Annotated in this window: 106 protein-coding genes (2 of these 106 cut by a window edge); 51 read left to right on the forward strand and 55 right to left on the reverse strand. The window is 33.9% G+C overall.

The genetic code is table 11. The annotated features are described in order from the left end of the window. The 20 genes from O6P34_RS12250 to O6P34_RS12345 all read right to left on the reverse strand — a co-directional run. Window positions 1-2,184: the 5' portion of a DNA methyltransferase gene (locus O6P34_RS12250; protein WP_269684796.1), read on the reverse strand. 558 nt of this gene lie to the left of the window's left edge; only the first 2,184 of its 2,742 coding nucleotides appear in the window; it begins with the start codon at window positions 2,182-2,184; the stop codon falls past the left edge of the window. 149 nt (window positions 2,185-2,333) lie between these two features. Further along, window positions 2,334-3,257 carry a HipA domain-containing protein gene (locus tag O6P34_RS12255; RefSeq protein WP_269684797.1) on the reverse strand — a complete coding sequence of 308 codons (924 nt, stop codon included), beginning with the start codon at window positions 3,255-3,257 and terminating at the stop codon, window positions 2,334-2,336. Continuing rightward, window positions 3,250-3,564, reverse strand: coding sequence for a HipA N-terminal domain-containing protein (locus O6P34_RS12260; RefSeq protein ID WP_269684798.1), 315 nt, complete (start codon window positions 3,562-3,564; stop codon window positions 3,250-3,252). Before O6P34_RS12260 ends, O6P34_RS12255 begins: the two co-directional genes overlap by 8 nt. 2 nt (window positions 3,565-3,566) lie before the next feature. Then, window positions 3,567-3,776 (reverse strand): helix-turn-helix domain-containing protein, encoded by a 210-nt coding sequence (locus O6P34_RS12265; RefSeq protein ID WP_269684799.1) that lies wholly within the window; start codon window positions 3,774-3,776, stop codon window positions 3,567-3,569. A 175-nt stretch (window positions 3,777-3,951) separates the two neighbouring features. After that, window positions 3,952-4,713 carry a P-loop NTPase family protein gene (locus O6P34_RS12270; RefSeq protein WP_269684800.1) on the reverse strand — a complete coding sequence of 254 codons (762 nt, stop codon included), beginning with the start codon at window positions 4,711-4,713 and terminating at the stop codon, window positions 3,952-3,954. Then, on the reverse strand, window positions 4,713-5,369 hold the full coding sequence (locus O6P34_RS12275) for a hypothetical protein (RefSeq protein WP_269684801.1): 657 nt from the start codon (window positions 5,367-5,369) through the stop codon (window positions 4,713-4,715). Before O6P34_RS12275 ends, O6P34_RS12270 begins: the two co-directional genes overlap by 1 nt. Window positions 5,370-5,375: 6 nt before the next feature. Beyond that, window positions 5,376-5,780: a SprT family zinc-dependent metalloprotease gene (locus O6P34_RS12280; protein WP_269684802.1), complete on the reverse strand. Its 405-nt coding sequence runs from the start codon at window positions 5,778-5,780 to the stop codon at window positions 5,376-5,378. A gap of 52 nt (window positions 5,781-5,832) precedes the next feature. Then, window positions 5,833-6,120, reverse strand: a complete 288-nt coding sequence (locus tag O6P34_RS12285) for a helix-turn-helix domain-containing protein (RefSeq protein WP_269684803.1) — start codon at window positions 6,118-6,120, stop codon at window positions 5,833-5,835. Window positions 6,121-6,330: 210 nt separating this feature from the next. After that, a complete protein-coding gene (locus tag O6P34_RS12290; RefSeq protein WP_269684804.1) occupies window positions 6,331-7,434 on the reverse strand; it encodes a hypothetical protein in 1,104 nt (367 codons plus the stop codon). Window positions 7,435-7,491: 57 nt separating this feature from the next. Further along, a complete protein-coding gene (locus O6P34_RS12295; protein WP_269684805.1) occupies window positions 7,492-8,526 on the reverse strand; it encodes a tyrosine-type recombinase/integrase in 1,035 nt (344 codons plus the stop codon). Continuing rightward, a complete protein-coding gene (locus O6P34_RS12300; protein WP_269684806.1) occupies window positions 8,477-8,755 on the reverse strand; it encodes a hypothetical protein in 279 nt (92 codons plus the stop codon). Before O6P34_RS12300 ends, O6P34_RS12295 begins: the two co-directional genes overlap by 50 nt. Window positions 8,756-9,046: 291 nt before the next feature. Further along, window positions 9,047-9,508 carry a cupin domain-containing protein gene (locus O6P34_RS12305; protein ID WP_269684807.1) on the reverse strand — a complete coding sequence of 154 codons (462 nt, stop codon included), beginning with the start codon at window positions 9,506-9,508 and terminating at the stop codon, window positions 9,047-9,049. 11 nt (window positions 9,509-9,519) lie between these two features. After that, a complete protein-coding gene (locus O6P34_RS12310) occupies window positions 9,520-10,581 on the reverse strand; it encodes an alpha/beta hydrolase (RefSeq protein ID WP_269684808.1) in 1,062 nt (353 codons plus the stop codon). Window positions 10,582-10,606: 25 nt separating this feature from the next. Beyond that, entirely contained in the window at window positions 10,607-11,341 is a 735-nt protein-coding gene (locus tag O6P34_RS12315) for a carboxymuconolactone decarboxylase family protein (protein WP_269684809.1), read from the reverse strand. Between the two features lie 13 nt (window positions 11,342-11,354). Continuing rightward, the gene (locus O6P34_RS12320) at window positions 11,355-12,437 is read right to left on the reverse strand and encodes an alpha/beta hydrolase (protein ID WP_269684810.1); all 1,083 of its coding nucleotides are present in this window, start codon (window positions 12,435-12,437) and stop codon (window positions 11,355-11,357) included. A 40-nt stretch (window positions 12,438-12,477) separates the two neighbouring features. Then, window positions 12,478-14,085: a carboxylesterase/lipase family protein gene (locus O6P34_RS12325; protein ID WP_269684811.1), complete on the reverse strand. Its 1,608-nt coding sequence runs from the start codon at window positions 14,083-14,085 to the stop codon at window positions 12,478-12,480. Between the two features lie 12 nt (window positions 14,086-14,097). Continuing rightward, a complete protein-coding gene (locus O6P34_RS12330; RefSeq protein ID WP_269684812.1) occupies window positions 14,098-14,538 on the reverse strand; it encodes a nuclear transport factor 2 family protein in 441 nt (146 codons plus the stop codon). A 33-nt stretch (window positions 14,539-14,571) separates the two neighbouring features. Further along, window positions 14,572-15,051 carry a nuclear transport factor 2 family protein gene (locus tag O6P34_RS12335; protein WP_269684813.1) on the reverse strand — a complete coding sequence of 160 codons (480 nt, stop codon included), beginning with the start codon at window positions 15,049-15,051 and terminating at the stop codon, window positions 14,572-14,574. Window positions 15,052-15,099: 48 nt separating this feature from the next. Continuing rightward, the gene (locus O6P34_RS12340) at window positions 15,100-16,248 is read right to left on the reverse strand and encodes an aldo/keto reductase (RefSeq protein ID WP_269684814.1); all 1,149 of its coding nucleotides are present in this window, start codon (window positions 16,246-16,248) and stop codon (window positions 15,100-15,102) included. A 52-nt stretch (window positions 16,249-16,300) separates the two neighbouring features. Then, the gene (locus tag O6P34_RS12345; protein WP_269684815.1) at window positions 16,301-17,152 is read right to left on the reverse strand and encodes an aldo/keto reductase; all 852 of its coding nucleotides are present in this window, start codon (window positions 17,150-17,152) and stop codon (window positions 16,301-16,303) included. Window positions 17,153-17,303: 151 nt separating this feature from the next. Here O6P34_RS12345 and O6P34_RS12350 point away from each other — a divergent pair, with 151 nt between their 5' ends. Both O6P34_RS12350 and O6P34_RS12355 read left to right on the forward strand, forming a co-directional pair. Next, window positions 17,304-18,215 carry a helix-turn-helix domain-containing protein gene (locus O6P34_RS12350; RefSeq protein ID WP_269684816.1) on the forward strand — a complete coding sequence of 304 codons (912 nt, stop codon included), beginning with the start codon at window positions 17,304-17,306 and terminating at the stop codon, window positions 18,213-18,215. A gap of 378 nt (window positions 18,216-18,593) precedes the next feature. Further along, a complete protein-coding gene (locus tag O6P34_RS12355) occupies window positions 18,594-19,175 on the forward strand; it encodes a helix-turn-helix domain-containing protein (RefSeq protein ID WP_269684817.1) in 582 nt (193 codons plus the stop codon). 69 nt (window positions 19,176-19,244) lie between these two features. Here the strand turns inward: O6P34_RS12355 and O6P34_RS12360 are convergent, their stop codons facing one another. The 7 genes from O6P34_RS12360 to O6P34_RS12390 all read right to left on the reverse strand — a co-directional run bounded on the left by O6P34_RS12360 (window position 19,245) and on the right by O6P34_RS12390 (window position 31,242). Next, a complete protein-coding gene (locus O6P34_RS12360; protein WP_269684818.1) occupies window positions 19,245-19,928 on the reverse strand; it encodes a phosphonatase-like hydrolase in 684 nt (227 codons plus the stop codon). Beyond that, complete coding sequence (locus tag O6P34_RS12365) at window positions 19,925-21,088, reverse strand: TIGR03364 family FAD-dependent oxidoreductase (RefSeq protein ID WP_269684819.1); 1,164 nt, start codon at window positions 21,086-21,088, stop codon at window positions 19,925-19,927. Before O6P34_RS12365 ends, O6P34_RS12360 begins: the two co-directional genes overlap by 4 nt. Further along, window positions 21,072-22,376, reverse strand: coding sequence for a DUF5690 family protein (locus O6P34_RS12370; protein ID WP_269684820.1), 1,305 nt, complete (start codon window positions 22,374-22,376; stop codon window positions 21,072-21,074). Before O6P34_RS12370 ends, O6P34_RS12365 begins: the two co-directional genes overlap by 17 nt. Then, a complete protein-coding gene (locus O6P34_RS12375; RefSeq protein ID WP_269684821.1) occupies window positions 22,376-23,476 on the reverse strand; it encodes an alkaline phosphatase family protein in 1,101 nt (366 codons plus the stop codon). The genes O6P34_RS12370 and O6P34_RS12375 overlap by 1 nt, the downstream gene beginning before the upstream one ends. Before the next feature lie 89 nt (window positions 23,477-23,565). Continuing rightward, entirely contained in the window at window positions 23,566-25,071 is a 1,506-nt protein-coding gene (locus O6P34_RS12380) for a SusD/RagB family nutrient-binding outer membrane lipoprotein (protein ID WP_269684822.1), read from the reverse strand. An 11-nt stretch (window positions 25,072-25,082) separates the two neighbouring features. After that, window positions 25,083-28,145, reverse strand: a complete 3,063-nt coding sequence (locus tag O6P34_RS12385; RefSeq protein ID WP_281324524.1) for a SusC/RagA family TonB-linked outer membrane protein — start codon at window positions 28,143-28,145, stop codon at window positions 25,083-25,085. A gap of 286 nt (window positions 28,146-28,431) precedes the next feature. Beyond that, on the reverse strand, window positions 28,432-31,242 hold the full coding sequence (locus O6P34_RS12390; RefSeq protein ID WP_269684824.1) for a bifunctional YncE family protein/alkaline phosphatase family protein: 2,811 nt from the start codon (window positions 31,240-31,242) through the stop codon (window positions 28,432-28,434). A gap of 457 nt (window positions 31,243-31,699) precedes the next feature. On the opposite strand from O6P34_RS12390, the gene O6P34_RS12395 reads away from it, so the two are divergent. The 3 genes from O6P34_RS12395 (at window position 31,700) to istB (ending at window position 34,886) form a co-directional block, all read left to right on the forward strand. Further along, a complete protein-coding gene (locus tag O6P34_RS12395; protein WP_269684825.1) occupies window positions 31,700-32,515 on the forward strand; it encodes a chromate resistance protein ChrB domain-containing protein in 816 nt (271 codons plus the stop codon). A 69-nt stretch (window positions 32,516-32,584) separates the two neighbouring features. After that, window positions 32,585-34,132, forward strand: a complete 1,548-nt coding sequence (istA, locus tag O6P34_RS12400) for an IS21 family transposase (protein WP_269684826.1) — start codon at window positions 32,585-32,587, stop codon at window positions 34,130-34,132. Between the two features lie 16 nt (window positions 34,133-34,148). Further along, window positions 34,149-34,886, forward strand: a complete 738-nt coding sequence (istB, locus tag O6P34_RS12405) for an IS21-like element helper ATPase IstB (RefSeq protein ID WP_219319283.1) — start codon at window positions 34,149-34,151, stop codon at window positions 34,884-34,886. Window positions 34,887-35,146: 260 nt separating this feature from the next. Here the strand turns inward: istB and O6P34_RS12410 are convergent, their stop codons facing one another. Beyond that, window positions 35,147-35,542: a DUF5675 family protein gene (locus O6P34_RS12410; RefSeq protein WP_269684827.1), complete on the reverse strand. Its 396-nt coding sequence runs from the start codon at window positions 35,540-35,542 to the stop codon at window positions 35,147-35,149. A 1-nt stretch (window position 35,543) separates the two neighbouring features. Next, window positions 35,544-36,299: a hypothetical protein gene (locus O6P34_RS12415; RefSeq protein ID WP_269684828.1), complete on the reverse strand. Its 756-nt coding sequence runs from the start codon at window positions 36,297-36,299 to the stop codon at window positions 35,544-35,546. Window positions 36,300-36,574: 275 nt separating this feature from the next. Here O6P34_RS12415 and O6P34_RS14945 point away from each other — a divergent pair, with 275 nt between their 5' ends. Further along, window positions 36,575-36,778 (forward strand): hypothetical protein, encoded by a 204-nt coding sequence (locus tag O6P34_RS14945; RefSeq protein ID WP_269684829.1) that lies wholly within the window; start codon window positions 36,575-36,577, stop codon window positions 36,776-36,778. 265 nt (window positions 36,779-37,043) lie between these two features. On the opposite strand, the gene O6P34_RS12425 is transcribed toward O6P34_RS14945, so the two are convergent. Next, complete coding sequence (locus tag O6P34_RS12425; RefSeq protein ID WP_269684830.1) at window positions 37,044-37,241, reverse strand: discoidin/SUN/FTP domain-containing protein; 198 nt, start codon at window positions 37,239-37,241, stop codon at window positions 37,044-37,046. Window positions 37,242-37,343: 102 nt separating this feature from the next. Between O6P34_RS12425 and O6P34_RS12430 the strand changes: the two genes are divergently transcribed. Continuing rightward, window positions 37,344-37,643, forward strand: a complete 300-nt coding sequence (locus O6P34_RS12430; RefSeq protein ID WP_269684831.1) for an ArsR/SmtB family transcription factor — start codon at window positions 37,344-37,346, stop codon at window positions 37,641-37,643. A gap of 5 nt (window positions 37,644-37,648) precedes the next feature. Continuing rightward, complete coding sequence (locus O6P34_RS12435; protein ID WP_269684832.1) at window positions 37,649-38,755, forward strand: NADH:flavin oxidoreductase; 1,107 nt, start codon at window positions 37,649-37,651, stop codon at window positions 38,753-38,755. A gap of 160 nt (window positions 38,756-38,915) precedes the next feature. Here O6P34_RS12435 and O6P34_RS12440 read toward each other — a convergent pair whose 3' ends face one another. The 12 genes from O6P34_RS12440 to O6P34_RS12495 form a co-directional block, all read right to left on the reverse strand. Continuing rightward, on the reverse strand, window positions 38,916-40,352 hold the full coding sequence (locus O6P34_RS12440; protein ID WP_269684833.1) for a TolC family protein: 1,437 nt from the start codon (window positions 40,350-40,352) through the stop codon (window positions 38,916-38,918). After that, a complete protein-coding gene (locus tag O6P34_RS12445) occupies window positions 40,345-43,512 on the reverse strand; it encodes an efflux RND transporter permease subunit (RefSeq protein WP_269684834.1) in 3,168 nt (1,055 codons plus the stop codon). Before O6P34_RS12445 ends, O6P34_RS12440 begins: the two co-directional genes overlap by 8 nt. Window positions 43,513-43,536: 24 nt before the next feature. Continuing rightward, window positions 43,537-44,619, reverse strand: a complete 1,083-nt coding sequence (locus O6P34_RS12450) for an efflux RND transporter periplasmic adaptor subunit (protein ID WP_269684835.1) — start codon at window positions 44,617-44,619, stop codon at window positions 43,537-43,539. A 181-nt stretch (window positions 44,620-44,800) separates the two neighbouring features. Further along, entirely contained in the window at window positions 44,801-45,193 is a 393-nt protein-coding gene (locus tag O6P34_RS12455) for a hypothetical protein (protein ID WP_269684836.1), read from the reverse strand. Window positions 45,194-45,835: 642 nt separating this feature from the next. Then, window positions 45,836-46,894 carry an o-succinylbenzoate synthase gene (locus O6P34_RS12460; protein WP_269684837.1) on the reverse strand — a complete coding sequence of 353 codons (1,059 nt, stop codon included), beginning with the start codon at window positions 46,892-46,894 and terminating at the stop codon, window positions 45,836-45,838. Window positions 46,895-46,958: 64 nt separating this feature from the next. Further along, a complete protein-coding gene (locus tag O6P34_RS12465; RefSeq protein ID WP_269684838.1) occupies window positions 46,959-48,167 on the reverse strand; it encodes a tetratricopeptide repeat protein in 1,209 nt (402 codons plus the stop codon). Window positions 48,168-48,318: 151 nt separating this feature from the next. Further along, window positions 48,319-48,996, reverse strand: coding sequence for a metal-dependent hydrolase (locus O6P34_RS12470; protein ID WP_269684839.1), 678 nt, complete (start codon window positions 48,994-48,996; stop codon window positions 48,319-48,321). Window positions 48,997-49,063: 67 nt separating this feature from the next. After that, the gene (menA, locus tag O6P34_RS12475) at window positions 49,064-50,014 is read right to left on the reverse strand and encodes a 1,4-dihydroxy-2-naphthoate octaprenyltransferase (RefSeq protein WP_269684840.1); all 951 of its coding nucleotides are present in this window, start codon (window positions 50,012-50,014) and stop codon (window positions 49,064-49,066) included. A 39-nt stretch (window positions 50,015-50,053) separates the two neighbouring features. Beyond that, entirely contained in the window at window positions 50,054-51,565 is a 1,512-nt protein-coding gene (locus O6P34_RS12480; protein ID WP_269684841.1) for a PH domain-containing protein, read from the reverse strand. Then, the gene (locus tag O6P34_RS12485) at window positions 51,565-52,086 is read right to left on the reverse strand and encodes a PH domain-containing protein (RefSeq protein ID WP_269684842.1); all 522 of its coding nucleotides are present in this window, start codon (window positions 52,084-52,086) and stop codon (window positions 51,565-51,567) included. The genes O6P34_RS12480 and O6P34_RS12485 overlap by 1 nt, the downstream gene beginning before the upstream one ends. An 88-nt stretch (window positions 52,087-52,174) precedes the next feature. Next, window positions 52,175-53,005 (reverse strand): 1,4-dihydroxy-2-naphthoyl-CoA synthase, encoded by an 831-nt coding sequence (locus tag O6P34_RS12490; RefSeq protein WP_269684843.1) that lies wholly within the window; start codon window positions 53,003-53,005, stop codon window positions 52,175-52,177. A gap of 730 nt (window positions 53,006-53,735) precedes the next feature. Then, the gene (locus O6P34_RS12495) at window positions 53,736-54,590 is read right to left on the reverse strand and encodes a CvfB family protein (RefSeq protein WP_269684844.1); all 855 of its coding nucleotides are present in this window, start codon (window positions 54,588-54,590) and stop codon (window positions 53,736-53,738) included. A 388-nt stretch (window positions 54,591-54,978) separates the two neighbouring features. Between O6P34_RS12495 and O6P34_RS12500 the strand changes: the two genes are divergently transcribed. The 29 genes from O6P34_RS12500 (at window position 54,979) to O6P34_RS12640 (ending at window position 84,597) form a co-directional block, all read left to right on the forward strand. Then, a complete protein-coding gene (locus O6P34_RS12500) occupies window positions 54,979-59,370 on the forward strand; it encodes a PKD domain-containing protein (RefSeq protein ID WP_269684845.1) in 4,392 nt (1,463 codons plus the stop codon). A gap of 17 nt (window positions 59,371-59,387) precedes the next feature. Then, complete coding sequence (locus O6P34_RS12505; RefSeq protein ID WP_269684846.1) at window positions 59,388-60,389, forward strand: PorP/SprF family type IX secretion system membrane protein; 1,002 nt, start codon at window positions 59,388-59,390, stop codon at window positions 60,387-60,389. Window positions 60,390-60,522: 133 nt separating this feature from the next. Beyond that, window positions 60,523-61,191, forward strand: a complete 669-nt coding sequence (locus tag O6P34_RS12510) for a peptidoglycan DD-metalloendopeptidase family protein (protein WP_269684847.1) — start codon at window positions 60,523-60,525, stop codon at window positions 61,189-61,191. Window positions 61,192-61,197: 6 nt separating this feature from the next. Next, the gene (locus O6P34_RS12515) at window positions 61,198-61,683 is read left to right on the forward strand and encodes a hypothetical protein (protein WP_269684848.1); all 486 of its coding nucleotides are present in this window, start codon (window positions 61,198-61,200) and stop codon (window positions 61,681-61,683) included. Between the two features lie 20 nt (window positions 61,684-61,703). Beyond that, window positions 61,704-62,225, forward strand: coding sequence for a hypothetical protein (locus tag O6P34_RS12520; RefSeq protein ID WP_269684849.1), 522 nt, complete (start codon window positions 61,704-61,706; stop codon window positions 62,223-62,225). Between the two features lie 199 nt (window positions 62,226-62,424). Continuing rightward, entirely contained in the window at window positions 62,425-66,738 is a 4,314-nt protein-coding gene (locus tag O6P34_RS12525; RefSeq protein ID WP_269684850.1) for a CheR family methyltransferase, read from the forward strand. 351 nt (window positions 66,739-67,089) lie between these two features. After that, window positions 67,090-67,635: a helix-turn-helix domain-containing protein gene (locus O6P34_RS12530; protein WP_269686755.1), complete on the forward strand. Its 546-nt coding sequence runs from the start codon at window positions 67,090-67,092 to the stop codon at window positions 67,633-67,635. 70 nt (window positions 67,636-67,705) lie between these two features. Next, window positions 67,706-71,131: a CHASE3 domain-containing protein gene (locus O6P34_RS12535; protein WP_269684851.1), complete on the forward strand. Its 3,426-nt coding sequence runs from the start codon at window positions 67,706-67,708 to the stop codon at window positions 71,129-71,131. Continuing rightward, the gene (locus O6P34_RS12540; RefSeq protein WP_269684852.1) at window positions 71,128-71,562 is read left to right on the forward strand and encodes a response regulator; all 435 of its coding nucleotides are present in this window, start codon (window positions 71,128-71,130) and stop codon (window positions 71,560-71,562) included. The genes O6P34_RS12535 and O6P34_RS12540 overlap by 4 nt, the downstream gene beginning before the upstream one ends. Before the next feature lie 349 nt (window positions 71,563-71,911). Beyond that, a complete protein-coding gene (locus tag O6P34_RS12545) occupies window positions 71,912-72,262 on the forward strand; it encodes a hypothetical protein (protein ID WP_269684853.1) in 351 nt (116 codons plus the stop codon). A 96-nt stretch (window positions 72,263-72,358) separates the two neighbouring features. Continuing rightward, window positions 72,359-72,553 (forward strand): hypothetical protein, encoded by a 195-nt coding sequence (locus O6P34_RS12550; RefSeq protein ID WP_269684854.1) that lies wholly within the window; start codon window positions 72,359-72,361, stop codon window positions 72,551-72,553. Between the two features lie 110 nt (window positions 72,554-72,663). Beyond that, window positions 72,664-72,837, forward strand: a complete 174-nt coding sequence (locus O6P34_RS12555; protein ID WP_269684855.1) for a hypothetical protein — start codon at window positions 72,664-72,666, stop codon at window positions 72,835-72,837. A 295-nt stretch (window positions 72,838-73,132) separates the two neighbouring features. After that, entirely contained in the window at window positions 73,133-74,587 is a 1,455-nt protein-coding gene (locus O6P34_RS12560; RefSeq protein ID WP_269684856.1) for an OmpA family protein, read from the forward strand. Between the two features lie 264 nt (window positions 74,588-74,851). Beyond that, entirely contained in the window at window positions 74,852-75,751 is a 900-nt protein-coding gene (locus O6P34_RS12565; RefSeq protein ID WP_269684857.1) for a YihY/virulence factor BrkB family protein, read from the forward strand. Window positions 75,752-75,849: 98 nt separating this feature from the next. Continuing rightward, entirely contained in the window at window positions 75,850-76,674 is an 825-nt protein-coding gene (locus O6P34_RS12570) for an NAD(P)H-hydrate dehydratase (protein WP_269684858.1), read from the forward strand. 217 nt (window positions 76,675-76,891) lie between these two features. After that, window positions 76,892-77,329 (forward strand): hypothetical protein, encoded by a 438-nt coding sequence (locus tag O6P34_RS12575; RefSeq protein ID WP_269684859.1) that lies wholly within the window; start codon window positions 76,892-76,894, stop codon window positions 77,327-77,329. Window positions 77,330-77,579: 250 nt separating this feature from the next. Further along, window positions 77,580-78,047, forward strand: a complete 468-nt coding sequence (locus O6P34_RS12580) for a PA2169 family four-helix-bundle protein (RefSeq protein ID WP_269684860.1) — start codon at window positions 77,580-77,582, stop codon at window positions 78,045-78,047. Between the two features lie 28 nt (window positions 78,048-78,075). Beyond that, entirely contained in the window at window positions 78,076-78,864 is a 789-nt protein-coding gene (locus O6P34_RS12585) for an MlaE family ABC transporter permease (protein ID WP_269684861.1), read from the forward strand. Window positions 78,865-78,866: 2 nt separating this feature from the next. Continuing rightward, window positions 78,867-79,643 (forward strand): ABC transporter ATP-binding protein, encoded by a 777-nt coding sequence (locus tag O6P34_RS12590; protein ID WP_269684862.1) that lies wholly within the window; start codon window positions 78,867-78,869, stop codon window positions 79,641-79,643. 23 nt (window positions 79,644-79,666) lie between these two features. Further along, window positions 79,667-80,575 carry an MlaD family protein gene (locus O6P34_RS12595; protein WP_269684863.1) on the forward strand — a complete coding sequence of 303 codons (909 nt, stop codon included), beginning with the start codon at window positions 79,667-79,669 and terminating at the stop codon, window positions 80,573-80,575. Window positions 80,576-80,633: 58 nt separating this feature from the next. Then, window positions 80,634-80,846 (forward strand): hypothetical protein, encoded by a 213-nt coding sequence (locus O6P34_RS12600; protein ID WP_269684864.1) that lies wholly within the window; start codon window positions 80,634-80,636, stop codon window positions 80,844-80,846. Between the two features lie 125 nt (window positions 80,847-80,971). Then, the gene (locus tag O6P34_RS12605; protein WP_269684865.1) at window positions 80,972-81,157 is read left to right on the forward strand and encodes a CsbD family protein; all 186 of its coding nucleotides are present in this window, start codon (window positions 80,972-80,974) and stop codon (window positions 81,155-81,157) included. Window positions 81,158-81,207: 50 nt separating this feature from the next. Continuing rightward, entirely contained in the window at window positions 81,208-81,672 is a 465-nt protein-coding gene (locus O6P34_RS12610) for a sll1863 family stress response protein (protein WP_269684866.1), read from the forward strand. 185 nt (window positions 81,673-81,857) lie between these two features. Further along, window positions 81,858-82,496 (forward strand): porin family protein, encoded by a 639-nt coding sequence (locus tag O6P34_RS12615; protein ID WP_269684867.1) that lies wholly within the window; start codon window positions 81,858-81,860, stop codon window positions 82,494-82,496. 67 nt (window positions 82,497-82,563) lie between these two features. Then, entirely contained in the window at window positions 82,564-82,716 is a 153-nt protein-coding gene (locus O6P34_RS12620) for a lmo0937 family membrane protein (RefSeq protein ID WP_269684868.1), read from the forward strand. 22 nt (window positions 82,717-82,738) lie between these two features. Beyond that, on the forward strand, window positions 82,739-83,017 hold the full coding sequence (locus O6P34_RS12625; RefSeq protein ID WP_269684869.1) for a YtxH domain-containing protein: 279 nt from the start codon (window positions 82,739-82,741) through the stop codon (window positions 83,015-83,017). A gap of 10 nt (window positions 83,018-83,027) precedes the next feature. Further along, window positions 83,028-83,375: a hypothetical protein gene (locus O6P34_RS12630; protein WP_269684870.1), complete on the forward strand. Its 348-nt coding sequence runs from the start codon at window positions 83,028-83,030 to the stop codon at window positions 83,373-83,375. 1 nt (window position 83,376) lies between these two features. Continuing rightward, window positions 83,377-83,730: a hypothetical protein gene (locus O6P34_RS12635; RefSeq protein ID WP_269684871.1), complete on the forward strand. Its 354-nt coding sequence runs from the start codon at window positions 83,377-83,379 to the stop codon at window positions 83,728-83,730. A 162-nt stretch (window positions 83,731-83,892) separates the two neighbouring features. Further along, the gene (locus O6P34_RS12640; protein WP_269684872.1) at window positions 83,893-84,597 is read left to right on the forward strand and encodes a diguanylate cyclase; all 705 of its coding nucleotides are present in this window, start codon (window positions 83,893-83,895) and stop codon (window positions 84,595-84,597) included. Between the two features lie 51 nt (window positions 84,598-84,648). On the opposite strand, the gene arsB is transcribed toward O6P34_RS12640, so the two are convergent. The 8 genes from arsB to O6P34_RS12680 form a co-directional block, all read right to left on the reverse strand. Continuing rightward, a complete protein-coding gene (gene arsB / locus O6P34_RS12645) occupies window positions 84,649-85,719 on the reverse strand; it encodes an ACR3 family arsenite efflux transporter (RefSeq protein ID WP_269684873.1) in 1,071 nt (356 codons plus the stop codon). Window positions 85,720-85,721: 2 nt separating this feature from the next. After that, the gene (locus O6P34_RS12650; protein WP_269684874.1) at window positions 85,722-86,354 is read right to left on the reverse strand and encodes an arsenate-mycothiol transferase ArsC; all 633 of its coding nucleotides are present in this window, start codon (window positions 86,352-86,354) and stop codon (window positions 85,722-85,724) included. A 27-nt stretch (window positions 86,355-86,381) separates the two neighbouring features. After that, entirely contained in the window at window positions 86,382-86,852 is a 471-nt protein-coding gene (locus O6P34_RS12655; RefSeq protein ID WP_269684875.1) for a DUF6428 family protein, read from the reverse strand. Between the two features lie 20 nt (window positions 86,853-86,872). Next, entirely contained in the window at window positions 86,873-87,205 is a 333-nt protein-coding gene (locus O6P34_RS12660; protein WP_269684876.1) for an ArsR/SmtB family transcription factor, read from the reverse strand. Between the two features lie 65 nt (window positions 87,206-87,270). After that, on the reverse strand, window positions 87,271-88,245 hold the full coding sequence (locus O6P34_RS12665) for a permease (RefSeq protein WP_269684877.1): 975 nt from the start codon (window positions 88,243-88,245) through the stop codon (window positions 87,271-87,273). 17 nt (window positions 88,246-88,262) lie between these two features. Then, complete coding sequence (locus O6P34_RS12670) at window positions 88,263-88,652, reverse strand: rhodanese-like domain-containing protein (RefSeq protein ID WP_269684878.1); 390 nt, start codon at window positions 88,650-88,652, stop codon at window positions 88,263-88,265. Window positions 88,653-88,656: 4 nt separating this feature from the next. After that, complete coding sequence (locus O6P34_RS12675) at window positions 88,657-88,893, reverse strand: thioredoxin family protein (RefSeq protein ID WP_269684879.1); 237 nt, start codon at window positions 88,891-88,893, stop codon at window positions 88,657-88,659. A gap of 80 nt (window positions 88,894-88,973) precedes the next feature. Then, window positions 88,974-89,279: an ArsR/SmtB family transcription factor gene (locus tag O6P34_RS12680; RefSeq protein ID WP_269684880.1), complete on the reverse strand. Its 306-nt coding sequence runs from the start codon at window positions 89,277-89,279 to the stop codon at window positions 88,974-88,976. Window positions 89,280-89,612: 333 nt separating this feature from the next. Here O6P34_RS12680 and O6P34_RS12685 point away from each other — a divergent pair, with 333 nt between their 5' ends. From O6P34_RS12685 to O6P34_RS12710, 6 genes are all read left to right on the forward strand, one after another. Further along, window positions 89,613-91,304 (forward strand): Ig-like domain-containing protein, encoded by a 1,692-nt coding sequence (locus tag O6P34_RS12685; RefSeq protein ID WP_269684881.1) that lies wholly within the window; start codon window positions 89,613-89,615, stop codon window positions 91,302-91,304. A gap of 3 nt (window positions 91,305-91,307) precedes the next feature. After that, window positions 91,308-93,335, forward strand: a complete 2,028-nt coding sequence (locus O6P34_RS12690) for an OmpA family protein (RefSeq protein ID WP_269684882.1) — start codon at window positions 91,308-91,310, stop codon at window positions 93,333-93,335. Between the two features lie 232 nt (window positions 93,336-93,567). Next, window positions 93,568-94,041, forward strand: a complete 474-nt coding sequence (locus O6P34_RS12695; RefSeq protein ID WP_269684883.1) for a nuclear transport factor 2 family protein — start codon at window positions 93,568-93,570, stop codon at window positions 94,039-94,041. Window positions 94,042-94,525: 484 nt separating this feature from the next. Next, window positions 94,526-96,760, forward strand: a complete 2,235-nt coding sequence (pflB, locus tag O6P34_RS12700; RefSeq protein WP_349293436.1) for a formate C-acetyltransferase — start codon at window positions 94,526-94,528, stop codon at window positions 96,758-96,760. Window positions 96,761-96,903: 143 nt separating this feature from the next. Beyond that, entirely contained in the window at window positions 96,904-97,692 is a 789-nt protein-coding gene (gene pflA, locus O6P34_RS12705; protein ID WP_269684884.1) for a pyruvate formate-lyase-activating protein, read from the forward strand. A gap of 65 nt (window positions 97,693-97,757) precedes the next feature. Then, window positions 97,758-98,927 carry an L-lactate MFS transporter gene (locus O6P34_RS12710; protein WP_269684885.1) on the forward strand — a complete coding sequence of 390 codons (1,170 nt, stop codon included), beginning with the start codon at window positions 97,758-97,760 and terminating at the stop codon, window positions 98,925-98,927. A gap of 139 nt (window positions 98,928-99,066) precedes the next feature. Here O6P34_RS12710 and O6P34_RS12715 read toward each other — a convergent pair whose 3' ends face one another. The 5 genes from O6P34_RS12715 to O6P34_RS12735 form a co-directional block, all read right to left on the reverse strand. After that, window positions 99,067-99,474: a c-type cytochrome gene (locus O6P34_RS12715; RefSeq protein WP_269684886.1), complete on the reverse strand. Its 408-nt coding sequence runs from the start codon at window positions 99,472-99,474 to the stop codon at window positions 99,067-99,069. 214 nt (window positions 99,475-99,688) lie between these two features. After that, a complete protein-coding gene (locus O6P34_RS12720; protein ID WP_269684887.1) occupies window positions 99,689-100,684 on the reverse strand; it encodes a PorP/SprF family type IX secretion system membrane protein in 996 nt (331 codons plus the stop codon). Between the two features lie 11 nt (window positions 100,685-100,695). Beyond that, a complete protein-coding gene (locus O6P34_RS12725; protein ID WP_269684888.1) occupies window positions 100,696-107,643 on the reverse strand; it encodes a PKD domain-containing protein in 6,948 nt (2,315 codons plus the stop codon). Window positions 107,644-107,896: 253 nt separating this feature from the next. Next, complete coding sequence (locus O6P34_RS12730) at window positions 107,897-109,477, reverse strand: NADP-dependent glyceraldehyde-3-phosphate dehydrogenase (protein ID WP_269684889.1); 1,581 nt, start codon at window positions 109,475-109,477, stop codon at window positions 107,897-107,899. A 51-nt stretch (window positions 109,478-109,528) separates the two neighbouring features. Beyond that, window positions 109,529-109,846, reverse strand: coding sequence for a rhodanese-like domain-containing protein (locus O6P34_RS12735; RefSeq protein WP_269684890.1), 318 nt, complete (start codon window positions 109,844-109,846; stop codon window positions 109,529-109,531). A gap of 294 nt (window positions 109,847-110,140) precedes the next feature. Here O6P34_RS12735 and O6P34_RS12740 point away from each other — a divergent pair, with 294 nt between their 5' ends. The 8 genes from O6P34_RS12740 to O6P34_RS12775 form a co-directional block, all read left to right on the forward strand. Beyond that, complete coding sequence (locus O6P34_RS12740; protein WP_269684891.1) at window positions 110,141-110,767, forward strand: Crp/Fnr family transcriptional regulator; 627 nt, start codon at window positions 110,141-110,143, stop codon at window positions 110,765-110,767. A gap of 119 nt (window positions 110,768-110,886) precedes the next feature. After that, window positions 110,887-111,675 carry a sulfite exporter TauE/SafE family protein gene (locus tag O6P34_RS12745; RefSeq protein ID WP_269684892.1) on the forward strand — a complete coding sequence of 263 codons (789 nt, stop codon included), beginning with the start codon at window positions 110,887-110,889 and terminating at the stop codon, window positions 111,673-111,675. An 84-nt stretch (window positions 111,676-111,759) separates the two neighbouring features. Continuing rightward, the gene (locus O6P34_RS12750) at window positions 111,760-113,175 is read left to right on the forward strand and encodes an MBL fold metallo-hydrolase (RefSeq protein WP_269684893.1); all 1,416 of its coding nucleotides are present in this window, start codon (window positions 111,760-111,762) and stop codon (window positions 113,173-113,175) included. A 39-nt stretch (window positions 113,176-113,214) separates the two neighbouring features. Beyond that, on the forward strand, window positions 113,215-113,430 hold the full coding sequence (locus O6P34_RS12755; protein ID WP_269684894.1) for a YgaP family membrane protein: 216 nt from the start codon (window positions 113,215-113,217) through the stop codon (window positions 113,428-113,430). A 35-nt stretch (window positions 113,431-113,465) separates the two neighbouring features. Beyond that, window positions 113,466-114,308 carry a methyltransferase domain-containing protein gene (locus O6P34_RS12760; protein WP_269684895.1) on the forward strand — a complete coding sequence of 281 codons (843 nt, stop codon included), beginning with the start codon at window positions 113,466-113,468 and terminating at the stop codon, window positions 114,306-114,308. A gap of 11 nt (window positions 114,309-114,319) precedes the next feature. Further along, a complete protein-coding gene (locus O6P34_RS12765) occupies window positions 114,320-114,526 on the forward strand; it encodes a hypothetical protein (RefSeq protein ID WP_269684896.1) in 207 nt (68 codons plus the stop codon). Then, a complete protein-coding gene (gene trxA, locus O6P34_RS12770; RefSeq protein ID WP_269684897.1) occupies window positions 114,519-114,818 on the forward strand; it encodes a thioredoxin in 300 nt (99 codons plus the stop codon). The genes O6P34_RS12765 and trxA overlap by 8 nt, the downstream gene beginning before the upstream one ends. 316 nt (window positions 114,819-115,134) lie before the next feature. Next, a protein-coding gene (locus O6P34_RS12775) for a hypothetical protein (RefSeq protein WP_269684898.1) crosses the window boundary here: on the forward strand, window positions 115,135-115,343 show its 5' end (the start). 364 nt of this gene lie beyond the right edge of the window; the window shows 209 of its 573 coding nt (coding positions 1-209); it begins with the start codon at window positions 115,135-115,137; its stop codon lies beyond the right edge, outside the window.

The raw sequence follows: 115,343 nt of genomic DNA on the forward strand, positions 1-115,343 counted from the left end.
AGGAAAATTTGCAAGTTTTCGAGTTGCTTCTCTGCTACTATTTTTTCTTAATTTTTCTACTTCTTTTACTTTAGCGTAAGCAATTGGCATTAATTTCCAATCACTTGGATTAACATCTACAAACCAATAACAAAATTTGTTCTGACCATTTAAAAATTCTTGAGCTCCCAAAAATGGTTTTATGTATTCAAGAGACTTTGGTTCCAAAGTCTTTAAATTTTCATATTCGTCTTCGTTAATAAAAAAATTACCCCCATCATTTGGCATATTACCAAATGTAATTTGTGGAATATTGCATATTGTAGTTCTTCTTTTTTCAATAAAAGTATCTTTTGCATCAATCAAATACGGATTAATGTTTTTGGCTTTTATTTCGTGAGCTATTCCTTTGATATCCTCATATTCAAAAATTCGTTTATTATTAGAATCAAGGTTGGCAAAACCAATAATCACGCAATAGACAGCCGCATTGCCTTTAGCTTCATTACTCCATCTAAAAGTACGGTGAGCAAAATGAATTTTTATGCCATATTTATTCAGCATTTGACCCCAAAGTATGCTGGTTTGTTCTCCTTGAACAATCGAATTAGTAGAAACGAAAGCCACTTTTATTTTAGTATCCTGAATGTATTTGGCGGCTTTTAAATACCAACCTGTCACATAGTCCAAAACACCACATCCGGGAATATTATTAAATTCTTTTACAATTTGATTCCTTTGGAATTGGCTCATTATTTTTGATCCAATAAAAGGAGGATTTCCAATAATAAAAGATAGTTTGTCTTTTGAAACAACTTCTTCCCAATCCGTTTCCAAAGCATCGCCATGCACAATTTTGGCTGATTTTTTCAACGGCAAGCGGGCAAAATATTGTCCAAACTCATTGCTAATCATCATGTTCATTTGGTGATCCATCAACCACATGGCCACTTCGGCAATACGAGCAGGAAATTCTTCGTATTCAATTCCGCACATCATATCTACATCAAGCCACATAATCTCCCTAATATCTAAAACTCCTTGTCCAGATTTGTAAGTCGCCCGTAATACTTCCAGTTCCAATAAACGCAATTCACGGTAAGTAATAACAAGGAAGTTACCACAACCACAAGCGGGATCTAAAAACTTTAATTGGCTGATTTTTTTATGAAATTCCGGTAATTTATTTTTATTTCCTTTGATACTTTCAAATTCTGTCCAAAGTTCATCTAAAAACAAGGGCTTTATTAGTTTCAAGATGTTGCTTTCACTAGTGTAATGCGCTCCTAAGTTTCTGCGTTCTTTAGGATTCATTACACTTTGAAACATCGAACCAAAAATAGCGGGCGAAATTTTACTCCAATCGATATAACAGCAATCCAATAATGCCAATCGCATTTTGGTGTCAAAACTTGCAGAAGGCAATACTTCTTCAAACAACTTCCCATTCACATACGGAAAGTCATTTAATTGTTCATCCAAATTTTTAAAGCGTTTTTCTTTGGGTGTATTCAAGACTTGAAACAGTTCTTGAAGTTTTCCGGCTAAATCGCTTCCATCCTCAGCAGTCCTATTTTCAATGAAATCTTGAAGCTGTTGTTTTTCAAAAATGGTAGTATCCTCTGCAAACAAGCAGAATAATATTCGAACCAAATAAACCTCAAGCGGATGTCCTTCATAACCAATTTCTTCTAATCGGTCATGCAGTTTCCCCATCAATTCTGCCGCTTTAATATTGGCAGGGTCTTGTTCTTTATACGTTTTCTTTTGATAACCCAATAAATAGCCAAAACTTTGGATGTTTTGGACTAAGTTATTTAGCGTAAATTCTAATGTCGTTTGTTCTTCTGTATCATACAATCTAAAATAATAGAAGTCACATACTAAAACGTATTTTGGTAATTCGTTTTGTTTTAATCCATGAGTATAATCAATGGCTTGCTGAAAAGCTTTATTCAGGTTTTTGCCCCGGCTTTTCATTTCTACAAGTATCGTTCCTTTCCAGAGTAAGTCAATGTAACCATCCGCATCAGAAAGTTTTTTTACTCTATGTTCAAAGGTTCCAATTTTTTTTCGGCTAATACCGAAGACATCAAAAAAGGCATCTAAGAAGGGTTTGGCATCTGCTTCTTCATTGGTAGTATTTTCCCATTCTTTAGAAAATCGTAGTGCTCGGTCTTTTATTTCGTTCCAACTTAAAGCCATAGAAAGTATTGCAATTTGTTATTTACCAAACCTACCAAATATAAATGATTTTAACAAGATTATTTATACATAGATATACCTGATTATTAACAAATTTAGATACTTAATCATTTATAACTTTACGGAAAACCGTAAAAACAAAAAATTATTTAAAATCTCTTCATCCTATTATCCAATACCTTGAGATACTTCTCTTTCATACTATCAGACAAAAAAGACACTTCTACAAGTTCGGTCCATTTAGACAGACTTTTATTCATATCATATAAAATGGTAGTAACCGTTTTATCATTAAGCCCTAAGCGGTCTTTTGCATAATAATCTATCAGTTCCGTTGATTTGAAATTGCTCTTTTTACCTTTGAGTGATAGTGCTAATTCTTCCTGCGGATTTTTAATGGAAATAGAGGAATTTAAAAAGTCATAAACTGGGGTCAAAGTTGTTTTTCCAGCTTTTGTAATTACCGAAAAGTTCTTTAAATGCATATCCTCATTACCTGTTATAAAACAGAATAAAATTCTTTTAAAAAAATCTGCTTTCTCAATAGCAGGAAAGGTGCAGTATTCGTCAATTACTTTGACTAACTTTTCCATAGTATAATCATACTTGGTATCTCTTGAACTTTCTGTTAGTTGTGCAAAATCCTCAGTAGCGTATTTTTTTCCTTTACTGTATCTGTCAAATCGTTTTATAAAATAAGAAAGGCTGCCATCTTTTGAATAAACCAATCCATGAAGAGGTACATCAAGCCCGTACACTTTTGCCATTTTCATGGTTACATCTTCATTTTCTGGTAGTTCAGGAAAAATATCACTTTGAGGTTTTATAATATAGTTGCCAAACTGATCTACAATTTCAAATTGTTGATTTGCCACTGAAATAACTGCACTTAACTTAGGTTGTACACCTTGAATAGATAATTTCTTGGCACGATTTGCAGCCTCTTGTCTTTGTTCGGCTGCGGTAAATGGTAAATCATGTAATGTAGTAAGTTTAGGAGCAATCATCCGAAGTCCTTTTTCACTGTATTTTTCAGTTCCACATAATTCGTAAGTTATTGGACATCTATTCATCTTTCCATTCTTTTACCGTTACTGCCCCTACTAAATCATTTCCAGTTGCAATTAGTTGTGCGAAATAATCATTTTTATCAATTTTACCGATTTTTAAAAGCCCTTCCAGCATAATCCCTTCTGGCAATAATCCTTCAAAAAAAGAAGGGAATTTGGCAAATGAATATATTTTAGTGCTCAATGGCATTGTCAATGATACCGGTTCTCCCGCATAATTGTCATCATAGGCAAATTCATAGCCTCCAATAGTATTCTCACTCAATATTCCTGCTCGTTTATTATGAACAAATATGATTGCTTTTTTCATAATTATTTATTGATTGGACTTTTAAACTGGATTTCAATGTTTAATACTTTTAAAACAGCTAAAAGATTATTCCAACTAACCGCTTCTTTATTTTTTTCAATATTAAAAAGGGTAGTTTTCCCTACTCCTGCAAGATTAGCCAACTGTAATTGTGTTAATCCTGCTTGCTTGCGATGCTCTTTTATGAAGAGACCTAAATCAAAATCATTCATTTTTTACCGTTTTAGCAGTAAAAGTAAACAAATATACCGTACAATATGAACTAATTTAAATAAAACTGCATTTTTTTACTGTTATGACGGTAATTTTAATACAAATAACAGTAAATAGACCTAAACAAGAAACATAAAAAGCAATTTTACTGCTATGGCGGTAATTTTAAGAAATCTATTTTCTATTACTTGTTCCTTTGAATTCTATAAAATTAAATGCTTCGAATAATCTATCATAATTTCTGTCTCCATATCGCCCAAAACCTTCTATAGCTTGATACATATCTCCATTAAATTCAGATTCATAATTGCATAAAATAACAGTCCTAAAGTTTTTGCATTCACTTCTTTTATATAAAATATCTTTGAACAAATCGACTTTCCCATAATTGGAAGCCTCTCTTTCATTTTTAACATCATCAAAAACTCTGAAACTTTTGCTATATTTAATAATTACATCATTCCTAGACATGTTATTACAACTTTCAAATTCTTCTACAATATCCAAGGTATTATGCATTCTTACAGGTTGTTGATCAAAATTTAAGCTACACTTACAAATTAAAGAAACTATCGTTTTCATTATCGAAGTTTTCCCAACACCGACACCACCTACAATTAGTAATCCTTTTTTCAATGAAATTTCACAATTGGGAACAGGATAAAATAAAGGTGAATTGTAAAATTTGGAAGATTGTAAAAAATAATACATGACTGTATAAACAAACGCTTTTGATTCATAAGAAATTATAAATTTCCTTTTATTTACTATTTCATATTCAATTATAAAAAAATTCCAAAGAACAAGTGGAGTCAATGACGGCAGAAATTTAGGAAAACGCCCATTAACCGTTACACCGGCATTTAATTCTTTATATTGAACATCCTTGAATTTTATGATATAATCAGAAACAGAATAAATATTACGATGATCCATTATGGTCTATTTTTACTTAAAGGAAGTTTCTCTGTAAACTTGGGAAACAGAACCCAACTCTTGAGTTTGAACTCTAAATTCCAATTTTTTTCTTCCTCAAATTTCAGCAGCCCGGTTTGCCTATTTTCAGTACTCCAATAATCATAAAATTTATTTATATGAACTTTAGAAAATGCATTTGAAAATTTTAAAATTTCATTTTTAAAAAATTCTTTTCTTTCTTCAATTTCTTTTTTTTCTTTATTCTTCTTATTTGTTGTGGTTTGTTCTAGGTTGGATTGTGATTTGTTTGTGGTTAGATATGGAATTTGTTTGTGGTTTAAGTCTGAACTATTATTGTAAACTGCTGATTTTAACAGCTTCAACCTAGTAAATTTGTTCGTGGAAGTAACTTCTATGTAGGAAGTGTTTTTCAATTTCAATAATGATTCACGAACTTTGAATTCTGTCATCAATAATTCTTTACTCAACTTACTAATTGAAGTGATATGTTCTCCTTCAAAGATCTCTATTCCTCGCCATTTTGCAGGTGCATAATTGGCTTTTATGAGTAAATGAATATAAATTCGAAAAACATCGGGATGATCATACCATTCCCAATCCAATATTGATCTAAATAATTTTACAAATCCATTATTTGTTATAAGATTTTCCATGATTACTTATTTAAAATAAACTACTGTACTTGAATTCACATCGAAATATGGTTTCAATCCATTAACATTTAAAGGCATATTTTTAACTGGATAATACCTTTTAATAATTTTAGCTTCTAAATTCTTAATATCACTTTTAGTAGCAGGTTTATTAGCTTCAGGAGTAAATAAACTTTCAGCTAATTTTACAACTGCTACTCCAGCTACAGTATTTCCTACCCCTGCCAAACTCATTGTTTCAATTTTCGTTGGCTCTTTGCTTTTTATATCCGGCACACTTAATCCAGTTTTAATATTTTTCAGCATAAAAGCTCTAGTCCTACAACTATTACTGCAATACTTTTGTACTACTCTTCTTTTAGGAATATAGTCTTTACCACAATTATGGCATGTGTATGAATATTTATCCATGATGCGTAATTTTTACGTTAGTTTTACGGTTAAATCAACTTTAATGCTGAGTTTATCGCCTGTACTGTAATGATTTTACCTCATTTAAAGCTTTTTCTAAACTTTCATTGGTAATTAAAATTCTATTACCAATTTTAAAAGCTTTCAAATATCCTTTTTCAATATAATTTCTAACGGTTAGGGTACTAACTTTTAACTCGGCGGAAGTTTCCTTAATTGTGTAGTGTTTTTTTCTTTCTTTTGCAGATTCTTTCTTTAAATAAAATTCCTGAATAGCTGTGTCTAAGGAAGATTTAATTATTTCTTCCAAGGTTTCTGGTGTAGTGATTACTAGTTTCATAATAATTTAATTATGCAAACTTCCTTAATGTATGAGGGTGAATTTGCTTGTTTATAATATTGTAAAACTACAAGCAGAAGAAACTATTTAATATATCAAAAATCTATTTTATATTACAACTAAAAAAAAATAAAATAATTGACTATCAGCATTTTAAAAAAAATAATTATATAAAAATCTATTAAAAAACTATTTAGACTTTATCTGAATTTACATTTTAATGTATATTTTCTTTTGTTTAGCAAAAAATTCATCAATTATAACTAACTCCGGCTCATCATTAAAATCAAATTTAGTTTTCATGTGATTAGTTCTAAAATTTTCCGTTATTGGAGATTCATTAATTAAAAACTTTGACTGTAAAAATTTAAAGGATTCATCCTTATAATGCAAAATCAGATAATCCTTAAAATGAAAAAATATCCTGCCAATAAAATTTTGTTTTTTTGATGATTTTAGCGGGATCATTTCGTTATTTCCAATAATCATGCAGGAATAGAAATATGACCAACCATAAGAAAATAGGTTATTCATTTTAAGAAAATTATATAGATTAAAAAGAAATGGAAGATTATCTCCTATATAAGTGTCACTTATCATTACTTGGGTGTCATAATAATATTTATTATGAAAATTGGTTCTCATCTCAATTTCTTTATTTAATTGACCAATTTCACTTTTTAGATCTTCAATTTCACTTTTTTTAAGAATCTTTAAATTTTCATTTTGTAATTTATAATTTGATTCTAAAGAAATCTTTTCTAGTGCATGGTTTCCTAGTAATCTTGTTAATCCCTTTTCAAAATTTAGCCAATCCCAAGTGTATCGATCTATTTTACACTTTTCATTTAAAAAATCGAAATATATTTTTGACTTTGAAATATAATTTAATATCAAATGATACTTTCTACTATTCTCCCTAATGTTCAATAGGTGACCCTCAACAATAAAATTTTTAGTTTTTTTGAAATCATAAATATCTAAAATATATTTTGCGAGATTATTTAATTCATCTTTTTCATTTACAGCGTCAAGAGACATATTTGAAGCGTAATCCTTGGCTTCTTGAATTATATAAGAGAAATAATTACTTGTAGAAACACTGATTTCATTTTTTATTTTGATAAACTCCGATAAAATATGAACAATTTTAATTTCATCTGATTTAATCTCATCTAAATCCATTTTAGACTCCTTAAAAATCGCTTCTACTAATACATCGCCTTCACTCTTCCCAATTAAAAATTCATTAATTATATAGTCTTCTAATCTTTCAACTCCAAGCTTTTTAGCGATACTATCTCTATCCATCATTTAAGATTAAATTAAATTGTTCTGTTTGAAATTTAAATAATCTTTTTTAATTATTAATTAATTCCCGGAAATTTTCTTCAATGGAATTTCAATATTAAAAACTTCATCCATTGCTTCTTTCTTTTCAGGTTCGCTAATTTGATAATACTGATTAAGTGTTTTCATATCATTGTGTCCGGTAATAGATGCTATCAACTTATCACTTTTACCTTGCCTTTTCATCATTGTGATAAATGTTCTACGAGCAGTATGAGTACTTATTCTATCGTAAAAAAACATATCTTCCTTTATGTTTTCCTTACCTTTAGTCGTCACTTTCTGGACCTTATGATTGTATTTTAATTCCTGAAAAACATCTTTTATATATTCATTTTGTTTCTGATTTGCAATTAAGGGAAGTTTGTAATCATATTTTAACAAAATATATCTTGAAATACTAGTTAAAGGAATTTCTCTAGCCTCTTTAGTTTCGTCTTTATCTTCTTTAAGAATAATAAAATTGTCAGTTACATTAGTTTTAGTAATTAAAGAAAGTTCTCCAAATCTCATTCCTGTAACACATGCAAATACAAAAACATCTCTTACTCTTTCAAGTTTACTACTTTCGAATTGGTGTTGCATCAATTTATTTAAATCTTCGATTGTCAATGCAATTTGATTAGTTATTACCCTATCAACTTTCTTAAATTCTATAAAAGCATCATTATAAGTATAATTTTTCTTTCTTGCCCAAAACATAAATGTTTTAAAAAGACCTAAATTTCTGGAATAAGTATTGTTGATATGCTTTAAATCGTCCATGCAATAAGAGGTAAATTCTCTATGAAAAAAATCATTAATATTACTAAACGTAAATTTATACTTTTTAGCAATTTCAAATTTTTTAAGAATATTTTTTATATTATCGTATCTTTTGATAGTAGCTTCCGACCATTCTTTTCCCTTCTTCTTCTCTGACATAAATTCATCATAAGCTTCAAAAAAAATGTTCTTTCCGGCTGCTACTTTTTTAAACTCTAAATCAAATGCTTTTTTTAAAATTTTAGAAGTAAATGGTTCGTTGATTCTTTTTGTATAAACTTTCAGTTTCAAGGAATAAATCAGAATAACGATTTAACTGTTTCTTTATACTTTCTGAAAATTTTGATTTATTTTTACCACTAGTGTAGACAAATCTATTTTCAAAATCCCAATTCTTTGGAATTATTTTTTCTCCGGCTGAATAAACAAATTTTTTGTTCTCTTCTTTGAAAAAACAGGAAAATAAAATCAGTGTTTCATTTTCGGATTTTGGTTCTTTTAAGTTAAATGTGTATTTCATTCAGTTGACAGTTTAGTTGACAATTTTGCTGTATTAGGTTATAAAAACAGCATAATAACAAATATAACAAATTCAATTAAAATAGGCTCTAACGCCTCATTATTAGTTGTTAACACATAATTCCAGTATATAAAACGCAATAGTCGGCGACTCCACAAAAAAACCTGTAAATATTTAATTTACAGGTTTTTTTATTTTTAATGCCTTTATCTGGACAATTTAAAAACCATTTTTAGATAATTTGAAACTCTTAGTCCTGTGACTTTATAACTCCTTTTTTAGCTATATTTTCTATTTTTTTGAACTGGTATATTCTTCATCAGTTACGGCTTCTAACCAAACTGGCGGCCCATTTTGGGTATTTGTTATTGCAACTTGAACAAAATAATTGTCTACACTGGCACCATGCCAATGTTGAATATTTGGCGGACATTTGATTACATCCCCTTTATAAAGTATTTTTTTAGGTTGCCCTTTTTCCTGATAATACCCAATTCCATCGGTAGCCAACAAAATTTGTCCGCCCGGATGAAGATGCCATTTTGTTCTTGCTCCAGGTTCAAAGGTTACATTTCCTACTGAGGTTGGATTTAGGCTATCAGCAGCTATAAGTATTTGTAAATAAGCTGTACCTGTAAAATTAGCATTGGTAATTTTTTCTCCTTTTGGGAAAAGGATTTCTTTTTTTTGTGCTTTACAAGAAAATGCAAATACACCCATAAACAATATTCCGGCTATGTTTTTAAGCTTCATCTTTTTATATTTTAAAGATTAATTTGGTAAAAATTAACCAATTTATTTACCGCTTGCAATACGTATTCAGGTTTCCAATAGGTTTCTATATGAGTAGACCCGTTTATAAGAAATAGTTCTTTGTTTTTTGCATTGGTAGCTTTGTTGAAAGCATCGTCAGTCATATAAAAACTGTCGGCTTTACTGCCCGCTATCATTAATAATGGTTGGTTTATTAAGTCCATATTGGTAGCGGCATCAAATGTCATTAAATCCATCAAACTACTTTTGGTGTATTTAAAGGTTGAATTTGGATGTGCATGTGTTTTGCCATAATACTCAAATCCTTCACGATATAAATCGAACGGTAGTGCTGCTATTTGTTTATCCGTAAGTTGTGTATCGCCTACGTAGATAACTTTGCCACCTGCAGCTTCTTGGGCACGGGCATCTGAAGCTTGTTTTAATCGTTCTTGAATTGTTGAAAATTGAGAGTTCATAAACCCGTTACGTCTTACTACCCCTGAATTGAACATACTTACTGTAGCTATTGCTTTAAATCGTTTATCTGATTGTGCTGCTTTTAATGAATAACCGCCACCTCCGCAAATTCCGAGTAATCCAAGTTTTGCAGTGTCAACCCCTTTATATTGAGAAATAAAGTCGGCCATGGCGTAAATGTCTTCAATTCGGTTTGCCGGTTTATCTACATTACGAGGCTCGCCACCGCTTCCACCTTGGTAAGCAGCATCTGCTGTAATGGTGATATAACCCTGTTCTGCTAATCGTTGTGCGTATAAGCCTGCTACTTGTTCTTTTACACCTCCATTAGGATGGGCAATAACAACCGCAGGATATTTCTTTGAAACATCGTAGTTAGCCGGAGTGTAAACATTAGCTACTATTGTAATCTCTTTAATTTTATAAGTAACAGGATGAATGTTTACTTTTCCTACTTCATTTTTTGTAATAGCTCCTTCATACACAAGAGTGTATGGATTTTGTTTTACTTCCTTTTGAGTAGTTTGAGCATTTGATATATTTATATCTGCTATTGACATTACTAATGCGATTATTGATACTATATTTTTCATCTCTTCTATTTTAAAATTATTGAAACTATTTGCTTTTCAACACTTCAGTTAGTACTGCTTTTGCTGCTTTAGTTTTCTTTGTTCCAATGATTGGTTCTATAACTCCTATAAATTCTTTCAGTTGTTCAGGGGATATTCCTACGTTGAGAGAAATTGACAAATGTCCTTTTAACATTGGTTCTGCATCCCCAATTGTACTGATGACAGAAATCGTAACCAATTCTCTTTGCGCGTAAGTTAAAATATCTCTTTCGAAAATATCGGCAAACAAATGTTCTTTCAAGAAAGTGTCTATTACCGGTGAAAAAGCAGAATACCCTGAAAGCGTATTCGATTGTGGTGCTTTAGTAAGCTGTCCCAAAATGGTTTTACCTCTTTGATATTTGTTAACCTCTTCATTGATTGGAGAAGCCTCTTTGCCTTGTTCATCAATAATTCCATTTGCTTTTCGGTCGTTAAGCACTTCCATAAAAGTTTGTAATCCTCTTATACTCCTTGGAAAACCACAATAGGCATAGGTGTGAACCAATATTTCTTTTATTTCATTTACGGAAAGTCCAGCTTCAAGACCTGTATTTAGTTCCGTTTTTAGTTTTTTTAAATCACCTTTGGCTGTGAGTGATGCAATGGTAATGATGCTTTTTTCCTTCATGCTTAATTTTCTATTGGATGATGCTACATCTTGTGCTTTCGTGGAATGGGAAAATAATGCAAAACATAATACGATGACTTTAATACCGAAAATTCTAAACTGCTCCATAATTATGCTTTTGTTATTTGTCTAATCCTTTTTCTTTTAGCCATTTACTCATTAGGTTGGCAATCTCAATATTATTTAAGTCTGAAAAAGGAAAATGCGTATTGCCCTTAATTCCTATTTCTGGAAGATGGACTACAGTAACATCGCCACCGTATGAATTGACTTTATCTCGCCACAAACGCGCCATTTCTAGACGTGCTCTCCACCCGTCGGCTCCTGAATTAGCGGATGGCTTTTCAGGAATATTATCCCCGTAGTAAATAACTATTGGAATTTTAGTAAGTTGCATAAAGTCTTTCATCGAAATTCCTATTGCTTCTAGAGCCCCCGCAGAACTAGCAATAGGAGTTGGAACTTCCCCTTCTGGGAATAAAAATCCGCTTCCAGGCTCATATGAAACAATAGCTTTAATATTTGGACTTTTTATCACCGTTTTCCATCCCATACCCCCAGAATGGGAATGTGTAACCAAAATTCCAGAACCTATTTTAGTAAAAAGTGCAGCAATCGCGTCTGTATTGACTTCAATATCGATGGTACCAATACTCGGTGTCATTGAACGAAAATACTGATTCAATGTAGCGCTATCTCTTGCAAGCTGTACACCCTCAAAATAATTGGGCCAAATGCCCCCACGAAAAATACCAAACATTTGTTGTTCATCAGGAATTGGGTTTATTGTAGCTGAAACTGTACTTCTTCCTGCATTGCCACGTCTTGGTTGGTCAATCAAATAAACAGGAAAGTTTCTACGAAGAAAAATATTCTGATACCCTTCTCGTCCATCAGCTGTAGTTTCCCATGTTTTCGAAAATTGACCTATACCATGCCACATTACCAATGGATATTTACGCGCCTTTACAGGAATTTGATAAAATACATAAGCGTGGTCTCCACGAAAAGTCTGTCCTTCGGGAGTTGGTTTATAGGGATCGAATGTACCTGGATTGGTAATCATAGTTCCTCCAATAGCAAAACTTCCTTGCTCTTCAATTACTAATGGTTTTTGTTTGATACTTTTTTGTGCATAAAATGAGGAATGAATCATCAATAATAAACAAAGAATACTCCACAATCTAATTATTCTCTTTTCCATTTGTTTTAATTTATGTTTTCAAGTTTGCAATCTAATTCTTTTATTTATTGTTGTCAAATGCTTTTTCCATAACATCTAATCTTGCTTTTCTTTGGTCGGAAAAACTACCTGCCGAACCATCTGATGTAAACTCAAAAACCTCATTTTTAATACTGTCATATGCTGGCCAATGCGGAAGTCCTTTTCCATTTGGATTACCAGTTTTAGCAAAGTTAGCCCAATAGGCATTCATTATTTTACCTACTTCTTTATCTTTCTCGGTAAAAGTAATGCCATTGCGTTCCTCCAGATTATCAAATACATAAGCAATCTCAGAGGCATGAGAAGCTCCATATTTCATCCAGTCTTTCATGGAAACAGGTACGTAAGAGAAGAGGTATAAATAAGCAGGTGTCGATTTAGCAGTAAATGCTCTGACAGTAAAGCGAGCAGGCTCTGCCCAAACTTTATCGGTATTTACTAAGGCTAACATCTTAGCAAAATCAATATTGCCTTCAGCATCATAGGCCGCAGTAGCTTCTTCTTTATAGTTGCCAAACAATGACAGTAATTCCTCTTTTGACTTGGCGTTAACAAAGCCTGCAGGAACTTCTGCACTATTTGACCCAATAATAATGGGAACATTAGGCTGTCTGCTGGCTTTGTAAGCACTCTCGGCAGTTTCTGTTACCAAACGACCATCAAGTATTGGTCCTGAGTAAGTTACAGGGCCTCCTTGTCCTGCAGTTTCTTCTCCGCCATCAACAATTTCAGCGGCACTTAATGCTCTTAGCTTGTTGAGTGCGTCATCATTATTCCCTTCGATATGGTATCTTTTAGCAAAGTTAAGTCCTATAGTTTCAGCTGACACAGGATAATTAATATCTGTATTTTCTGTATCAATTGGACGCCCAGTTAGTACGCCATCTCGTCCACCTCCTGATTCAATAATTGCTTTCTTAAATAAACCCTTTGCTGCGGGTATTGTCAAAAGCGAATGCACCGATACGCCACCAGCAGACTCACCAAAAATTGTTACGTTTTTAGAATCTCCTCCAAATTCAGCGATATTTTTTTTAACCCATTGTAATGCAGCAATCTGATCCATGTAGCCATAATTACCTTTGTAGTCATTTGGGTTTTCTTTGCTTAATGCTGGAAATGCAAAAAAGCCAAGTCGTCCTAAACGATAATTGAAAGAAACGAGTATAACATCTTGCTTTGCAAATGCAGCTCCTGTAAATCCGTTTCCACCACCGCTACCTGCTACAAATCCACCACCGTGAATCCAAACCATAACAGGTAATTTTGATTTTTTCGATGTTTTAGTAGGTGTCCAAATATTGATAAACAAACAATCTTCAGATGAATTCTGTGACATACCAGTACCACGAGGCCAAGTAGCCTGAGGACAATCAGCACAAAAGTTACTAACGTCTTTAACTTCCTTCCAAGGAGTCACTGGTTGTGGAGGTTTCCAACGATTTGCACCTACTGGTGGTGCCGCATAAGGAATACCTCTGAATATATCGATATCTCCTTCTGTTACACCGCGAACAATTCCTGAAGCTGTGCGAACTTCCCTTGAATGACTTTGAGAAACGGTTTGTTGTGCTTTTATATGAGTTGTACAATAAAATAATGCAATCGCAATTACTATTTTTTTCATTTTTTATTTATTTTATTGTCCAGGTACCATTAGTTTAGTGAATGATAATGAGCCAAGTTTCCAGCCATCATTTTCTTTAACATATACTTCTGTAACAATAAACGGATTAGTTACTTCATTTCCTCCTACTACGGCTAGTAGTGTAATTCTGTTTAAAAGGATCGCGGTATTACCAATAATGTTTACGGACACTTCATGAATATCTGCTTTCTTATAATGAATTCCTCCGCTTTTAATTATATTGATTTCTTGGGTTTTTCCCCAACTTCCTCCCATGTGAACAAATACAGATTTGTCATCAAATAAAGGGGAAAGTTTATCTACATTTTTATCAGCCATCCACTCCCATTTTTGTTTAGAAAGTTGAATAATTTCTTGCTCAGTAGTATTTTGTGCAAAGGACTTGTTTACAAATAGAGTCAGTACAAGTAACCCGAATATTGATTTTTTCATATTGCGATTTATTTTTTAATTAGTCTGTTTTTTTTATTTCTGAATCTGATGCGTGTCTCTCACACTACTGAATGTTAAGTCTAAAAGTCTCCAACTCTTACCTTGCTTTTGGTAAATTTCTGTTACAGTAAATTCGGTCACGGCTTCATTTCCTCGAACAATAGCCTCAAGCGTAATTCGACTCCAAATGATTGCTGTTTTTCCAAAAATTTCTACTGCTGTATCATGAACTTTAGTGTTTTTATACCAAATCCTGCCCGTTTTAATGATATCAAGTTCTTCGTCTTTTTTCCAAGTGCCACTCATGTGAACAAATTTTGATTTGTCATCAAAGAGAACCGCAAGTTTATCCACATTTTTATCAGCCATCCACTGCCATTTTTGTTTGGACAGATCTAGTAATTCTTGTTCTGTTTTTTGGTCGCTTTTAGATTTGGTGTTCAGTGAACTTGTTTGTGCATTAGACCATTGTATGCTTGTAAAAAATAATAATCCTAATAATAGCTTTTTCATTTTTAATAATTTATTGGGTTTCTAATATTTTTATTGGTATTAATACTGTTATTTTTTTTGTGGTGCTTCAACGTCTGAAAAAGCTTGTACAAAAGGAGGTAGTCTTTCACCCTTAATTTGAATAGCATCCAGTTGATTATTGAATTTATTCAATTCACCTGGGGTAAATTTTATTTCATCCGCTTTGATATTTTCTAACATATGAGCCATTTGTGTAGTGCCTGGAATAGGAACAATCCACGGTTTTTGCGACAGCAACCAGGCTAGCGAAATTTGGGTAGGAGTGGCTTGTTTTTGTATACTCCAGTTTTTCAATAAATCAACGAGCGCCATATTGGAAGCTAGATTCTCTGGTGAAAAACGTGTTTCCATTCCACGGAAATCGCCTTGAGCAAAACGTGTATTTGCGTCAATGGCTCCTGTCAAAAAACCTACACCAAGTGGGCTCCAAGGGACGAAACCAATACCGAGTTCATCACAAAGCGGAATAATTTCTTTTTCAGGTCCACGCCATAATAAAGAATATTCGTTTTGAATGGCTGCAATGGGGTGAATTTTATGTGCTCGTCTTACAGTTTGTGGTCCAGGCTCAGATAATCCGTAATGCAAAACTTTACCTTCTTTTATCAGATCCTGAATGGCACCAACTACATCTTCAATTGGAACTTGTGGATCCACACGATGCTGATATAATAAATCTATTCTGTCAGTACGAAGTCTTTTTAACATTCCTTCCACCACTATTTTGATGTGTTCAGGTCGGCTGCTTAATCCAGGTAAACGTGCGCCTGTTTCTTGGTCAATATTCCAACCAAATTTTGTTTCGATGACTATTTTATTTCGGAAAGAAGAGATGCCTTCTCCAAGAATTTTTTCTACTTCAAATGGTCCATAAGCCTCGGCGGCATCAAATAGAGTAACTCCTTTATCAAACGCTGTTCTGATAATATTAAGCATTTCTGGTCGTGAAGGAATTGTAGTTTGATAGGTGCGAGTCATATTTTGAACACCAAGTCCTATGCTTGAAACTTCAAGAGTAGTTCCGAGTTTTCGCTTGTTCGAAAGAGTAGCTGGTGTAGTATCTTTTTCTCCAAAAATAGGCAATGAGACGGTAGCTTTTGCTAAAGAATCAAAAGGTAATAATGCGCTTCCTGCCAGAGCAAGCCCTGCGGTCTTTAAAACGGATCTGCGATTCATAATTGAGAATATTAAATTAGATAAGGGTTTTTAAGTATTATTTGAATGTAATTTAAAGATTTAGCTTTCTTTCTCCCAACCATTTTACCATTGCCGGATCACGATGATCAAAAAAACTACTGGTCTTGGTGTCTAATGTTTTGATAGCTTCCATATCTTCAAAATTTAATTCGAAATTGAAAATATCGAAGTTTTCTTCCATTCTTTCCTTTCGAACTGATTTTGGAATAGCAACCACACCTCTTTGAATGAGCCAACGAAGAACAACTTGTGCAACTGATTTGTTGTATTTATTACCAATTGAATGTAGTAATTCATTTTGAAAAATATTGTTTTTACCTTCAGCAAATGGTCCCCAAGATTGAATTTGTACATTATTTTCCTGCAAGAATTGCTGTACTTCAATTTGTTGATGAAACGGATGAGTTTCAATCTGATTTACCGCGGGTATAATTTCATTATGAACGATTAAGTCCATTAGTCTGTCGGGATGAAAATTACTTACGCCAATTGCTCGAATTTTTCCTTCCTTATACAATTCCTCAATAGCTCTCCAAGAACCATGAACATCTCCAAAAGGTTGATGTATCAGATATAAGTCAAGATAATCTAATTGTAGTTGTGTCAATGAATTTTCAAAAGCCCTCTTTGTTCCTTCATAACCATTTGACTGTATCCATAGTTTTGTAGTAATAAAAAAATCTTCTCTTGGTACACCGCTTTTCTTTATTGCATTTCCAACAGCTACTTCATTCATGTAAACAGCAGCGGTATCAATCAAACGATAACCTGTAGCAATTGCATCTAATACGCTTCTTTCGCATTCTGCCAAATCTGTTACCTGAAAAACACCAAATCCTAAGACAGGCATTTCAATTCCATTATTTAAAAGTATTTTTTGCATTATATTTTTTGTTTCTACAAAATTCTTGCTATTTATTCACCTGAAGAGTATACAGATTACGGATTTGTCTACCAATTTTACTCCCTGCACTGTTGTTTTCATTAATCTTCTAATTTAATACTTAAATTTGTAATGTAAAATATAATAAGCAATGGACCAGATATATAAATTTAATTCGGTAACTGATTACAACGACTTGAACAATCACAAAACGCTACATCCGTTAGTAAGTATAATTGATTTTTCTAAAGCCAACCCCAGATCTTGGGGTGATAGTAAAACCGTTAAAATTAATTATGGACTCTATTGCATTTTCCTCAAACAAGTAAAATGTGGAGATTTAATATATGGACGAAATTATTATGACTATCAGGAAGGCACATTAGTTTTTGTTTCACCGGGACAAATAATGGAAATAGAAAACATGAAAACTGTATATCAGCCAATGGGACATGCGCTGGTTTTTCATCCTGACCTGATACATGGTACTTCGCTTGCCAAAAGCATTAACGATTATAATTTTTTTAACTATAAATCAAACGAAGCGTTGCATTTATCGGAACGTGAAAGACAGCTGGTATTAGATTGTTTTTCTAAAATTGAAGTTGAGTTGCAACAATCTATTGATAAGCACAGCAAAAAATTGATTGCTTCTAATATCGAATTATTTCTGAATTACTGTGATCGATTTTATGACCGTCAATTCATCACAAGAGAAAATGTCAACAAAGGAATTTTAGAAAAATTTGACGAATTACTAAATAATTATTTCACTTCTAAAAAACCGCATAATGTTGGTTTACCTTCCGTCGCTTATTTTGCAGACGAACTTCATTTATCTCCCAATTATTTCGGGACTTTGATTAAGAAAGAAACCGGGAAATCTGCACAGGAATACATTCAGGATAAAATCATCGATGTGGCTAAAAACAAGATATTTGATTCTAATAAAAACATCAGTGAAATTGCTTATGAATTAGGGTTTAAATATCCACAACATTTTACTCGTTTTTTCAAACAGCATGTAGGCAATACGCCAAACGAGTATAGAATCTTGAATTGAAAAATTACCGAAAATCAGCATTAGATTTGCTATTTAAAATAAACACATAACATTATTCCCTTAAATGAATTGTATTATTTATTTTCTATCCTTGTATCGTTAGAAAAATAATTTAAAATAAATAATCTCAAAATAAAACGCCTATCATTATCTACTAAAAAAAAGATAGGAAATGAATTAAATTAAAAAAAAAAACATAATAAAAACCTTCTATTTATGTCAAAAAGAGATTGATTTTCTTAAAGTTTTGTGTACCAAAACAAAAGAATTACATTCAATATTGATTCTGATTCCGATAAAAAAAATTGTATTAAAAAAACCAGTCGCCTTTTTTATATCAAGTTAAATGTAGATATTCGTAATAAATACAAAGTAACTATGAATGACTATTTAATAGGTATAGGAAAAAGAATTAAGGATATTCGAAAAACAAATAAAAAAACCATCAGTACGGTCGCTTGTGCTGCCGATGTGAGTAACGGTCTTGTTTCCCGAATTGAAAACGGAAGAACAATTCCCTCTTTACCGGTTTTATTAAATATCATCAATGCACTTGAAATTAAAGTTTCTGACTTTTTTGAAGGAATGCCAAAACCTTCAGAGCTTAGTTATATTGTGTCGCGATGCGAAGAAAACGCAACAATTGAAAAGGAAGATGAGGCACATGGATTTACCTATAAATATATTTTTGGCAAACAACTTTCTTCTATAGGATTTGAAGCCGTCTTGCTGGAAGTACAACCCAACTCGCATAGAGACAAAGTCGAAACGGACGCCTATGAATTTAAATACATGATTTCAGGCGAATGTTTTTATACTATTGGAGAAGAAGAGGTCCTTTTAAAAGAAGGAGATTCTATTTTTTTTGATGGCCGAACACCTCATGTGCCTGTTAATAAAGGAAAAATTTCGGCTAAAATGTTAGTGCTTTACTTCTTTTTAAACACAGGAAAAGAATAATTTTCAAGAAAAAACTCCCCTTTTTAGTATTTCAAAAAGGAGAGTTCAACAAAAAAACCAAACAAATTTTTAAAAGAGAATCGCTCTCAATTCATTTAAACTTTCTATGATATAAGTTGGATTTGCTTCTTGAATTTGAGCTCTGTTTTGTGCGCCGGTCAGCACTCCAACGGTAATACCACAATTGGCATTTTTACCCTCTTCAATATCTATAGCAGAATCCCCAACTTTTAATACTTTTTCAGCATCAGTTATACCGATATTTTTCATTGCCAAAAGAATCATATCGCCTTCCGGACGACCATTTTCTACATCATCAGCAGTTACTAAACCATCAATGGTTTCGCCCACAATCCAACCTAATTTATCCAATAACAAATCAGCCGTTTTACGGTCATAACCAGTATTTAAAACGACTTTAATATGATTATTCCTCAAATCTTTGAAAAGCTGTTCTGTGCCTTCAAACGTTTTAATTTCTAAGCTATCATAAGCCTCTTTCAAAGCAATTTTGAATTTTGAAAAGGCTATATTAGCTACTAAAGCGGTATTAGTTAGCGGAGTACATGCCTTTAAAACAGCGGTTATCGCCTGATGTTTTTCTTTTCCGGCAGCATGTTTCAGCACTTCCTCCAAGCTAACAGAAAACCCTTCGTCATTAATCACTTTCTGTACTGTTTTGTATACGACATTATCTTCATTCACCGTTGTTCCGGCCATATCAAAGACCACCAATTCTATTCTTTGTTTCATTCTTTTGTATTAAAAATTTTAGCTATATTTTCTTTAGAAAATCCGGCACTACCCGTCATTCCTTTACCGCCAATTCCGGTTATTATATGAATATTATCTTCTATTGTATGCTCAAAAATATCTTTGGTTTTACATTGGGAATACATACCGAACCATCTGTTTTGAATTTCATAATTGGGTAAATCAATAATTTTTTTGGCTTCTTGTATCATAAAATCATCAATATCCATGTCTAAATCAAAACCCAAATCATCTATATTTTTAGCATCAGCATACAGATGGGAATCACCCAAAATAACAGAACCATCAGCGGCTTGTTTGAACAAAATATGTACACCCCATTTTTTCTCTAAAGCATCCGGATTTTCTTTTGCTTTAATTGCTTTAAAAGAAGGACATTCATAAAACGCCTCATATCTTCTAATGGATAAACCCGTCAGGATAGAGCCGTCAAGAGTGTAATTTTGCTGTGGTTTGGTTTGCAACATTTGCAACTTAGAAACCTCTAAATCACTTTCGTTAAAAAGTATTGGAAACAAATTTTTAAAAGCATTCCCATTACAAATAATCACTTTACGGGCAAAAAATTCCTCATTTGCTGCGCTCGAAAGAATGACACCATTTGACGTAGATTCAGAAGCAATAATAGTAGTATTCAAAATTAATTTCAGCCCCATGTTCTGAATCATAAACGCATGCAACCTGTAAATCATCGTTCGGGGTTCTGCTGTAACTTCTTCAGGAAAAAACAATCCTGCTTTTACATAATCGGAACGCAAACCCGGATATTTATTCAAGCATTCTTCTTTGGTTAACAAATGGGATTGATAATTATTCGATTGGTTAATTTGAGACAACTCTTCTATCAGCTGAATTTCTTCCTGATTCGAAGCCAAATAAACGGACCCGTTTTGACGGATGGAGATATCAAATTGACCTTGAATTTCTTTATAAATCGCCAGACTTTCTCTCCCGTACGCCTGCCATTTTGAGTCCATTCCGGAAGGAACTACTTGTCCAAAATTTTGAACAGTTGCTCCTATTGGCATTTTATCTTTTTCTATGACAGCTACACGAAGCCCTTTTTTCAAAGCATGATAGGCATGAAAAGTACCTAAAACTCCGCCACCTACAACTATAAGATCATACATTGGTTTCATCTAATACTAGTTTAAAATTGACATTCTGATTTTTATTTTTTTTATATTTTTCATTTAAATAAAGCGTTGAACTGATGGTGACCAAAAGTCCGATTCCTGCAACCAAATATGCGCTGTACATAAAAAAATCAATCCAAGACAAACCGGATTGTCCAAAATTTTTATACAACAAAACAGCTACGCTTCCTAAATAACCAAAGGCATCGGCAAGATAAATCAAGAAACCCGCATTGCCTTTTATTCTGAAAGCTCCTATAAAACGATCAAAAAACAAACAGTTAAAAGGCACATAACAAATGTATAATCCGAAGCCCGAAACCACCATCCAAGAAAATGGATTTAAATTTCCGGTGTGAAACAAATAGGTTGAAAAACCTAATGCAATGCATCCTGTCAAAAGCAAAAATTGGTAAAAAAATAAGGCTTTCTTGTTATCTCGAAAATAAAACGTGAAACCTAAAACCAATAATACAATGCAGGCAACCAATGTTTCGGAACTGGAATACACCGATACATCGCCTTTATACCCAATTGTATCCCATAATTCACGGGAAAAATTATCTCTGAAATCTCTAAAAGCAGTCAGGAACGTGTAAAACAAAACCCATATCGTTATTGGAAATAAAAATTTCAACAGCATATGCTTCCTGTCTTTTCCAGTCATCGGAATACGTTCGGAGCGCAGTTCGATATCCTCTTGGGTCGGCTTTGGAATTTTTTCTAATAGCCAAGTAAAGAACAATAAAGGCAAGACAAATAATGCTCCTGTAATAGCAGGCATCCAAAACTCTGAAAAGCCCCAAGAATCCATCACAAAAAAACCTACTGATTTCACCACACCACTTGAAACTATAAAGCTGGTACTCAAGGCAACTCCTAAAATCTCAGTGAATTTTCGACCTTCGAGATACGAAAAAACAATTCCCCAAATCATTCCCAGAGGAACTCCGTTCAGGAACATAAAAACTACATTATACGGTTGCGGCACCAAAGCAAATAAAACCAAAGCCAACTCCGAAATAAGAATTAATCCCAGCAAATAATACGCCCGTTGGTTTGCTTTTAATTCGGAAACTACTTTAATTCCTATAAATTTAGAAAGCGCATACCCCAATACTTGTGCAATGATTACAATAATTTTATAATCAATATGAAATACCTCCATACCCTCAAATGTGGCTACACTAAAGGGTTTCCGGAAAGCATACATACAAAAGTATGCCCCAAACGAAGACAATGAAGCGTTCAAAACAAAAGGAATATTCGATTTTTCGGCTGACTTTTGCATTAGTCTTTCAATACTTTTATTGCTTTTCCCTTCATTTCAGAATCCTTCAATTTATTATCTAAAACCTGTAAAACCGTTGGAGCGATTTGAGTACTGTACAACTGTTCCGGTTGGGTAACTTCGCCTAAGGCCGCAACATTATTTCCAAAAACCACAAACCAAGCCTGATCGGCTCCGGCTATTTTTGAACCATGATGCTTCCAAGTTTCTATTGGTTGTGTTCCTCTACCATGATCTGTAGAAAGAATAAAAACGGTATTGTCTTTATAAAAAGAATCACTTTGTGTAAAATTCCACAATTGTTGAATCAAAGCATCTGTGTTATTTGCCGATGTTAGATAAGCATTATAATTGCCTTCGTGTGCAAAATCATCTGTTTCTCCGTAGGATATAAATACCAATTCAGGATGCTCTTTTTTCATATATTCCAAAGCGTAATGTGAAGTAAAGGCATCTAATCTAACACTCCCGAACGGAGATGGAATTTGGGTTTGCAATTCATTCAAAAAGATTTCATTTGGACTAAGAGTATTTCCTGTTGCAGACTCAAAACCAGCATTTACAGGAATTCCGGAACGTTCTTCGTTGATGATGTACGGAAAAACATCCCAGCTACCAAAAGCGGCAACTTTCCCTTTGTATTTGGGCATATTATTTATTTTTTCTAAAACTGTCGTATTCGGATTATTGAATTTATCATTACTCGCAATTCTTTTATCGTCAGCAGCACCCGTTAAAATTTCGTTATATCCCGGATAAGAAAACCACATTGAATTGGTAAGATTCACGTTACTTCCCTCGTTTCTGTTTCCGTGTAATTGCCCCATTTGAATCACTTTATTCCATAAAAAAGGCATCAAAACAGCTCTTCTTTCTGCTGGTGTGTTTCTCCAAAATTTCGTTTTTAGCTCGGCTGCATCATGCACAAAATCTTTGTTTTCGATAAGAGCAGGATCGGCACCTGTAAAAAGTTCTTGCCAACGCAAGCCGTCCAAAGTGATCAACACCACTTTTGTTTTTGGGGATTCCGTTTTTTGTTGTGCTTGAGTTCCAAGACAGAATACTGCAAGTAAACTTGTCAATACAATTGATTTTTTCATTTTATTTTATTTTTTGATGGTGTAACATAAAGCCACAGGGAAGAAATCCCTATGGCCATAATTAAATTTTAATGTAGTGCATGTTTTGATTATTTTATCAACCACATTTTGGCATTGATATCATCTGACCCACTGTACTGACTTGTCAATGCTGCATCGACATTGGTTTTATTAGTTTCAAATTCAGATTGTGGGTATTTCCAACGCATCGGTATTTTTCCTCCGTTGTTGTTAGCAGGTCCTACATTAAAGGCAGGAATACCAGTTCTTCTGTAATTAAAGTAGGCTTCTCTTTCTGAATTTTGGAAAAAAGCAACATACTTTTGACTAAGGATTTGCTCTAAACCTGTTGTGTTATTTCCTTTGTAAGTAATGTTTGAACTAGCCAAAAAGGTAGCAACATCAGCATCTGCTACAGCGTAAAACGCCATAGATGCACTAATTCCTTTATTATAATAGGCACCAGCATCTCCTGTAATCCAACCTCTGTTGATAGCTTCAGCAATAACAAACTGTTGTTCCGCATACCCAATTAAGATATAATCTTCTCCGCTGTAAGTACTGTAATATCTTTTTTCACTCGGATAAGAATATTTCCCTTGGTCAGAGGCAACTTGCATTGCGCCTTGGTCATCTCCGGTATTTGCAGCAACATAGGCGTTTAAGTTTAATGGATCAGCGGCATTGTAATAAAATTTTGCAGGATCGGCAACCACATAGATTCTAGGATCATTATTTTGTTTTAAGATATCTAAATAAGTACCTCCCATAATATTTCTGTTTCTGTTGAAACCATAATTACTAGGGTTTAGTTCGTATTGATTTCCATTTTCATCCGCAAACTTACGCACCATATTGTCGCTTATTCCAGTCATCAATGGATATTTTGAAGGGTTTGAAACCACTTGATTGAATTGGCTGATAACGTCTAATTCAGCTGTTTTTTTGCTCAATCCAATTAGCACTCTTAAACGAAAAGCATTAATGGTTTTTTGCCATTTGCTTAAATCACCTTCGTATAAAAAATCACCTTCTACATTTCCTGTTCCAACTTCGGTCTGCGCTAAAGTAATTTGTGTATTTGCGGCCTCAAGAAGCGCTAATATTTCAACATATACTTCTTTTTGAGAGTCGTATTTAGGTTGTGTAATTTTTTCGGCGGTATTTGCTTTTAAGGCTTCCGACATTGGAATATCCCCCATTCTTTTGGTCATATAATCTAAGAAGTAAGCTTTGAAAAACTTAGATAAAGCACCATATTTGTTTTTGGTATCTAAATTAGCTGCTTCTTTTTCCATAGCAATAACATTAGACAAAGTGCTATAACGAAGTGGAGCTGAACCCCAATTGTAATCTTGATCGCCATAATAATCAAAAGATATTGCCCAAAATTGGTTGTCTCTTTGCGCTTCTGACCAAGGCCCTTCATCTCCCACATTATTCATAACTCTTAATACCTCGGATAATAGCATAGATGGAGGAACACTGGTGGCTCTGTTTGGATCGTCGGTTATTTCATCAAAATTGGTACATGAACTAACTAAGAAAATCAGTGCAAGAATCAGTACGCTTTTATATGTATTTAATGTTTTCATTTTTGTTCTTTTTAGAATTTTAAGTTTAAGTTAAGACCATAACTTTTTACTGTAGGCGTTTGTAATGGAGAAGAACCTTCATTAATAAATTGATCTAAATCAATATTTTTGTTTTTAGAAAAATACAATAAATCCCTTCCTATCAACGAAATAGAAGCATCATTGATAAATGATTTTTTCAAAACTGATTTAGGTAAATTATAAGAAATACTTACTTCTCTTAGTTTAAAGAACGTTTTGTCAATGATATTAGCTGCTGTATTTCCATTATAGGATTTAGAGAAATCTTGATAATACATTTTGGTGGTATTGGGTGCAAAAGTTCGGGTATCTGTAATGGTATTCCCTTGACCATCAGTAACTAAACTCCCTCCTGTTACCACTACTCCTTCTGTTACATAAGACTTAACACCTATAACATCATTCGCTCTTTCTGGCGTATCGCTAAACTCATGAGTACCACTTTGCCACATTTTTTTGTTTACATAATTTTCTATCTTCCCTCCGTATCTTCCGTCAAAACTGAAGTTTAATGCAAAGTTTTTATAGCTGACATTATTTGTAACACCTAATGCCCAATCTGGAGCTTTATATCCCACTTTCGTTTGATATGAATTCGTTAAAGGTTTTCCGTTGCTTCCTACGATTAAAGTTCCGTCATTGGTTCTCATGAAATCATAGATGTAAAATCCGTCAACACGATCCCCTATTTTAATTAAACCATTGTTTTGAATACCAGCATAAACTTCTTTTAAATACTCTTTGTAAGTAGACCAGTTTACGTTAAAATCCCAATTGAAATTTTCAGTTTTTACAGGCTTAACAAAGAAGGAAACCTCTGCTCCTTTAGTTTTGGTAGTAATCCCGTTTTGTTTGCTACCCAGATATCCGGATGTTTCAGAATATTTTAAGTCAAAAATTTGTGGCCCGTTTGTATTTTCGTAATACGTAAAATCAAATCCGAATCTGTTTTTAAACATTTTTGTCTCTAAACCAATTTCTATAGACGAGTTAAAAGCAGGTTCCAAATTACTATTAGATAAAATCTCCCCAACATAAGCAGCGCTATATGTAGCACCATTAATGGTAAAAGGATTTCTTAATCGATACGTATCTTGATTACTGTAAATGTCTAATGAACCACCTACTTTAGCATAAGAACTTCTCACTTTCAAGTAATCAACATGAGGAATATTTACTACTTCACTTAATACAGCACTTACACTAACTGATGGATAAAAGAAAGTATTATTTTGTTTTGGCAATCTTGAATCTGTATCATATCGTCCAGTTGCTCCTAAAAACAAGAATGATTTATAAGACATATCTATAGATCCATACATACTGTTTGTTTCAAAATGACTGTTATAATTTGTAGGTTGTACCGGAGATTGAGTGTTACTCAAGTTATACAATCCGGGAATAATCAAATAATTTGTAGTAGCAAATGAGTTTCTATATTTCTCGGTATTGTTATTCAAACCAACAGTGGCTTTAACATCAAAGTTGTTGAAGCTTTTATTATAATTCAACATCAAATCCGAATAGTTCTTGAATTTATAATCGTATTGCTCTTTATAATCCCCTTGTGCTTTTTCTCTACCATAAGTAGTCATAGAGTATGGGAATTTTTCGTTTCTAAACAAGTTGCTTAATGCCATATTAGTTCTCAATACTACATCAAAATTGCTATTGAACTTATGATTCAAACTGATTTGTCCTGAATAGTCATTTTTATAATACCCTCTTAACCATTCGTATGCCATAAAATAAGGATTGTTATAACGCGTGTATTCAAAATTAATTTGTTGCAATCCTTCTTTTCCTTCTTGCCAGTAGTTTCTCAAATCTCTGACATCATAATCTGGACCACCCCAAATAATAATATTATACAAATAACTGTTAGGACCGTACTCTACATTAGGATTATTAGGTGAGGTTTGAAAGTTAAAATTAGAACTGGCATCTACCCAAGTTTTGTCGCTAAGGTTATATTTACCCGATAAATTATAGTTGTAAATATTCAGTTTTGTATTTGGATTAATCCCTTTTTGATAGGTGTTAGAAACTGAAAATCGAATGTTTCCTTTATCGAATGTAGAAGCCAAAGCCAAGTTATTGGTAACTAGAAAACCATCTTCCATAAAGTTTTTGAAATTGTTTTTTCCTCTTGCCAACCAAGGTGTAGCAATAAGATTTCCTTCTGAATCTAATGGACTGTCATATTGTGTAATCAATTGCCCGTCAAATCGCGGTCCCCATTGATCATAATCAGCATCATTGATTCCGCCTCCTTTACCATCTTTAAAAGCATATTGCCCATAAGATCCAGGACCATAAGACGATTGTGTGTTAGGAATTGCATTAAAACCAGATTGAAATAAGGAATTATGATTGTATTCTACTACAAAACCTTTCCCGTTTTTTGTCCCTCTTTTTGTAGTAATTTGTATAGCTCCGTTTCCTCCCACAGAACCGTATAATGCAGCCGCATTTGCTCCTTTTAGTACGTTAATACTTTCTATATCATCCGGACTGATGTTATAGGTGTCAGTACCTAACGGAACACCATCAACAACCACAAGTGGATTTTTTCCGCGTAAATATAATTTTGGACTACTAAAAAATTCTGATGAAGCCGCTACAGTCAAACCAGATACTTTACCCGAAAGTGAATTCATAACATTCGCATCTCTTCCTTTGGCTAAATTCCCTTCCACTTCTTGAACGGAATATCCTAATTTCTTTTTTTCTTTCTTGATTCCCAAGGCAGTTACCACTACTTCATCTAAATTTTGAGAATCTGAAATCAAAACAATCACTGCTGTTTTTTTATTAGCCGGATTAAAATCAACCGACAAATACCCCATGTAAGAAACCGTAAGAATCTCGTCTCCCTTTGGTAAATCAATTTCAAAGTTACCATTCATGTCCGTGCCTACTCCAGTAGTTTTTCCTTTAATAAGGACTGTTGCGCCTGGCAGTGATACATTTTGTTCATCAACCACCTTACCCTTAAACGGGGTTGTTTGTGCAAAAATTAATGATGTCGTCAACATCAATAATAAATTCATTACAGTTTTCAAGTTTTTCATCAGATAATTAAATAGTTACTATTAGTAAATTTTACATCGCAAATTTGATGATTTATTTTACTATTAGTCAACTTTTCAATTTTAAGAAATCTTTAACATGAGTTCATTATTTCATCAATTAAATGTTATCTAATGTCAAAAAAAGGTTTACAAAATTGAAAATAGCATACGATAAAATGGAAATAAACCAGCCAAACAAAATCATTCCTGATCGAAATAATCTTGTTTGGCTGGCGGTAAAGCAGGAATAATGATCAGACAGGTACTACTGTTTTTTCTCCCTGTTTTCTAAACGGTTCGCATCTTGTTCTTTACTGTCCCGAAACATATCTTCAACATTATCAATTTTTGGAGACTCTTTGAGCGCTTTCCAATTGAATTTTTCATCAAATGGATCGAGTGCTTTTTGAGGATTAAAAATTCTGGAATCAACATCCAATGCATTGTATGGCGCATAATTGGGTTTAGTGGTAAAAAGAGCACTCAAATCAGTTGCTCCGGCATCATATTGATTTAAATACGGCATTCCCAGAATATTCCAAAACGTTTTAAACAAACTGCCAAAACTGTAGTGTTGATGCCCTACATAATCTCTTTTTACCCAAGGAGAAATAACCATCAATATACTGCGATGCGCATCAACATGATCGACTCCGTTTTGCGCATCATCTTCGGTGATGACAATCAACATATTTTTCCAATACGGCGTATGAGATAAATATTCTACAATTCGGCCTACAGCCAAATCATTATCGGCCATATAGCTTTCTCTAAAAGGATATCCGGCTTCAGGACGATCATCAGCGCCATGATCATTCGGAATAATAACCGTAGAAAATGGCGGCATAACTCCTTTGCCGTTCATCCATTTAGTATTAAATTCTTTGATGAACTGATCTATCCTAAATTGATCAGGTATAGCGGTATTATAAGTCGGATACATTTTTGAAGTCCTTTCGAATAAAGGTTCAGGCATTGGAAAATTAACATATTGTTGGATACCCGTGTATTTAAATTCAGCTTTGTATAAAGCCGGTTCAAACATAATGCTGAAACCAAAATTATAGAAGTCTACGGTATGACGGGCCAAATGATCCCACATCGACCCTGCTTCATTATAATCCTCCGGATAAATAGCTCCCGCTGCTCCATTCATCCCAAAAACTCCGGGTGCTTTTGAGTCTTCTTTAAACTCACGGTTACCGCCATAACTGGCTGCTGTGGCAGTTTCGCACCATTCGTTAGGATAGGTATTGGTTAACCAACGGTGACCATCGGCTGAAACATCAGCATCTACATAAAAATTATCCGAAATACTAAATTGTCTGGCCAAAGCCAAATGGTTCGGCATAACTGTAGTATTCGCAATAGAATCCGTCTTTTTTCGGTTCGAAAAGGAAGCATTTTCACCATAACGTGCTAAGGTTGAATCTCCGTTACCTTTCTTTAATTGTCCAAAAACTTCATCATAAGTTCTGTTCTCTTTGGAGATAAACACAATATGCTTTATCGGACTTTCTTGCGCTCCGGGATACAACGGAATGGGATTATTTGCTCTGCTTTTAAAAACAGAATCCGTTACATTTGTGAATTGAAAGTTATTGGCAACCACCTGTTGGGTCATCTCCTGCAATTGTTCGTCTTTTGGGATTGTAACAATTTGAACCGTTCCTTTCATCAAAGAGCCAATGTAACTTCCTTCTGAACCCAACTGAAAAGCTGCTCCGCCATTAGGACCACTTCCAAATCCTTTGGCATTGGCAATAATCAGTTTTTCGCCGTCCTTACTGACTTCGATTTTAGAAGGAAACCAAGCCGTTGGGATATGTCCCAAAACTTTTTGATCCGCTACAGTAATAACACCCACGGCATTTATTCCGGATTCCGCAACATACAAGCGCTTTTGATCAGGGCTCAAAGCCAAACCAAAAGGGATTACACCTCGAAATTGCTTTACTCTGCTATCGGGTTTCAACGCAATGGTATTAACCACGGCATCTTTGGAGATAGAAATAACCGAAATATTATCATTGGTTCCATTACTGACAAAAACATAATCGTATGTCGCTACAATTGAGTTGGGACTGGAACCACCTACGGCAGGAATCCCTTCTACCAATGCACCTACTAAATGTCCAGTTTTAATTTTGGCAGTAACTTTTGGCTGTAAAGCATCTTCAAGATTGATGGCAAATACCGAAAAAGCTTCTGCCGCATTCAGTTCACCTAAACCTTTAATGGCTATAGAATCATTTTGGATTCCCGTTTGCATTTCTTTCGAACCATAGGCAAAAGCCGGATAACCAACTGATTTTATCTTAGCCTCTTTTTCGTTACTTTCTTTTATATAAGAATATTCAAACATGCCCACATTAGCAACATATACCTTTTTTTCGTCTGGTGACAAACAAATTCCAAACGGATAGCGCCCTACAGGAACAGAATGCATCAGCTTTTTGGTTTCGGTATTCAGAATTACCATCCTGAAACCTATTTGATCCACCGCATACAAGGTTTTCCCATCTTTAGACAACTTCATATCACCAATATAACCATGACGATAATCAATAGATTCAGTACTGAAAGCACAATCTATAGAGTCTCTTTTTATTCCGGTTTGGGCATCAAATAAATATACTTTATTCTCTTGTCCGCCGGCAACATATATCGTTTTATTATCCGGAGCAATTGCTAAACCCATAAATACTGATGCCAATACGCCTTTATCTGTTGCTGGTCCGGGAGGAACTTGTTGCACATCGGGATGCTCCGATAAAAGATCCCGAATAATGGTAATCGATAAAGGATTCGTTCCTGAATTAGCCGTAACTGCAATTGTACCGTTCGGACTTAAAGTCAATCCGTAAGGATGCGGAGCGGTACTAATGTTTTTACCGGCTGGCGTAATAAAACGACCGTTGGGAATGACCGTTTTTCCGGTTTTATCAATTTTTGTTAATTGCTCTCCACTTGGTGAGGAAATGACCCACAATGGTTTTGTACTTAGAGTAGTGTTCTTAACACTACACGCTGCAAAAAGAAGGAGCAGTAACAGGAATCGAAGACTTGTTTTCATGATTTTAAACTCGTTTATTTTATACACTATTTAATCACTGTAATTTATAAAAAAACTACAACAGCATCCATAAATAAAAATTCAAAGTTCTGATAAACAAATACCTAAAGATACTTATTTTGACTTATTGAATTTCTATTGCAATGACTAACAAATGTAAACGATTTGAAACATTTTATGATGCTTTAAACATCAATCTAATGTTATCATACCGTTAGACAACTGTTTTATGACAAGTAACTATTTAAAGAATCCCGAAAGATTTTCATCTGATGAGGCTTTTTTTAAACAATAAATTATTTTTTATTCTTCTTATTTTTGTTTGCTTTAGCCATAGCTTTCTGTTTAGCGATTTCTTCACACAACTTAATTCTTTACTTTCTCAAATAGAAAAAAGGGAAATTAGTGCTAATTTTAAACTCTGGATTTTAGTATCAAATTAAAGACACCGTATTTTATGAAATGGATTACTAGAGAAAGACCTAAAATTGACCGATTGGCCTGTCCTTGGCTGATAAAAAATTTTGTAGACAAAGAAGCCGAATTCATATACGTCCCATTCGATGAGGTTTGTGAAAAAGCAAAAGAATTAGATGCCATTCCTTTTGATATCCCTAATGTTGAGTTTACGCATTATAACGAACAAAGTACGTTTGACTATATCATAAAAAAGTACAAAATAGAGGATTCCGCCATTTTGATTATGGCTGATATCATTCGTGGTGCAGATACTGACAGGCATGATATGGCAAAAGAATCGGCTGGACTTTGGGCGATTTCAGCTGGATTGTCCCATAACATTACAGACGACTATAAACTATTAGAAACAGGAATGGTTATCTACGAGGCACTATACAGTTGGGCCAAATATTTATACCAACAAAATCATTTACAAAATAGTCCGTTTGAAAACTTGTTACATGAGGTATACAACAAATTTTTAAAGGATAAAAAGACCACCACTAAGAAAACGCCTGCTTGGGTCAAAGATTTAAAAGAGATTATTCAAGACCAAATAGACACTCAATTTACTTTCGACCTAAAAAAGATTTCAACTGATTTAGAGCTTAATCCTTCCTATTTATCAAGAGAGTTTTCCAAATATTTTGAGGACCTCAATTTTGGTGACTATGTTAGAAAATTACGAATCGAAAAAGCAATTACCCTTATTCAAAATTCAACCTATACTCTTACCGAAATAGCCTATATTGGAAAAACCGGTCAAATTGACCACCACTTTCCAGTTCAAATTGACCACCTGATTTTGGTGTAAATTGACCATTAAAAACTACTGACTTTTTCATGTTGTTAGAACCATACATTCGTTAAAAAAATACGGATTATGGCAAACAAAATAACAGACATGAGTAAAATTAGAAAAGTAATTAAATTCTATTGCAATGGAAAAAGCAAGTTATTTATAAGTAGCTACTTATCCCTTTCCAGAAACACGGTAAAGAAGTATATTTCTTTATTTGAAGTCCTAGAATTAAGCATTGAAATAATTAATGAAAAAACAGATGCCGAACTAGAACTTTTGTTTTCACACACTACCGTGGAATCAATTAATCCCAAATTACAGACACTCCACAATTTTTTTCCTAAAATGGAGCGGGAACTAAAAAAAGTTGGAGTTACCATACAACACATGTGGGAGCAATATATTGCCGTAAACCCTGATGGCTACAGAAGTTCACAATTTAGCCATCATTACAAAATATGGGGTAAACGGGTCAATCCAGTAATGCATATGAATCACAAAGCCGGTGATAAAATGTATGTGGATTATGCTGGAAAAACACTCTCCTTTATTGATAAAGATACGGGTGAAATCAAGGAAGTGCAGTTTTTTGTAGCCATATTGGGAGCTAGTCAATACACCTATGCCGAAGCTTCCATGAGCCAACAAAAAGAAGATTTTGTTGCTTCGGTAGAAAATGCCATGCGTTTTTTTGAAGGCACTCCTGCGGCAATTGTTCCAGATAATTTAAAATCTGCAGTAATAAAAAGCAGTCGTTTTGAACCGACAATCAATGAAACCTTGGCTGATTTAGCGGAACATTACGAAACTACAATCTTGCCCGCCAGAGCCTATAAACCAAGAGACAAGTCATTGGTTGAAGGAGCTGTCAAGATATTGTACCGAAGGATTTATGTAAATCTAAATGAAAACAAATTCTTTAGCCTTGAAGAATTAAACCAGCAGATATGGGATTTATTAGACACTCATAATAACCGAAAACTCACAGGGCGCCCTTACTCTCGTTTGGAATTGTTTTTAGAAGACGAGAAACAAAAACTGCGCCCATTACCACAAGAACGCTTTGAAATCAAATACCAATCCTTTGCAACGGTGATGCAAAATGGACATGTTCAATTAAGTCAGGACAAAAATTACTATAGCGTTCCGTATCAATACGTAAAGAAAAAAGCGAAACTGCTGTATACCAAATCAACGGTAGAGATTTATTATAAATACAATCGGATAGCTGTCCACACACGAAATTACAAACCTTATATCTATACCACAATCCCGGAACATCTGGCCAGTACGCATCAATTTGTAGCCCAGTGGAGCGCTGCCCGCTTCATTGATTGGGCAAGCAGTATTGACGAGTCGGTAGGAGAATATATTATGCAGATAATCGAAAGCAGAAACCATCCTGAACAGGCTTATAAAAGTTGTTTGGGAATACTGAACTTCGAGAAAAAGGTAGGCAAGCAACGATTAATAAATGCCTGCAAGCGGGCACTTGATTTTAAAATTTACAATTTTAAGACGATACAGAACATTTTGGAAAATAACCTAGACCATATTGATTTTGAACAGGAACAGGAGCAGGAACTCCCGAGCCACGGTAACATAAGAGGAAAACATTATTACAACTAAATTAAATCTTGAAAACATGAATGAATCCACAGTAACAAAAATGAAACAGATGAAGCTTTATGGCATGTTCAATGCTTTTAAAACAGCCATTGAGAGCGGAAAAACAGACCATTACACACTCGATCAGTTTGTATCGATGATTATTGATGCAGAATGGGACGAAAGGCACAATCGTCGTATTGAACGCAGTATCAAGAATGCCCGATTCCATTACAAATCAAATATTGAAAGTGTCAATTTTGATGTATCGCGTAATCTTGACAGAAACATGGTACTGCGTCTGGCAGAATGCGAATTTGTAGAAAAAAACGAAAACATTTTAATCACTGGAAGTACAGGTGTAGGCAAAAGTTATTTAGGCACTGCGTTAGGTTATCAAGCCTGTATACAGGGTTTTAAAGTAAGTTATTTTAACACTTCGAAGTTGTTTGCTAAATTAAAAATGGCCAAAGCAGATGGTTCTTACCTCAGGGAACTTGCCAAAATAGAAAGGCAAGACGTCATTATATTGGATGATTTTGGACTCCAGGCATTGGATAGTCATAACCGAATTACCCTTTTGGAAATCATTGAAGACAGGCATAATAATGGTTCCATAATCGTGACATCACAAATCCCGGTGCAAGGATGGTATGACATCATTGGAGAAAAAACCATAGCTGACGCGATTCTGGACAGACTTATACATCAATCCCACCGACTCGAATTACATGGCGAATCTATGAGAAAGAAAAGAGGCATAAACAAAGGGTAATATTTTAAGTATATTTGAATACTAATTAACAGATGAAAAAAAGTAGTTTTTAATGAAAAATGGAGGTGGTCATTTTGCTCCGGAATTAGGTGGTCATTTTGAATTGGAATCAGGTGGTCACTTTAAATTGGAATTGGGTGGTCAATATCACTGGAATTTGCATCCAACTGCTGCTAAAGCCAATCCGATATTTCGAAGCACTTTAAAAAACTTCGGACTGGGAGCTTTCACTCTTTTGATTATATTCATAATTAAATTTATTAAGATTGAACAATTAATAAGACACTTTCGTTACGCTCCAAAGCTTTGTAAACTAAACTTTTTAAAGAAACAAAAGCGTGTCGAGATTGAAGACCCAAGCCGGGTCCGGAAAGTTTCGTCACCGGAGCAATACAACCTTTCAATTCCTTTTGGGCATTATTGGCCGGATGAAACAAAATAAAACGTCTGTCTATTACGTCAACTAGTTCAATATGCCATTGAAATTTGCGGCTATACCGCTTTCTCAATAAATACTTCCCCTCCGGGATACAGGAAACCTTTTTCTCATTATTGATCCAAGGCAATTCAATTGTACTACAAATGAATTTACCTTCACAATCGAGTTTTCCGTTAGTTCCATCAGGGAAATAAGTTCTGGATAGCACTAAAACCATATTACAATCCGCTTACTTGAACTAGTGACAACGGATTATAAGCTCCATTTTTCAAAGGATACATACGACCATTTACTCCTTGATAAAATTCCAGTCCTAAAGCTAGAAACAAAGGTTTTGTGCTGTCTGGTGTAACCATATTCACATGAGTAATAGGAACCGTTGGAGTCATATCCCAAGGTAGGATGTCCGTTTCAGAATTCGATGTAACAAATGTTTCTGCCTCAAAATCTATTTCAGCCCCTCCTGATATGATTTTAAAATGAGTTGTTCCACTTGGAACTGAAACCATATTACCAGGAATAAAAGAATCTAGGTCAACCGAAATTTCACCGGTAACACGATCAATAGTACCTGTATAAGGAGCAAATAAAGTGGTTCCTAATTTACCGGTAATGTTAAAATCAAAACCGGTAAGCAATTCAGCCTCGCCATCAATGACGTTTCTAAGACCTCGCTCATTAACCATATCGGCCTGAATAACTTTAACCATCAACTGGGTAAGTCGGCTAACCATTTTACTGTCAGAAGAATTCAACAGTAAAGTACGTAACGCCAATCGCAACGTTTTACCGGCTTTACCCGCTCTTCCAAATTCAGATCCATTCTCACGTGTTCTTTGAAATGCAGGATCGTTAGCAATTCTATTGGCATCAATGCCTCCTTTTTCGCGGGCAATATACCCATCCTTTGTTTTATAAAAAGTAATATCTCCGATAGTACCTTTCAATTTAATTATGCCTTTCTGTTTTGCCATAATAGTTTAAAATTTAAGTTTAAAAATGATTTAACTTCTCGTTCATCCTGATAATTCGTTGCAACTAAATTGGGAATGATTGGAACAAAGATTCCATCATTAAAAGCACATTTCAAAAAGTGATGGTCAAAAACGGTAGTAAAAAGCCTATAATTACCTCTTTTAGTCACTAAGTGACAAAGTAATTTTATTAACTTTGCAGTATGATAATACTCCACTAAGGAAGTTACTCAAAGGCATACCAACGGTATGGATAATGTATTAAAAACAGAAGTGTGATAGCAGGAAACATCAGGGCATGTATTTATCCAAAAGATGTACAACGTATTACCGGTAAAACATACAGACAGGCAAGATTGTATTTAAATAAAATTAAAGACAATTTGAATAAAGAACCACATCAGTTTATCTCTATAGAGGAATTTTGTGATTATTCAGGTCTCCAAATGGAACATGTTTTACGTTGTATAATCGGGTAAGGATTTAAGACAATTAAAAGCAGTCAAAATACTTCTATACACAAACAACAGTAGTTCAATCAGTAGTTCAAATAATAAACATAACATACCGCACAACTAATAATAAATATTATTTTATAAAGTAAAATTTAATCGTATTGAACTGGTTCAAAGAGGCTAACTTACAAAGTTAATTCGTCACGAACTATTCAAAAGAATTAGAAATATTAATTCATTCAACTCACAAAAAACCCCTGATAACCATAGATTATTAGGGGTTTTGTTTTTATACAACATCTTTACTGGTATAAAATTCGTAGTTAGCTATTAAATTAAGAGCATTACCCATTTGTTGCAGAACATAAATAAACCCACTAATTGTAATTAGCCCTCCCATATCAATAACTATTTCCTGAGGAAGTTTAACAATATCACTTCCAAAACTCCAAATATGAGGTAGTAATAAGAAAATGTTTTTTATCATGGTTATAATAACATTCAAAAACATCTGCCTTATAAATCATAAAATAATCCTAAATGATTTTTATTAAATAGATATATCGAGAAAAGTCGATATATTTGCACTATGGATCATATAGAACTCTTTAAAGCATTATCAAACAAGTCCAGACTACAAATACTGGAATGGTTAAAAGAACCTGAAATAAATTTCCCAGAACAAATGGCTGATTGTTATGAACACGGTGTTTGTGTAGGACAAATTCAGGCCAAATCAGGTCTAACCCAATCAACGGTTTCAGAATATTTATCAATATTACAACGTGCCGGATTCATAGAATCCAAACGTGTTGGGCAATGGACCTATTACAAGCGCAACGAAAAAGCGTTTACCGAACTCAGTAAAATAATCGAATCTAATATATAACAAGTATGAAAACAAATAGTTTGTTTACGCCCTTCAGCTTGAAGACGCTAAACCTTAAAAATAGAATTGTAATGGCGCCCATGACGCGCTCTTTTTCTCCAAATGGAGTTGCTACAGATGAAGTAGCGGCTTATTATCAAAAAAGAGCAGAAGGCGAAGTAGGTTTGATACTCTCCGAAGGAACCGTTATCAATAGACCTTCCTCATCAAATGATCCTAATATACCGCACTTTTACGGGGAGCAATCTCTGGCAGGATGGAAAAAAGTCATTGATAGCGTGCATACTGCAGAGGGACAAATGGGACCACAAATATGGCATATGGGAATTATGGACAACCACCATTCGGGTTGGGTTCCTCCTACACCTTTTGAAGGACCATCGGGTTTAAACAGACCAGGGTTTAACAATGGCAGTACCATGACTATAAATGATATCGAAAATACCATTATCGCTTTTGGTCAGGCTGCAGCCAATGCCAAAAGATTGGGTTTTGACTGTATTGAAATACACGGGGCACACGGTTATCTCATTGATCAATTTTTCTGGGAGGCGACAAATCTTCGTACAGATATTTATGGCGGAAAAACCCTTCCGGAACGTACTCGCTTTGCTGTAGATGTAATTAAAGAAATTAGAAAACAAGTAGGCGAAGATTTTGCTATAATCATGAGAGTTTCTCAGTTTAAACCATCGGATTACAATTTCAAACAAGCAAAAACACCTCAAGAAATGGAAGCCTGGCTTAGTCCGTTGATTGATGCCGGTGTCGATATTTTACATTGTTCTCAACGCCGTTTTTGGGAACCGGAATTTGAAGATAACGATCTTAACTTTGCAGGATGGGCTAAGAAATTAACTGGAAAACCAACTATTACCGTAGGTTCAATTGGACTTTCAAGTGATTTCTTTGGTGCGTTTGCAGGCGAAAGTTCTGAACCAACATCATTAGACGAATTAACTAGACGCTTAGACAGAGGAGATTTTGACCTCGTAGCAGTTGGAAGACCTCTCTTGTCGGACCCGAATTGGGTTGCCAAAATCAAAGCAGGAAAAAATGACCAACTAAAAGGCTTTAGCAAAGAAGCCTTGAGTGAATTGGTATTGGAATAAAACTAATAACAAAGTTAAAAGAGCTAAATATTCTAATGATTTCTTTTTTTTAACTTTTAAAACTATTTAATAAGTTTAAATTTAAGATGCTTTATTCGTTTCCTTACCAATAAAAAAGAGCCAATCAAAATTGACTGGCTCTTTAGTTTGAACTATTACTTTATTTCCAACCTCCTCCTAAATCCTTATAAACATTGACAGTAGCGTTGAACTGTTCTTTTTTTGTTTCTATCAATTCAAGTTTAGACTCTAAAGCGTCACGCTGCGTCATCAAAACTTCAAAATAATCTACTCTGGCAGACTTGAACAAATCATTAGAAACATCAATCGACCGGTTTAAGGCATTCACTTGTTGCCATTTCAAATCATAACTTTTTTCTAAATTATTAATTTTAGAGAGCTGATTAGAAACTTCCAAATATGCGTTTAAAATAGTACGTTCATAGTTATACATAGCCTGGATTTGACGTGAATTGGCGTTATTAAACTCTGCTTTGATTGCGTTTCTATTTATCAGTGGTGCAGCGATATCTCCCGCAAGAGAATAAAGTATAGACTCCGGAAACGTTAACAAATATGATGTTTTAAAAGCTTGTAATCCGATTCCAGCTGAAATAGCTAATGAAGGATAAAATTCGGCTCTAGCTATTTTTACGTCTAACTTTGCGGCAGCCAGTTCAAGTTCAGCTTGTTTAATATCGGGACGATTCGCCAATAATTGTGAAGGAATTCCCGAATCAATTGCTGAAGGCTGTAAATTCAAAAAATTGTTTTTATCCCTTATGATTTCTTGAGGATAACGGCCCAGTAAAAAGTTAATTCTATTTTCTGTTTCTTTTATCTTTTGGAGAATTTCAAACTCCATACTTTTCGAAGTTAATACTTCAGCCTGAAATTTTTGAACGGCAAGTTCTGTTGCTCTGGCAGTTTCTTTCTGAATTTTTACAATTTCCAGGGCATTTTTTTGTAATTCAATGTTCTGTTTTACAATGTTCAACTGACTATCCAGAGCAAGTAATTCATAATATGAATTAGCTACTTCTGCAATAAGATTTGTAAGTACAAAATTTTTACCTTCAATAGTAGATAAATACCTGCTAACAGCTGCTTTCTTAGAATTACGCAATTTTTTCCAGATATCAACTTCCCAATTTGCATAAGCAGCTAGAGTATAGTCCATAAGCGGATCAGGCATTTCTTTACCGGGAGTTATCTCAGTAGAAGCATCGCCGGCTCCTTGACTGGTATATCTTCCTACTTTTTCGACACCGGCTCCTGCCCTCACACCAACCTTTGGCAAAATCTCCCCTTTCTTGATGCGAATATCATTCTTGGTAATTTCTATTTCCTGTAAAGTAATCTGTAATTCCTGATTATTTGTGAGTGCAATATCAATCAAATTAACCAAGTTTTTATCCTTAAAGAAATTTTTCCAAGGAATAGTCGACGTGTTAGACGTATCCTTATTATTACTATACAATTCTGGCAAAGCATTATTTGTAGTTGTTCTTGTTGTAATAGCAGGAGCTTTACAACTTATCACCGATAGGAAAACACCTAACGGGATAAGGCATCGATATAACTTAATTTTATACATTGTGATCAATTTCTTCGGTTAATGGATTTTCTTCTTCATTTTTAACAAACTTTACTTTTTCTGAAATTCTGCCGAATATATAATACAATCCAGGTATAAGCAGCACACCAAAAATAGTTCCTATCAGCATCCCTCCTGCAGCTGCAGAACCGATGGTTCGGTTACCCACTTTTCCGGGTCCGGAAGCAAAAACTAATGGAATTAATCCGGCAATAAATGCAAATGAAGTCATGAGAATTGGACGGAACCGCAGCGCAGATCCTTCAATTGCAGCTTGAAGTACAGAATCTCCAGCACGGTGTCTTTGAACAGCAAACTCTACGATAAGTACTGCATTTTTCCCCAGCAAACCAATTAGCATTACCATGGCAACTTGAGCATAAATATTATTCTCTAAACCACATATTTTAAGTAACAAGAATGCTCCAAAAATACCCGCAACAAGCGATAGTATGACAACAAAAGGTAAAATAAAACTTTCATATTGTGCAGCAAGAATTAGATAAACAAAGCCTAAACAAATTAAGAAAATGTAAATCGCTTCATTACCACGGCCCACTTCATCTTTTGAAATTCCTGCCCAATCAATTCCATATCCTCTAGGCAGTGTTTTTTCGGCAACTTCTTGAATAGCTTTAATGGCTTCGCCACTACTATATCCCGTAGCAGATTGGCCACTTATTTCCGATGCATTATACATGTTTTGTCTTGTAATCTCAGACAATCCGTATACTTTTTCCATTTTCATAAAAGCGGAGAAAGGTACCATTTCATCTCGATTATTTTTTACATACAGTTTCATGATATCTTCGGGTAAAGCTCTATATTCAGGAGATGCTTGTACCATTACTTTATATTGACGCCCGTATTTAATAAAACTTATTTCATAATTACTTCCTACAAGTGTTGATAGCGTGTTCGTGGCATTTTCGATAGTCACCCCTTTTTGTTGTGCGATATCATTATCAATTCGAAGCATATACTGTGGAAAACTGGCACTATAAAATGTAAAAACCGAAGCCAGTTCAGGTCGTTTGTTGAGTTCTTTTACGAAATCATTACTCACAGTTTCCATCTTTTTATAATCTCCAGAACCTGCTTTATCTAATAAACGCAATTCAAAACCTCCTGCTGCTCCATAACCGGGAACGGCTGGCGGTTGAAAAAATTCAAGAGTGGCACCCGGAATATCTTTGGATTTTTCTTCAAGTTCATCTATAATTTCTTGTGAAGATTTTTTACGTTCGTCCCAACTTTTTAGGTTGATAAGACAGGTTCCTGAATTAGCTCCAGTTCCCTCGGTTAAAATTTCATAACCAGCTAAAGACGAAACCGATTTAACACCTTCGATACTTTCGGCAATTTTTTGTAATCGTTCTGAAATTTGATTAGTTCGTTCTAATGTTGAACCGGGAGGAGTCTGGATAACTGCATAAAACATCCCTTGATCTTCATTTGGAATAAATCCTGATGGAAGACTTGCATTCAAAAAATAAGTTCCAACACAGAAAAAAATAAGCATCCCAAAAGTGAAAACTCTTCTGTTTACAATCAAACCTAACAGATTTCTATATTTTCCAGATACACCGTTAAACCAATTATTAAAACTGTCCAATATTTTATTCAGTGGAGTTTTCTTTCTGGGTTTTCCATGATTATTTTTCAACATCATTGCACAAAGTGCTGGCGTTAGTGTCAATGCAACAACCCCTGAAAGTACAATAGAAGTAGCCATTGTAATAGAAAACTGTCTATAAAATATACCTACTGGACCTGACATAAAAGCAACTGGAATAAATACGGCTGCCATAACAAATGTAATGGCAATAATAGCACCGCTTACTTCGTGCATTGCTTCTTTTGTAGCCTTCTTTGGTGAGAGATGCTTGGTTTCCATCTTGGCATGAACAGCTTCAATCACCACTATGGCATTATCGACAACGATACCAATGGCCAGTACCAATGCAAATAAAGTTATCAAATTGAGCGTGATACCAAAGTATTGCATGAACATAAAGGTTCCAATAAGTGATACAGGGACTGCGATTGCAGGAATTAATGTAGAACGCCAATCACCTAAAAATAAGAAGACTACTAATCCTACTAATATAAAAGCTTCAATTAAAGTATGAATAACTTTTTCGATGGAAGCATCCAAAAATTTAGAAACATCATAACTGATTTCATAATCCATTCCTTTTGGAAAAGAGGTTTTCTTAATCTCTTCAAGTTTCGCTTTTACATCTTTAATAACTTGAGTAGCATTACTACCATAAGATTGTTTCAATACAATTGCTGCTGAAGGTTTTCCGTTCAAATTAGAATAAATATCGTACATTGAACTACCAAATTCTACTTTTGCAACATCTTTTAAGCGAAGTATTTGACCGTCTGGATTAGCTCTCAAAACTATATTTCCATATTGTTCTTGAGTAGTAAATCGCCCAGGATATTTCAATACATATTCAAATGATTGTGATCTTTTACCCGAACTTTCTCCTGTTTTACCTGGGGATGCTTCCAAACTTTGTTGAGCCAATGCTTCCATCACCTCATCGGCCGAAATTTTATAAGCTAACATTCTATCTGGTTTCAACCAAATACGCATAGCATATTCTCTGTTTCCCAAAATATCGGCAACACCTACTCCATCCACTCTTTTGAGTTCTGAAAGGATATTAATATCAGCATAATTAAAAAGAAATTTTTGATCTGCTTTTGGATCTGTACTGTAAAGATTGACATACAAAAGCATGTTCGATTCTTCTCGAGTAATCTTTACACCTTCCCGAACCACAATTGGAGGTAGCTTATTAACCACTGAAGCCACACGGTTTTGTACATTTAATGAGGCTTGATTTGGGTCGGTTCCAAGATTAAATATCACTTGAATAGTTCCTTCTCCATCGTTACCTGCATCTGATGCTATATATTTCATTCCAGGAACCCCGTTAAGAGCTCTTTCTAGCGGAATAATTACTGATTTTATCAATAATTCGTTATTTGCTCCAGGATATGATGCTGTAACATTTACTTTAGGCGGCGATATAGAAGGAAATAATGTTATTGGTAACTGGACAAGAGCCAATAAACCAAGTAATACGATCATAAGTGATATCACTATAGAGAGTACCGGTCTTTGTATAAATTTATTAAACATTGATTTATGATTTAAGGATTATGACTATTCCGCTTTTAATTTCAAATGATTCAACACTTCTTTCGGTTTTTGATATTCAAATTTAATTTTATCACCCTCCTTAACTTTCTGAACTCCTTCAAGCAGTATTCTGTCATTTGCTGTGATACCACTTTCAACAACGTATAAATCTGGCATTTCACCTGTAAGGGTAATTTCTCTTGACCGCACTACATTGTTTCTATCTACTACAAAAACATACATTTTATCTTGAATTTCATAAGTAGCTTTCTGCGGAATAATTAATGCACTTTTAACAGGAACCGTCATCAAAACTTTACCCGTTTCACCATTTTTTAATAATTTATCAGGGTTTGGAAAACTGGCTCTAAAGGAAATATTACCGGTTTCACTATCAAACTCACTTTCGATGACTTCTACTTTTCCTTTATATTTTAATGGTTTATTATTGGCTAAAAGTAAACTTACTGTACTATTACCTCTGCCTTTTATATTGTTTTGATACTCCAGATATTCTGGTTCAGACACGTTAAAATAAGCAAACATTGTACTGTTATCCGAAAGACTGGTCAGTAGCTCTCCTTCATCAATAAGGCTTCCCAATTTCTTTGGAATCCTATCAATAGTTCCTGCAAACGGTGCTCTGATTTCAGTAAATGATAAATGAATTTTTGCTAATGCCACTTCAGCTTTAGCTTGCTCCAGTTTTGCTTGTGCGATAAACTGTTCACTTTTAGAGACTATATTTTTATCGGCTAGCGTTTTTGCATTTTGTAATTCTATCGTAGCAGCTTTAGCCTCGGCTTGTGCTTTTAACAGTTCTGCTTCATACATTTTGGGCATGATTCTGAATAACAACTGACCCGCTTTTACAAACTGTCCTTCATCAACATAAATATTTTGCAAAAATCCTTTTTCTTGAGCACGAATCTCGATGTTTCTTACAGAACGTATTTGAGACACATATTCTTTGGTAAATGAAGTATCAATACTTACCGGATTGGTTACTGTAAATTTACCTGCTTCTTCTTTTTCTTCTTTTTTAGTTGTACAACTAACTAGGCACAACAAGGCAACTAAGCCCGTGAAAATGATATTTTTCTTCATGGTATTAAATGTGGAATTAGAGCGATTTAACGCTGCAAATAGGAAAATTTCTAAGTGTTACTAAAAGACTTCTGTTGTCTGGATAAAATCTAAACGGACATGCAAAATGGACTACGCTTACTAAACATTCTAGAATAGATAATCGTAAATAAAATGTCTTTGGAAACTAATACTTAATGTTTCAAATCCTTAAAACCCTGTTTGTAATATAAATAGGAGATGAATTGCCACAAAAAGGCAGGAAGATTTTAAAAAGGGTGTAGTAATAATTGGAAATAAATCTTTGAGAAATTGGTAAATACCAACTATCAAGTAAACTGTATTTTTCAGCAAAAAAATTATTCGAATGTCCATCTTGAATTTCATCACAACTCAAATGTTCTTCATCTAAATCTAAATCAGCATACTCAATTACGACACTAGCATGATCTGCAATTGTAATTTTTACTTTCTGGTTTTCTGAAAGGTTAGAGATTAATGAATCGTATATTATATTTTCAGGAGTATTTGCATGAACGGAACTCCCTCCTAAAAGATGGAAACATAAGTATACTAAAAATACAATTACTCTCATTGGCGCCAAAAGTAATAAAACTATTGAAAGAAAAAAATATGAGGTTTGACAAATAAATGTTAATATATCTTTTCAAGGTAATTCACCTTCCAATTTATATTTTCAAAAAACAGGTTATGAGATAGTTAAATAAATTAAAAATTAACCACCTTCTAACAAATGTATACCAATCTCCCAATAATTAATACGTAAAGACAGGAATTAAGTTCAATTCAGATAGCAAAAAGACCCTCTGAATTCATTTTCAGAGGGTCTTTTTTTTGGTAAATCATATAAAGTTAAATTGAAGAATAAATTGCTAATCCTAAAAGTGATCTAATCCAGATGGTAAAATTTTCGAATTAAATAACTCAAAACAACATATAATAAAACTGCAACCACCGCAAAAGAAACTATAAAACTAATCAGATTGATTACAATATTAGGAATAAACTTCAATCTGGGATGGGTATAATAAGGCTCACGATGTAGTCTTTCGTGAATATTTTGTTTTACTATTTTGATTTTCTTTTTGATAGCAGGGCTTTTTAAAGATGCTCGTTTTAAGTACTCTAAAGTACCTAATTAAATCAACATAAATCAATTAATATGTACTTTTTTTAAAATAAAGCTTGTGTCAATTACTTGGTTTTAAAACTGATTTTACAAATTTTCTGCTTGAAAAAGATCGATATCAAATTCCCAATCGATATCATTTTTATACCATAATTGCCCCTCAGCAACATCAAGCGGACAGTCAAAATTATTCGTATAAAGTGCGCCGGTTCCTAATCCTTGCGGCATAGAATTATGTTGCAAAAAAGTCCATTGTGCAATAGCATTTAATCCAATATTACTCTCTAAAGCCGAGGTAATCCACCATCCAATTCCATGCTTTTCAGCCAGCGAAATCCACTCTTGAGTACCTCGAAATCCACCGATAAAACTGGGCTTCAAAATAATGTATTGTGGTTTAATTTTTTGAAGTAATTGTTCTTTCTCTGCCACTGTAAACACACCTATCAACTCTTCGTCAAGCGCAATGGGGAAAGGAGTCGTTTTACACAAATCTGCCATCCTGTCAGTGTTATTTTTTTTAATAGGCTGTTCGATACTATGTAACTTAAATTCAGATAATTGATTTAATTTATCTAAAGCTGAATTTTCACTAAAAGCTCCATTCGCATCTACCCGAATTTCTACTTCTTCGGGGGTAAAATGTTGCCGAATAAAACGCAACAATTGAAGTTCTTTATCAAAATCTATAGCACCTATTTTGAGTTTAATACAACGGAAACCATCTGCTAATTTTTCTTCAATTTGCTGCTTCATAAATGACTCCTCACCCATCCAAACTAATCCGTTTATTGGAATCGATTTTGTGCCATTTGTAAAGTCCGATGGAAAGAGTAAAAAAGGAGTTTCACTCGCTAAAGATTGAAACGCCATTTCCACTCCAAATTGTATCGAAGGAAACTCGATTAAAGCATCCCAAAGTTGGTCTTTTCCTAAATGAATATGAGCACAAATCCATTGCAATTTCTCTTCATAATCCGGTCGGTCATCAATGCTAAGAGTTCTCAAAATACCGCACTCACCAATTCCTTTTTTACCATTTTGTTCCAAGATTATAAACCAGGTTTCTTTTTCGGTCATAATGCCGCGAGAAGTTCCTGACGGTCGTTTGAAATTAAGAATATATTTGTGATACGTTGCTTTCAAGAAATTATGAGTTATGAGTTAATTTAAAAACGGGCAAACAATTCAATCTGTTTTAAAAAGGCAACTATTTTGTTATCATTTTTAAAACTCTTTCAAAATTTTCATTTTGTATACCAGCTTGCTTAAAGGTTTCGAAATCTATATTTATTTTTTGAGTCCAACTCAAGCTGTCAGTAACATTTTGAGATTGGTATTCTTTATAAATGGCCTTAGCTGATTTGAAATTATCATTCAATAAATAAGCATGCGCTAAATTTAGTTGTATCAATAATTCTGAATCATCCAATTTTTCGCCTTCTTGAAGGAATTTAACAGCTTTTCCGTATTGTTTTGTCAACAAATAACTAGTTCCAATGGCGTTATAATCTAAAGCATTTGCTTTGCCGTCATTAATAATTATCGCCCATTTAGTAATTGCTTCACCATGCTTTCCTTGTTTAGCCAAAACCGAGGCTTGTTTGCGCAAATCCGAATAAGTGGCGTTAGAAAGTCCTGTTTCGCCAAAACAACTATTACCAAAATCCTTGAAAGCTTTAGAACGTTCTATAGCCAATAATTTTTGAAACTCCTGAAATGTGTATTTGTTTTGAATTTTATCAAGAATACAAACGCAAAAATCATCTGAATTGGTCATTTTTTGTGCCAAATTTGAAGTCTTACATTGTTCAATTATGGATTTTCTGTTTTCAACAGTCCAGCCTTTACTGAGTTTATTATCGACCCAAGGAACAATTTCTAAAATGATTTTCTGCTTCATAATCCAATTCTTGCTTTCAAAACCAAACCAAATAGCGTTTGAATTTACTTTTAAACAAGTTGATTTATCTACAGAAAGACGTTTGGCATCTTTACTGACCGGCGTATCTTGAACTAAACAAGCTTCATTGGTCTTTCCTGTTTTCTTATAATCCGAAGCCAGTGTTCCGTTTGAAAAAATAGCATATTTACAAGTATCATCTCCCGAAATTTTTGACAGAATAAAAACGGCTCCAGCAGAACCTTGACTAATTCCTGTTGGATCTGGAATGGCTTTTAAAACCGAAACTAAACTGCCGGCCATTTGCTGATTTTCGTCTAAAAGTGTGATTCTGTATACAATTTCAGTGGTTCCTGTAGGCAAATCATCTGATTTTATAACGATTCGGTCTCTGGCTGAAACAACAATCTCTTTGGTAGTGGCGCGTTCTTTGTCCCAATACCCGTCTTTTTGTGAGAAAACAATGGTTGAAGTCAACAACAATAAAAATAGAATAACGAAATGCTTTTGTGGCATGATTGAAAAACGTTTATTAAAATGAACCAAAAAGGTAATTGGGTATTTATAGCCTAGCCCAGATAGTAGTGAAAATCCTTTATTGCCGGCGTTCGGCAATAAAGATTGTAACGAATAGCTGGATTAAGCTCCTAATTTTAGACGATAAAATTTATAATTCTATGGAATCTCCGATTTCGAGCAGCATTAAATCTTTCCCTTTGTCGAAAAATTTCTTGATGGCTTCCTCGTGATTGATTTTGATGTAACCAAAGGTATCGTAATGAATTCCGAGAATTTTATCGCATTCCACAAAGTCCGAAGCGATAATGGCGTCATCGATATCCATGGTGAAATTATCACCGATTGGGAAAATTGCTAAATCTAATTTGGTGCGCATCGGGATGAGTTTCATGTCCATCGTAAGCGCTGTATCTCCAGCAATATAGATGTTTTTGTGCTCGCCTTCGATGACAAAACCACCAGGATTTCCTCCATAATTTCCATCGGGAAAAGAACTGGAATGAATGGCGCTGACGTATTTTACTTTTCCAAAGTCAAAATTCCAACTTCCACCGTGATTCATTGGATGGGTTTGAAAACCTTTTTTGGCATAATAACCGGCAATCTCAGCATTTGAAACGATTACTGCATTGGTTCTTTTGGCAATGGCTTCAACATCTAAAATATGATCGCCGTGTGCGTGTGTCAGGAGAATAAAATCAGCTTTCAACGCATTAATTCCAATGTGATTGGCTTGTGGATTTGCCGAAATATAAGGATCAACCAAAATGTGCTTTCCACTTACTTCGATACCCAAAGAGGCGTGACCGTAAAATGTTATTTTCATTGTTTTTATTTAAAAAATGGAACAAATTAATTTTGAATCTTCAATTATTTTTTTGGATTGAATTGTACTAATATCGATTAACAATCAAATCCGAAAAAAAGAAAATCATACACAAAGCCAATAGCACAGAAAGCGCAAAAGTACTTAAAGCTACTTTTTTTAATTCTGGATCTAATGCTCTAGGGTCTTGGTTCTTATAAACGTTTACCAAATGTTTAGTTAAAGGAATATAAGCAACTAAAAACAAGTACTGATCAAAATGAAAATCACTTAGAAGAGCAAAAACCAGAATCAAAACCATTGCTGCAACAATCAGAAAGTAATGATATATTTTAGCATTTGCCGCTCCCATTTTTACTACAAGCGTATTTTTTCCCGACTTTCTATCGGATGCTTCATCTCGCATATTGTTCAGGTTTAAAACGGCAACACTCAAAAATCCGATGGCGGTCGCCGGTAAAATTAACACTAAATCCAGTTGTTTAGAATATAAAAAATTGACTCCTAAAGTGCTTACTAAACCAAAAAATACGAATACAAATACATCGCCAAAACCGCGATATCCATATGCTGAATTTCCAACAGTGTATCGAATTGCAGAGGCGATAGCCAAAATTCCCAATACCAAATAAAATAAAGAATACCCCAAATTCGTATCTCTAAAGGCATAATAAATTAATATAATCGCCGAAATCAGCGTTAGCACCGATGTGAGAATTATAGCGCGCTTCATAGATTCCGGTGAAATAACACCACTCTGAATAGCACGTTTTGGACCAACTCTGTCTTGGTTATCGGTTCCTTTAATTCCGTCACCATAATCATTGGCAAAATTGGACAGAATTTGCAAACCAAGTGTCGTTAATATAGCAAACCCAAAAAGTCTCCAATTGAAAACTTCAGTTGGTGTGAGCACATTATCTGTTGGGTGTGCCAATGCATACATACTTCCCACTATAATTCCGGAAACGGATAAGGGCAATGTTCTTAATCGTGCGGCTTCAATCCAATGTTTCATTTTCTTTTTTATTAAATTGTTTATTCGTTTTAAACAGCATCACATCCAGTTGCTGTCTGACGTTTCTATTTCGTATAACCAAAGGTTTACGTGTTGTTTTATTTTTGTAAAATCACCCAACTGAAAAGCAACATTACCTCCGGCGGTATGCAAAATTACCGAACCAATATTTAGGCTTTTATGCCAAAACAATTGCGTGGTGGTAATTGCTTGAATCTTGCATGGTTCTATAATTTCATTACTGATGTCCCAAGCACCACTTTGCTTGATTATAAAATCATTCGTTATGAAAAGCCTATTGTTTTTAAATTTAAAAAACTGAATCAAACCAACAAAACCAACATAAGCCGGAACCCAATAATCAACAGAGGGAAAATGAGCAATGATAAAACTCCTTACCAAATAAAACACAAACAAAGGTAATCCTATTGTGATAAAAATCGAAAAAATAAGTTTGCGAAAATTGGATTGTAATTGCACTCCTTTTTCGGGAATTTTATGAAACAACAACTTCAATATCGCATGCTGTTCTGCGACGTTGCAACCCGGAATTTCAATAGCGGATTTACGTTCTTCTTCTTCGCCGCTGGTAGCTTGTTTGATTTTTATTTCTAGAATATTCATTTTCTTCTGAAAATAATTACTCGTAACTGTAGTAATTTGGACCTTTTCGGGTTTAATGATTGTGCTTTTGGTATTCAACAAGCCAAACGAAAGTAGTAATGATCCTTTTTGTCTTGTAATTTTATAATCGAAATAGCGAAACACAATTCGGACCACATTAACAATCAAAACAATTCCAAACAAAAATACGATTGAAATTAAAACCGTTTGCAATACCAGATTAGCATCAATATATGCCCCTACTTTTTCATTATCGATAACCTTATTATCACCAAAATGATTCAGATTTTCATAAATTGTAGTAAAAAACACCAGCAGTAAAGCAATACTTTTTTCATAATTTGAAGTTATTCCCACTTTCAACAAACTCAGAAAACTTATTTTTATAAAAGGATGTTCTTCAATAGTAATTTTTTCCTCAGGTATTATATCCTGGATAGCATCGATAGGAAAAATTGCTTTTACCTCATTGTCTAATAAACGAGATTTTAATGCTAAAGCCAATTCGTGAGAAATTGCTTTTATAGAACCTTCCTTTTTATTCGTTCCGGCGGTATCAACAGCTAATTCATAAACGCCTATTATTTTTTGAATAAAAGACTGATTGATGTTTACTTGTTGAATTTTATTAAGCTGAATAGCCGTTTTGGTTTTGTTAAAAACACCTTCGGTAATGACAAATTCCTCGTTTTCGGCATCCAAAAAGAAAGTGAAATTTAAGTATTTCAAATACGAGACAACACCAATTAATCCAAACAGTCCGAAAACGCCCAGAAATAAATACCATTTATTAACCTCGTCAAACTTGAAAATCCAAATTACCAAGATGGGCCAAAACGCTCTTGCATATTGCTGAAGCGCATAAAAAAACATAACCCAAATCCCAACTATGGATTGCCGTTGAGGCTGACTAAAATCGGCTTTCATTAGAGTTGTTTTTGAATTTTCCCCATTACTAATTGTTTGATGTTTTCGGCTTGCTCTTTTTCAATTCCGGGAATCTCCATGTCGCTGGAGCTTCCTCCTGCCGTAAAGATTTGAATTTTTGCCAAGCCAAAATAACGAGAAACCATTCCTTCATGTAAAGCGACATGTTGTATTCTGTTATAAGGAATTATAGTTGTATTCAAAGCAATAACTCCGTGCCTGAAAAGCACATCGTGTTCTCTAAAAGCAAATTCTTTTTTCCTGAATCCAAGGATAGAAAACCCAATTATCAAAGCAAAAAGTATTGGCTCCACTACTCCTAAAATAAACCAAATCCTCCCTGAAAACACTTCTGGTTTCAAAACCGAAAAAAGTATCGGAGCCAGAATAAGAAGTCCGATAATCAATACCAAATTGATTATAACTACCTTAAAATATTTTGAATCTAATTTTGAAAACAGCACTTCTTCGAATTTAGGAAGCTGTGTTGTGTCTATAGTTTCATTCGTAAAATTCTCCATTTATAAATTTTAGTTTTAACCATAAAATACATTCGATTTGATTCAATTCTTTAGAACATAAACACAAGAACTGTTCTTTGAAATTAAATTATGGCAACCATTTTTTCTCAAAATTCGGTTTTCTTTTCTCTAAAAAAGCATTTCTACCTTCTTTGGCTTCTTCGGTCATGTATGCTAAGCGAGTTGCTTCTCCGGCAAAAACCTGCTGTCCTACCATTCCGTCATCGGTAAGATTCATGGCGAATTTCAACATCTTAATAGAAGTTGGTGATTTTGCCAAAATTTCTTGTGCCCATTCATAAGCCGTATCTTCTAATTCTGCATGCGGAATAACTGCATTTACCATTCCCATATCCATAGCATCTTGAGCAGAATAATTACGCCCTAAAAAGAAAATTTCACGGGCTTTTTTCTGTCCTACCATTTTAGCTAAATACGCCGAACCATAACCGCCATCAAAACTGGTCACATCAGCATCTGTTTGTTTAAAAATAGCGTGTTCCTTACTGGCCAATGTCAAATCGCAAACCACATGCAAACTGTGTCCGCCACCTACAGCCCAACCAGGAACTACAGCAATAACAACTTTTGGCATAAATCGAATAAGTCGTTGTACCTCTAATATATTCAAACGGTGTTGTCCGTCGTCCCCAACATATCCTTGATGTCCGCGGGCGTTTTGATCGCCACCACTGCAAAAGGAATACACTCCATCTTTAGAGGAAGGACCTTCTGCCGAAAGTAAAACTACACCTATAGACGTATCTTCCTGCGCATCGTAAAATGCCTGATACAATTCAGAAGTAGTTTTTGGACGAAAAGCATTACGCACATCAGGTCTGTTGAATGCGATTCTGGCTACACCATTGCATTTTTTATACGTTATATCCTCAAATTCTTTGACAGTTATCCAATCCATTATAATCGATTTTAAATTATTTAGCGTAAAAATAAATCATTTTTTACATTTTATCTATTCTATTTAAGAGAAGCTTAAGGTAATACTCCTCTTATTAAAGCCTAAAATATGTTAAAAAAACAAAAAAAATCAGGAAATTAATCAGAGACAATTGAATTAATTATTATCTTTAATCATGTTAATCAATAGAATATGACCTAAATTCAATTTGATTTACATTGGAGATTTTTCACTGATTTATTAACCTTAAAAAAAACATTTTTGATTCTATTTAAAAATTTTGTCGCTCCTTTTTCTACGGTAATAATAACTTATAAAAATATTTCAAATACCTCGACAAACGAGATAATGTTAAAATCATTTGCCCCAATAGCAAAAAAAATAAAGTAACACCACCTACGGTTAAAAAATAAAATTCATTTTCTCGCTCAACTCCAAAGTTGCGCACAAAATAATTATTTTAGAGAAATGATTTTTTCAAAAGATACACAAAAACCTAAGGCTTTAATGTGAAATTGATTCGTAGCTACAAGTAAATGTTTGGACATTTAATGACAAACCGTTTATTAAAGTAATTTGCGCTTAAGTCAATACATTAAAATAGTATAGAGCATACTATTAGCTATAAAAGCGAATAAATAACTTTGATTTGATTTTATTGTTTTTTTAGCATTGCTGAAACAGCAGTAAAAAGAGAAAGACTAATCGTTATGATTAGTCTTTCTTTTTTTTATTCCTTAACAAGATATATTCCATCATCCTTTATCTCAATCAATTTTTCACGATACAAAGCACCAATCGCTTTCTTGAAAGTTTTCTTGCTCATCTTCAACACCGTTTTTATATCCTCCGGATGCGAATTATCAGTAAGACGCAAAAAACCGCGACTGGCTCTTAATTCGTCCATAATTTTTTCGGCATTCGGTTCAATACTTTGGTATCCTTGTATTTGCAAGGCAACATCTATCTTATTATCAGGTCGAATGTTCTTGATATACCCGCGCATTCTATCTCCGGTACGAATCGCATCGTCGTACACTTCATCTTTGTACAACAACCCTTTGTGACGCTCATTAATGATAACATTAATACCTATTTCGGTAATGTGCGAAACAATCAAATCAACCTCTTCCCCTTTTTCAATCATTAACGCATCATTATTCAAAAACTGATTCGTTTTGCTTGATGCAACCAAACGATTTGTTTTTTCGTCCATATAAAGATACACCAAGTAGCGTTTTCCTTTTTCCATCGGACGCGCTTGCTCTTTAAAAGGCACCAAAATATCTTTCTCCATTCCCCAATCCATAAAAGCACCAATCTGATTGATATAATTTACACGCAAAAGTGCAAACTCATTCAACAAAATATAAGGTTCTAAGGTAGTAGCAACAGGACGTTCCTCATGGTCTAAATACACAAAAACAATAAGCTCCTCACCTATCTCAAACTCGTTCGGCACGTATTTATTAGGCAGCAAAATGTCATGTATTCCTTCCGGATCTTTTTCGGGATTGCCCAAAAACAGACCCACTTTAGTATCCCTTAATATCGTTAACGTATTGTATTTTCCTATTTCAATCATTTTATTTCCATTTGTAAAGTGCAAATGTACGAAGATTGGAAATAGTAAATCAGTAAACCGCCTACAAAAAACAAGCCCAGAAATCGGCGTTTTTTTGTTCTGGGAGCAGACCCATTTATTATTTCATCACCAATCGTCCTGCTGTACGCAGTATCTTTTTTATAAACGCACTGCTTTCAGAGTTCAAAACATCCAAAACCTATTAAGCGTTTACAAAAAAGGATACTTGCTGCCATCAGGGCTAAACGAGAACATTTTCTTTTTCAGAACTCACAAAATCAGCTTTACTACAGTAGTGGTAATTCAAAAAACGTTTTATTATTTGTAATCTTTTTCTATTTATTTTAAAAAAACACATACATTTACCTTCTAAATGAGTTATCTTATTATGAGGAATTTTAGTTTTCTTACCCATACTTTTTTTTTAATACTTTTTACTTCAATTTGTACTTATGGTAACACCATCAAAATAAATCCCCACAAAGAAATACACCCTCTAAACGGATATCACAAAGACCAAGTTGTACTGCTAAGCATCGATTTTAATTTTAATAATGACGGTACTTGCTCCGGCACACCCGTAACTTTTACACCCACTGTAACCGGAGATGCTCCTTTTACGTATCAATGGGATTTTGGAGACGGAAATACGTCTAATAGCAGCAACCCAACACATACTTTTACCGCACTGGGTTGTGGATTTCAAAATTTCAATGTAAAACTAACCGTAACCGATGCTAATAACGTAAGCAAATCGGTAACAAAAGTTATTTCTGTACAACAAAAACCAGATTTAAAGTTTGTGAATTTAAATGCGCCTTCTGGATCCAGCGCACCTTTTGAAAAATGTGGAGACAACAATTCAGATCTTCAATATACCATTAATGTTGGAAACAGTTCCAGTTCTGCTTCCTGCATCACTTCCTACACTGTAGATTGGGGCGATGGCGCTATAGAAACTAACGTTAATTTTCCCAGAACACACACCTACATGAAGTTAGGGTCGTTCAATATGGTCGTAACAGGAATCCGAAATAATGGTTGCAATAACTCGATTACCTATGTAATTAAGAACTCCAACAATCCAATTGGAGCGCTGATTGCTCCCGGGAATACCACTAATTTTTGTACCCCGGTTGCCCCGATGGATTTTGCCATAGGCTCATGGGCACTCAATCCTTCGGACACAAAATACCAAGTTGATTATGGTGACGGTACTTTTATAAATTACACTCAAGCACAACTGGAAAGTTCTTCTTATTATAATGCTGTAAATCCGCCAGCTTCTTTGAACTTCCCAATACCACATACTTTTACACGATTTAATTGTCCGTCAGGAAACACCGTTAGACTTACAATAACCACCTCCTGCGGAAGTACTTACCTCACAGCCGGCCCCATTATTATCTTAGATGTGCCTACAGTAGATTTTAACGTAAACAGTATTGTATGCGCAAATACGTACACGTACTTTAACAATACAACCGTTGCCGGATATACAAATGATTGTAGCACCTATAATGTGTATACTTGGGATTTCGGGGACGGAAGCGCACCTTCCAGAGAGGTTAATCCTAGTCATCTCTATGCCTTACCCGGCAAATACAAAATAACTTTATCCGCCGAAACACCCTGCGGAAAAGGAACTTCTGTTAGCAAATGGATTTGTGTTGAACCCATTTTACAACCCAAATTTACCTACGGAAATGCTTGTGCTTCCAGTAATGTACAAATGACAAATACTACCGATACCAGTTTGAGTTGTGGAGCCGAAAGTTATTATTGGGAAGTAATCAATTACATTGAAGGTTTTTGCGGAAAAGGAACAGCGCAATGGAATTTTGCAAATGGCACAGGCCCATTTTCTAAAAATCCTGTTTTTAATTTTATAACTGCAGGAACATATACTGTTCGATTAACCTCTAGGAATTCTTGTGGAATAGACCAATCCATTACACAAGCGATACAAGTAAAAAAACCACCGATTACCACATTAAGCCCCATTTCGGATTATTGTAATTCGGCAACAATCAAACCAGTTGGAACAGTCGTAGAAAGTTGTTCACCAAGTGCTGAACTCACCTACCTTTGGAGCTTTCCGGGAGGAACACCCGCAACAGCTACAACGCTTAATCCCGGATCAATAAACTATTCTGTGAGTGGGAATTATCAAGCTACTTTTAGCGTGACTAATAGTTGTGGCACGACTACAAAAACAGCAAACTTCTCTGTTAATTTAGTACTTTCACCAATAATAAAACCAAAATTATTAAAAATTTGCAGTGGCGAAACCTTTCAAATTACACCAGTCACCAATACAACCGATAATGTGCCTGCAGGAACTACTTATGTTTGGTCAAATCCTACAATTTCACCTTCTGGCTCGGTGAGTGGTGCAACGGCACAGTCGTCCCCGGTAACAACCATTACTCAAACATTAAAAAACAATACAAACAGTCCGGCAACAGTAACATATACTATATCGCCCATATCTAAAGTATGTCCTGGACCTAACTTTACCATTACGGTAATCGTTGAACCATTGATAAATGTAGCTGAAACTATAAAAAGCAGTACCTGTTTTGGGTCAAATGATGCAGCTATCAGTATAACTGTGACTGGCGGAACTCCTTTCACGACAGGTAAGCCAAATACTATTTTATGGACTGGCCCTAATGGATTCACTAGTAGTAATGAAGATATTACTAATTTAAAACCCGGATATTATAATTTAAATATCAACGATAACGGGAATTGTCCTTTTACAAAAAACTATTATGTCGGTGAACCGGGGCTATTCCAGTTTTCAGGAAATAAAAATGATATCAGCTGTTTTGGGTTAAATGACGGAAAGGTTACGCTAACTACAACCGGAGGAACGCAATCCTACACTTATGTTTGGACAAAAAACGGAAATCCTTATGCCACCACCGAAGACATTACTAATTTAGCACCCGGAGTTTACGATGTTGTCATTACAGAAGCTAATAACTGTAACATCCTTAAAGGCAGTTATACTATTATTGAACCGCCTTTATTAGAAATCAATCTGGTCAATCAAGTTGATATTCTTTGTTACGGAGATCATACAGGTGAAATCAACATAAATGTAACCGGAGGAAGAGCTACTCAATCATCACCAGGTGTTTTTAATTACAATTACAGCTGGTCAGGACCAAACGGTTTTCAAAGTTCAAATAAAAATTTAAAAAATGTAGCCGCAGGTACCTATAACTTAACTGTAACGGATAATTCGGGTTGTACGGATCAATTGCAAGTGATTTTACTTCAAAATGATGAAATAAAATTAGCCTATACTAAAACCGAAATAGCTTGTTACGACTATGCAAATGCCTCTATTACGATTAATAATATTACAGGTGGAATTCCATTTACAACCGGAGATCCTTATCTTATAAAATGGAGTAATTTAGGAACAGGTCTGGTGCAAAATAATTTAACCGCAGGAACTTATATAATCACCATCACCGATGCTTTAGATTGTGTCAAACAATTTACCATAATCATAGATAATGCACCTGTTTTTACAATTAATCCAGATGTAAAACAAATCTCTTGTTTTGGCGAAAAAGATGCTCATATCCGATTAAATCTCATTGGAGGTAAAACACCTGTAACTTTAGTTTGGGATGATGACGCAACTGCAGGAGTAGAAAGAAATAATTTAGGTCCGGGAAAATACAGCGTAACCATTACAGATTCGAAATCATGTATTATAAAAGAAAGCTTCATCATAATTGAGCCTTTACTATTAGAATTAAAAGCAACCGTTTCAAACCCATTAGATTGTTTTAATGCCAATACCGGCGCAATCAATTTAGTAGTGACCGGTGGTACTCCTCCTTTTATATACTCTTGGTCTAACGGCGCTTCAACCGAAGACTTAAACAACCTTCCACCCGAAAATTATACCGTAACCGTAACCGATGCGAATGGTTGTAAAAAATTAGAAACCTGGAAAATTACTCGATTTGAACAACTGACTCCAACAGTTGAAGTGATAACCGATTTTAATTGCGATACTAAATATGTGCATCAGACTTTTATTGGCCATGTCAAAGGCGGAATTCCTCCTTATCAATTAAGTTGGTCTGATGGTGTTGTTACCGGCACAAATTATGAAATTATGAATACCGAAAATAACGGTCTGATTATATTTAGCGTTACAGACAGCTTTGGATGTCCAGCTGATTACACGTTTAATGTGAATACACCTGTTTTAGGCAAAGCTAACTTCACGACAAGTTCCCACGGAAAAGATGTTTATGATTTATATTCGATTTATGATCCGATTTTATTTACCAATTTAGCCACAGGAGATTTTACCAATATCGCTTGGGATTTTGGGGATGGTAATTTTTCAGATGAAGAAAATCCAAAACATATTTATACCAGAGAAGGCACGTATACCATTAAACAAACCGTAAATTATCCTTTTGGTTGCCAATACATTTATACAACTACACTCCTTGTCGAAAAAGGATACAGTCTAATCATGCCAAATGCATTTACACCAAATAATGATAGTTTCAATGATTCATTTGCACCCGTATTTCTTGGTTTAATTAATATAACGTTAGACGTTTTTGATAGCTGGGGAAGTATCATATATTCTGAAAGTGGAGAAAACATTAAAGGTTGGAATGGAAAAGTAAAAGATTTAGACGCCGAAAATGGAAACTATTATTTTAAAATCAGCGCAAAAACCTTTTACAATCATACTATAACCGAAAAAGGAGCATTCACATTAATTCAATAAAAGCAACAGTCAAACTAATGAAATTTAAACTATTTATTATACTTATTACTTGCTGCTTTTACTCAAAACTAAGCGCACAAGATCCCGTTTTTACCCAATATTTTTTAATTCCCGAAACCCTAAATCCTGGCTTTTCCGGTTTTATGGAAACTACATACACCGGAATTATTCACCGCGAACAATGGCCTGATTTAGATTTAAAAATTGACACCGATTATGCTTTTGTCAATACTTGGAACGAAAGTATGAATAGCGGTTTTGGTGTAAGTGTTTTAAATCAAAGAGAAAATGTAACCAATTATAATTTTTCTCAAGTCAATGCTAATTATGCTTACAGAGTCCGAATCAGTGATGACTGGACTTTCAGACCTGCTATTGAAGCTGGTTTTGGCCTAAAATCATTTGCCTTTCAAAATTTATTATTAGAAGATCAAATTAATATCAAAACAGGAATCATCAACACCAGTTCAATTGACCCAATATTGCTAAATGATAAAGTCAGTTTTTTTGATATATCTGCCGGAATGGTTTTCAATACCGAAAATATGTGGATTGGTTTATCGATGAAACACCTTAATAAGCCAAATATTGCATTTAGTTCAAACGGAAATGTTCCCTTAGCCACTTTCTTCTCCTTAAGTACCGGTTATGAATTTCTTTTGGCAGACTACATTGATGTTCAATTCTTCCCGTATGCGACCAAAATGTTTGTTACCTCAAATTATATGCAACAAGGACGTTATAACCGTCTCGATATTGGAACCTCAATCCTATTCGAAAAAATGTTTTTTGGAGCAACTGCAGTTACAAATCCTTCTAAAAATGGGTATAATAGCCAACTGCTTACCTCTGTAAATCTTTTCACAGGATTGCAATATGATCATTTGCGATTTGGACTTTCCTATGATTTAAACACTTCCAAAATTGGAAAAACCGGTGGTATCTATGAACTTTCATTGACGTATCAATTTAACCTCGACAAAAAATGTTTTGGTTGCCCTAATTATACCGGAAGATAAACACACAATTTCTTTCTGATTTTTTGAAATCTCAATTCTCCTTTTCACAATTAAAAGTTATAATCCCTTCATAAATTATTCAGGTTCTTTTTTTATTTTAAATTTATACTTTAATATCTAAATTTAAAAGTCCTTGGAAACGCTTTTTAGGAACATTCAAAATGTAAAAGTAATCGATGCGTCAATCTCCTTAACGGAATACACGCCTTTGGATTTATCGGTTTCAAATATCGATTTATCAAAACGTACCATTGAGAATGCTGCCGATTTTGAAAAGTACATCAAAAGTATACTAGCCAAAAACAATGCAAAAGTAGCATTTGGCGGTTATAATGAAGAGCGTAATTTATATAAAAGAAGTGCCGTTTTTAATGCTGCAGAAACTGAAGAACGCAACATTCATATTGGTTTAGATTTATGGGTTAAGGCAGGAACTACAGTATTGGCAGCGCTTGACGGAAAAGTTCATAGTTTTAATTACAACAATAATTTAGGCGATTACGGGCCAACTATTCTATTAGAACACCACATAGAAAATCAAAAATTTTATACTTTATATGGACATTTATCGTTAGAAAGTATCGCTGAATTAACTATTGGTACCGTTTTCACGAAAGGAGAACCAATGGCAACATTGGGAAATGCTACTGTCAATGGCGATTATGCACCGCATTTGCATTTTCAAATCATAAAAGACATTGCAGAAAACACTGGCGATTATCCCGGGGTTTGTAGTAAAAACAAACGGAATTATTATTTGGATAACTGCCCTGATCCAAATTTATTATTAAAAATAACATAAACAATTATGAAACGATTCCTCCTTATTTTAAGTTTAGTTGTATTGATAGGCTGTAAATCTAAAACAGCAGTAATCACTCCCGAAGAAGCAATTCCTGCAAAGGCAGAAATCCTAAAATTACCCTTTTCTGAGGTCAGCGAAGCACAAAAAAACAAAGCCTATGAATTAGGGAAAAGAGTCTTGATTACTTGTAATACATCCAAGTTTAAGCCTTTTAACGAAAGTGAAGCCACTCCTACAGTAATCAAAAACACAACACTCGAAAAACTAACAAAAATATGTACGCGATACCGTCAATATTATGGCACTTTTAAAGATATTGAATTAGTGGAAATCTATAAAAACTACGCAGACAACAGCACTATTTTTCGATATAAAGCATTGTATACTAAAAAAGTGGCCAATAAAGAACTACGCCTGTTTATGAATGAAGAAGGCAAAGTTTCTGCGATAAAATCAATGGATTGGGCTGATACTTTTCAATTAAAATAACAACAAAACGCATCCTGTTCATGACTAAAAAATGCTTCCTTTTTACTTTATTGATGCTTTCTGTTACTGGATTTAGCCAGGAAATGATTAGCTATAACAGCTCAAAAAAATATCCCGCAACTTCTTCTTGGAATTTCATTTGTGAAAATTATGCCCTGACTGGTATCACCGAAGTTCAAATTGCAAAAACTGAAAAAGGCGGCTTGCTGAAATTAGCCGTCGAAACAACAAATCCAACTTATACAATTTCAGGTACAGCCTATATTTATTTATCAAATAATACTTTTATAATCTGTTCTGATAAAGGAAACAGAGAAAAAATCGATACTAAAATAGTGTCCTATTACAGCTTCACTCCTATTGAAATGAGTCTGTTAAAAAAGAATGATATTCAATCCATTCGTTTTACAATCAAAGGAATTGCAACTAAATTTAATAGCCAAATTGGTAATTTTACAGCAGTAAATAAAAAAGAATATTTTGCCACTTACGACAATTCTCCAAAAAGTTATCACACAGCAACCGAAATAAAGGCTTTATAATCCATTTAATTCCATATTTCATAAAACAAAAAAAAATACTGCTTAATACTAATTAAAATGATTTTTTCTTATTATCGTTATTATTAAGCATTGTTTTTAGTTATTATATTAAGTTTCCTTATATTTGTTAGGAAAAGCACCTGTTAAAATGAGTGGTTAATAAAGTACTACTTAAACCTTATCCTAAAAACTGGTGAAAATGAAATCTATTCCTCCCAAAAAAATCGCCTCAATTCTTACAGAAACTACTGAAAATGAATTAGTTTATAATTCAAAACCAGAAGATATACTTCAAAAAAACGAAAATGAACCTTCAAATTCGTTTACTATTGTTGCTATTGGCGCATCGGCAGGCGGTCTTGAGGCGATAACCCAATTGTTACAAAATCTCTCTCCAACAACCGGTATGGCCTTTATTTATGTACAACATTTAAGTCCGGATCACAAAAGTATGCTCTCTTCGATTTTGTCAAAAACAACCAAGATGAAAGTTCAGGACATTGATCAAATGGAAAAAATGCTACCTAACAACGTATATGTGATTCCTTATAACAAAGGAATAGAGGTTACGGATGGTCACATCAAATTAATTCCTCGTTCTAGTGGAGGTGCTGCTATTTCAATAGATACACTCTTTTCATCTTTGGCGGAAACGCACAAAGAAAACGTTATTGGAATTATATTATCAGGAAGTGCACAAGATGGAACTATTGGTTTAAAAGACATAAAATTGGCTGGCGGAATGACTTTTGCACAAGATGATTCTGCAAAATTTACGAGTATGCCAAATTCAGCTATTGCTAATGGTGCTGTCGATTTTGTTTTATCGCCTAAAGAAATTGGAATCGAATTAACTCAAATGAGTCAAAATCCTTCGGCACCCCGGAAAATAGCTAAGAAAGTATTTGATTTTGATTTTGATAACGCAAATCCCGATTTAAAAAAAATTGTTCATTATTTGCATCAAACAAAAAATGTTGATTTTAGTCATTATAAAATGAATACCATAAAGCGCAGAATTCTGCGCAGAATGCTGATTAATAAAATAAAAACATTAGCTAAATATAATGAACTATTGGTTATTAATAAATCCGAAGTTGACCTGCTCTATCAAGATTTATTGATTAATGTCACTTCGTTTTTCAGAGATACGGATGCTTTTTTACTTTTAAAAAGTAAAATACTACCCAAATTACTGCAAGCTAAAAAAACAGGAGAAACGTTTCGGATTTGGGTAGCTGCTTGTGCAACCGGTGAAGAAGTTTATTCGATTGCCATGCTTTTATTAGAAATTAAAGAAGAAACCAACTTATACATTCCTTTTCAGATTTTCGCTTCCGATTTGAGTACAGAAGCGATTGCTGTTGCACGGCTTGGCGAATATACTTTACAGCAAGTTTCCGGCATTTCTCCTGAGCGATTGCAACGGTTTTTTACAAAATCAAAACATAAATACCGCATTATAAAAGCGCTTCGAGACGTTTGTGTTTTTGCACATCATAATATTTTAAGCGATCCTCCATTTTCCAGAATGGATTTTATCAGTTGTAGAAATGTACTCATTTATCTAGATATTAGCGCACAGAAAAAAATTATGTCCACTTTTCATTATGCTCTAAATGATGGTGGCTGCTTGATGCTTGGCAAATCTGAAACTATTGGTACGCTGGGACAACTTTTTACAACAATTGATAAAAAGTATAAATTTTATTCCCGAAAAAAAAATACAACACTTAGGTCTATCCCAAATCTAACCTCACGCAATTCCTATTTAACCATGCCCGAAAAAAACCCAATTCCTAACGTTCCTTTCAAGAAAATGCAACTTTCCCCCAACGGTAATCTAGGGAACGCTTTTGATGCCGTTTTACTTGAGAATCATGTCCCCGCAAGCGTAATCATTAATTATGATTTAGATATCCTCCAATTTAGAGGTTCCACAGCCTTGTATTTGCAGCATTCGCCTGGAAAAGCCAGTTTTAATATTTTAAAAATGGTGCATCTTGAAATTACTTTTGAACTGCGCAACGCCATTCATCATGCTATAAAAACGAAACAGATTGTACGTAAAATGGGGATTGAAATGAATCGTGATGAAGCAGATAATTCATTTCAAATTGTAAATATTGAAGTAATTCCACTCAAATTAGAGGGTGAAGAGCCATTATTGATAGTAATTTTTACAGGACAGCAACAAATTGAATCGGAGCATGATCCTAAAAAGGCAAGACAAAAAAATTCAATTGCTAAAGATAAACGGATCAAAAAACTGGAAGAAGAATTGGCATGCGCCCGAGCTGATATGGGTTCTATAACTCACGATCAGGAAGCTGCCAACGAGGAATTACAAAGTGCTAATGAAGAAATTGTTTCGAGTAATGAAGAATTACAGAGTTTAAATGAAGAACTGGAAACATCCAAAGAAGAAATTGAATCTACTAATGAAGAACTCACCACAAGCAATCAGGAATTGCATGTGCGCATTCAACAAGTAGAAGAATTAAATAATTATAATGAAGCCATATTATCTACTGTTCATGAACCGGTATTGGTATTAGACAAAGACATTAAAATTAAATCAGCCAATAAATCTTTCTATAAAACATTTCAAGTAACCGAAGAAGAAAGCATTGGAAAATCATTATATAAATTAGGCAATAATCAATGGAATATCCAAGGATTAAGGGAATTATTAGAGGAAATTGTTCCAAAAAATATTCGCTTTCATGATTTTGAAGTAATACATACTTTTCCTGTAATTGGCGCAAAAATAATGCTGCTTAACGCCCATAGAATAGTACAGCAAAGCGCTAATGAAGAGTTGATTGTGCTTACAATCGTTGACATCACAGATGTGAGACGATTAGCAATCGAACTACAAGTAAAAGAAAAAAAGGCATTAGAAAAACAATTGGAGATTGAGAAAAAAGCACTCAAACTTATAGAAGACAGTAACAAGCGTTACAATATGATGTTGATGCAATCACCATTTGCTTTTGCAATATTAAAAGGCCGTAAAATGGAGATCGCCTTAGCCAATGACAGTATCAAAGAAATTTGGGGGAAAGGAAGCGCTATTGAAGGAAAAGGATTAATAGAGATTTTGCCCGAACTTAAAGAAACCTTAATTCCTAAATTACTGGATGATGTTTACTCAACAGGCATTCCATATCAAGGTTATGAACTGATGATTCCTTTGCTACGCAATGGAAAATTTGAAGATGTCTATTTTAATTTTGTGTATCAGCCTTATCTTGAAGCCGATGAAACTATATCAGGAATTACTATAATTGCTTATGAAGTAACGGCTCATAAAATTGTAAAAAATGAATTAATCGAAGCTAGACGAATAGCTGAACAAAAAACTAAAATTGCCGAAGATGCGCTAAAATTTAAGCAACAATTTTTGTCAAATATGAGTCACGAAATCCGTACTCCTATGAATGCAATTGTCGGATTTACAAATGTGATTTTAAAAACCGATTTAAATCAACAACAAAAAGACTACATCGATGCCATAAAAACTTCTGGTGAAGCTTTAATTGTTCTAATAAATGACATTCTTGATTTAGCCAAAGTGGATGCCGGTAAAATGTCTTTTGACAAAAATCCGTTTTGTTTGCAGGAATCTATATCAGAAATATACCAGTTATTTGAAAACAAATGCCAAGAGAAAAATCTAGAATTAATCAAACATTATGATGAAACAATTCCTCAAATTTTATTGGGAGATGCTATCCGTTTGCGACAAATAATTCTAAATTTAATAAGCAATGCCATAAAATTTACATCACAAGGAAAAGTGATCATGAGCATTTACATTACAGCCCAAGACGCGAAGAAAGCAACCATCGAGTTTACTATTACTGATACCGGTATTGGAATCGCTGAAAATAAATTGAGTCAAATTTTTTATAATTTCGAGCAAGCCTCTGATGAAATTTCCAAATTATACGGAGGAACCGGTTTAGGACTTTCAATAGTAAAACAACTTGTAGAACTGCAGGGAGGAACACTTATTGTAAAAAGTAAAGTAGGCGAAGGATCAACTTTTGGTTTCACCATGCCTTTTTTGAAAACAAAAGCAACACTGTCAGAAGAAACCACTACCGTTATAGCATCCGAAAATAAAAGACAAAATATAAAAGTATTGGTCGCTGAAGACATGTCGCTCAATCAAATTCTGATAAAAATAATATTACTAGACTTTGGATTTGAATGTGATATTGCGGATAATGGTAAAATTGTCATAGAAAAACTTCAGGAAAAAAATTATGATATTATTCTAATGGATTTACAAATGCCAGAAATGAACGGTTTTGAGACTACAGATTACATTCGAAACACCTTACATTCTGAAATTCCAATTATAGCTCTTACCGCAGATGTTACTTCACTTGATGTTGAAAAATCTAAAAAAGTAGGTATGAATGATTACATCTCTAAGCCCATTGACGAAAAGCTTTTGTATAACAAAATTATCATGCACATTACGAAAAATTCACAACACTAATAATAATTGATTCTATATTTAGAAACTTTTTTAAAAAATTTACTTATTTAAATAAAAAACAAAATAACAGCTAGATAAATCAAAATATAAATTTTTGTAAAATGCTGTTTTAAAAAGAAGAGAACAACAAATTTAGTTTAAAATTTAAAATCTGTGAATTATACAACTCTTTTCTTTAATGATATAAATTTTACGGTACAAAAGAAAGTACCTTGTAAAAATAATTCGTCGACACAAAACGGATTTACAGGACCTTACAACCAAGTTTTTGTAACTAAATAAACCCCCAACAATAATGCTTTATCATAAAGCTAAAACAAAATTTAAAATTTGAAACTATACATTAAATACATGGTCAGCAACCGTTGCAAAATGGCGGTAAAAGAAGAATTGAAACGATTAGGTCTTCACTTTATTCTAGTGGAATTAGGCGAAGTTGAAATCATGGAAAATATTACAATGCATCAAAGAGAACAACTAAAAAAATCACTTTTAGAATCTGGACTGGAATTGATGGATGACCGAAAAGCCATGCTGATTGAAAAAATAAAAAATGTAATTATCGAAATGGTCCATCATTCTGATGAGGTTATAAAAATTAATTTTTCGGACTATTTACATGAAAAATTAAATCATGATTACACTTATTTGTCAAATTTATTTTCAGAAGTACAAGGAACAACAATCGAACAATTTATCATTTCCCATAAAACGGAACGCATTAAAGAATTAATCATTTATGGAGAATTAAATATAACCGAAATTGCTTGGAAAATGGGATACAGTAGTGTTGCCCACCTATCGAGTCAGTTCAAAAAAGTAACCGGCCTTACCCCTTCACATTTTAAACAATTAAAAAATAAAAGGCGAAGTCCGATTGAAGAAATAGGAAATTAATTGCAGCTGTTAAAGCAGGATATTGACATAATAACAGTATAGTCAATGTCAAAAAATACAATACCACTTTATGAATAATACATTAGAAAAAAAAACTAATATCTTTTACTTTCTCTCTATCATTGCGTTAGCATCGATATTGGTGTTTTTTTATTACAACAATGAAAAAATAAAATCAACAAACGTTTTTGTGGATCACAGCAATGAAGTCCGCATGATGAATGATGATGTTCTCATAGATATTCTAAACATCGAAACAGGTACAAGAGGGTATGTAATAACTGGGAATGAACTATTTTTGGAACCTTATATAAAATCTGCCAATAAAATCCATGAAAACCTTGACCGCCTTGAGAAACTATCCAGAAACAACCCCAGCCAACTGATTCGAATAAAGGTTTTAAAGGAATTTGTAGATAAACGATTGGTTTTTTCGAGTGCCACAATAAAAAATCAAAAGGATGCCATATGGAATAACGCGGATAAAAAGTTTGCAATTGAAGAAGGAAAATATCTGACGGATACTATCCGAACTATTATAAACAATATCAATTCCGAGGAACTACGATTATTGAAATATCAAAAAATTGAAAATGAAAAAATAAATCAGACTTCAAATATTTCGTTTGCTCTGCTTCTGTTTTTAATAATTATCATATTTATATTGGTCATTTTTATTTTAAAAAATCATAAAAAGAGAAATCTTGAAGTTAAGGAATTTGTAGCGGAACAAAAATTACTATCAAAATATTCTTTAAGTTTAATTGAAGCAAGTCTAGACCCATTGGTAACAATCAATACCGAAGGAAAAATTACGGATATGAATGAAGCCACCGTTACAATAACGGGAATACAGCGGGAGAAATTAATTGGTTCTGATTTCTTTGATTATTTTACAGAGCCCCAAAAAGCACGTGAAGTGTATCAAAAAGTATTTGCCAAAGGCTCAGTTGCAGATTCTCCGCTTACACTTCGTCATAAAGAAGGCAAGCTGACCGATGTGCTATTTAACGGTTCTGTTTATAAAGATGATTTTGGAAATGTTTTGGGTGTTGTAATTGTTGCACGAGATATTGCGGAACAAAAATGGGCTTTAGATTTACAAAAAGCAAATAAAGAACTGGCTTTCCAGAATAATGAAAAGCAAAAAAGAGCAGATGAATTAAGTATTGCTAACGAAGAACTGGCTTTTCAAAATGACGAAAAAGAAAAAAGAGCCAATGAATTAAGCATTGCCAATAAAGAATTGGCGTATCAAAATGATGAAAAAGAAAATCGGGCAGCCGAATTAATTATTGCTAATGAGGAATTAGCCTATCAAAATATTGAAAAAGGAAATCGGGCAGCTGAATTAATTTTGGCCAACGAAGAAATGGCTTTTCAACATCAGGTCAAAGAAAAAAGAGCCGCTGAGTTAATTATTGCAAACGTAGAATTAGCATTTCAAAATGACGAAAAAGAAAAAAGAAAAATAGAAAATGAAGAATTAGAAGTACTTAGTAATTCATTGAAAATAGCCTCCGAATATTCTTTGAGTCTAATTGAAGCCAGCCGCGACCCTCTATTTACCATTAGTCCAAAAGGAAAAATTACAGATACAAATGAAGCTTCGGCCCGAGTAACAGGAGTAACTAAAAACCAACTTATAGGTTCTGATTTTTTTGACTATTTTACAGACTCTGTAAAGGCTCGTGAAGGATATACAGAAGTTTTTTCAAAAGGATTTGTAGTCGATTATCCCCTGACGATAATGGATGAAAAATTTACAGAAGTACTATTTAATGGTTCTGTTTATAAAGACGAACAAGGAAATGTTTTGGGTGCCGTTATGGTTGCCCGTGACATTACAGAACAAAAAAGAATTGAACGTGAATTTATAGAAGCTAAAGTATTTGCAGAATTAGCAACAACAATTGCTGAGGAAGAAAAAAATAAAGCGCAAAATGCTACAATAATTGCCGAAGAAGCGGTTAAATCCAAGCAACAATTTTTATCCAATATGAGTCACGAAATCAGGACACCGATGAATGCTATTATCGGTTTTACTAAAGTGGTCTTGAAAACAGATTTAACGGTTAAGCAAAAAGAATATTTAAATGCTATAAAAATAAGTGGTGACGCGCTAATTGTTCTTATAAATGACATTTTGGACTTAGCAAAAGTTGATGCCGGTAAAATGCAATTTGAACAAATACCATTCAAATTAAAATCATCAATTGCGGCAATGTTACATCTTTTTGAATCTAAAATACAAGAGAAAAATTTAAAATTGATTCGGGAATTTGATCCTGCCATTCCAGAAGTTTTAGTGGGCGATCCCGTTCGTTTACATCAAATTATATTAAATCTAATCAGTAATGCGGTAAAGTTTACTTCGAAAGGAAAAATCACAGTAATTGTAAAACTAATCGAGGAAGATGACGTAAAAGTAATTCTTGAATTTGCAATCTCTGATACCGGAATTGGTATTTCGCAATCGAAAATAGAAACAGTGTTCGAAAATTTTCAACAAGCAACCAGTGGAACGTCACGATTATACGGAGGAACTGGTCTGGGTCTTGCCATTGTCAAACAGTTAGTTGAACCACAAGGCGGAAGCATCAAAGTAGAAAGTATTGTTAACGAAGGTTCTACATTTAGTTTCAGACTCCCGTTTTTGAAAACAAAAGCTGCTGCACAAACCGAATTAGAAATATTAGAATTAGATAATGAAATAAAAGATTTAAAAGTCTTAGTCGTTGAAGATATGGCTTTGAATCAGTTACTGATGAAGACGGTATTAGATGATTTTGGATTTGAACGTGATATTGCCGAAAACGGAAAAATAGCTATCGAAAAACTCAAAAACAATACCTACGATATCATCTTAATGGATTTACAAATGCCTGAAATGAATGGGTTTGATGCCACAGAATACATTAGGAAGACCATGAAATTAACCATACCTATCATCGCTTTAACGGCAGATGTTACCACAGTGGATTTAGAAAAATGCAAAGCTGTAGGAATGAATGATTACCTTGCTAAACCTATCGACGAGCGAATATTGTATAGTAAAATTGTTAGTTTAATTAAAAAAAATAGTATCATGAGCGAAGATAATATTGAAAAAACAGTTTCTGAAACACCTAAAATTAAATACATTAACTTACTTTACTTAAACCAAAGAACCAAATCAAATCCGGTATTAATGATGGAAATGATTTCTATTTATTTGCAACAAACTCCACCATTAATCAGTTCGATGAAGCAAAGTTATCTTGATAAAGATTGGAAATCGCTGCACTCTGCAGTACACAAAATGATTCCTTCTTTTTCAATTATGGGCATCAGTACCGATTTTGAAAACATGGCCAAAAAAGTACAGGAATTTGCAAATACGCAACAGGAAGAAGAAGATATAAATGAAATGGTTATACAACTCGAAAAGGTTTTGAACCAATCGTGCAGTGAACTAGAAGAAGAACTTAATAGAATTAAAAATATAAAATCATGAAAAACGATAATAAAATAAAACTTTTCTTAGTAGACGATGATGCCGTTTTCTTAAAATCATTAGAAATTGAATTCATCCAACATACTGATTTTATAGTAGAAACCTATTCGACTGGAGAACTTTGCATTGCTAATTTATCTAAAAAACCAGATGTAATCATTTTAGATTACCATCTCGACGGAATAGATCCCACTGCAATGAACGGCATTGAGACTTTAGATAAAATAAAAGAATACAATCCAGATATTCCGGTTGTGATGCTCTCTTCGCAAGATAAAATAGATGTAGCCATTAGTTGTATGCATCACAAAGCATTTGATTATGTGGTAAAAAGTGAAACAGCCTTTTTGAGATTACAAAAAAATATTACCGCCTTTTTTCACTTCGAAAGAATCGAAAAAGAATTGAATTGGTACATGGCCAGAATGTAATTACGCTTCAAACTTTTGCTTTTTTTGAAAAAAAGAAAAACAAATACGCTAAAAAACGGAAAGGAAAACTTTCCGTTTTTTTATGTCAAAATTTTTAAAAAAATTAAGCGCTAAAAAACAGGTTAAAAAAAACTATAAAAACCTCAATATGTTAATGTTATAAGTTAAAAAGATAATTATGTAACCTATTTTTCTTGATATAATAAGAACTTTGTATAGTGCTAAAAGTACATTCATTTATTAAACTATTTGAGCCGACAATCTGTGAATAATATAATTATTTACAAAAATTTCATAACACTTTACAAGCTGTTTAATAGCAACTTAGCAATCTAAAACAATGTATCTCATGGAAAATAAAAACAACAATCCGAAATTAAATATCGAAAAAGAAGCGCAATCTGATTTTCCCGGATATCCGCATTATCCTCCAAGTGAAGATATTTATGTAAATGATTTTGAAGAAGAAGATATCGACTTAGAAGATACTTCTGAAAAGAAAACACCAATTGAAATTGACAATCGAAACCCATTAAACGAAAAAGATTTTGAAGATGATGTTTCGGGAAACGACCTAGATATTCCGGGTTCTGAACTAGATGATGAACAGGAAAATATTGGTAGTGAAGATGAAGAAAATAACGGATACAGTATTGGAGGCGATAATCACAATAACTTGGAAGAAGATATTCAGGAGTAAATTTCCGGTTTTCAACACAAAAAACAACATCTAAAAACAGGAATCAGCCGTTTTAAACAGTGCAGATTCTATTATATAAACTTTAAAAACAAAATTATGAATCTCAAAAGAATCTTTGGCGCCCTACTTACTATTTTAGGAATTGGCGGACTTATTTATACAGCAGTAGTATTTACAGACACTTCAGGTGCTACAAAAGATGTGAAGGAATTAATCATTTATGGCATATTAGGGATTGTATTTTTTATTTCGGGTATCAACTTAGTCAAAACTACAAAAGACGAATCATAACGTTTTTTTAAGCTAATTGCATTTTAAATCTTGTTATAATAACACGAAACAATGGCTTGGATATTAAGGCGATATTTAAATTAGTCCTCTAAAAACTAAATACTAAAATCATGGAAAAAATAGAAAATAAAAACAATTACCCTTCAAAAAGTAATTGTAAAGTTGGGAAAATCACTTTGAAAAAAAAACTGAAAAAAGACAGTACAAATCATTCTATTGAACTTAAAGAAGAGGACTTCAAACTTTCAATTGATGAATTTGTAGAAGAAGATTCAAACCTATAATACCACGAATAGTTTAATCCTAAATTAGTATTAATTAACCCGTTGTGTGTAAGTATTTAAATTGATTATTCTAGTATTTTCATTAAGAAAAATATAAAGAAAAATTGTTTTTAGTACTTACCTACAGCGGGTTAATGACGTATTTTATTTAATTTTTATTTAATTTTTATTCAATTTGACAGTCAGTAGAATTACAGTTAAAATGTGTGAATCATACAACTTATTGCTAAAGTTATATAACATTTTTCATTTGGTTCTGGATGACCTTTGTTTAAATAATTTAACATAAAACAAAATGAAAAAATTACTATTATTATGTACTTGCTTAGCATTTACATTTATTGTAAAAGCACAGACCGAAGACAAAAAATGGAATATTGGTCTTCATACTGGTGTTACACAATATCAGGGAGATCTGGGAAATAATTTCTATAAAACCGACAAAGCTTTCTACGGATTTGGAGGATTATCTGTTTCTAGATATTTAGGGCGCCATTTTGATGCCAATTTATTGTTAACCAAAGGAACAATAGGTTATAATGGTACAACTGGAGGTTTCAAAAGCGATTTTAATGCAGCTTCATTCAATCTTAGGTTTAATATTTTAGGACCTGAAAATGCAGTAAGACCTTTTGTATTTGCTGGTGTTGGAGCTATTTTATTTGATAATGATTTAAATTTTGATCAAGACAGAATCGATTATGCTCTACCAACTGCGGGTGGTGGGATCAATTTTAGATTAAGTCCTGTAATCAATCTTAACTTGCAAGAAACATTCAGTTTTTCGAATATAGACAGAAGAGATGGAATCGATGTTGGAGAAAAAGATGCTTACTTATCACATATGGTGGGTTTAACATTTAATTTTGGTGCCAAAAATGACGCTGATAATGATGGTGTTTCTGACTCTAAAGACAATTGTCCTGATACTCCTGCCGGAGTTGCTGTAGACAAAAAAGGATGTCCATTAGACAGAGATAATGACGGTGTCGCAGATTATTTAGACACTTGTCCTGATGCTGCCGGAACTGCTGCCTTAAACGGTTGTCCAGACCGTGATAATGATGGTGTTGCCGATCAATTAGACAAATGCCCGGATACTGCCGGAACAATCGCACTTAACGGTTGTCCAGATACTGATGGAGACGGAGTTGCAGATATAAATGATAAATGTCCTGATACAAAAACAGGATACAAAGTAGATGCCAGCGGTTGTCCTATGGATAATGATAAAGATGGTACTATAAATGATGAAGACCGTTGTCCGGATATTGCAGGACCAATGAGTTTAAAAGGATGTCCTGATACTGACGGAGATGGTGTAGCGGATATCGATGACCGTTGTCCTACTCAAAAAGGAACAATGGCAAACAAAGGTTGTCCGGATATTACTCCAAAAGATGCAAAACGTATTACTTATATCGGTAGCAAAATCTTTTTCGAAAATGCAAGTGATAAACTTAAAGTAGGTTCTCTAGTTCAATTAGACGAATTATCTGCGATATTAAATCGTTATGAAGGAGCTAATTTAGTAATAGAAGGTCACGCAGACAGCAACGGAAACGATGCTTACAATTTAAATCTATCTCAAAAACGTACAGAGTCTGTTAAAGAATATTTAGCAAGCAAAGGAGTTTCAGAATCTAGATTGACTGCTGTAGGATATGGAGAAAGTAAACCAATTGCTTCTAACAAAACGTCTTTAGGTCGTGCTAAAAACAGAAGAGTAGAATTAAAAACATCGTACTAATACGAATCGATTAGGTTGGGTTATTTTTTTTAAATTTGGGTGAAGAGGGCTGTTGATTTCAACAGCCCTTTTCTTATGCCTTAACTTCTGAGGATTTAGTATCTAAAATTTCGATAAAGACATCTGATAATCGATTTTTTACTACCAATAGAAAACGTAAATATTACAACTTATCCGTAAAGTTATATAACAGTTTCAGCCGTAAAAAAAGCATCTTTATACAATTATAAAAACATTAGAATCAGAATCTTAAAAAAGTACCAAATGCAGTTCCAAGTAAAGGATTTAGGCTTATTATTAAACAATACCTATCAAGAATGGAGTGACAAAGATCCATTCAGACAAAGTGCTGTTATTGCTTATTATGCTATTTTTAGTATTCCTGGATTATTAGTGTTAATCATTGCAATTGCTGGATATTTCTTTGGAAAAGACACTGTAAACCATGAGATTTTAGGTCAAATAGCAACTACCATGGGAGCAGAAACGGCTACTCAAGTTGGAGAAATATTAACCAAATCGAGTGAATCCAAATCTAATGTTTGGAATACCATTATTGGAGCAGTCATTTTGTTAGTCGGAGCGACCGGAGTTTTTGTTGAATTACAAAAATCATTAAACTACATTTGGCATGTAACCGTAAGTACCGAAAAAGGGATTTTACCCATTCTCAAAGCTAGACTTTTTTCGTTTGGATTAATTTTGGCAATCGCTTTTTTATTAATTATTTCCTTGGTCATTTCAACCGCTTTGGCCGCTTTTAGCAATTGGTTCAAAGTAGATACCTCTTCCTTTGTATTAATTGTTTTTAATGTGCTCAATTTTATATTTTCTTTGGCCGTATTATCGGCTCTATTTGCTTTAATTTTCAAGATTTTACCGGATGCCAAAATAAAATGGAAACATGTTTGGCTAGGATCTATTGTTACCGGAATCCTCTTTACGATAGGTAAAACAGGACTTGCTTTTTATTTTGGTAAAGCAGAACCAGCCTCAATTTATGGCGCCGCAGGTTCTATCATACTAATTTTGCTGTGGGTTTCATATTCGTCTATGATTCTTTTTTTTGGAGCAGAATTTACAGCTGTTTATGCAAAAATGTATTCAGGAACTATTCCACCAAACGAAATTGCCGAAAAAATTATTCCACAAAAGAGCGCATAAATCATCTTTGATAATAAATAGCTTTAATCATTTGGCAAAATAATTCGTACATTCAATTTAATGCAATATATTTATGGTAATTTTTGTTTGATACCAATATGAAAGCACTGTCTAAAAGTTATATCAAAAGTATATTAAAACCCAGGGAAGCATCCTCACACAAAGGGATTCATGGTCATGCCTTATTAATAGCGGGTTCCAAAGGTTTTATGGGATCTTCGGTAATTGCTTCAAGAGCTTGTTTGCGTTCTGGAGCTGGGTTATTAACGGTAAACATACCCGAAGAAGAGCGCTTTATTTTACAAACCGCTATTCCGGAAGCCATGCTCGTAATGCGTGAAAATACAATAAGTGATTTGAATAATTTTTCCGCCATAGGAATTGGACCAGGCTTAGGAACTGGTAAAGAATCCGAAGAAATTCTAGTTAGCGTTTTGAATGATTTTAATAAACGAATCCTATTAGATGCAGATGCTTTAAATTGTATTTCATCCAATAAATCTCTTTTGGAGAAAATCCCAAAAGAAACCATAATCACCCCACATCCAAAAGAATTTGATCGTCTTTTTGGGACACACAAGGACAATAATGAACGGATGAATACCGCCATCCAAAAATCTAAAGAACTTAAAATAACAATCGTCTTAAAAGGACACCATACCCTGATTACATATAACGGTGATACTTTTTATAATACAACCGGCAATGCTGGTTTAGCAAAAGGAGGCTCTGGTGACGCTCTCACAGGAATTATTCTTTCTTTTTTGGCGCAAGGTTACGACCCTTTTGGTGCTGCAAAATTAGGCGTTTACTTGCATGGATTTGCAGCCGATCTTACTTTGAAAAATCAAAGTATGGAAAGTATGCTCATTACAGATGTCATAGAATCATTAGGCAAGGCACTAAAAAAGACAATGGAATAATCTTCAAAAATTGCCACATTAAACCACATTTGCCACTAATATAAACCTACTTACTTTCCTGCTGTTTTTTCATGAAAATACTTCTCATGAAACAGATTCCTTTTTGATTTTTTTATTCAAAAGGTAGGAATTATATAAGTTTTACTTAAAGTTTTATAACAGAGACTGAGTTAATCTTCACCACCTTTATAGGACAATAATTTAAATAAAAAACAAAATGATTCCCTTCAATTCAATGACAAAAAAATTACTTTTAGGTCTATTTTTTTCTACCCTAATCTTCTCATTTACATCTTGTGCCAAAAAAGTTTCGTTTCAAACTTCCTCTGTAGTTCCTGCAGCCAGAGGTCATGTTAAAGTAAAGAAAGACGCTAATAAAAATTATCAGATTCAAATAAAAATAAATGATTTGGCCGAAGTTGATCGTTTACAAAATGCAAATAAAGCCTATGTGGTTTGGATGGAAACTGATGATTCAATGATAAAAAACATTGGACAAATAAAAAGTGACAGTGGTTTTTTATCTTCAAAATTAAAAGCTTCTTTTGAAACAGTTACTTCCTTTAAACCCGAAAAAATATTCATTACAGCCGAGGATAATGCAGATGTACAATACCCAAACAATCAAGTTGTTTTAACCACAAAAGATTTTTAATTAAAAAAGGGCACTCACTACAAAGTATTTCCTTTATAAATCTATTAAGTTCTTTAAGAGCTTAGTAGATTTTTTTTTGTTTATCTCCTAATTTGAACCAAATCCATTTTTATTTCACAATTGGAAATCCGTGAATGATATAACTTTTTCGAAAATTTATGTAACACTTCTTACCAACATAGGTTCCATCTTTACCATTTACAATTTTAATTTTCTTGAATTGTATTTGTGCTAATTTAAATTAAAAAAAATGAATACAGAAAAATCAATTGATGTGTTAAACAATCTTATCGAAATTAATGATGAAAGATTAGATGGCTATGAAACCGCTTCAAAAGTAACCTATGAATCGGATTTAATTAGTCTCTTTTTTGAATTTCAGGAAAAAAGTCAAAAACACAAAGAAGAATTAATTGTAGAAATCAAAAAATTAGGAGGAAAACCAATTAAGAAAACAAAAAAAGCAAGTCGCTTATATAAATTTTGGAATGACATCAAAACAGCCCTTGTGGACAAAGACCGGGAAGATATTTTGAGCATTTGCGAATACGATGACGATAAAACCTTTAGGTCTTACAGAACTATTTTGAAAGATAATTTTGATTTTTTAAATCAAGAATTACTCACCAAATTAAAAGCTCAGCAACACGCTATAAAACTTGACCACGATAGAGTAAAAAATCTAAGAGACAGCATATTAAATCATGAATCTAAATAAAATCACCGATTAATAAAACAGTATAATTATGACTTTATTACCCCTGAAAAATCCTGTTTTAATTCCTTATTTAAAAAATATTTTTAATGATGTAGGGAATATTACCTTGTTTACAGTGCGATTTTTCAAAGAAGTCGTAAGGCCTCCTTATGAAATCAAAGAATTTTTCAAGCAATGTTATACGATTGGCTATAAATCTTTACCATTAGTAACCATTACCGGTTTTATTATGGGACTGGTATTAACGCTTCAGTCAAGACCTACTTTGGCAAAGTTTGGTGCAGAATCCTGGCTTCCGGGCATGGTTGCACTTTCCTTAATCAGAGAAATTGCACCAGTAATTACAGCATTGATTTGTGCCGGAAAAGTATCTTCAGGAATCGGAGCTGAACTGGGTTCTATGAAAGTAACGGAACAAATTGACGCCATGGAAGTGGCTGCCATTAATCCGTTCAAGTATTTAGTAGTTACCCGGATTTTGGCCACCACATTAATGGTTCCCGTTTTAGTAATCTATGCCGATGCCGTTGGTATTTATGGCGGTTATATGGGAATCAATATTCATAATGAAGTAAACCTGTTTCGCTACTTTTCGCAAGTTGGGGAATCCATTACTTTTTTAGATATTTTTCCTGCAATCATCAAAACTTTTTTCTTTGGTTTCTTCATCGGAATGATTGGTTGTTATAAAGGATTTACAGCAGATAATGGAACTGCAAGCGTAGGAAAAGCTGCAAATTCGGCCGTTGTAACTGCTTCGCTTACCATTTTTATAATAGATATGTTGGCGGTACAAGTAACCGACTTACTTTTTTAAAAATGATACAAGAAAAAATAAATATAGAAAAAAACACTGCATCTGATTCAGAAGTACCAGTTATCGTAATCAAGGATTTATATAAATCATTTGGAAAAAATGCTGTCTTAAAAGGAGTTAATCTCACCGTTAATAAAGGAGAAAACTTAGTTATTCTGGGAAGATCAGGTTCTGGCAAATCAATTGCTATAAAATGCATCGTAGGATTAGTGATTCCAGATCAAGGAGAAATTAACGTTTTGGGTACCGATATCACAAAACTCAGCAATCATGAACTAAATACAATTCGGGTTAGAATCGGTTTTTTGTTCCAAAGTGCTGCTCTATATGACTCCATGAGCGTTCGTGAAAACCTGATGTTTATATTGAGGCGTCATGCTACGGATTTGTCTTCGGAAGAATTAGAAACCGAAGTATTGCAAGCACTCGAAAACGTGGGCTTAGCCGAAGCTATTGATAAAATGCCTTCTGAATTATCTGGAGGAATGCGCAAAAGAATTGGTTTAGCAAGAACATTGATCCTAAAACCGGAAATCATATTGTATGATGAACCCACAACAGGATTAGACAGCATTACCTCAAGAGAAATCAGCGAATTGATGTTAGACATTCAAAAGAAAAACAAAACCACTTCAATCATCATTACCCATGATATGGAATGTGCTAAACTAACGGGTAACCGAATTGTAATCCTAAAAGACGGTGTAATTCATGCCGAAGGAAGTTACGAAACATTAGAAAAAAGTGACGACGATTGGGTACGCTCTTTTTTCATTTAATCAAATTACAAAAACATAAAATCATGGATAAAGAATCTGGTTATACCTGGAAATTAGGAATGTTTGTACTCATTGGATTAGTACTTTTTGCTTTCACGATTTATTATGTCGGGATGCAGAAAAACCTGTTTGGTTCCACGTTCCGATTGAAATCTAATTTCAAAAATGTAAGCGGATTAGAAGTTGGAAACAATGTGCGTTTTTCGGGAATAAATGTGGGAACGGTTAGTGAAATCGAATTAATTACCGATTCTTCTGTAGTCGTAAATTTATTAATAAAAGACGATGTGCAACAATTTATTAAAACCGATGCTACAGCCAGCATAGGATCAGACGGATTAATGGGTGATAAAGTACTTACTATTTCACCTGGAATTAATTCCAGAAATACCGTAAAAGATAATGATCAAATAGCCTCAAAAGCACCAATAGACATGGAAGATGTTATGGTGAGCATCAAGAAAAGTGTCGATAATGCCAGTATAATTACGGGACAAATTGCAGAGTTCAGTTATAAAATGAATCATGGAAACGGTACGCTTTCTAAATTGATTTCGGATGAAGAATTTGCAAAAAGTTTAAAAAATACCCTAAGCAATTTAGAAAACAGTTCGAATGAATTTGCACATTTTACCAACAAAATGAACAATGGAAAAGGCGCCTTGTCTAAATTAGTGACCGATGAAAAAATGGGCAAAATGATTGATTCTACTCTTACCAATGTCAAAACAGGAACCGATGGACTCAATGAAGTTATCGAAGCCGCCAAACATAATTTTCTATTAAGAGGCTATTTCAATAAAAAGAAAAAAGCTGAAGAGAAAAAACAAGATGAACTGGATAATCAAGAAGAATCAGAAATGAAAACTGATTTAAAATTCAATGAAGAAGAAGAAAAAAAGGCAACAATAAAAAAAGAAGCACAGCCATAAAACCTGTCTTTTAATTAAAAAAAATGATTCGTTTAACCGTTATTAATCCTAAATTATTATGAAAACCGAAAAAGAAATAGAGGATGCAATTCTGAAAATTACGATGAAAATCCAAAACCAATATCCTGAATTATCAAAATACCTGGCAGAAATGCCCGTTACAGTTCCAGATGTAAAAACCCCTGAAATAAATATCAAAAACCTGCAGGAATATTACAACTCATTACTTGCATTATTAAATAAATACGCGCCTAATCACGATAAAAATTAAAAAGGAATCGGAACATTGACAAACAGTAAATGATATAATATTTATCAAAAGTTATGTAACATATTCTAAGCAAAAACAATTGAACTTTGTAAAGTAAAAACTATTTCATATTAAAATATAAAAAGATGAATACTACAGAATTAAAAGGAAAATGGGACGAGCAAAAAGGAAAATTAAAACAAAAATTTGCTGCTTTAACTGACGATGATTTACTGTTAGTAGAAGGAAAAAAAGAAGAAATGATGGGTAAATTACAAATCAAACTGGGTAAAACTAAAGAAGAATTGCATAAAATTCTAGAAGAACTTTAGATTGTATTCCCGCTTCAAAAAACTAATTTTTAATCTATAAAATCATTCAAATGAAAAAAACACTTTTAACATTAGGACTTACCGCATTTATGTTTGGAACTGTAGTAACAAGTTGTAAACCTTCAACCAAAGAAGAAGAAAATGCTCAAGAAAATTTACAAGATGCTAAAGAAGAAGTTCAAGAAGCCAAAGAAGATTTGGTAGAAGCTAAAAGAGCTGCGACTGCAGAAGAATGGCAAGCTTTCAAGGACGAAACGAATGCTGCAATTGCAGTAAACGAAACTCGAATTGCTGAATTGAAAGTTAAAATGAAAAACACAGGAAAGTCTATTGACGCTTTATATGAAAAAAATATTGATGCATTAGAGCAAAAAAATAAAGAACTTAAAATGAGAATGGATTCGTATAAAAATGATACCAGTGCTGATTGGGAATCTTTTAAACGAGAATTCAAATACGATATGAATGAACTGGGAAAATCCCTGAAAGATCTGACCGTGAATAACAAAAAGTAACGGAACAAAACCTAAAGGCGAGTATGATACTCGCCTTTTTTTATGCCTTAAATTTTCATACAATAGAATTTGAACAGCAAAGTGTGAATGTTATAACTTTTCCCCAAAGTTGTGTAACAGTTTTAGTTAGCATCGTTCCCACCTTTGTAAAATAACAAACGAACATAAAATTAAAACTAAAAAAAATGAAAAAATCTAAAAATCTAATTTATGCTTCACTGCTAATTTGCTTCGCATTTACGGGAATTAAAGCACAAGAAAATGCTGCTAAATTTGGTATAAAAGGTGGTGTAAACTTTTCTAATCTCTACACCGAAGACGTAGATGACAATAATGTATTAACTGGTTTTAATGTTGGTGTTTTTGCCAAATTGCCTATCACAAATTCAATTGCCATTCAACCGGAATTGTATTATACCACTAAAGGAGCCGAAGTAATTTACAATAACGCTTTTGTAGATGGAACTGGTCGTTTCAAATTAAATTATATTGAAATTCCTGTTTTGTTGGTTGTAAATCTAACAGAGAATTTCAATTTTCAAGTGGGTCCCTATGCTTCTTATTTAGTTAGTGGTAAAACCACAAATGAATCTAATGGATCAACGTTTGATTTTGAAAATAATTTAGACACTAATGATTTCAATAAAATTGATGCCGGTCTGGCAGCAGGTATTGGTATCGATATAAAATCAATGAGTCTTGGAGTTCGTTACAACTATGGTTTGACCACAGTAGGTAAAGAAAGAACTTACGCAGGAACAAATTATACGTTTCCGGATGCTAAAAACAGCGTAATGAATGTTTATGTAAGTTTTGCACTTTAGACAGAACAAATTATTTCCATTTTTTTTAAACAGTACACAAAAAATTAATCACTAAAAAACAACAATCATGAGCAATTTACTTTATACACTAGCCGTAATTTTAATCATATTTTGGGCCATCGGATTCTTTGCTTACAGTGCAGGATCAATCATACACATACTGCTTGTCATTGCAGTAATCGCAGTGATATTAAGACTTATTCAAGGAAAAAGAATATAAAAACAGTTAAATATAAATAATTATGAAAACAGATAAAGTAGTTTTAGGAATTTTGGGTGGTATCGCAGCTGGAGCAATGTTAGGAATATTATTCGCTCCTGAAAAAGGAACCAAAACAAGAAGAAAAATCATGGATAAAGGCAACGATTATGCGGATGATTTAAAAGATAAATTTGATACTGTATTAGGAACAATTACTAAAAAGTATGAAAAAATTTGGCAACAAGGTGAAAATTTAATTGCCGAAGAAAAAGAGAAATTCGATACAGCAAAAAATGAAATTAAAAATGCAAATCGTTAATTTTTAAGATATGGAAACTAAAGCTTCAACAATAGAATTGCTTTTTGAAAAAGCAGAAGATTATGCTAGAACAACTGCTGAATTAACGAAACTGACTGTAGTAGACAAATCAGCTGATGTGCTATCTTCTCTCCTTTCTCAAATGGCAGTCGGTGTTGTTGTTGCCTTGTTTTCCTTATTAATAAACATTGGAATTTCCTTGTGGTTGGGAGAACTGCTTGATAAAACCTATTATGGTTTCTTTATTGTATCCGGTTGCCATTTGATATTTGCCATTCTTTTATACAGCTATAAAAGAGTATGGATTAAAATGCCTGTCAGTAATTTTATTATCCATAAAATGCTAAATAATAAATAGGATGAAAAAGTTAAACCAAACCGATTTGCTGAATGAAGCCATAACGATTTTAAAATTCAAACAAAAAGAAGATTTTAATAATCTAAAACTGCAATTTGAATTAACATATGACAGTCTAAAACCTGTAAATATCTTAAAAAATGCTATTATAGATATGACTTCAGTACCGGATTTAAAAAGTAATGTTGCCAGTAATGTAATCGGATTAGCTACCGGTTATTTGTCGAAAAAAGTACTATTGGGAGGATCCCATAATCCTATAAAAAGAATTTTAGGTACTGTATTGCAGTTTGTAATAACTAATGTTATTGCCAAACAATCCAATCCATTTCAATCAAAGGAAATAGAAGAATAGATTCAGAAATGTGTATTAGAATACTATAATTGCCCCCATATTTTATTCTTTCACAAATCATCAGACTATTTATTTTATGTGCTTTATACAAATGATAAATTTGAAATAAATCAATTATTTCCTCTAAACTTAAAGCTCTTATTAATTTTGAATAGCATTATCATGGTAAATACAAAAAACAACAACTTAGTCAACAGAGATAAAAATCTTTCTTTTCAAAATGAAGAGAGAGAAAAAAGTGCTGCTGAATTAGTAATTGCCAATGAAGAATTAGCCTTTCAAAACAAAGAAAAAGGAAAAAGAGCAGCCGAATTAATAATTGCTAATAAAGAGCTTACTTTTCAAAATAAAGAAAAAGGAAAAAGAGCAGCCGAATTAGTGATTGCTAATAAAGAGCTTACTTTTCAAAATAAAGAAAAAGGAAAAAGAGCAGCTGAATTAGTGATTGCTAATAAAGAACTTACTTTTCAAAATAAAGAAAAAGAAAAAAGAGCGGCCGAATTAGTCATTGCGAATAAAGAATTGGCCTATCAGAATCAAGAAAATGAAAAACGTACAGAAGAACTAATTGCTGCCAATACTGAATTAAAAAAGGCAGAAGAATATCACAAAGAGTACATATTGGGACTTGAAAAAATGATGTTCATGACTTCTCACAAAGTACGATTAGATATTGCTAATATTCTTGGAATTTCCAATCTTTTGGATCATGCTACTAATTCACCTGAAGAACATAAACAATTTGTGGATTACATCAAACAGTCCGCAATATCACTTGATATATTTACAAAAGAATTGACCTTAGTTATTTTTGATCTAGAACAAAAAGGAAGAAATAAAAATTTTATAAAACCGACTGATTTATAAAAAAAGGCTGTATAAAGTGAACATAATTCACTATTTATACAGCCTTTATTTTTATACCAGTTTAGCATAGTACTTTTTTCTGAACCAAAAAGCTACGTTTACTAATGCGATTAAGGCTGGAACTTCAACTAAAGGTCCTATTACACCTGCAAATGCTTGTCCGCTGTTGATACCAAAAACACCAATAGCTACCGCTATGGCTAATTCAAAATTATTGCCCGTTGCCGTAAATGCAATGGCAGTAGATTTAGAATAATCCGCACCAAAATACTTCCCGATAAAGAAACTAACCACAAACATTATGGCAAAATAAATCACTAACGGAATAGCAATACGAACTACATCCATTGGGATTTGTACAATTAATTCGCCTTTTAAACTGAACATTAATACAATGGTAAACAATAATGAAATCAATGTTATTGGTGAAATAAAAGGCACATATTTAGTTTCAAACCAATCCACTCCTTTAGCCGCTATTAACACATAACGACTGATAATTCCCAAAGCGAAAGGAATCCCTAAATAAATCCCCACACTTTCGGCAATTTGACCAATACTGATGTTTACTTCAAAACCGGTATATCCAAAATAAGGAGGCAAAATTGTGATGAAAACATAAGCATAAACACTGTATAATAATACTTGAAAAATACTGTTTAAAGCAATCAAACCCGCTGCATATTCTCGGTTTCCATCGGCTAAATCGTTCCATACCACAACCATTGCAATACAACGCGCCAGACCAATGAGGATTACTCCAATCATATATTCCGGATATCCGTTTAGAAAAAGTAAGGCTAAAGAAAACATTAAAACAGGACCTATAATCCAATTCAGAAACAGGGAAGCACCTAATACTTTTGTGTTTTTGAACACCTCGCCCATTTGTTCGTATTTCACTTTCGCTAATGGCGGATACATCATCAAAATTAATCCGATGGCCAAAGGAATATTCGTGGTTCCGCTCGAAAAGGAATTGATAAAACCACTGCTCGACGGAATAAAATAGCCAACTGCCACGCCAATAGCCATTGCCAAAAATATCCAAAGGGTTAAATAACTATCGAGAAAACTTAATTTTTTTCTGGCTACAACCGGAGTACAATTATTTGCTGACATGCTTATTGATTAATTTGTGAGAAAACATAAAATAATTCGGTGGCAATTTGCAAACTGCGTTCTTCATATTTTTCGGCTTGTTGCGGCGTATTATCGAATGCTTTTGGATCTTCAAAAGTAATCGGAATGCGTTTTTCGGCTCCCGGAATAAACGGACAACCGCCATCGGCTTGCGAACACGTCAATATAGCTGCAAAAGCACTTTGTGGATTAAAATCATCATCATACGTTTTAGAAAAACCTATAACCGGATGTTCGTTTGCTGCATATTTTATGCTGTAAACAGGGTTTTTACCCTCGGAAATAGTTTTAATTTTAAATCCGGATTTCACTAATGTTTGCGCTGCCATCGGAAATAAAGCCGTTGCTTCTGTCCCACCCGAATAACAAAAAACATTTTTTATGCCATAATATGCCGCTGCTGTTTGTGCCCAAACTTGAGACAAATGACTTCGTCTGGAATTGTGTGTACAAATCAAGTTAAGCCTGATTTCTTGTTGGTTACTTGCTTTAGCCTGAATAAAATCTATAAGTGGTTGCAAAGTGATTTTACGTTCTGCTGTTATACTTTCTAAATTAAAAGTGCGAACTATTTGTTCAATTTCCGGAAATAAGATGTTTTTAGTCAATGTCATATTTTTTTAAATGCTTATCGTATTAAATTAGCAGCAGCCTCCTCCTGGAGTACAACAACTTTGTTCATTGTTCCTATCCGATAATCGGATTTTAGGTTTTTGAGATGGAATCCCACATTGGTCCTGGGCCAGACAAGCTGTTTTTTTGTTCAGCAAAACAAAATCATTTCCATCAAAATCTAAATCATATTTTCCAATCGTCGTGTCTTGGTATTCTACTTCAATTTCGAAATCACCAATGCCTAAAACTTTTTCAGATAATTCGATGATATTCAATAATTTTTGAGGTTTCAAGCGGTGTTCAAAATCATTGGCATCCCACAATTGGAAATTAACAACGGTTTCTTTACGAACAGTTCCGCCACAATCAATAAAGTTTTTGGTAATTAAACCTACTTCGGTAACATGAAAATGTTCTGGTACAGAAGTGCCGTTTGGTAAAGTAAAGTTCACCGCTTCGGCTGTTTTTAAAATGGATTTAATTTGTGAAAGTTTCATATCAATTTCAATTTAAAAATTTAACAACATTCGTTTTTCTTTTTCTCTAAATGAGTCGTAATGTGTTGAAAAAAGCCTTTTATTTTTTCAAAACCTGATTCGCTGATACAATAACAAATACTGGCTCCTTCGAAGTTTCCTTTGATTAAACCGGCATTTTTTAATTCTTTTAAATGTTGTGAAACTGTGGGCTGCGCCAAAGGCAATTCATTCACAATATCACCGCAAATGCAGGTTTCTACTTTGAGTAAGTATTCGATAATAGCAATACGCGCCGGATGTCCTAATGCTTTGGCCAAAATAGCCAGTTCATTTTGCTGGTCTGTAAAGTGATCTGTTTTTGTTGCACCCATAGTAATATATTTATATTGCAATATTACGATATAACTAAATCAAAACAAAATTTAAATAGTATTTTTTATAAAATAAGATTAAAAATATAACCTGAAAAAATGATACAAACCGTAACTACCGCAAAAAAAATAGCCAACATTTTTGTTGTCATAATTTTTTTGAGCAACAATCCTTCCGGAATAGATAAGGCTACAACCGCCATCGAAAAAGCAATAACAGTCCCTAACGGAATCCCCTTCTCTACCAATACTTGCATGATGGGCAAAATTCCTGAGGTATTACTATACATGGGAATCCCTACTAAGACCGCAATAGGAACCGCAAACGGATTGTCTTTGGTGATGTATTTTTCAAAAAAACCGGTTGGTATGTATCCGTGCATTAATCCGCCAATGGCTACTCCTATGATAATGTAAGGCGCAACTCCTTTTATTATTCCGATAGCTTCCTTGAAAATATCAGGGATTCTTTGTTGAAATGATCTTTTTTCTTCCTCAAAACTCAACGCTTCTTGTTTGTTCTTAATGATATTTTTTACCCAATCGGTCAATAAATGTTCTAATTTCAGTTTGCCTAAAATAAAACCGGCTATCATAGAAAGTACGATTCCGCTACCCACATAAATAATAGTCGTTTTGAAACCAAACATTCCTATGAACATGGCAACAGTTACAGCATCGACCAAGGGAGAAGAAATTAAAAAAGCAAAAGTTACTCCCAAGGGAATTCCTCCTTGAACAAAACCAATGAATAGCGGAACTGAGGAACAGGAACAAAAAGGAGTTATTGTCCCGAAGAATGAGGCAATGAAATAATCCAACCCATACCATTTCCTTTTTTGGAGTGCATCACGAACTTTTTCGATAGGAAAATAAGAATTGATTATCCCCATTAAAATCGTGATAAAAAAAAGTAAAATAAAGATTTTAATACTGTCGAATACAAAAAAGTTCAAGGCATCACCCAGTTTTGTTCCCCTTGCTATTTGAAACACGGAATATATCAGCCAGTCTGCAAAACTTTGAACCCAGTCAAACATAACGCAATTGAATTAAATTAACAGCAACTTGAACCTGAGCAACAGGAAGTACCGCCATTTCCCATAACGGAAGATGTATCTCCTATTGTAGGAAATCCTTTTTGAACCCAACGAATCATTCCATGTTTCATATTAACGACTTTATCGTAACCGTGATTAACCAAGAATCCTGCAGCTCTTAGACTTCTAGCACCGGATTTACATACTAATACTACGTCCCTGTCTTTTGGAATTTTTGTAAAATTTTCTTCAAAAACAGTTAACGGAATATTAATGATATTAGGCACATCATAAGCTAATTGTGCTACTTCATCAGCTTCACGAACATCTACTAAGAGAGCGCCATTCTTTACCCAATCCTGAGTTGTTGTTGGGCAAATTTCTTTTACTAATCTTTGATTTTCCATTGTTTTATTCTTTTAAAAATGTTTTAATTTCGTCAGTTTGAGCAATTCTGCCTTTTACTTTGATCACATCATCAATCATCAAAACTGGAGTTGTCAAGATGTTGTATTTCATCATTTCTTCGATATCTTCAATTTTGATAATTTCCGCTTCAATTCCCAACTGTTTTACAGCTTCTTGAACGTTATTAAATGTTGTTTTACACTTAGCACAGCCAGGTCCGAGTACTTTAATTGTTTTCATTTTTAAGCTATTTTTCTATTCGTAAATTTACGAACTAATAAATAAACAGCGTACCAATAACAAATAAAAAAATCATAAACTTATTTCAAAATATCGTTTAAAAGCATTTTGGCTAATTGCCAATTTTCTTTATTAATACAATACTTAACTGTTGGTGGCGTGATATTCCCCTGAATTAAACCGGCATCTTTTAATTCGTTTAAATGCTGAGACAAAGTAGATTTTGCAATAGGAAGTTCTTGCGCCATATCGCCATGAAAACAACAGGTTTGTGAGTTTAATAATTGAAGTATAGCAATTCGGACCGGGTGCCCCAATGCTTTTGCGAATCGTGCCGTTTGCTCTTGGTCTTTGGTAAAGTAAGTTGGTTTTGCGCTCACAGTCATACGTTTGTCTTTTTATTATTCGCAAATATACGAACGATTAAGAACATAAAATAGTCTGCGCCTGTTAGAATTTATTTTAATACTGCTTTCAAAAATCCATCATCCCGAAAATTATTTCCCCTTTTTTAATCCAAAGTCACACAGAAGTTCCAAGCGATATTCAAAAAATTACTTCATTACTAACAATTCACTTACAATTAAACTTTTATATCGATTAAATACAACAAAATATGTGAATAATACAACTCTCCTTAAAAATTGTATAACACAAAAGCACATTAACCGAACCACCTTTGTCCTATTAAAATAAATTAACCCTCAAAATCTAACAAAATGAAAGCTAAAAAATTTCTGTTCTCTTTTGCAATACTATTTATTGCATTCGTTTCCGGTTGTGCAAAGGATGATTTCGAACAAATCGATGCCGTTTGTCCAACTGTGGTAGTCACAAATCCTGACAATGGTACTATTAATGTTCCTCTAGACCAAGCTATTTCGGTAGTCTTCAATGAAGAGATGAATGCAACAACTTTCAATCAATCTTCTTTTATTTTGCAAGGATCTACTTTAGTTGCAGGGACAGTTTCCTTTAGCGGATCAACTGCTTTGTTTACTCCAACAAATCCGCTTTTGCCAAATACAACATATACAGGTACAATTAAAACATTGGTTAAAGATATAATGGGAAACGCTTTACAAGCTGATTATACTTGGACTTTTAGTACTGGTTCAACGATTACCCCGATGGTAGCCACCACTGATCCTACTAACAATGCGACCAATGTATTCCTGAATAAAATTGTTGCTGTGAATTTTAATATGGCAATGAATCATTCTACCATTAACACATCAAATTTTACTTTAAAACAAGGAATAACAGCTGTAGCGGGAACCGTTTCTTACATTGGAACCAGTGCTTATTTCACACCTGATACAGCTTTGGCAATCAATACAATTTATACTGCTGTTATAACCAAAGGCGTTAAAAATCTGGAAGGAACACCATTGAAAAACGATTATACATGGACATTTACAACAGGATCTACTACAGCTCCCAAAATAATTACAACTGATCCTGCAGACAATGCTACAGGTGTTGCTCTAAATAAAACAATCACTGCTAATTTTAGTGTAGCAATGGATCCGTTAACCATCAATGCAAACTCATTTACGTTAAAAAACGGAACGATAATAGTACCCGGAGCAGTTACATATTCAGGTACAACATTATCTTTTAACCCAACAACTGCACTTATAGCCGGAACTATCTATACGGCTACAATTAATACAAAAGCAAAAAATTTAGCTGGTGTATCTTTGGCCAATAACTATGTTTGGGAGTTTAATACTAATTCAGCCATAGTTGGAAATACTGTAAATCTTGGTTCAGCTGAAAGATTCGGAATTTTATCCGGTGTAGGAGTCAGCAACAATGCCGGCTTTAGTGAAATCAGAAATATGGATGTTGGAATAAGTCCTGGTGTTCGTTCTTCAATTACAGGATTTCCACCTGCGATTATAGTAAATGGTGCTATTTATGCCTCTGATGATATTGCACCTCTAGGAATAGCCGCAATGCTGACACAAGCAAAATTAGACCTTACAAACGCATATCTTTTTGCCGAAGGTGCATCGTATAGCGCACCTATAACTGTTTCAGGCGATCAAGGCGGAAAAACGTTAGTTGCCGGTATTTATAAATCTACCTCTACACTTTTGGTACAATCTGGTGATTTAACTCTTTCGGGCAGCGCAACTGATGTTTGGATATTCCAAGTTGCATCAGCCTTTACTACTATAGGCGGAGCTGGTGGAAATATAAAACTTACCGGTGGAGCACTTGCAAAAAATGTTTTTTGGCAAACAGGAAGCTCTGCAACTATTGGAGACTATACCTCATTTGAAGGAAATATTTTAGCCTTACAATCTATAACAATGGGATCACACTCAACTGCAAAAGGCAGAATGCTTGCCAGAAATGGAGCTGTAGTCATGACACATACTAACATAATCACTAAGCCGTAAAAAATGAAAACTAAAACTAATTTTAAATTAGGGTCTTGCATGTCAAGACCTTATAATACTATAACTGTCAAAAGTTTAGCACTAATTGCTTTTGCATGGTTAAGTATTGAAACTCCTGTTCAGGCACAAGAAACACCAACAGTCACTTACACGAAACCTTCTTGGTTTTTTGGAGTTGCAGGTGGCGCTAATTTTAATTTTTATCGGGGTTCAACCCGTCAATTAAATGCGGCTTTCACTCCTCCGGTTACTTTTCATGATGGTGATGGTGTTGGACTTTTTGTAGCACCACTTTTAGAATTTCATCGTCCGGATTCAAGATGGGGATTTATGCTTCAAGCGGGTTATGACAGTCGTAAAGGTTCTTTTGACCAACAAAAAACAGCATGTGATTGCCCAGCAGATTTATCGACTGACTTAAGCTATATTACTGTAGAACCAAGTTTACGCTTTGCACCATTCAAATCTAACTTTTATTTGTACGGAGGACCACGTTTGGCTTTCAATATGGATAAATCATTTACATATGAACTAGGAATCAATCCGGCTTTCCCAAATCAGGAAGCAACTCCAAATGTAGAAGGTGATTTTAATAACATAGAAAAAACGATTATTTCAATGCAAATTGGAGCAGGTTACGACATACCGTTATCTTCACAGAATAATAAAACACAATTTGTTTTATCTCCTTTTGTAGCTTTCCAACCTTATTTTGGTCAAAATCCACGTGCCACAGAAACTTGGAACATCACCACCGTCAGAGCTGGTGTTGCTTTAAAATTTGGACAAGGAACTGAAATTATGGCTCCAATAGCTGTAACACCTCAAGTACAATTTTCAGTTTATGCACCTAAGAATATCGCCGGAGAACGTAACGTAAGAGAGTTATTTCCTTTACGAAACTATGTTTTTTATGACCTTGGATCTAATGAAATTCCAAGTCGTTACAAACGAATAGGAAAAGAAGATGCAAAAAATTTCAAAGAAGAACAAGTAGGCATAACTGCATCTGTAAATCCTTCTGGTCGTTCCGATAGACAAATGACTGTTTATTATAATGTCATCAACATTCTTGGAGATCGTATGGTAAAAAATCCTGCTACAACAATTACATTGGTCGGTTCTTCTGAAAAAGGTCCGGAAGATGGTGTACTTATGGCAGAATCAATCAAAAACTACTTAGTTACTGTTTTCGAAATAAATCCTGCCAGAATAACTGTCAGAGGTCAGTTCAAACCAAGTATACCATCAGAACAACCAGGAGCAACAAAAGAATTAGAATTGCTTCGTGAAGGGGATCGCAGGGTTTCTATCGAAAGTAACTCACCCAATTTATTAATGGAATTTCAAAGTGGTCCTGATGCTCCGCTAAAACCATTAGAATTTGTTACCGTTCAGGAAGCTCCGGTAGATAGTTATGTAACCTTTGATACCACAGGTTCAAACGAAGCATATTCTTCATGGTCTTTACAAACAACAGATCCTGATGGTGCTGTAAAATCTTTTGGTCCTTACACACAAGAAAAAGTGAGTATTCCTGGTAAAAATATTATGGGAACCCGACCTGAAGGTGATTATAAAGTAAAAATGATTGGACAAACAAAAAGTGGCCAAATCGTAGAACAGGAAACAACTACACATATGGTGCTTTGGACTCCATCCGGAACCGAAGAAGGACTTAGATACAGCATTATTTTTGAATTTAATAAATCAAAAGCAATTGCAATGTATGAGAAATATTTGACTGAGGTTGTTGCCCCAAAAATTCCTAAAAACGGAGTAGTTATCATTCATGGTCATACCGATATCATTGGTGAAGAAGCATACAATATGAGTTTATCTTTAGACAGAGCCAATGAAGTGAAAAACATTATCGAAAAAGCATTATCAAATGCCGGCAGAAATGATGTCACTTTTGAAGTACATGGTTTTGGAGAAGATCAAAATGTATCGCCTTTTGAAAATAAATTTCCTGAAGAACGTTTTTACAACCGTACCGTGATAATTGACATTATTCCCGCTACAAAATAAGAACATCATTTAGTAGAAAACACTCTTTTTAGAGTATAAAAAAGGATAGGAACTCAAAACCCTGTCCTTTTTTTATTTTTAATTCGTTCCCAGTTTGAAACATCCAATTCCTAATAATGCAACAAATCCTATTTTATTTAATAAAAGTATAAATTAAAGACCCTACTTTTAATTATTAGAATTAAATTGCTAATTTTAACAAAATTATTTTTATTGTTTACATTCTATTAATATGAACCAAAACGAAAATACACTTAAAAAATTCTACACTGCATTTGCAAATGCGGATGCCGTTACAATGAGCGAATGTTATTCGCCCAACATCAAATTTCGTGATCCTGCTTTTGGTTTATTAAAAGGAAATGAAGTGAGTCAAATGTGGAAAATGCTTCTTGAAAACAGTAAAGGAAATCTAAAAATTGAATTTTCAGATATAGAATCGAATGAATATATAGGTTCTGCAAAATGGATTGCTACATATAATTTTAGTAAAACCAACAGACCTGTGGTAAATGTCATTACGTCTCAATTTCATTTTCAGGATGGTTTAATCATAAAACATATTGATGATTTTGATATTTGGAAATGGTCAAAACAAGCCTTGGGAATTACCGGTTTTTTGTTTGGATGGACTGGTTTTTTACAGACTAAAATACAAGAGAAAGCAATTTTGTCTTTAAAGAAATACCAAGAAAACATTAAGTAGTTATTTTCTTTCAACTATAACGATTGAAATTTTCACACAAAAAATCAACAAATAATTTTAACCCCCTTAAAATTGATTTTTTTCTAATAAAAAAGACATTTTCAACCGCATACCCTCTAATATTTGATTCTAAAATAGAAAAAAACTATCCAATTATCAGTTTTTAAAATTATGCTTTCTTGTAATACAATATATTTATTTGTATGAAAACTGACAGTAAATTATTTTATTTGTAGTCTTTTTTATATAAATGTTAATTTTTAAAACTAACAAAACGTCACTTTTAACTCCAAAAAAAGTACAAAAACAAAAATAAAACAGCAAAACAGGTTATAAAAATATCATATTTTCATAAAAAACAAAACATAGTCGAAAAGTGTTTTTCGGCACAATTTCCTACTTGAAAAGTTCTTAAATTTGAGTTGTAAATTAATTGAAACAAAATATAATTTACACTGATATTTAATAAATAATTTAGATTGTTATGGAAAATATGACCGAAACTGTTCTGTTTAAAACTGGAATATGGAACGACACTATTAATGTATATGATTTTGTTTTAAATAATATCTTCCCATATGAGGGAGATGCCAGCTTCTTAGTTGGACCATCAAAAAAAACAACCCATTTATGGAATGTTTGTAAAGAAGCTTTACTGGAAGAACGCAGCAAAAATGGATGTTTAGCCATTGATACTGAAATTATATCTAACATCACTTCATTTGGACCAGGCTACATCAATAAAGCGAATGAAGTAATTGTAGGACTACAAACAGATGCTGTTTTAAAAAGAGCCATGAAACCTTACGGAGGGGTTAAACTGGTAGAATCTGCCGTTGCCGAAAAAGGATTAAAAGTTTCTGATCGTGTGATTGACATTTTCAACTATGCCAAAGACCACAATCAAGCCGTATTTAATGCTTACGACAGCGAAATTAGAAACTATCGCTCTAAACACGTATTAACCGGTTTACCGGATAATTATGCCAGAGGAAGAATCATTGGTGATTACAGACGTGTTGCACTTTACGGTATAGACCGACTTATAGTCGCTAAAAAAGCTGATTTTGCAAGTACAACAGGCGAAATGACCGATCATAAAGTTCGTTTGCGCGAAGAAATTTCAGATCAGATTAAAGCCTTACAAGACATGAAAATCATGGCGCAAAGCTATGGCATTGATATTTCAGGTCCGGCAACAAATGCACTTGAAGCAGTTCAATTTACTTACCTAGCTTACTTAAGTGCTGTAAAAGAACAAGACGGAGCCGCTATGTCTCTAGGAAATGTTTCTTCTTTCTTAGATATTTATATTGAAAACGACTTATTATCCGGTTTAATAAATGAAGAAGAAGCACAAGAATTAGTCGATCAATTTGTAATGAAATTGAGATTAGTGCGTCATTTACGTCCGGGTGCTTATGATGAAATATTTGGTGGAGACCCAACTTGGGTAACCGAAGCTATTGGTGGACAATTGAACGACGGAAGAACAAAAGTTACCAAAACCTCTTTCCGATTTTTACAAACCTTATATAACTTAGGCGCCTCACCAGAACCGAATTTAACTATTTTGTGGTCTCAAAGTTTACCAAAAGGATTTAAAGATTTCTGTACACAAGTTTCTATCGATACTTCATCACTTCAATACGAAAATGACGATTTAATGAGATCCAACCGTGGTTCAGACGATTACGGAATTGCATGTTGTGTTTCCTATCAAAAAATTGGAAAAACTATTCAGCATTTTGGGGCTCGTGCCAATTTACCAAAAGCATTATTAATGGCTTTAAATGCCGGTCGCGAAGAACAAAAAGGAGTTAAAGTCATTAACAACATTCCAGAAATGAATGATGCTGTTTTAGACTATGACAAAGTAATGGAAGTCTTTAAAACCACATTATCTGAAGTAGCACGAGTATATGCAAAATCAATGTATATCATTCACTACATGCACGATAAATACTATTACGAAAGAGCACAAATGGCTTTAATTGACAGTGACCCAAATATTGATATTGCGTATGGTGCAGCCGGGATTTCTATCATTGCCGACTCTTTATCTGCTATTAAATATGCAAAAGTATCTCCAATACGAGATGAACAAGGTTTAACTGTTGATTTCAAAATAGAAGGTGATTTTCCAAAATTTGGTAACGATGACAATCGTGTAGATGATATTGCTATAGAAATTACGAGTCTTTTTATCGCGGAATTAAGAAAACATGTAGCTTATAAAAATGCTACTCCTACTCTTTCTTTACTTACTATTACTTCAAATGTTATGTACGGAACTAATACAGGTGCAACTCCTGATGGCCGTAAAGCAGGAGAATCTTTTGCACCAGGAGCAAACCCAATGCATGGTAGAGATGTAAACGGTGCAATCGCTTCCTTAAATTCTGTAAGTAAATTAAAATACAATGATGCTCAGGATGGTATTTCTTATACTTTCACTATGGTTCCAAAATCATTAGGGTCTAGCAGAGAAGAACAAGTTACCAATTTAACAACTACTCTTGATGCTTATTTTGGTCGCGATGCGCACCATTTAAATGTCAATATCTTGAACAGAGAAACATTGGTTGACGCTTACAATCATCCGGAAAATTACCCACAATTAACCATTCGCGTTTCAGGTTATGCGGTTAATTTTGTACGATTATCCAAAGCACATCAATTAGAAGTAATCAGTAGAACATTTCATGAAAACATGTAATTCAATACTGATTCTTGAGTGTCTCTGTTTATTTTAACGAATAGTAGCCTGTCTGAAATAAAGCCTTCAACCGTTTTAATTCTTTAGACAGGCTATTTTTTTATACCAAAAACAAGTAAAATTGTTTTCATTTCATATCCCTTATGTATTTCCCAGAACAACCCAATCCAGACGAAGTTTTAAACACCAACCAAACTGATGTTCTCCGCATTCACTCTTTAGAAACTTTTGGCACCCATGATGGTCCAGGAATACGAATGGTGATTTTTGTACAAGGATGTCAATTCCGATGCTTATATTGTCAAAACCCGGATACTTTAGACATCAATGGCGGAACTCTTATTCCCATTGAAGAATTGATTGAAAAAGCATTACATCAAAAGACTTATTTTGGCGAAAAAGGCGGCGTAACCGTTTCTGGCGGAGAACCTCTTTTACAACGCGCCAAACTAATTCCGTTTTTTGATCGTTTGCACGAAAATGGCATTAATACCTGCTTAGATTCGAACGGACGCGTATTAGATTCCCAAACCAAATCTCTTTTAGAAAGAACCGATATATTGCTTTTGGATGTCAAACACATCAATAAAGAATGGCACAAAAAGCTAACAGGTCTAAAAAATGAAACTACCTTAAAAATTGCAAAATATAGAGAAAGTACCGGAAAACCAATGTGGCTTCGCTATGTATTAGTTCCGGGATGGACAGACCAAGAAGAATACTTGCGGGAATGGGGACAACATTTTACAGATTATAAAACGGTGGAACGAGTAGAAATCATCCCATTTCATCAACTAGGAAAACACAAATGGGAACTTTTACAATTAGATTATGCTTTTGCCGAAATTAAAGCGCCAACTACTGCCGAAATCGAAAAAGCAGCAACCATTTTCAAACAGTATTTTAATCCCGATATCGTAGTCATTAAATAATTCGAGATTTTACTGTTGTTTAACCGTCACCCCAAACCTATTCCATAATTTAAAAAAACTTCAAAATGGCTAAAAATAAATATATGATGGCTGCCGCCGGCATGACTATTCAACTTTCAATTGGTTCCGTATATGCCTATAGTATTTGGGTAGAACCCATAAAAAATGCACTTGGCTGGGATATCAGCTTATTAAAAAATGCCTTTATGCTGGCTATCTGTTTCTTGGGATTATCCGCAGCATTTTTGGGTAGTTTTGTACAAAAAATAGGGCCGAAAAAGGCGGGAATTCTAGCGGCTTTATTTTATGGTTTAGGATTAATTGGCGCTGGTTTTTCTATTCATTTGCAAAGTATTTTTTTATTCTATTTATGCTTCGGGATTATAAGTGGGATTGGCTTAGGGCTTGGTTATATCACTCCGGTAGGAACTGTTCTAAAATGGTTTCCGGATAAACCTGGTTTTGCTTCCGGGCTAATTATTATGTCTTTTGCTTTTGGTTCTATCATTGCTTCGCAAGTAATTACGCCACTTACACAAAATTTTGGCGTAGCCAATGCCTTTTATATTTTAGGGATTGTCTATTTTATTTTCATGTTACTTGCTGCTTTATACCTAGAATCCCCGGTTAATACTTTAGCTTCTAAAACAGCAACCAATACAATCAGCACTCCAGAAAAAAGTGCTATTTTCAAAGAGAGCAGATTTTATAGCCTTTGGTTATTATTGTTTTTAAATACGATTTGTGGGATTGGGATTATCTCAAAAGCGGCAATTTTAGGAAAGGAATTTGCTAATTTAGAAGGTTCACAAGTAATTTTATTTGTAGGTCTAATTGGCTTAAGCAACGGACTAGGACGTTTATTTTGGTCTTCTATTTCAGATAAAATTGGGCGATGGAATACCTTTATGACTTTCTTAATTATTGAATTAATTTGTTTTGCAGCTCTTGCCTTCACAACAAATGCATTGCTGTTCCAAATATTGGTTTTTGTTATTATTAGCTGTTATGGTGGTGCATTTGCAACGATACCGGCATTTATCAGGGATATTTTTGGTACTGAGCAAGTCGGAAGTGTTTTGGGATATGTTTTAACAGCTTGGGCAGCAGCAGGAATTGTTGGTCCTATTTTGATTACATTGACTCATAGCGCTACTATCTTTTTACTATTTTCAGCTATAATCAGTATTGCAATAGCAGTAGGAATTGAGTTGAAACGTAAAATCACCGTTTAACTTTATCTCTAAAAACCAACACATAAAAAGTATCTTCTTTTTGAATACAAAGGAGAATATATACACAAAAAAACTCCATACCCATTACTAGCGGGTGTGGAGTTTTTTTTACTGTAATTAACAAAAAACGAAACTTCTCTTATCGTTTTTTGGTTCCTAACACTCTGATATAATTAACTAATTTCCACCGTTGGTCTTCTGTCAATAATTCTTCGTAGGATGCCATTGGTGTTTTTCCATTTGTGATTTTCCAAAAAATAGCTCCATCAGTTTCTTTTGTCACTTTTAAAGCTAAAAAATTTGCTGGTTTTCTTTCCAAAGTCAATCCTGCCGCTCCATTTCCCTTTCCTTGTACTCCATGACATAAAACGCACATCTGCTCAAAAATTTTCTTACCATCGGCAGTAGCACTTTCGTTACCTGCAAATGGGTTTTTTACACTATTTGAATGTTCAGGTGCTATCCAATTACTACTTTGAGCATTACTTGAATTGCTGCCAAGAGCTAGTAACGCTACTACAACTAAAAACAAATATTTATTTTCCATGGTACAAAAAATTAAGTTAGGTCTTTCAAAGTTATGTTTTTACTTAAATAGAAATACTGATAATTATCAGTATTATCGAAATAAATTATATTATATTTAAAAATATAGACTTAATTTTATTAAATATATTTTTATCTTTTTTTCAAAGATTTTAAAATTGGAAAAACTTAGATTTTATGTGAAATTTGGAGGGTAATTTCTATTCAAATATAAATCAATAATAATTAGGACAACCAAAACATTTCACTTTTAAATCAAATTGGTAAATTACCGAAAGTTCATAAATCCCTCCTGTGTTTCCTATTTTTGAAGTATTAAAATCATACGAATAACCAAATTTAAAATGTTCGTATTGCAACCCTCCATATGGATTTATTGAAGTCAAGAAATGACTGTTGATTGCTTTTTTTCCGGGATTAGTAGCTGCTGTAACTCCAAAAAAGAATTTCTTAAAAACCAACCCAACTCCTAAATCAAACCGGCTGTATTGTCCTTGATTCATATAATTTGAAGTCAAAAGCATTCTGGTTTCATAAGGAAGATAGGTAATGTCGATGTAATCCCCCAATAAGAATTCATATCCGGCATTGACAGAAAAGAAGGTTTCTAAAGGCACATTTCCATTGGCAGCAAATGAAATATTAGGTTTATTAATATGTTTTACTGAAGCTCCAAACCAAGCATTTTCATTGTTAAAAAGCATTCCGGCAGAAAAATCAAAAAAACTAACTTTATCATTGAGCAACAGCGGATCTACACTAGAATTATTTATAGTTCCTGAATCGATATTCATTTGATCTTCTAAAATAATATTCTGAAAACCATATGATTTATTTCCAAAACCAACTTCTACTGCAGGTCGAAAAAACCAATTATCATTAAGTTGAACCCGATACGCATAATTGACATTAACTTGAGTAAAATTATAATTGGTTACTTTTTCTCTGTGGTTCAAAATACTAATTCCTATTCCGCTGTTTGCATTTTCGGACCAAGTGTTTATAAATCCAAAATCAGTATCAACTCTAAAATTAAGTTCCGGCCATTGGGTTTTGTGCAAAATTCCCGCAGTAGTCGTTTCTAAAAAACCTGTAAAACCAGGATTCAAGGTTTCCGGCACCATAAAATATTGAGTAAAAATAGGATCTTGTGCCTTAGCAGAAAAAGAAATACTCAACAGAACTATATATACTATTACTTTAATTTTCATTTTTATAGTGCTTATTTTATTAATGTAAAAGGTCCATTTTCGTTTAGAATTGTCCCATAGAAAGTAGTCGCTTTTACTTTGTAATAGTAATTTCCGTTTTCAGAATCTTTTCCTTTTATTTTGCCGTCCCAACCACGAAGGGTTTCTCCATTTTCGGTAAATATCAATTCGCCCCAAGTGTCATATACATCCATTTGTATTGTTTTTAACCCTTTAAAAACCGGTTTAAAATTTTCATTAATACCGTCTAAATTTGGAGTAAAACCATTTGGAATCATTAATTTATATCCTTTATCAATCAACAACGTAACAACGTAAGTATACACGCACCCTAAAGGATAAGTAACGGTTTGAGTCACTACATAACTGCCTTCATTTACATAGGAATGAATTGGATTTTCTTCGGTAGAAACACTACCGTCACCAAAATTCCAAGAGATAGCACTGTAGCCTCCCGTTGCCGTATTTGTAAATTGAATCGGATCAACAATCGAATAAATTCCGTAGGTAGAATAAGAATAGGAGTTTGTACTAAAAGAAGGATTTCCGAATACTGGTACCTCAACATTGAAAGAATAATTTGCCATACAACCTAAAGCATCGGTAACATTTAAAACTATAGTTCCACTTTGATCAGTAGTCATTATTTCATTCATAGTTCCGCTAACTATTCCGCTGGACCATACTAATGAATAAGGAGGAAAACCACCTGAAACTTGGGCAATAAAATTTTGTTCCACCGCTCTGGTGTCACAATCAACCAATGTTTTTGTGCCGATACCAATTGTTATAGGCTGTTGTCTGTTAATGCTATATTGCTCCTGTTTTGTACAACCATTTGCATCTGTAACCGTAATTAAATAATTGCCTGCTGGAATATTCGTTAAATCTTCCGTTGTAGCGCCATTGGACCACGCAAAAGTATATGGTACTGAACCTCCGGATACCATAAGATTTATGGCTCCGCTGTTCGCATTATCACAATCGAATGCATTGGAAACATTAGCCGTTAAAACTAATGCTTGCGGCTCAAGTATAACAAAGGTTTTCTTTATTTCACAAGGTTTTCCATCGCTGATAGTTACTGTGTATGTCCCGGGGCCAAGATTATTTCGAGTTAAACCAGCTGTACTTCCGTCACTCCAAACTAAAGATACCGGAGCAATTCCCCCAACTAAATTCAAGGTAATACTTCCATCTTTTGCACCAAAACAAGAAATATTTTTAACTACCGGTTTTGTTGTAAAAATAGGCACTTCTGGTATATTTACATTTAATGTTTGTTGACAATTAGTAGCATCCGTAACTGTAATTACATAATCTCCCGCCGAAAGATTATCCTGAAAAGTCCCTGTAGCTAACGTATTCCAAAGCACATTATAAGGCGCAACTCCACCTGAAACAGCAACATCAATTGATGCATTATTATCGCCGTAACAATTGATAGCAGTGGTAGTCGCTGTCATCAAAATTTCGGGAGATTGAGTCACAATCACAGATAGATTTTTGGTACAACCGGAATTATCGGTCACAATCAAATTGTAGGTACCCGCTGAAATAGTATTTAAATTTTTATTGGAACTTGTAAAATTATTAGGCCCAGTCCAAGCATAATTATAATCGAAAATACCCGGAGAAATTTGAGTTGGCGTTCCTCCTGCCACATTAATAGTTATGGCTCCGGTTGCGGTTCCAAAACACAAAACATTGGTTTGACTAACTAAGTTTACCTGTAAAAAGGGTGGTTCAGTAATCGTATAAGTAGCCGTTACCGGACCACAATTATTGGCATCCGAAACAGAAACTATATATTCTCCCGGACTTAAATTAGAAATATTTTGGGTATTTGCAAATGGAGTACCATTCAAAGTCCAAGCATATTTATAATTCAAAGTTCCCCCTGTTATTGAAATTGCTATTGCACCATTGTCACTTCCAAAACAAGTGCTATCATTTTCAAAGTCAGTAGTTAAAGCAATGGCATCTGGTTCTGTGATTGTGTATGTTTTTTCAAAAGGACAACCTCCATTCTCTGTAATTGAAAGCGTATAATCTCCTGGTTTCAGGTTAGTGATAACTGCTGCATTAGAGGTGAAACTGTTGGGTCCTGTCCAAGAAATTAAATAAGGTGCTCCCGAACTAAAAGGAATTCCACCAGTTAAATTGGTTTGTATTGAACCTGTATTACTACCAAAACAAGTACTATTAGTAACAATACTATTAGAATTTACAGCCGGATTTACCGTAACTGTAACTGTAAAACTAGCTCCTGCACATGACCCTGAAGTTGGAATAACGGTATATGTAACTGTTGCCGGACTAGTAGTCGTATTAATTAGCGTTTGACTAATTTCATTTTGCCCAGTTCCTGTATGACTTCCCGTAACAGCATTTGAAGGAATAATTGTAGGCGCCGACCAACTATAAGTAGTTCCAACAGGCACAATATCACCGCTTGAAGAATCAGGTGAAATAGTAAAAGTTGCACTACTGCAAATTACAGCTGTTTTATTTGCAATTACAGGATTTTGATTGACCTGAACTGCAGCAATAGTAGAGGTTAAAATCGAACATCCACCGGTTGAAAAAGTAATTACACAATAATAATATACAGTTCCAACTGCAGTTGTCGGAGGATTATAGTTATCAGCTGATGCACCTGGAATAAGCTGACTTCCTATTAAGGAATTCACAGTATTAGAATACCATTGATACTGTTGCGTTCCTACTCCATTAATCGAAGTTACTTTTAAAAGTGTTGGTATTTCTCCCAAACAAACGGTGCTCGAGATGGGTTGTAAGGAGAATGTTGGTGCCAAATTTACTATTACTGCCGCTGTATTAGTCGTCACACTGCAACCAAAACCAGTTTGAGAAATAATACAGTAATAATATAGTGTTCCTACACTTGAAGTTGATGGTGTATAGATTGCGTTTGTTGCTCCCGAAATTAAAGCTCCTCCAGTATTTGAATTTGCAACATTTGAATACCATTGATATGAAAATGTTCCGATTCCTCCTGCTGCAATAACTTGTAAGTCTTGAGCAGTGGCTCCATGACACAATATCTGAGAAGGGATTGGTTGAGTACTTATTGATGGATCTGCAACTACAATAACTTCGGCTGGATTACTTGTTATTGGACCGCATCCGCTTCCTGATAAAGTTACTACTGCATAGAAATAAGTAGTTCCTGTTGTAGTAAAAACCGGTGGCGTATAACTTGAACTAGTTGCACCCGAAATTAAAGTTCCACCAATATTTGAATTTGCAGTATTTGAATACCATTGATAAGCAGCAGTTCCCGTTCCTCCTGAATAACTTACTGTTAATGGACTTGCAATAGTTGCTCCTACACATAAACTTTGAGTTGGTGTTGGATTACTAGTAATAATTGCTCCTGACGTAACGCTAACAGTGGCAGTATTCGAACTGATACTAGAACAACCACCTGATGGCAATGTGATAACACAATAATAATAAAGTGTTCCAACAATCAAAGCTGGTGGTGAATAAGTAGCACTCGTTGCACCAGAAATTAAAGTTCCACCACTATTTAAATTTGAAGTATTTGAATACCATTGATAGGTTGGTGTTCCAACGCCATTTGTATAGGTAACAGATAACGTTGTTGGCGTTCCATTTTGACAAGCAGTACTTGAAACGGGTTGGTTTACAATTGTTGGTGCGGCAATAACTATAACTGCTGCAGGAGCGCTAATTACTTCGCAACCTGCACTACTTTGACTTATTTTACAATAATAATATACGGTACCTACAACCGTCGTTGGCGGTGTATAAAAAGCATTTGTTGCACCTGAAATTAAAGTCCCACCACTGTTAGAATTTATTGTATTTGAATACCATTGATATAAAAATGCCCCTGTCCCTCCTATTGCGGTAACTTGTAAATCCTGAGGAGTTGAACCTTGACACAATGTCTGAGAAACGATTGGTTGAGTACTTATTGTTGGATCTGAAAATACAATAACTTCAGCTGGATTACTTGTTATTGGACCACATCCGTTTCCTGATAAAGTTACTTCTACATAGAAATAAGTAGTTCCTGCTGCTACAAAAACCGGTGGTGTATAACTTGAACTAGTAGCACCGGAAATTAAAATTCCTCCAATATTTGAATTAATAACATTCGAATACCATTGATAAGTTGCCGTTCCTGTTCCTCCCGAATAACTTACCGTTAATGGGCTTGCAATTGTTGCTCCCACACATATGCTTTGAGTTGGTGTTGGTTCTGCACTAATTGTAACCAAAGGACTAATTGCTATGACAGCAACATTAGTTTTAATACTAGAGCATCCGCCAGAAGGTAATGAAATAATACAATAATAATAAAATGTACCAACAGTAGCTGTTGACGGAGTATAAGTAACATTTGTTTCTCCAGGTATTAAAGTTCCTCCAACATTTGAATTAGTAGTATTAGAATACCATTGATAAGTAGGTGTTCCAGTTACCCCACTCAAAACAAAACTAAGCGGAGTTAGAATTCCGTCTTTACAAACTGAACTCGAAACGGGTTGAGAAGTTATTTTTGGTGCAGGAATTACCGTAATTATATAATTAGTAGTTACACCATTACAAGTACCTATTTTTGGTGTTATTGCATAGGTTACTGTCCCTGAAGTTATACCGGAATTAACTAAAGTCTGAACCGGAATTGTACTAGTTCCTGAACTAACATAGCCCGTAATTCCCGGAGAAGCTGTAGCAGTCCAACTATAAGTTGCTCCTGCAGGAGTGGAAGTTAAGTTTACCAAAGTAGAAGAAGTACCGGAACAAATTGTTTGTGTCAAAGGCGTATTTGTCAAAACAGGAACATCATTTATAGCAAAAGCTTCTGTTGCTAAAATAGAATTTCCACATTCGTTAGTTACAATCAATGAAACCATATAATTTCCAGATGTACTGTAACTAATTACACCCGGATTTGCTAATGTTGATGAAGCAGGAATTCCTCCTGGGAAACTCCAAGCGTAAGTCAACGTACTCGATAAAGGGGCACAAGCATTGACCACAGCTGTTGGGGTAATTGTTGTTGGCCCACAAAAATCAGCAATTAGATTTATGATTGCTGTTGGAGGTTGCTTAACTGTTACGGTTTGAATTGCAGAAGTGACAGAGCCACAGGAATTTGTTACAGTCAATGAAATTGAATAGATTCCTGAATTTACAAACCTAAAAACAGGACTTGCAGAGGTACTGGAACCACTTGAATAGGTGTACGATGGCGCTGTCCCACAATTTGCGGCAGCATAAGTAACGGTCCATAAATACGTAGGAGGAGCACAAGAATTTGTAGTAACAGTTGTATTAGTTGTACTAACTGATAATGGGCCGCAACCGGCAGTTGTATTCAAGGTAAACACAGGAACTAATGGAGCTTCTACACAAATTTGCATTGTTTTAGTTGCCTTGCCACAATACCCCTCTGCTGTCAAAGTGACTTGGTAATTCCCAGGTGTGGTGTACGTATGATTTATATTTTGAATGGATTGTTGCTCTGGTGATCCATCGCCAAAGTTCCAAGTATATATAGAATCCTGAGTACAGGTTTGATTAAAACCTGAAATTGTTGTATTAGTAAATAAAACACTGGTATTAGAACATACATTCGCAGGTACAGCAAAATCAGCAACAGGTTTAATGTATATAGTAATATTAGAAACTGTTGCTGTGGTAACTCCACAAGCATTAGTTACGGTTAGTTTAACAATAAATTCATTACTTGGACAACTTGTTGTGGTATACAAATGCGGTATCAAATAATTCCCTGATGCCGAAGGATTAGATGCATTAAATTGTGCAGAACTCTCTAACTGACTTTGAGTAAGATGCACTATAGGGGAATTATCGCCATAATCAATATCATAAACGGTCCCAATTGAATTGTTTCCCCAAGCCGAAATCCCAAAATCAATATTTATAGTTGGAGCACATAAATTAATTGTACTTCCGGGACTTACAAGTCCTCCGGAAGGATTGGTAACATTTTTAATAACATAAGTCTTAGAATTACTGCATCCGTTAGTTCCTAATGCTGTAACAATCATATTAAAAGCCCCCAACTGCATGTACGTATGCGTTTGAGGAAAAGTAGTAAAATTAGGCGTTGATGTACCATCCCCCCAATCTATAGAATAGGAAGCAATACAAGAAGTGGAAACCGAAGTGTTTCCCACTGATACAACATAATTAGGATTGGAGACTGTCGCATTTTGACAGTTACTAAACGGATTGAATGAACTGTTATTATCTTTAAAACTGATATCCGGTTTTTGTTTTACTAATACATTTTTAGTTACTACCGAAGAAGTACATCCAATAGCATCAGTTACTTTTAACTTTACAGTAAAAGTTCCTATTGCGCAACCCTTAGAATTAAAAGCATGAGTTGGATTTTCTAAAGTAGATGTTGTACCATCTCCAAAATCCCATAAATAAGTATATGGTGCTGTACCTGTCGAAATAGTTGACGTAAATTGAACCAAAGTCCCAGAGCATGTATTGTCATTATTAAATGTAAAATCGATAACAGGCAAAGGAGCAACAGTTACAGTGGTAAAACTTGTTTGGGACTGAGTAGCGCCTGTACTATCTTTAACACTTACTAAGGTGTAGATGAAACTTCCAACAGATGTTGTTGGAACATCCAGCGTTTTGCTATCACCAGAAGTTGTTGTAATAGTTAAATCAGCACCATTATTAATGGTATAAATAAACGTATAGGGGGCTGTACCTCCAATTCCTGTAAAAGTTATAACAGGTTTTGTTCCGTTAATACAAACAGCAGGATCACTGGCCGTTATGGTAGCCGTAGGCAATACGTAAGCACCAGATTTTATTTTAGCTACCGCTAAAGAACCATAATTATTATTTGCAATTAAGGTATTAACTGAAATTATTAAAATAAAAATAAGCTTATGTAGTTTTTTCATAATTATCTAAATAATTGGCTTTATATTTTTAGTCTTTTTTATATTAAAAAAACAAACCATACAAATATATAGCATTGGATAATCATAGCTCAACTATTCAGCGACAGACTGTTACATTTTACTTCTAATTAAAAAAATAAAACCTATAAATTAAAAATAAAGAATAGAATAGTATACTTATTGTGATTAGTCTACAAAAAAAACCGCCTCATTACTAAAAATGAGGCGGTTACTATTTATACATTAACTTCAATTACAAAATATAATCGGTATTAATGAAGTTTGATTCTTTGCTGTTTAATAATGCTTGCAAAATTTCATTATTATAATCATTATCTTTCGAAGCTACAAAAGTTCTTATAGAGAATGAACGCAAGGCATCATGAATACTCAATGTTCCTACCGCAGAATCTTTTCTACCGGTGAACGGGAAAACGTCTGGTCCTCTCTGACAAGAACTGTTTAAGTTTACTCTGCAAACTAAGTTTACTAAAGTATCAATTAGCGGTGCAATGGTTTTGATATCTTTACCAAACAAACTCACTTGTTGTCCGTAATTTGATTCAGCCATATCATTCAAAGGTTCTTGAATATCTTTGAAAGTTAAAATAGGCACAACCGGACCAAATTGCTCTTCGTGATACACGCGCATTTCTTTGCTTATCGGAAATAAAACTGCTGGAAAAATAGAATTTTCGGTATGTTGACCTCCTTTTGCATTAATCACTTTTGCTCCTTTTGCAGTAGCATCATCAATTAATTCCTGAATATAAGCCGGTTTTTCTTTTTCGGGAAGTGGTGTAAGCATTACTCCTTTTTCCCAAGGATTTCCATAAACCAATGCATCAACTTTGGCAGCAAATCGTTTGTTAAATTCTTCGGCAATCGATTCATGAACATACAAAATTTTCAATGCAGTACAACGCTGTCCATTAAAAGATAATGAACCTGCAATACATTCTTGGATAGCCAAATCTAAATCGGCATCCGGTAAAATTATCGCTGGGTTTTTTGCTTCTAATCCAAGAATTAAACGCAATCTGTTTTTATTTGGATGTTGATCCTGTAAAGCAATTGCTGATTTACTGTTTCCGATTAAAGCCAAAATATCAACTTTTCCAGATTTCATAACCGGAGAAGCTACTTCACGACCTCTACCGTATAAAATATTGATAACTCCTTTTGGAAAACTGCTTCTAAAGGCTTCTAATAAAGGAGAAATTAATAAAACACCATGTTTAGCCGGTTTGAAAATTACAGGATTTCCCATAATTAATGCCGGAATAAGCAATGAAAATGTTTCGTTTAACGGATAATTGTATGGTCCAAGACACAATACAACTCCCAGCGGTCCTCTACGAACCATGGCGTTTATTCCTTGTACTTTAGAAAAGTGCGCACTACGAGCATTTAATTCTTTTAAACTTTCGATAGTATCGTAAATATATTCAACTGTTCTGTCAAATTCTTTTTCAGAATCTCCCAATGATTTTCCAATTTCCCACATCAAAAGTTTTACAACTTCGGCACGGGTGGTTTTCATTTGGCTTACAAAGTTTTCCATACATTTAATGCGATCCACTACTTTCATAGTAGGCCATAAACCTTGACCATTATTGTAAGCAGCATCTGCGGCAGCAACAGCTTCCATAGCTTCTGCTTCGCCCATGAACGGAATAGAACCTAATAATGTAGGCTCATAATTAGCAGAAGAAGAAATAGTTGAAAAAACAGGAGTCGTTTGTCCGGTCCATTTTTTTAGTTCTCCATTAACTAAATACGTATCTTGAGTAAGTAAGTCGGTAATTTGAAATTCTTGAGGTATTGTATTCATTGTAAATTATTGTATTTATTAAATGTAATAGATAAAGAGGTATTGATTTATCTAGTCTTCAGGTGCGACTACTTCTCCATCCCAATCTAAAATCCCTCCAAGTAAATTATAAGCGGTTTCAAAACCCAACTCATTCATGATTTCACATGCTTTTGCACTTCTTGCTCCCGAGCGGCAATACACATAATAATTTTTGCTCTTATCTAATGCTTCTAACTCAGTGATAAATTCCTGACCTTTATGAATATCAATATTTATGGCATTAAGTATTATTCCATCATTGTATTCAGCCTCTGTTCTCACATCAAGTATAACTGCATTTTCATCAGCCTCGAATTGAGAAATCCAATCTTCTTGTGATAAATTCATAGTTTATTTTTTTGTAAAAATACAATGTTTTTACGGAACAATAAACGGTGATTTTGTTAATTAGATTATATTTCAAAGAAAACGTTTTCGCATAATTGTAAAAAAGGATATATTACGAATTTGATAAATAAATCACAATAATAATTCACTAAAACCACAACTATCAGCAATATACTTCTTTTAATTCAAGTTTTATGCTAATTTTTTCATTAAAAAAACCAATTCTCCTCTTAATTTTTTAGAGTACTTTTACATCAGTTTTATTCAAAAAGAACTCTAAAAAATAATCTTAAAATGTACAATACTATCAAAAAAATATTTCCCTCTTTTTCAAACGAATTAATCCTTGATATTGAAGCCAATGATGCTGTACAATCCTTTGAAGCAGGCACTATAATTATGCGAACCGGTCAGTATATTAAGAATACTATTTTGGTTACAAAAGGCAAAATAAAAGTCTATCGGGAAGATGAAGAAGGCGGAGAATTTTTTATGTATTATTTACAACCGGGTCAAGCATGTGCCATATCTATGGTATGCGCCACCAAAAATGAAAAAAGCCAAGTTATGGCAAAAGTAGTTGAAGATGTTGAATTGATATTAGTCCCTTTGTCCTTAATGGATAAATGGATGATGAAACACCGCAGCTGGTATGAATTTGTGATTCATACCTATCGCAGCCGATTTGAAGAAGTATTAGAAGTCATTGACAGTATTGCATTTAGAGCAATGGATGAACGTTTAGAATTTTATTTAAAACGTCATGCAGCCTCTTGTGGATGTGGTGATTTAAAACTATCCCATCAGGAAATTGCTTCTGATTTGAATACATCAAGAGAGGTTATTTCTCGTTTATTAAAAAAAATGGAACAACGCAACTTGGTAAAATTACACCGCAATCATATCGAACTCATACAATAAAAACATTCTCAATAAACGGAACTCTACTATTGAATTATCCTAAAAAAGCCTTCAATGTGATAAATGTTACCGTCTTTTAAAATTTTACAAACAATCTTTGCAAATAATTTTTTAATAGTATGGAATATTTAGGATATTTTGCTTCGATAATTATAGGACTCTCTTTAGGCTTAATTGGAGGCGGAGGTTCTATTTTGACCATCCCTATTTTGGTTTATTTATTCAAAATAGATCCTGAATTAGCCACAAGTTATTCTTTATTTATTGTGGGAATTACCGCTTTATTTGGCTGTTATGGCCATTATAAAATGGGAAACCTTAAAATTAAATCAGCACTTTACTTTGCTATTCCGTCCGTTTTTTCTATTTTGATTATCCGAGAAGTTATTTTTCCAAAAATTGCAGCTACTCTTTTCTCTATTGCTTCCTTTCAGGTTTCGAAAAGCTTCATGATCATGATCATTTTCTCTGTTCTTATGATGACGGCGGCCATTTCTATGATAAAAAAAACCAATACTAAAATAAAATCTTCAAAAACAAATTATACCCAACTCGGAATAATAGGATTTATAGTGGGAATTGTAACTGGTTTTTTAGGAGCTGGTGGTGGATTTTTAATCATTCCGGCATTGTTGTTTTTTGCTAATTTACCCATGAAACAAGCTGTTGGAACGTCATTATTAATCATTTTTATCAATTCCAGCATTGGTTTTGGTGGAGATTTATACATTGGAACACCCATCGATTATCCTTTTTTATTAAGCATCACAGCAATTGCTTTTTTGGGTATGATTATAGGAATTCAACTTTCAAAAAAGATTGACGGAAATAAACTCAAACCACTATTTGGCTGGTTTATTCTAATCATGGGAATATACATTATTACCAAAGAAATTTTCTTCAGTTAGTTAAAAGAAGGTTAAGTAACTAAAGTCACTATTTATCAAAAAAAACAGAATTATCTTTGTACCACTAAATGAAATTTCCAAATCATGCAAATAGAACAAATTTATACCGGTTGTTTAGCTCAAGGTGCGTACTACATCACTTCAAATGGTGAGGCGGCCATTATTGACCCTCTTCGTGAAGTACAACCGTATTTAGACCGGTTAATTCGAGATGATGTAAAACTAAAATACATTTTCGAAACTCATTTTCATGCTGATTTTGTATCGGGACATGTTGATTTGAGCAAAGAAACAGATGCTAAAATTGTCTATGGACCAACTGCTAAACCAGAATTTGAAGCAATTGTTGCCACAGATAATCAAATATTTGAAGTGGGAAATATCAAAATTAAAGTTTTGCACACTCCTGGTCACACTATGGAAAGCAGCACTTATTTATTGATTGATGAAAGCGGAAAAAATCATGCTATTTTCTCTGGAGACACCTTATTTATTGGTGATGTCGGAAGACCTGATTTAGCCCAAAAAGCGGCTTCAATGACTCAGGAACAATTGGCTGCAACATTATATCATTCGCTCAGAACTAAAATAATGAGGCTGGAAGATGATGTTATTGTTTATCCCGCTCACGGTGCCGGAAGCGCTTGTGGTAAAAATATGAGTAAAGAAACCATTTCTACAATTGGCAATCAAAAAGCAACTAATTATGCTTTGAGAGCCAACATGACCGAAGCCGAATTTATCACCGAAGTTACTGAAGGTTTATTGCCGCCTCCAGCCTATTTTGGAATGAATGTAGCCATGAATAAAAAAGGCTCCCAAAGTTTTGAAACGGTATTAAACAATGGTATGAGAGCAATACACGCCATAGAATTTGAAAGTGTTGCAGATGAAACCGGTGCCTTAATTCTGGATACCCGAAACAATAAAGACTTTAGCAAAGGATTCATTCCGCAGTCTATAAATATTGGGATAGATGGTGATTTTGCCCCTTGGGTAGGCGCTTTAATTGCCGATGTAAGTCAGCCTATAATTTTAGTTACCGAAATAGGACGAGAAGAAGAAACCGTAACTCGTTTGAGTCGCGTTGGTTTTGATAATTTAATTGGTCATCTACAAGGTGGTTTTGAAGCTTGGCAAAAAACAGGGCAAGAAATTGATACCGTTAACCGAATCACTTCGGAACAATTTGCCAAAGAAGTAAAAATTGGTGAAAGCAAAATAATTGATATTCGAAAAGAAACTGAATACTCGGCAGAACACGTAGAAGAAGCGTATAACAAACCTTTAGCATCTATTAACGAATGGATTAAGGATATAAATCCTGACACTCATTTTTACCTGCATTGTGCTGGTGGATATCGCAGTATGATTGCTGCATCAATTCTTCAAGCGCGCGGTTTTAGAAATTTCACGGAAATTGAAGGTGGTTTTAATGCTATTGCCAAAACCAACGTTCCTAAAACCAATTTTATTTGTCAAAGCAAAATATTAAAATAAAACATTAAAATTAATTACTAATCAAAAATACCACACACCATGAAAAAAAATGTAGGCTCAACAGACCAAATTATTCGTCTTATCTTAGCAATTTTGGTTGGAATATTATATTATACTGATACGATTAGCGGCACATTAGGATTGGTTTTAGTAGCATTATCCATTGTTTTAGTGCTGACGAGTGTAGTTAATTTTTGTCCTTTGTATTTACCTTTTGGAATAAATACACGAAAAAAACAAGTCAAACACAAATAGTCAAAACCATATTGATAATTATAGAATAGATTATTATGGGAAATGAAAAATGCTGTGTGGTTCAATGCGAAAGAAACTTAGACCAAGAATATTGGGACGCACAGTATAAAGCAAATGTAACAGGTTGGGATTTGGGAAAAATAGCTCCCCCAATCAAAACTATTATTGATAATTTAAAAGATAAAAACTGTCGGATTTTAATTCCGGGCTGTGGGAATTCCTATGAAGCGGAATACCTTATTGAAAGCGGTTTTACAAACATTACTGTTTTAGATATTGCACCAACATTGGTTCAAAACCTTACCGAAAAATTTGCCGGTAATACCAATATAAAAATCATCTTGTGTGATTTCTTTACACATCAAGGCGTTTACGATTTGATTATAGAACAGACTTTTTTCTGTGCTTTACCTCCAAGGATGCGTCAAAAATATGTTTGGAAAATGCACCAACTCCTGGCCGACTCCGGAAAAATAGCTGGCGTATTATTTCAGAAACAATTTGAAGTAAATCCTCCTTTTGGCGGAAGCAAAGAAGAATATATCGCTTTGTTCCAAAAAGCTTTTACAATTGTAAAAATGGAATTATGTGAAAATTCAATTCCACCGAGAGCCAACTCTGAAGTAGTCATTGAATTCAAAAAAAATCCTGATGTCGCTGTAAACCTTTATACATTCGAAGGTATTACCTGTAGTGGCTGTATGGAAAATGTGTCTGATAAATTAGCGCAAATAAATGGCGTGATGAATGTGAGTATCAGTACTGATTTTTCCAAAGTGCTTATCGTTAGTACAGAAGAAATTGATTTAACAGCACTGCAATTTGCGGTTTCTTATGATGAAAAATATAAAATAAAAAAAGCAACAGTCACTAATTAATAGGAGTAAAAATGAAAGAGTTACTATTTACAAATTGGCATCTTATGCGATGGGTTCGTTTAGCATTTGCCGTTTTTTTGTTCACACAAGCCTTTATTTTACGAGAATGGATGTTCCTTGCTTTTGGTTTATTTTTTATGGTTCAAGTTATTTTTAATTTAGGTTGCGGCCCTAATGGCTGTACAGTTCCTAACAAAAAACATAAAAAAGATGAATAGTTTTAATCAAATTATAAAATCGGACACTCCTGTTTTAGTTGATTTTTTCGCAACATGGTGCGGTCCTTGCCAAATGCTGAGTCCTATTTTGAAACAGGTAAAAGATAGTTTAGGAAATCGGGTTTCTATCCTAAAAATTGATGTTGATAAAAACCAAACTGTCGCTTCACAATATCAAGTTCGCGGGGTTCCCACAATGATATTATTTCAAAACGGGAAACAATTGTGGCGTCAATCCGGTGTGATATCCAAAGAGGAATTGATAAAAATTATAGTTGAAAAAAGTAATTAATACATACTTTTTTTATCCAATCTATAGAATCAAACTCTTTTTATCTCAAATTGCATAATAGAACATCTTTTTAGAAAGATGCTATTATGCAATTTTTTTGTTCTAAAAGTTATAGATTGATTTGAAAAATAAATGGAATGATTAAAAAATATCAAACCTGATTTTAAATTTACAATCAATAATTTTAAACTAATGATATCTTCCTTAGCCATTTAAAGTAGTTTGTTAATTTTGTTTTGTATAAACACTCTTTTGATTTAAATAATTCACAGTAATTAAAAATTTTCGAGAAAATATACCATGTGGATTTAAAATCATGAAAAAACTACTATTCCTTCTTTTCACAACTTGTATATTCGCTCAAAACAACAAAGAACATTATGTCTATTTCTCTGGGGCAATCGATATAAAAAATCTAATCGCAGGAAGTGATTCAGCTAATAGTAAAAATGAATTAGATTATTACTTTCAATTTGGAATGGTGGGTAAAAATCTGGAAGTAAATGTTGGATACGAATGCTTCAA

It is taken from the genome of Flavobacterium lacustre (assembly GCF_027474525.2).
Lineage (GTDB): Bacteria > Bacteroidota > Bacteroidia > Flavobacteriales > Flavobacteriaceae > Flavobacterium > Flavobacterium lacustre.

Excerpts from the sequence above, each read along its gene's own strand:
- O6P34_RS12255 (WP_269684797.1), bottom strand. The coding sequence starts at position 3,257 with ATGAATAGATGTCCAATAACTTACGAATTATGTGGAACTGAAAAATAC.
- O6P34_RS12260 (WP_269684798.1), bottom strand. The coding sequence starts at position 3,564 with ATGAAAAAAGCAATCATATTTGTTCATAATAAACGAGCAGGAATATTG.
- O6P34_RS12265 (WP_269684799.1), bottom strand. The coding sequence starts at position 3,776 with ATGAATGATTTTGATTTAGGTCTCTTCATAAAAGAGCATCGCAAGCAA.
- O6P34_RS12270 (WP_269684800.1), bottom strand. The coding sequence starts at position 4,713 with ATGGATCATCGTAATATTTATTCTGTTTCTGATTATATCATAAAATTC.
- O6P34_RS12275 (WP_269684801.1), bottom strand. The coding sequence starts at position 5,369 with ATGGAAAATCTTATAACAAATAATGGATTTGTAAAATTATTTAGATCA.
- O6P34_RS12280 (WP_269684802.1), bottom strand. The coding sequence starts at position 5,780 with ATGGATAAATATTCATACACATGCCATAATTGTGGTAAAGACTATATT.
- O6P34_RS12285 (WP_269684803.1), bottom strand. The coding sequence starts at position 6,120 with ATGAAACTAGTAATCACTACACCAGAAACCTTGGAAGAAATAATTAAA.
- O6P34_RS12290 (WP_269684804.1), bottom strand. The coding sequence starts at position 7,434 with ATGATGGATAGAGATAGTATCGCTAAAAAGCTTGGAGTTGAAAGATTA.
- O6P34_RS12300 (WP_269684806.1), bottom strand. The coding sequence starts at position 8,755 with ATGAAATACACATTTAACTTAAAAGAACCAAAATCCGAAAATGAAACA.
- O6P34_RS12305 (WP_269684807.1), bottom strand. The coding sequence starts at position 9,508 with ATGAAGCTTAAAAACATAGCCGGAATATTGTTTATGGGTGTATTTGCA.
- O6P34_RS12310 (WP_269684808.1), bottom strand. The coding sequence starts at position 10,581 with ATGAAAAATATAGTATCAATAATCGCATTAGTAATGTCAATAGCAGAT.
- O6P34_RS12315 (WP_269684809.1), bottom strand. The coding sequence starts at position 11,341 with ATGGAGCAGTTTAGAATTTTCGGTATTAAAGTCATCGTATTATGTTTT.
- O6P34_RS12320 (WP_269684810.1), bottom strand. The coding sequence starts at position 12,437 with ATGGAAAAGAGAATAATTAGATTGTGGAGTATTCTTTGTTTATTATTG.
- O6P34_RS12325 (WP_269684811.1), bottom strand. The coding sequence starts at position 14,085 with ATGAAAAAAATAGTAATTGCGATTGCATTATTTTATTGTACAACTCAT.
- O6P34_RS12330 (WP_269684812.1), bottom strand. The coding sequence starts at position 14,538 with ATGAAAAAATCAATATTCGGGTTACTTGTACTGACTCTATTTGTAAAC.
- O6P34_RS12335 (WP_269684813.1), bottom strand. The coding sequence starts at position 15,051 with ATGAAAAAGCTATTATTAGGATTATTATTTTTTACAAGCATACAATGG.
- O6P34_RS12340 (WP_269684814.1), bottom strand. The coding sequence starts at position 16,248 with ATGAATCGCAGATCCGTTTTAAAGACCGCAGGGCTTGCTCTGGCAGGA.
- O6P34_RS12345 (WP_269684815.1), bottom strand. The coding sequence starts at position 17,152 with ATGCAAAAAATACTTTTAAATAATGGAATTGAAATGCCTGTCTTAGGA.
- O6P34_RS12350 (WP_269684816.1), top strand. The coding sequence starts at position 17,304 with ATGGACCAGATATATAAATTTAATTCGGTAACTGATTACAACGACTTG.
- O6P34_RS12355 (WP_269684817.1), top strand. The coding sequence starts at position 18,594 with ATGAATGACTATTTAATAGGTATAGGAAAAAGAATTAAGGATATTCGA.
- O6P34_RS12360 (WP_269684818.1), bottom strand. The coding sequence starts at position 19,928 with ATGAAACAAAGAATAGAATTGGTGGTCTTTGATATGGCCGGAACAACG.
- O6P34_RS12365 (WP_269684819.1), bottom strand. The coding sequence starts at position 21,088 with ATGAAACCAATGTATGATCTTATAGTTGTAGGTGGCGGAGTTTTAGGT.
- O6P34_RS12370 (WP_269684820.1), bottom strand. The coding sequence starts at position 22,376 with ATGCAAAAGTCAGCCGAAAAATCGAATATTCCTTTTGTTTTGAACGCT.
- O6P34_RS12375 (WP_269684821.1), bottom strand. The coding sequence starts at position 23,476 with ATGAAAAAATCAATTGTATTGACAAGTTTACTTGCAGTATTCTGTCTT.
- O6P34_RS12380 (WP_269684822.1), bottom strand. The coding sequence starts at position 25,071 with ATGAAAACATTAAATACATATAAAAGCGTACTGATTCTTGCACTGATT.
- O6P34_RS12385 (WP_281324524.1), bottom strand. The coding sequence starts at position 28,145 with ATGAATTTATTATTGATGTTGACGACATCATTAATTTTTGCACAAACA.
- O6P34_RS12390 (WP_269684824.1), bottom strand. The coding sequence starts at position 31,242 with ATGAAAACAAGTCTTCGATTCCTGTTACTGCTCCTTCTTTTTGCAGCG.
- O6P34_RS12395 (WP_269684825.1), top strand. The coding sequence starts at position 31,700 with ATGAAATGGATTACTAGAGAAAGACCTAAAATTGACCGATTGGCCTGT.
- istA (WP_269684826.1), top strand. The coding sequence starts at position 32,585 with ATGGCAAACAAAATAACAGACATGAGTAAAATTAGAAAAGTAATTAAA.
- istB (WP_219319283.1), top strand. The coding sequence starts at position 34,149 with ATGAATGAATCCACAGTAACAAAAATGAAACAGATGAAGCTTTATGGC.
- O6P34_RS12410 (WP_269684827.1), bottom strand. The coding sequence starts at position 35,542 with ATGGTTTTAGTGCTATCCAGAACTTATTTCCCTGATGGAACTAACGGA.
- O6P34_RS12415 (WP_269684828.1), bottom strand. The coding sequence starts at position 36,299 with ATGGCAAAACAGAAAGGCATAATTAAATTGAAAGGTACTATCGGAGAT.
- O6P34_RS12425 (WP_269684830.1), bottom strand. The coding sequence starts at position 37,241 with ATGATAAAAAACATTTTCTTATTACTACCTCATATTTGGAGTTTTGGA.
- O6P34_RS12430 (WP_269684831.1), top strand. The coding sequence starts at position 37,344 with ATGGATCATATAGAACTCTTTAAAGCATTATCAAACAAGTCCAGACTA.
- O6P34_RS12435 (WP_269684832.1), top strand. The coding sequence starts at position 37,649 with ATGAAAACAAATAGTTTGTTTACGCCCTTCAGCTTGAAGACGCTAAAC.
- O6P34_RS12440 (WP_269684833.1), bottom strand. The coding sequence starts at position 40,352 with ATGTATAAAATTAAGTTATATCGATGCCTTATCCCGTTAGGTGTTTTC.
- O6P34_RS12445 (WP_269684834.1), bottom strand. The coding sequence starts at position 43,512 with ATGTTTAATAAATTTATACAAAGACCGGTACTCTCTATAGTGATATCA.
- O6P34_RS12450 (WP_269684835.1), bottom strand. The coding sequence starts at position 44,619 with ATGAAGAAAAATATCATTTTCACGGGCTTAGTTGCCTTGTTGTGCCTA.
- O6P34_RS12455 (WP_269684836.1), bottom strand. The coding sequence starts at position 45,193 with ATGAGAGTAATTGTATTTTTAGTATACTTATGTTTCCATCTTTTAGGA.
- O6P34_RS12465 (WP_269684838.1), bottom strand. The coding sequence starts at position 48,167 with ATGCCACAAAAGCATTTCGTTATTCTATTTTTATTGTTGTTGACTTCA.
- O6P34_RS12470 (WP_269684839.1), bottom strand. The coding sequence starts at position 48,996 with ATGAAAATAACATTTTACGGTCACGCCTCTTTGGGTATCGAAGTAAGT.
- menA (WP_269684840.1), bottom strand. The coding sequence starts at position 50,014 with ATGAAACATTGGATTGAAGCCGCACGATTAAGAACATTGCCCTTATCC.
- O6P34_RS12480 (WP_269684841.1), bottom strand. The coding sequence starts at position 51,565 with ATGAAAGCCGATTTTAGTCAGCCTCAACGGCAATCCATAGTTGGGATT.
- O6P34_RS12485 (WP_269684842.1), bottom strand. The coding sequence starts at position 52,086 with ATGGAGAATTTTACGAATGAAACTATAGACACAACACAGCTTCCTAAA.
- O6P34_RS12490 (WP_269684843.1), bottom strand. The coding sequence starts at position 53,005 with ATGGATTGGATAACTGTCAAAGAATTTGAGGATATAACGTATAAAAAA.
- O6P34_RS12495 (WP_269684844.1), bottom strand. The coding sequence starts at position 54,590 with ATGATTGAAATAGGAAAATACAATACGTTAACGATATTAAGGGATACT.
- O6P34_RS12500 (WP_269684845.1), top strand. The coding sequence starts at position 54,979 with ATGAGGAATTTTAGTTTTCTTACCCATACTTTTTTTTTAATACTTTTT.
- O6P34_RS12505 (WP_269684846.1), top strand. The coding sequence starts at position 59,388 with ATGAAATTTAAACTATTTATTATACTTATTACTTGCTGCTTTTACTCA.
- O6P34_RS12515 (WP_269684848.1), top strand. The coding sequence starts at position 61,198 with ATGAAACGATTCCTCCTTATTTTAAGTTTAGTTGTATTGATAGGCTGT.
- O6P34_RS12520 (WP_269684849.1), top strand. The coding sequence starts at position 61,704 with ATGACTAAAAAATGCTTCCTTTTTACTTTATTGATGCTTTCTGTTACT.
- O6P34_RS12525 (WP_269684850.1), top strand. The coding sequence starts at position 62,425 with ATGAAATCTATTCCTCCCAAAAAAATCGCCTCAATTCTTACAGAAACT.
- O6P34_RS12530 (WP_269686755.1), top strand. The coding sequence starts at position 67,090 with ATGGTCAGCAACCGTTGCAAAATGGCGGTAAAAGAAGAATTGAAACGA.
- O6P34_RS12535 (WP_269684851.1), top strand. The coding sequence starts at position 67,706 with ATGAATAATACATTAGAAAAAAAAACTAATATCTTTTACTTTCTCTCT.
- O6P34_RS12540 (WP_269684852.1), top strand. The coding sequence starts at position 71,128 with ATGAAAAACGATAATAAAATAAAACTTTTCTTAGTAGACGATGATGCC.
- O6P34_RS12545 (WP_269684853.1), top strand. The coding sequence starts at position 71,912 with ATGGAAAATAAAAACAACAATCCGAAATTAAATATCGAAAAAGAAGCG.
- O6P34_RS12550 (WP_269684854.1), top strand. The coding sequence starts at position 72,359 with ATGAATCTCAAAAGAATCTTTGGCGCCCTACTTACTATTTTAGGAATT.
- O6P34_RS12555 (WP_269684855.1), top strand. The coding sequence starts at position 72,664 with ATGGAAAAAATAGAAAATAAAAACAATTACCCTTCAAAAAGTAATTGT.
- O6P34_RS12560 (WP_269684856.1), top strand. The coding sequence starts at position 73,133 with ATGAAAAAATTACTATTATTATGTACTTGCTTAGCATTTACATTTATT.
- O6P34_RS12565 (WP_269684857.1), top strand. The coding sequence starts at position 74,852 with ATGCAGTTCCAAGTAAAGGATTTAGGCTTATTATTAAACAATACCTAT.
- O6P34_RS12570 (WP_269684858.1), top strand. The coding sequence starts at position 75,850 with ATGAAAGCACTGTCTAAAAGTTATATCAAAAGTATATTAAAACCCAGG.
- O6P34_RS12575 (WP_269684859.1), top strand. The coding sequence starts at position 76,892 with ATGATTCCCTTCAATTCAATGACAAAAAAATTACTTTTAGGTCTATTT.
- O6P34_RS12580 (WP_269684860.1), top strand. The coding sequence starts at position 77,580 with ATGAATACAGAAAAATCAATTGATGTGTTAAACAATCTTATCGAAATT.
- O6P34_RS12585 (WP_269684861.1), top strand. The coding sequence starts at position 78,076 with ATGACTTTATTACCCCTGAAAAATCCTGTTTTAATTCCTTATTTAAAA.
- O6P34_RS12590 (WP_269684862.1), top strand. The coding sequence starts at position 78,867 with ATGATACAAGAAAAAATAAATATAGAAAAAAACACTGCATCTGATTCA.
- O6P34_RS12595 (WP_269684863.1), top strand. The coding sequence starts at position 79,667 with ATGGATAAAGAATCTGGTTATACCTGGAAATTAGGAATGTTTGTACTC.
- O6P34_RS12600 (WP_269684864.1), top strand. The coding sequence starts at position 80,634 with ATGAAAACCGAAAAAGAAATAGAGGATGCAATTCTGAAAATTACGATG.
- O6P34_RS12605 (WP_269684865.1), top strand. The coding sequence starts at position 80,972 with ATGAATACTACAGAATTAAAAGGAAAATGGGACGAGCAAAAAGGAAAA.
- O6P34_RS12610 (WP_269684866.1), top strand. The coding sequence starts at position 81,208 with ATGAAAAAAACACTTTTAACATTAGGACTTACCGCATTTATGTTTGGA.
- O6P34_RS12615 (WP_269684867.1), top strand. The coding sequence starts at position 81,858 with ATGAAAAAATCTAAAAATCTAATTTATGCTTCACTGCTAATTTGCTTC.
- O6P34_RS12620 (WP_269684868.1), top strand. The coding sequence starts at position 82,564 with ATGAGCAATTTACTTTATACACTAGCCGTAATTTTAATCATATTTTGG.
- O6P34_RS12625 (WP_269684869.1), top strand. The coding sequence starts at position 82,739 with ATGAAAACAGATAAAGTAGTTTTAGGAATTTTGGGTGGTATCGCAGCT.
- O6P34_RS12630 (WP_269684870.1), top strand. The coding sequence starts at position 83,028 with ATGGAAACTAAAGCTTCAACAATAGAATTGCTTTTTGAAAAAGCAGAA.
- O6P34_RS12635 (WP_269684871.1), top strand. The coding sequence starts at position 83,377 with ATGAAAAAGTTAAACCAAACCGATTTGCTGAATGAAGCCATAACGATT.
- O6P34_RS12640 (WP_269684872.1), top strand. The coding sequence starts at position 83,893 with ATGGTAAATACAAAAAACAACAACTTAGTCAACAGAGATAAAAATCTT.
- arsB (WP_269684873.1), bottom strand. The coding sequence starts at position 85,719 with ATGTCAGCAAATAATTGTACTCCGGTTGTAGCCAGAAAAAAATTAAGT.
- O6P34_RS12650 (WP_269684874.1), bottom strand. The coding sequence starts at position 86,354 with ATGACATTGACTAAAAACATCTTATTTCCGGAAATTGAACAAATAGTT.
- O6P34_RS12655 (WP_269684875.1), bottom strand. The coding sequence starts at position 86,852 with ATGAAACTTTCACAAATTAAATCCATTTTAAAAACAGCCGAAGCGGTG.
- O6P34_RS12660 (WP_269684876.1), bottom strand. The coding sequence starts at position 87,205 with ATGGGTGCAACAAAAACAGATCACTTTACAGACCAGCAAAATGAACTG.
- O6P34_RS12665 (WP_269684877.1), bottom strand. The coding sequence starts at position 88,245 with ATGTTTGACTGGGTTCAAAGTTTTGCAGACTGGCTGATATATTCCGTG.
- O6P34_RS12670 (WP_269684878.1), bottom strand. The coding sequence starts at position 88,652 with ATGGAAAATCAAAGATTAGTAAAAGAAATTTGCCCAACAACAACTCAG.
- O6P34_RS12675 (WP_269684879.1), bottom strand. The coding sequence starts at position 88,893 with ATGAAAACAATTAAAGTACTCGGACCTGGCTGTGCTAAGTGTAAAACA.
- O6P34_RS12680 (WP_269684880.1), bottom strand. The coding sequence starts at position 89,279 with ATGACTGTGAGCGCAAAACCAACTTACTTTACCAAAGACCAAGAGCAA.
- O6P34_RS12685 (WP_269684881.1), top strand. The coding sequence starts at position 89,613 with ATGAAAGCTAAAAAATTTCTGTTCTCTTTTGCAATACTATTTATTGCA.
- O6P34_RS12690 (WP_269684882.1), top strand. The coding sequence starts at position 91,308 with ATGAAAACTAAAACTAATTTTAAATTAGGGTCTTGCATGTCAAGACCT.
- O6P34_RS12695 (WP_269684883.1), top strand. The coding sequence starts at position 93,568 with ATGAACCAAAACGAAAATACACTTAAAAAATTCTACACTGCATTTGCA.
- pflB (WP_349293436.1), top strand. The coding sequence starts at position 94,526 with ATGGAAAATATGACCGAAACTGTTCTGTTTAAAACTGGAATATGGAAC.
- pflA (WP_269684884.1), top strand. The coding sequence starts at position 96,904 with ATGTATTTCCCAGAACAACCCAATCCAGACGAAGTTTTAAACACCAAC.
- O6P34_RS12710 (WP_269684885.1), top strand. The coding sequence starts at position 97,758 with ATGGCTAAAAATAAATATATGATGGCTGCCGCCGGCATGACTATTCAA.
- O6P34_RS12715 (WP_269684886.1), bottom strand. The coding sequence starts at position 99,474 with ATGGAAAATAAATATTTGTTTTTAGTTGTAGTAGCGTTACTAGCTCTT.
- O6P34_RS12720 (WP_269684887.1), bottom strand. The coding sequence starts at position 100,684 with ATGAAAATTAAAGTAATAGTATATATAGTTCTGTTGAGTATTTCTTTT.
- O6P34_RS12725 (WP_269684888.1), bottom strand. The coding sequence starts at position 107,643 with ATGAAAAAACTACATAAGCTTATTTTTATTTTAATAATTTCAGTTAAT.
- O6P34_RS12730 (WP_269684889.1), bottom strand. The coding sequence starts at position 109,477 with ATGAATACAATACCTCAAGAATTTCAAATTACCGACTTACTTACTCAA.
- O6P34_RS12735 (WP_269684890.1), bottom strand. The coding sequence starts at position 109,846 with ATGAATTTATCACAAGAAGATTGGATTTCTCAATTCGAGGCTGATGAA.
- O6P34_RS12740 (WP_269684891.1), top strand. The coding sequence starts at position 110,141 with ATGTACAATACTATCAAAAAAATATTTCCCTCTTTTTCAAACGAATTA.
- O6P34_RS12745 (WP_269684892.1), top strand. The coding sequence starts at position 110,887 with ATGGAATATTTAGGATATTTTGCTTCGATAATTATAGGACTCTCTTTA.
- O6P34_RS12750 (WP_269684893.1), top strand. The coding sequence starts at position 111,760 with ATGCAAATAGAACAAATTTATACCGGTTGTTTAGCTCAAGGTGCGTAC.
- O6P34_RS12755 (WP_269684894.1), top strand. The coding sequence starts at position 113,215 with ATGAAAAAAAATGTAGGCTCAACAGACCAAATTATTCGTCTTATCTTA.
- O6P34_RS12760 (WP_269684895.1), top strand. The coding sequence starts at position 113,466 with ATGGGAAATGAAAAATGCTGTGTGGTTCAATGCGAAAGAAACTTAGAC.
- O6P34_RS12765 (WP_269684896.1), top strand. The coding sequence starts at position 114,320 with ATGAAAGAGTTACTATTTACAAATTGGCATCTTATGCGATGGGTTCGT.
- trxA (WP_269684897.1), top strand. The coding sequence starts at position 114,519 with ATGAATAGTTTTAATCAAATTATAAAATCGGACACTCCTGTTTTAGTT.